Source organism: Cupriavidus sp. P-10, assembly GCF_003402535.2.
Taxonomy (GTDB): domain Bacteria; phylum Pseudomonadota; class Gammaproteobacteria; order Burkholderiales; family Burkholderiaceae; genus Cupriavidus.
Window position 1 is genome coordinate 56,803 of record NZ_AP025173.1, and the last position, 113,515, is coordinate 170,317.

112 protein-coding genes, 1 pseudogene and 1 other annotated feature (2 of these 114 running past the window's edge) are annotated in these 113,515 nt (G+C 61.0%); of the genes and pseudogenes, 71 read left to right on the forward strand and 42 right to left on the reverse strand.

Annotated features, from left to right (window positions below):
• Positions 1–243, reverse strand: partial view of a hypothetical protein gene (locus CTP10_RS37795; RefSeq protein ID WP_058698167.1) — the 5' portion only. It extends 207 nt beyond the left edge of the window; 243 of the gene's 450 nt are visible here — the first part of the coding sequence; its start codon is at positions 241–243; the stop codon falls past the left edge of the window.
• A 158-nt stretch (positions 244–401) separates the two neighbouring features.
• Here CTP10_RS37795 and CTP10_RS37800 point away from each other — a divergent pair, with 158 nt between their 5' ends.
• The 26 genes from CTP10_RS37800 to CTP10_RS37925 all read left to right on the forward strand — a co-directional run bounded on the left by CTP10_RS37800 (position 402) and on the right by CTP10_RS37925 (position 23,332).
• Entirely contained in the window at positions 402–917 is a 516-nt protein-coding gene (locus CTP10_RS37800; RefSeq protein WP_058698166.1) for a hypothetical protein, read from the forward strand.
• 165 nt (positions 918–1,082) lie between these two features.
• Positions 1,083–1,292 carry a hypothetical protein gene (locus CTP10_RS37805; RefSeq protein ID WP_058698165.1) on the forward strand — a complete coding sequence of 70 codons (210 nt, stop codon included), beginning with the start codon at positions 1,083–1,085 and terminating at the stop codon, positions 1,290–1,292.
• An 88-nt stretch (positions 1,293–1,380) separates the two neighbouring features.
• Positions 1,381–1,863 carry a hypothetical protein gene (locus tag CTP10_RS37810; RefSeq protein ID WP_058698164.1) on the forward strand — a complete coding sequence of 161 codons (483 nt, stop codon included), beginning with the start codon at positions 1,381–1,383 and terminating at the stop codon, positions 1,861–1,863.
• A 12-nt stretch (positions 1,864–1,875) separates the two neighbouring features.
• The gene (locus CTP10_RS37815) at positions 1,876–2,661 is read left to right on the forward strand and encodes a hypothetical protein (protein WP_058698163.1); all 786 of its coding nucleotides are present in this window, start codon (positions 1,876–1,878) and stop codon (positions 2,659–2,661) included.
• A gap of 317 nt (positions 2,662–2,978) precedes the next feature.
• Positions 2,979–3,215 (forward strand): hypothetical protein, encoded by a 237-nt coding sequence (locus CTP10_RS37820; RefSeq protein WP_058698162.1) that lies wholly within the window; start codon positions 2,979–2,981, stop codon positions 3,213–3,215.
• Between the two features lie 70 nt (positions 3,216–3,285).
• Complete coding sequence (locus tag CTP10_RS37825; protein ID WP_058698253.1) at positions 3,286–6,390, forward strand: DEAD/DEAH box helicase; 3,105 nt, start codon at positions 3,286–3,288, stop codon at positions 6,388–6,390.
• Complete coding sequence (locus CTP10_RS37830; protein WP_058698161.1) at positions 6,387–6,632, forward strand: hypothetical protein; 246 nt, start codon at positions 6,387–6,389, stop codon at positions 6,630–6,632. Before CTP10_RS37825 ends, CTP10_RS37830 begins: the two co-directional genes overlap by 4 nt.
• Before the next feature lie 644 nt (positions 6,633–7,276).
• Entirely contained in the window at positions 7,277–7,594 is a 318-nt protein-coding gene (locus CTP10_RS37835) for a DUF5983 family protein (RefSeq protein ID WP_143010731.1), read from the forward strand.
• 391 nt (positions 7,595–7,985) lie between these two features.
• Positions 7,986–9,653 carry a PRTRC system ParB family protein gene (locus CTP10_RS37840; protein WP_058698159.1) on the forward strand — a complete coding sequence of 556 codons (1,668 nt, stop codon included), beginning with the start codon at positions 7,986–7,988 and terminating at the stop codon, positions 9,651–9,653.
• 62 nt (positions 9,654–9,715) lie between these two features.
• Positions 9,716–10,156: a PRTRC system protein E gene (locus tag CTP10_RS37845; protein WP_058698158.1), complete on the forward strand. Its 441-nt coding sequence runs from the start codon at positions 9,716–9,718 to the stop codon at positions 10,154–10,156.
• Between the two features lie 11 nt (positions 10,157–10,167).
• A complete protein-coding gene (locus CTP10_RS37850) occupies positions 10,168–10,392 on the forward strand; it encodes a PRTRC system protein C (protein ID WP_058698157.1) in 225 nt (74 codons plus the stop codon).
• 93 nt (positions 10,393–10,485) lie between these two features.
• Positions 10,486–11,628 carry a PRTRC system protein F gene (locus tag CTP10_RS37855; RefSeq protein WP_081050303.1) on the forward strand — a complete coding sequence of 381 codons (1,143 nt, stop codon included), beginning with the start codon at positions 10,486–10,488 and terminating at the stop codon, positions 11,626–11,628.
• A 9-nt stretch (positions 11,629–11,637) separates the two neighbouring features.
• Positions 11,638–12,360: a PRTRC system protein B gene (locus CTP10_RS37860; protein ID WP_058698155.1), complete on the forward strand. Its 723-nt coding sequence runs from the start codon at positions 11,638–11,640 to the stop codon at positions 12,358–12,360.
• A 2-nt stretch (positions 12,361–12,362) separates the two neighbouring features.
• On the forward strand, positions 12,363–13,004 hold the full coding sequence (locus tag CTP10_RS37865) for a PRTRC system protein A (RefSeq protein WP_058698154.1): 642 nt from the start codon (positions 12,363–12,365) through the stop codon (positions 13,002–13,004).
• A complete protein-coding gene (locus tag CTP10_RS37870) occupies positions 13,001–13,801 on the forward strand; it encodes a PRTRC system ThiF family protein (RefSeq protein ID WP_058698153.1) in 801 nt (266 codons plus the stop codon). The genes CTP10_RS37865 and CTP10_RS37870 overlap by 4 nt, the downstream gene beginning before the upstream one ends.
• A gap of 173 nt (positions 13,802–13,974) precedes the next feature.
• On the forward strand, positions 13,975–14,700 hold the full coding sequence (locus CTP10_RS37875) for a hypothetical protein (RefSeq protein ID WP_116318648.1): 726 nt from the start codon (positions 13,975–13,977) through the stop codon (positions 14,698–14,700).
• Between the two features lie 159 nt (positions 14,701–14,859).
• Positions 14,860–15,333 carry a glycine zipper 2TM domain-containing protein gene (locus tag CTP10_RS37880; protein ID WP_070940837.1) on the forward strand — a complete coding sequence of 158 codons (474 nt, stop codon included), beginning with the start codon at positions 14,860–14,862 and terminating at the stop codon, positions 15,331–15,333.
• A gap of 85 nt (positions 15,334–15,418) precedes the next feature.
• Positions 15,419–15,823, forward strand: a complete 405-nt coding sequence (locus tag CTP10_RS37885) for a hypothetical protein (RefSeq protein ID WP_058698151.1) — start codon at positions 15,419–15,421, stop codon at positions 15,821–15,823.
• A gap of 180 nt (positions 15,824–16,003) precedes the next feature.
• Positions 16,004–16,384: a hypothetical protein gene (locus tag CTP10_RS37890; protein ID WP_058698150.1), complete on the forward strand. Its 381-nt coding sequence runs from the start codon at positions 16,004–16,006 to the stop codon at positions 16,382–16,384.
• A gap of 9 nt (positions 16,385–16,393) precedes the next feature.
• Positions 16,394–16,864, forward strand: a complete 471-nt coding sequence (locus tag CTP10_RS37895; RefSeq protein WP_081050302.1) for a hypothetical protein — start codon at positions 16,394–16,396, stop codon at positions 16,862–16,864.
• A 265-nt stretch (positions 16,865–17,129) separates the two neighbouring features.
• Positions 17,130–17,522 carry a hypothetical protein gene (locus CTP10_RS37900; protein WP_058698149.1) on the forward strand — a complete coding sequence of 131 codons (393 nt, stop codon included), beginning with the start codon at positions 17,130–17,132 and terminating at the stop codon, positions 17,520–17,522.
• A 68-nt stretch (positions 17,523–17,590) separates the two neighbouring features.
• Positions 17,591–19,150, forward strand: coding sequence for a hypothetical protein (locus CTP10_RS37905; protein WP_058698148.1), 1,560 nt, complete (start codon positions 17,591–17,593; stop codon positions 19,148–19,150).
• 266 nt (positions 19,151–19,416) lie between these two features.
• Positions 19,417–20,442, forward strand: a complete 1,026-nt coding sequence (locus CTP10_RS37910; RefSeq protein ID WP_058698147.1) for an ATP-binding protein — start codon at positions 19,417–19,419, stop codon at positions 20,440–20,442.
• Positions 20,443–20,549: 107 nt separating this feature from the next.
• Positions 20,550–21,467, forward strand: a complete 918-nt coding sequence (locus CTP10_RS37915) for a DUF3150 domain-containing protein (RefSeq protein ID WP_058698146.1) — start codon at positions 20,550–20,552, stop codon at positions 21,465–21,467.
• 7 nt (positions 21,468–21,474) lie between these two features.
• Positions 21,475–22,641 (forward strand): vWA domain-containing protein, encoded by a 1,167-nt coding sequence (locus CTP10_RS37920; protein WP_058698250.1) that lies wholly within the window; start codon positions 21,475–21,477, stop codon positions 22,639–22,641.
• 328 nt (positions 22,642–22,969) lie between these two features.
• On the forward strand, positions 22,970–23,332 hold the full coding sequence (locus tag CTP10_RS37925; protein WP_058698145.1) for a hypothetical protein: 363 nt from the start codon (positions 22,970–22,972) through the stop codon (positions 23,330–23,332).
• A gap of 109 nt (positions 23,333–23,441) precedes the next feature.
• Here CTP10_RS37925 and CTP10_RS37930 read toward each other — a convergent pair whose 3' ends face one another.
• The 3 genes from CTP10_RS37930 to CTP10_RS37940 are packed head-to-tail and all read right to left on the reverse strand — an operon-like array spanning position 23,442 to position 25,078.
• Complete coding sequence (locus CTP10_RS37930) at positions 23,442–23,849, reverse strand: bactofilin family protein (protein WP_058698144.1); 408 nt, start codon at positions 23,847–23,849, stop codon at positions 23,442–23,444.
• Between the two features lie 8 nt (positions 23,850–23,857).
• Positions 23,858–24,457, reverse strand: a complete 600-nt coding sequence (locus CTP10_RS37935; RefSeq protein WP_058698143.1) for a hypothetical protein — start codon at positions 24,455–24,457, stop codon at positions 23,858–23,860.
• A 15-nt stretch (positions 24,458–24,472) separates the two neighbouring features.
• On the reverse strand, positions 24,473–25,078 hold the full coding sequence (locus tag CTP10_RS37940; protein ID WP_143010730.1) for a hypothetical protein: 606 nt from the start codon (positions 25,076–25,078) through the stop codon (positions 24,473–24,475).
• Between the two features lie 714 nt (positions 25,079–25,792).
• Here CTP10_RS37940 and CTP10_RS41495 point away from each other — a divergent pair.
• From CTP10_RS41495 to CTP10_RS37985, 10 genes are all read left to right on the forward strand, one after another.
• Positions 25,793–26,032: a DUF7696 family protein gene (locus CTP10_RS41495; protein ID WP_442875270.1), complete on the forward strand. Its 240-nt coding sequence runs from the start codon at positions 25,793–25,795 to the stop codon at positions 26,030–26,032.
• The gene (locus CTP10_RS37945; RefSeq protein ID WP_058698141.1) at positions 25,981–27,273 is read left to right on the forward strand and encodes a recombination directionality factor; all 1,293 of its coding nucleotides are present in this window, start codon (positions 25,981–25,983) and stop codon (positions 27,271–27,273) included. The genes CTP10_RS41495 and CTP10_RS37945 overlap by 52 nt, the downstream gene beginning before the upstream one ends.
• 106 nt (positions 27,274–27,379) lie before the next feature.
• Complete coding sequence (locus CTP10_RS37950) at positions 27,380–28,792, forward strand: metallophosphoesterase family protein (protein WP_058698140.1); 1,413 nt, start codon at positions 27,380–27,382, stop codon at positions 28,790–28,792.
• 164 nt (positions 28,793–28,956) lie between these two features.
• A complete protein-coding gene (locus CTP10_RS37955) occupies positions 28,957–29,469 on the forward strand; it encodes a hypothetical protein (RefSeq protein ID WP_058698139.1) in 513 nt (170 codons plus the stop codon).
• A complete protein-coding gene (locus CTP10_RS37960; protein WP_058698138.1) occupies positions 29,457–31,784 on the forward strand; it encodes an AAA family ATPase in 2,328 nt (775 codons plus the stop codon). Before CTP10_RS37955 ends, CTP10_RS37960 begins: the two co-directional genes overlap by 13 nt.
• A 181-nt stretch (positions 31,785–31,965) precedes the next feature.
• On the forward strand, positions 31,966–32,199 hold the full coding sequence (locus CTP10_RS37965) for a hypothetical protein (protein ID WP_058698137.1): 234 nt from the start codon (positions 31,966–31,968) through the stop codon (positions 32,197–32,199).
• 49 nt (positions 32,200–32,248) lie between these two features.
• Entirely contained in the window at positions 32,249–32,686 is a 438-nt protein-coding gene (locus CTP10_RS37970) for a DUF29 domain-containing protein (RefSeq protein WP_058698136.1), read from the forward strand.
• 14 nt (positions 32,687–32,700) lie between these two features.
• A complete protein-coding gene (locus tag CTP10_RS37975) occupies positions 32,701–32,880 on the forward strand; it encodes a hypothetical protein (protein WP_058698135.1) in 180 nt (59 codons plus the stop codon).
• 13 nt (positions 32,881–32,893) lie between these two features.
• Positions 32,894–33,364, forward strand: coding sequence for a hypothetical protein (locus CTP10_RS37980; protein ID WP_081050300.1), 471 nt, complete (start codon positions 32,894–32,896; stop codon positions 33,362–33,364).
• Between the two features lie 15 nt (positions 33,365–33,379).
• Positions 33,380–33,658 carry a hypothetical protein gene (locus CTP10_RS37985; protein WP_058698133.1) on the forward strand — a complete coding sequence of 93 codons (279 nt, stop codon included), beginning with the start codon at positions 33,380–33,382 and terminating at the stop codon, positions 33,656–33,658.
• A gap of 640 nt (positions 33,659–34,298) precedes the next feature.
• Here CTP10_RS37985 and CTP10_RS37990 read toward each other — a convergent pair.
• The 5 genes from CTP10_RS37990 to CTP10_RS38010 form a co-directional block, all read right to left on the reverse strand.
• Positions 34,299–34,853 (reverse strand): DUF6283 family protein, encoded by a 555-nt coding sequence (locus tag CTP10_RS37990; RefSeq protein WP_143010729.1) that lies wholly within the window; start codon positions 34,851–34,853, stop codon positions 34,299–34,301.
• 16 nt (positions 34,854–34,869) lie between these two features.
• Positions 34,870–35,415 carry a hypothetical protein gene (locus CTP10_RS37995; protein ID WP_081050318.1) on the reverse strand — a complete coding sequence of 182 codons (546 nt, stop codon included), beginning with the start codon at positions 35,413–35,415 and terminating at the stop codon, positions 34,870–34,872.
• Between the two features lie 904 nt (positions 35,416–36,319).
• Positions 36,320–36,751 (reverse strand): HU family DNA-binding protein, encoded by a 432-nt coding sequence (locus tag CTP10_RS38000; RefSeq protein ID WP_058698129.1) that lies wholly within the window; start codon positions 36,749–36,751, stop codon positions 36,320–36,322.
• Positions 36,752–36,882: 131 nt separating this feature from the next.
• A complete protein-coding gene (locus CTP10_RS38005; RefSeq protein WP_058698128.1) occupies positions 36,883–37,134 on the reverse strand; it encodes a hypothetical protein in 252 nt (83 codons plus the stop codon).
• Positions 37,135–37,142: 8 nt separating this feature from the next.
• The gene (locus CTP10_RS38010) at positions 37,143–38,096 is read right to left on the reverse strand and encodes a tyrosine-type recombinase/integrase (RefSeq protein ID WP_058698249.1); all 954 of its coding nucleotides are present in this window, start codon (positions 38,094–38,096) and stop codon (positions 37,143–37,145) included.
• 585 nt (positions 38,097–38,681) lie between these two features.
• Here CTP10_RS38010 and CTP10_RS38015 point away from each other — a divergent pair.
• The 3 genes from CTP10_RS38015 to CTP10_RS38025 all read left to right on the forward strand — a co-directional run bounded on the left by CTP10_RS38015 (position 38,682) and on the right by CTP10_RS38025 (position 39,577).
• Entirely contained in the window at positions 38,682–38,912 is a 231-nt protein-coding gene (locus CTP10_RS38015) for an XRE family transcriptional regulator (protein WP_233528059.1), read from the forward strand.
• A gap of 86 nt (positions 38,913–38,998) precedes the next feature.
• Positions 38,999–39,289, forward strand: a complete 291-nt coding sequence (locus CTP10_RS38020) for a DUF2188 domain-containing protein (protein ID WP_081050317.1) — start codon at positions 38,999–39,001, stop codon at positions 39,287–39,289.
• 66 nt (positions 39,290–39,355) lie between these two features.
• Positions 39,356–39,577 (forward strand): DUF2188 domain-containing protein, encoded by a 222-nt coding sequence (locus CTP10_RS38025; RefSeq protein ID WP_081050298.1) that lies wholly within the window; start codon positions 39,356–39,358, stop codon positions 39,575–39,577.
• A gap of 84 nt (positions 39,578–39,661) precedes the next feature.
• Here CTP10_RS38025 and CTP10_RS38030 read toward each other — a convergent pair whose 3' ends face one another.
• Positions 39,662–39,994 (reverse strand): hypothetical protein, encoded by a 333-nt coding sequence (locus tag CTP10_RS38030; protein WP_233528058.1) that lies wholly within the window; start codon positions 39,992–39,994, stop codon positions 39,662–39,664.
• Positions 39,991–40,758 carry a DUF6884 domain-containing protein gene (locus tag CTP10_RS38035; protein ID WP_233528057.1) on the reverse strand — a complete coding sequence of 256 codons (768 nt, stop codon included), beginning with the start codon at positions 40,756–40,758 and terminating at the stop codon, positions 39,991–39,993. Before CTP10_RS38035 ends, CTP10_RS38030 begins: the two co-directional genes overlap by 4 nt.
• A gap of 287 nt (positions 40,759–41,045) precedes the next feature.
• On the opposite strand from CTP10_RS38035, the gene CTP10_RS38040 reads away from it, so the two are divergent.
• The 3 genes from CTP10_RS38040 (at position 41,046) to CTP10_RS38050 (ending at position 42,830) form a co-directional block, all read left to right on the forward strand.
• Positions 41,046–42,032 (forward strand): DNA-binding protein, encoded by a 987-nt coding sequence (locus CTP10_RS38040; RefSeq protein WP_233528056.1) that lies wholly within the window; start codon positions 41,046–41,048, stop codon positions 42,030–42,032.
• Positions 42,033–42,337: 305 nt separating this feature from the next.
• Positions 42,338–42,511, forward strand: coding sequence for a toxin HicA (locus tag CTP10_RS38045; RefSeq protein WP_233528055.1), 174 nt, complete (start codon positions 42,338–42,340; stop codon positions 42,509–42,511).
• A complete protein-coding gene (locus tag CTP10_RS38050; protein WP_058698124.1) occupies positions 42,501–42,830 on the forward strand; it encodes a type II toxin-antitoxin system HicB family antitoxin in 330 nt (109 codons plus the stop codon). Before CTP10_RS38045 ends, CTP10_RS38050 begins: the two co-directional genes overlap by 11 nt.
• 493 nt (positions 42,831–43,323) lie before the next feature.
• On the opposite strand, the gene CTP10_RS38055 is transcribed toward CTP10_RS38050, so the two are convergent.
• Both CTP10_RS38055 and CTP10_RS38060 read right to left on the reverse strand, forming a co-directional pair.
• On the reverse strand, positions 43,324–44,724 hold the full coding sequence (locus CTP10_RS38055) for an ISNCY family transposase (protein ID WP_058698950.1): 1,401 nt from the start codon (positions 44,722–44,724) through the stop codon (positions 43,324–43,326).
• A gap of 113 nt (positions 44,725–44,837) precedes the next feature.
• Positions 44,838–46,367 carry an IS3 family transposase gene (locus tag CTP10_RS38060; protein WP_058698951.1) on the reverse strand — a complete coding sequence of 510 codons (1,530 nt, stop codon included), beginning with the start codon at positions 46,365–46,367 and terminating at the stop codon, positions 44,838–44,840.
• A 728-nt stretch (positions 46,368–47,095) separates the two neighbouring features.
• On the opposite strand from CTP10_RS38060, the gene CTP10_RS38065 reads away from it, so the two are divergent.
• From CTP10_RS38065 to CTP10_RS38085, 5 genes are all read left to right on the forward strand, one after another.
• On the forward strand, positions 47,096–47,245 hold the full coding sequence (locus CTP10_RS38065) for a hypothetical protein (protein WP_158577658.1): 150 nt from the start codon (positions 47,096–47,098) through the stop codon (positions 47,243–47,245).
• A 103-nt stretch (positions 47,246–47,348) separates the two neighbouring features.
• On the forward strand, positions 47,349–48,128 hold the full coding sequence (locus CTP10_RS38070) for a DUF3800 domain-containing protein (protein ID WP_058697666.1): 780 nt from the start codon (positions 47,349–47,351) through the stop codon (positions 48,126–48,128).
• A gap of 242 nt (positions 48,129–48,370) precedes the next feature.
• A complete protein-coding gene (gene imuA / locus CTP10_RS38075; protein ID WP_058697665.1) occupies positions 48,371–49,075 on the forward strand; it encodes a translesion DNA synthesis-associated protein ImuA in 705 nt (234 codons plus the stop codon).
• Positions 49,002–50,465, forward strand: coding sequence for a Y-family DNA polymerase (locus tag CTP10_RS38080; RefSeq protein ID WP_058697664.1), 1,464 nt, complete (start codon positions 49,002–49,004; stop codon positions 50,463–50,465). The genes imuA and CTP10_RS38080 overlap by 74 nt, the downstream gene beginning before the upstream one ends.
• 5 nt (positions 50,466–50,470) lie before the next feature.
• Entirely contained in the window at positions 50,471–53,620 is a 3,150-nt protein-coding gene (locus CTP10_RS38085) for an error-prone DNA polymerase (protein WP_058697663.1), read from the forward strand.
• A gap of 20 nt (positions 53,621–53,640) precedes the next feature.
• Here the strand turns inward: CTP10_RS38085 and CTP10_RS38090 are convergent, their stop codons facing one another.
• Both CTP10_RS38090 and CTP10_RS38095 read right to left on the reverse strand, forming a co-directional pair.
• Complete coding sequence (locus tag CTP10_RS38090) at positions 53,641–54,093, reverse strand: zinc-finger-containing protein (protein WP_058697662.1); 453 nt, start codon at positions 54,091–54,093, stop codon at positions 53,641–53,643.
• A 63-nt stretch (positions 54,094–54,156) separates the two neighbouring features.
• Positions 54,157–54,588: pseudogene (locus tag CTP10_RS38095) on the reverse strand (SOS response-associated peptidase family protein); the annotation flags it as partial.
• Between the two features lie 385 nt (positions 54,589–54,973).
• On the opposite strand from CTP10_RS38095, the gene CTP10_RS38100 reads away from it, so the two are divergent.
• From CTP10_RS38100 to CTP10_RS38115, 4 genes are read left to right on the forward strand one after another with little or no spacing between them, the layout of a single operon-like run.
• Complete coding sequence (locus CTP10_RS38100) at positions 54,974–56,137, forward strand: tyrosine-type recombinase/integrase (RefSeq protein WP_058697660.1); 1,164 nt, start codon at positions 54,974–54,976, stop codon at positions 56,135–56,137.
• The gene (locus tag CTP10_RS38105) at positions 56,124–57,800 is read left to right on the forward strand and encodes a hypothetical protein (RefSeq protein ID WP_058697659.1); all 1,677 of its coding nucleotides are present in this window, start codon (positions 56,124–56,126) and stop codon (positions 57,798–57,800) included. The genes CTP10_RS38100 and CTP10_RS38105 overlap by 14 nt, the downstream gene beginning before the upstream one ends.
• Positions 57,797–59,674: an integrase gene (locus CTP10_RS38110; protein WP_143010704.1), complete on the forward strand. Its 1,878-nt coding sequence runs from the start codon at positions 57,797–57,799 to the stop codon at positions 59,672–59,674. Before CTP10_RS38105 ends, CTP10_RS38110 begins: the two co-directional genes overlap by 4 nt.
• Positions 59,671–60,084, forward strand: coding sequence for a hypothetical protein (locus tag CTP10_RS38115; protein ID WP_058697657.1), 414 nt, complete (start codon positions 59,671–59,673; stop codon positions 60,082–60,084). Before CTP10_RS38110 ends, CTP10_RS38115 begins: the two co-directional genes overlap by 4 nt.
• Positions 60,085–60,386: 302 nt before the next feature.
• On the opposite strand, the gene panP is transcribed toward CTP10_RS38115, so the two are convergent.
• Complete coding sequence (gene panP / locus CTP10_RS38120) at positions 60,387–62,042, reverse strand: pyridoxal-dependent aspartate 1-decarboxylase PanP (protein WP_442875269.1); 1,656 nt, start codon at positions 62,040–62,042, stop codon at positions 60,387–60,389.
• Between the two features lie 44 nt (positions 62,043–62,086).
• Positions 62,087–63,016, reverse strand: coding sequence for a LysR family transcriptional regulator (locus CTP10_RS38125; protein WP_058697655.1), 930 nt, complete (start codon positions 63,014–63,016; stop codon positions 62,087–62,089).
• Between the two features lie 190 nt (positions 63,017–63,206).
• On the opposite strand from CTP10_RS38125, the gene CTP10_RS38130 reads away from it, so the two are divergent.
• The 7 genes from CTP10_RS38130 to CTP10_RS38155 all read left to right on the forward strand — a co-directional run bounded on the left by CTP10_RS38130 (position 63,207) and on the right by CTP10_RS38155 (position 70,228).
• Entirely contained in the window at positions 63,207–64,130 is a 924-nt protein-coding gene (locus CTP10_RS38130) for a dihydrodipicolinate synthase family protein (protein ID WP_058697654.1), read from the forward strand.
• Positions 64,131–64,409: 279 nt separating this feature from the next.
• On the forward strand, positions 64,410–65,828 hold the full coding sequence (locus CTP10_RS38135; RefSeq protein ID WP_233528069.1) for an MFS transporter: 1,419 nt from the start codon (positions 64,410–64,412) through the stop codon (positions 65,826–65,828).
• Positions 65,829–66,008: 180 nt separating this feature from the next.
• Entirely contained in the window at positions 66,009–67,109 is a 1,101-nt protein-coding gene (locus CTP10_RS38140; protein ID WP_058697652.1) for a porin, read from the forward strand.
• Positions 67,110–67,239: 130 nt separating this feature from the next.
• Entirely contained in the window at positions 67,240–68,205 is a 966-nt protein-coding gene (locus CTP10_RS38145; protein ID WP_058697651.1) for a Bug family tripartite tricarboxylate transporter substrate binding protein, read from the forward strand.
• A 20-nt stretch (positions 68,206–68,225) separates the two neighbouring features.
• Positions 68,226–68,375 (forward strand): hypothetical protein, encoded by a 150-nt coding sequence (locus CTP10_RS41215; RefSeq protein WP_327077297.1) that lies wholly within the window; start codon positions 68,226–68,228, stop codon positions 68,373–68,375.
• Positions 68,376–68,399: 24 nt separating this feature from the next.
• Positions 68,400–68,597 carry a hypothetical protein gene (locus CTP10_RS41220; RefSeq protein WP_327077295.1) on the forward strand — a complete coding sequence of 66 codons (198 nt, stop codon included), beginning with the start codon at positions 68,400–68,402 and terminating at the stop codon, positions 68,595–68,597.
• Between the two features lie 185 nt (positions 68,598–68,782).
• The gene (locus tag CTP10_RS38155) at positions 68,783–70,228 is read left to right on the forward strand and encodes an IS1182 family transposase (RefSeq protein WP_058697650.1); all 1,446 of its coding nucleotides are present in this window, start codon (positions 68,783–68,785) and stop codon (positions 70,226–70,228) included.
• Between the two features lie 335 nt (positions 70,229–70,563).
• Here the strand turns inward: CTP10_RS38155 and CTP10_RS38160 are convergent, their stop codons facing one another.
• Complete coding sequence (locus CTP10_RS38160; protein ID WP_233528053.1) at positions 70,564–70,953, reverse strand: hypothetical protein; 390 nt, start codon at positions 70,951–70,953, stop codon at positions 70,564–70,566.
• A 585-nt stretch (positions 70,954–71,538) separates the two neighbouring features.
• On the opposite strand from CTP10_RS38160, the gene ligD reads away from it, so the two are divergent.
• Genes ligD through CTP10_RS38175 form a run of 3 tightly spaced genes read left to right on the forward strand, consistent with a single transcriptional unit; the run spans position 71,539 to position 75,795 of the window.
• On the forward strand, positions 71,539–74,061 hold the full coding sequence (ligD, locus tag CTP10_RS38165) for a DNA ligase D (RefSeq protein WP_058697649.1): 2,523 nt from the start codon (positions 71,539–71,541) through the stop codon (positions 74,059–74,061).
• A gap of 31 nt (positions 74,062–74,092) precedes the next feature.
• Positions 74,093–74,983, forward strand: a complete 891-nt coding sequence (gene ku, locus CTP10_RS38170; protein ID WP_058697648.1) for a non-homologous end joining protein Ku — start codon at positions 74,093–74,095, stop codon at positions 74,981–74,983.
• The gene (locus CTP10_RS38175; RefSeq protein WP_058697647.1) at positions 74,980–75,795 is read left to right on the forward strand and encodes a tetratricopeptide repeat protein; all 816 of its coding nucleotides are present in this window, start codon (positions 74,980–74,982) and stop codon (positions 75,793–75,795) included. The genes ku and CTP10_RS38175 overlap by 4 nt, the downstream gene beginning before the upstream one ends.
• Positions 75,796–76,321: 526 nt before the next feature.
• On the opposite strand, the gene CTP10_RS38180 is transcribed toward CTP10_RS38175, so the two are convergent.
• From CTP10_RS38180 to CTP10_RS38190, 3 genes are all read right to left on the reverse strand, one after another.
• Complete coding sequence (locus CTP10_RS38180) at positions 76,322–76,636, reverse strand: H-NS histone family protein (RefSeq protein WP_058697646.1); 315 nt, start codon at positions 76,634–76,636, stop codon at positions 76,322–76,324.
• A 529-nt stretch (positions 76,637–77,165) separates the two neighbouring features.
• A complete protein-coding gene (locus CTP10_RS38185) occupies positions 77,166–77,636 on the reverse strand; it encodes a hypothetical protein (protein WP_058697645.1) in 471 nt (156 codons plus the stop codon).
• 299 nt (positions 77,637–77,935) lie between these two features.
• On the reverse strand, positions 77,936–78,106 hold the full coding sequence (locus CTP10_RS38190) for a hypothetical protein (RefSeq protein ID WP_158577657.1): 171 nt from the start codon (positions 78,104–78,106) through the stop codon (positions 77,936–77,938).
• 201 nt (positions 78,107–78,307) lie between these two features.
• On the opposite strand from CTP10_RS38190, the gene CTP10_RS38195 reads away from it, so the two are divergent.
• The 3 genes from CTP10_RS38195 (at position 78,308) to rpoD (ending at position 81,920) form a co-directional block, all read left to right on the forward strand.
• A complete protein-coding gene (locus CTP10_RS38195; RefSeq protein ID WP_081050240.1) occupies positions 78,308–78,508 on the forward strand; it encodes a hypothetical protein in 201 nt (66 codons plus the stop codon).
• A 364-nt stretch (positions 78,509–78,872) separates the two neighbouring features.
• The gene (locus CTP10_RS38200; RefSeq protein WP_058697644.1) at positions 78,873–79,247 is read left to right on the forward strand and encodes a hypothetical protein; all 375 of its coding nucleotides are present in this window, start codon (positions 78,873–78,875) and stop codon (positions 79,245–79,247) included.
• A gap of 642 nt (positions 79,248–79,889) precedes the next feature.
• Positions 79,890–81,920 carry an RNA polymerase sigma factor RpoD gene (gene rpoD, locus CTP10_RS38205; protein WP_171514463.1) on the forward strand — a complete coding sequence of 677 codons (2,031 nt, stop codon included), beginning with the start codon at positions 79,890–79,892 and terminating at the stop codon, positions 81,918–81,920.
• Positions 81,921–82,029: 109 nt separating this feature from the next.
• On the opposite strand, the gene CTP10_RS38210 is transcribed toward rpoD, so the two are convergent.
• Together CTP10_RS38210 and CTP10_RS38215 are read right to left on the reverse strand one after the other, a co-directional pair.
• A complete protein-coding gene (locus CTP10_RS38210) occupies positions 82,030–82,233 on the reverse strand; it encodes a cold-shock protein (RefSeq protein ID WP_013954359.1) in 204 nt (67 codons plus the stop codon).
• A gap of 73 nt (positions 82,234–82,306) precedes the next feature.
• Complete coding sequence (locus CTP10_RS38215; RefSeq protein WP_143010703.1) at positions 82,307–82,591, reverse strand: hypothetical protein; 285 nt, start codon at positions 82,589–82,591, stop codon at positions 82,307–82,309.
• Between the two features lie 715 nt (positions 82,592–83,306).
• Here CTP10_RS38215 and yfcF point away from each other — a divergent pair.
• Positions 83,307–83,939: a glutathione transferase gene (gene yfcF, locus CTP10_RS38220; protein WP_081050239.1), complete on the forward strand. Its 633-nt coding sequence runs from the start codon at positions 83,307–83,309 to the stop codon at positions 83,937–83,939.
• A 233-nt stretch (positions 83,940–84,172) separates the two neighbouring features.
• Here the strand turns inward: yfcF and CTP10_RS38225 are convergent, their stop codons facing one another.
• The 3 genes from CTP10_RS38225 to CTP10_RS38235 all read right to left on the reverse strand — a co-directional run bounded on the left by CTP10_RS38225 (position 84,173) and on the right by CTP10_RS38235 (position 88,418).
• On the reverse strand, positions 84,173–85,201 hold the full coding sequence (locus CTP10_RS38225) for a ComEC/Rec2 family competence protein (RefSeq protein ID WP_058697642.1): 1,029 nt from the start codon (positions 85,199–85,201) through the stop codon (positions 84,173–84,175).
• Positions 85,202–85,218: 17 nt separating this feature from the next.
• Positions 85,219–87,804 (reverse strand): hypothetical protein, encoded by a 2,586-nt coding sequence (locus tag CTP10_RS38230; protein ID WP_058697641.1) that lies wholly within the window; start codon positions 87,802–87,804, stop codon positions 85,219–85,221.
• A 248-nt stretch (positions 87,805–88,052) separates the two neighbouring features.
• On the reverse strand, positions 88,053–88,418 hold the full coding sequence (locus CTP10_RS38235; RefSeq protein ID WP_058697640.1) for a hypothetical protein: 366 nt from the start codon (positions 88,416–88,418) through the stop codon (positions 88,053–88,055).
• 392 nt (positions 88,419–88,810) lie between these two features.
• On the opposite strand from CTP10_RS38235, the gene CTP10_RS38240 reads away from it, so the two are divergent.
• Positions 88,811–88,960 carry a hypothetical protein gene (locus CTP10_RS38240; RefSeq protein ID WP_158577656.1) on the forward strand — a complete coding sequence of 50 codons (150 nt, stop codon included), beginning with the start codon at positions 88,811–88,813 and terminating at the stop codon, positions 88,958–88,960.
• Between the two features lie 253 nt (positions 88,961–89,213).
• Positions 89,214–90,397, forward strand: a protein-coding gene (locus CTP10_RS38245) for an IS3 family transposase (protein ID WP_412459403.1) whose coding sequence is annotated in 2 segments (ribosomal slippage) — positions 89,214–89,454 and positions 89,454–90,397 — 1,185 coding nt in all. Because the reading frame shifts where the segments join, the coding sequence is not laid out codon by codon here.
• Positions 89,441–89,557: a sequence feature (AL1L pseudoknot), on the forward strand. (Overlaps the previous gene by 117 nt.)
• 319 nt (positions 90,398–90,716) lie before the next feature.
• Here CTP10_RS38245 and CTP10_RS38250 read toward each other — a convergent pair.
• Entirely contained in the window at positions 90,717–90,857 is a 141-nt protein-coding gene (locus CTP10_RS38250) for a hypothetical protein (protein ID WP_158577655.1), read from the reverse strand.
• A 142-nt stretch (positions 90,858–90,999) separates the two neighbouring features.
• On the opposite strand from CTP10_RS38250, the gene CTP10_RS38255 reads away from it, so the two are divergent.
• On the forward strand, positions 91,000–92,151 hold the full coding sequence (locus tag CTP10_RS38255) for a PIN domain-containing protein (RefSeq protein WP_058697637.1): 1,152 nt from the start codon (positions 91,000–91,002) through the stop codon (positions 92,149–92,151).
• Between the two features lie 603 nt (positions 92,152–92,754).
• Positions 92,755–93,150 carry a hypothetical protein gene (locus CTP10_RS38260; protein WP_058697685.1) on the forward strand — a complete coding sequence of 132 codons (396 nt, stop codon included), beginning with the start codon at positions 92,755–92,757 and terminating at the stop codon, positions 93,148–93,150.
• 4 nt (positions 93,151–93,154) lie between these two features.
• Here the strand turns inward: CTP10_RS38260 and CTP10_RS38265 are convergent, their stop codons facing one another.
• The 9 genes from CTP10_RS38265 to CTP10_RS41500 form a co-directional block, all read right to left on the reverse strand.
• Complete coding sequence (locus tag CTP10_RS38265) at positions 93,155–94,078, reverse strand: hypothetical protein (protein ID WP_058697636.1); 924 nt, start codon at positions 94,076–94,078, stop codon at positions 93,155–93,157.
• Positions 94,075–96,030: an ORC-CDC6 family AAA ATPase gene (locus CTP10_RS38270; protein ID WP_070940829.1), complete on the reverse strand. Its 1,956-nt coding sequence runs from the start codon at positions 96,028–96,030 to the stop codon at positions 94,075–94,077. The genes CTP10_RS38265 and CTP10_RS38270 overlap by 4 nt, the downstream gene beginning before the upstream one ends.
• An 8-nt stretch (positions 96,031–96,038) precedes the next feature.
• Positions 96,039–96,932, reverse strand: a complete 894-nt coding sequence (locus CTP10_RS38275; protein ID WP_058697634.1) for a phosphoribosyltransferase-like protein — start codon at positions 96,930–96,932, stop codon at positions 96,039–96,041.
• Between the two features lie 11 nt (positions 96,933–96,943).
• Positions 96,944–98,224: an HsdM family class I SAM-dependent methyltransferase gene (locus CTP10_RS38280; protein ID WP_081050238.1), complete on the reverse strand. Its 1,281-nt coding sequence runs from the start codon at positions 98,222–98,224 to the stop codon at positions 96,944–96,946.
• 318 nt (positions 98,225–98,542) lie between these two features.
• Positions 98,543–98,740 carry an H-NS family nucleoid-associated regulatory protein gene (locus tag CTP10_RS38285; protein WP_233528051.1) on the reverse strand — a complete coding sequence of 66 codons (198 nt, stop codon included), beginning with the start codon at positions 98,738–98,740 and terminating at the stop codon, positions 98,543–98,545.
• A 231-nt stretch (positions 98,741–98,971) separates the two neighbouring features.
• Complete coding sequence (locus CTP10_RS38290; protein ID WP_058697632.1) at positions 98,972–101,446, reverse strand: DEAD/DEAH box helicase; 2,475 nt, start codon at positions 101,444–101,446, stop codon at positions 98,972–98,974.
• A 155-nt stretch (positions 101,447–101,601) separates the two neighbouring features.
• Complete coding sequence (locus CTP10_RS38295; protein WP_116318646.1) at positions 101,602–102,315, reverse strand: RES domain-containing protein; 714 nt, start codon at positions 102,313–102,315, stop codon at positions 101,602–101,604.
• On the reverse strand, positions 102,315–102,950 hold the full coding sequence (locus tag CTP10_RS38300; RefSeq protein WP_233528050.1) for a hypothetical protein: 636 nt from the start codon (positions 102,948–102,950) through the stop codon (positions 102,315–102,317). Before CTP10_RS38300 ends, CTP10_RS38295 begins: the two co-directional genes overlap by 1 nt.
• The gene (locus CTP10_RS41500) at positions 102,947–103,591 is read right to left on the reverse strand and encodes a single-stranded DNA-binding protein (RefSeq protein WP_081050237.1); all 645 of its coding nucleotides are present in this window, start codon (positions 103,589–103,591) and stop codon (positions 102,947–102,949) included. The genes CTP10_RS38300 and CTP10_RS41500 overlap by 4 nt, the downstream gene beginning before the upstream one ends.
• Positions 103,592–104,247: 656 nt before the next feature.
• On the opposite strand from CTP10_RS41500, the gene CTP10_RS38310 reads away from it, so the two are divergent.
• Positions 104,248–104,439 carry a hypothetical protein gene (locus CTP10_RS38310; protein WP_081050236.1) on the forward strand — a complete coding sequence of 64 codons (192 nt, stop codon included), beginning with the start codon at positions 104,248–104,250 and terminating at the stop codon, positions 104,437–104,439.
• 319 nt (positions 104,440–104,758) lie between these two features.
• Here the strand turns inward: CTP10_RS38310 and CTP10_RS38315 are convergent, their stop codons facing one another.
• The 6 genes from CTP10_RS38315 to CTP10_RS38340 all read right to left on the reverse strand — a co-directional run bounded on the left by CTP10_RS38315 (position 104,759) and on the right by CTP10_RS38340 (position 112,310).
• Positions 104,759–105,865 (reverse strand): hypothetical protein, encoded by a 1,107-nt coding sequence (locus tag CTP10_RS38315; RefSeq protein WP_143010702.1) that lies wholly within the window; start codon positions 105,863–105,865, stop codon positions 104,759–104,761.
• 296 nt (positions 105,866–106,161) lie between these two features.
• Positions 106,162–106,416: an H-NS histone family protein gene (locus CTP10_RS38320; RefSeq protein WP_058697629.1), complete on the reverse strand. Its 255-nt coding sequence runs from the start codon at positions 106,414–106,416 to the stop codon at positions 106,162–106,164.
• Complete coding sequence (locus CTP10_RS38325; RefSeq protein WP_058697628.1) at positions 106,400–107,578, reverse strand: DNA-binding protein; 1,179 nt, start codon at positions 107,576–107,578, stop codon at positions 106,400–106,402. The genes CTP10_RS38320 and CTP10_RS38325 overlap by 17 nt, the downstream gene beginning before the upstream one ends.
• 258 nt (positions 107,579–107,836) lie before the next feature.
• Positions 107,837–109,279, reverse strand: coding sequence for a hypothetical protein (locus CTP10_RS38330; protein ID WP_058697627.1), 1,443 nt, complete (start codon positions 109,277–109,279; stop codon positions 107,837–107,839).
• 1 nt (position 109,280) lies between these two features.
• On the reverse strand, positions 109,281–110,261 hold the full coding sequence (locus CTP10_RS38335) for an ATP-binding protein (protein WP_058697626.1): 981 nt from the start codon (positions 110,259–110,261) through the stop codon (positions 109,281–109,283).
• 3 nt (positions 110,262–110,264) lie between these two features.
• On the reverse strand, positions 110,265–112,310 hold the full coding sequence (locus CTP10_RS38340; protein WP_058697625.1) for a hypothetical protein: 2,046 nt from the start codon (positions 112,308–112,310) through the stop codon (positions 110,265–110,267).
• Between the two features lie 240 nt (positions 112,311–112,550).
• Here CTP10_RS38340 and CTP10_RS38345 point away from each other — a divergent pair, with 240 nt between their 5' ends.
• Positions 112,551–113,515, forward strand: partial view of a tyrosine-type recombinase/integrase gene (locus CTP10_RS38345; RefSeq protein ID WP_058697624.1) — the 5' portion only. The gene runs 271 nt beyond the window's last position; the window shows 965 of its 1,236 coding nt (coding positions 1–965); it begins with the start codon at positions 112,551–112,553; the stop codon falls past the right edge of the window.

Consider the following 113,515-nt stretch of genomic DNA (forward strand, 5'->3'; position numbering starts at 1 on the left):
AAAGAATCGGGTACGGGCCTTGCGCCACACGCGGGCCTCGAACGCACGCTGGCTCGCTTCGAACCTGTCCGCTTGCCGTTGCCGGCGATCAATCTCTTCGTCGGCTTGGTGCTGCTCCGCGGCGACGTGCTCGGGGAAGAGCGGGTATCGGTCGCGCTCGCGCTGCTGCTTGCGCGCGAAAGCGGCCTGCCGGCGGGCGTTGAACTCGATGGGGGTGTAGCGCCCGAAGCGGGTGAAGCGCATGGTAACGAGGTATCGAATGGTCTATGACCAAGATACCGGCGCCATCGCGAAGTCAAGGCCGCCGGCCGGCGAGATTCGCCAAACACATTCTCAAGGCGCCCGTGGCGGGAGTTGCGCCCGAAAGCTATAGAATTTGGGGTATCTTTTCGGGAAATCCCATGTCATCACCCCAGACCCCCGCCGTTCGCGAGGTTTCCCTCGGCGCGCGGCCCAAGAGCGAACGCGAGTTCATCCCGCCCGGCGACCCGCAATACGCGGAAATCGCGATGCTTGATGCCTTCACGTTCAAGCGCTATCTCGACCGGACGTTCTGGTACCCGAGGCGGGAAGTGCTGCGCTTCGAGGTTCGGGCGATGCCGTCGCCGACCGGCAGCATCTACGACGTCGTGGCGCTGGTCGCGTCGGGGGAGGGCGAGGCGTGGTTTTCTGAGGCCGCAGTGCCCGCACGATGGGACTATGTCGCCATCAGCGAAACCAGTCACGGCCTGTCGAAGATGCAGACCGCCAAGCTGAAGGCAGAGGGCAAGCTGCCCGCTGACTATGAGCCGTTCGGGGACGATGGGCCGGTGCTGGATCACTCCAACCTGGAGAACCCGGAAGAGGTTGACCTGCGCCGGTGGGATGTGGTGAACCGCGTGCGCGAGGCAAGCCGGCAGCGACGCGCGACAGGTTGAGCCGCAGCTGGGGGGACTTGTCCCCGAGCGACGATTCGCAGTAATATCCGCCCGATTCTTCGCGCTTTCAGCGCATCGACCCTGCCGGTGTACCGGCCATCTTTTTTTTCCACCCATTGGGGCTTTGCCCAATGGGGAAGGCTCCATTCTTTTTTGGAGCCTTGCATGGTTGTCTCCTCCCGTATCAGCGCTCTGGCTGTCTTTGCGACGGTCATCAACCTGTTCGCGGTCCTGTATTTTCTTATCTTCACCGCCGACGATCGCCTTGCGATGATGCAAGTGCACTTCGTTGCCGAAATCGAGTTTCTGGTCCTGATCAGTTGGCTTCTTGCGAAGCTGTCGATTGCGGAGCAGAAGCCTTCCATTGCAGGCTGACCCATCGCGGGCGCCTGCCAATCCATCCACTACCCACCGGGGAAACGTCCCCGGTGGGGCGTTTCTCCAACTCGCTTGAGGAAACGCTATGTTCATCCACTCTCTTTCCATCGAAGTCGGGCCGGTGCCTGCCGATGAATCCTGCGCGCAGGTCGGGCACCCCGACTATGAGGCGAAATCTCGCCTGGAATGCGCGGTCTACATCCGTCAGCTGAAGCGGGTCTTTGGCAATCCGGATCCGCTCACGCTCACGTTTGAGCGCCGCGGATTTGCGCACGACCTCGGCCGTTACCATGAAGTGGTTGCCATCATGACGGCTGCGGGCGCGGATCTATTCGACGAAGCCAAGGTCCCGACGGGCTGGGATGCGATAGCGCGCGCGGAGCTCACATGGCTGCGCCTACAAGCACGGTGGCGCGAGCAGGTCGTTGCCGGAGCTGTCGACATGACGGAAGTGCCGGCCGTGTTCTGCAGCACCACGATTCCGGATTTCCCTGATCACCCGGTTTCGGCCTGGTGGGCGATGGGCTTCTCGCCCTTGCCCGCTGGTCCGGCGATCTCCCTGCACTAATTTGGAGGCCGCATGTACAACGAAATCATTGAGCGCTTCGTCAGGGCCCAGGAGGCGGCATGTGCAGCCTATCGTTCGGCTGCGAGCTTCGAGCGCGAGTGCCTGGCAGGCATCCCCGGGAACAGCCACACTGTGGAGATTCGCTCCGAGTATGGAACGGCCAGGGAGCTTGAAAGCTTCTGCTCTTCGCTTGCCGGCAATGTGGTCAACCGCGCTCGCCGCGAGTTTGCTCCTGCGGGAACACGTCTGGACATCGACGATACCAAAGAGCATGAGCACGCGGGCCTGGACATCGGCAAGGCGCTCAAGGCTGGGAAGATCCCCGACATTGACGGGCTGTGGGCGTCGCTTCATGACCGCTATGGCGGGAGTGGCGGCAAGGAACTGGCCTACCAGCAAGCTGCGCAGCGGATCATCAAAGGCTTCTGGCTCAACCGGCGCAATGAGGTTCAGCGCACCGCGTCAGCGGTGATTCTGCGCATGCGAGTGACTTCGGAAGGCTGCTACGGGCGATCGTGCAGGAAGGTGGGCTACTACAGCTGCCAGACTGCCGCGGATTGCCTGCAGGGCCTCACCGCTTTTGCTGCCAAAGCGGGTCACTCGTCGCTGGCCAGTGGCCTCTCGCGTATCAATGTCCACAACATTGAGTACAACTACCGCGAGAAGCAAAGCCATCCTGGGCTTGACATCGTCTTCTTCAAAGACGGGTGGGAGTTCAAGTTTTCCCACCAGGTGGCCGAGGCGTTGATGCTGTTCATCGGCGAATTTGGCGCTGCGTTCATGGAAGAGACGGCCTGACACGCGATGTAAGCTACCGATGGTGAGACGCGGATTCCCGTCACCGGCCATGCCAAATCTGAGAAGCCATTCGAGCCGGCGATGCACCCGATCTCGATGACTTCCGGGAAACGTCTGCGCCGCATCTATGGGGCCAACGGACACGCCATGGCCGTTCAGTAAACGGCCCAGACACTCCCACGGGCCCTTGGGCTAGCCAGCAGTATGGCAGCCCGGCGCACAGCCACGGCGATGCGGATGCGTTTGGTGGCGATATCGGAACAGGTCGACGGCGCCGAACATCCGATGCGGCAACTGCATTTCGGCTCGCTGGAGCGGTGATAGCCGCCTTCTTCGCGCTGGCAGTGTTTGCGCGCTGCATGAGCCACGCGCCGCTGGCAAGTTGCCTGGCAAGGTGCCACGCAAGCGATCCATTCCAGCCGCAGCAGCGTCAGACCCTCCCTGGCCTCAACAACATCCAGTTAAACGAGTACTGGGAGTTGCGCTTCGCACTTCCGATCGCGGGCACGTTGCTGGCCTTCGTCCAGCAGCAGGCTGGCACCTACCGAGTTTGAATGGCGGATTTCGCATTCGATCCACTACATGCCTCGTCTTTGATGGGGCGTTTTTCTTATGGGACCTATCATGACCAATTGGTACGAGCCCTTACGGGCTATTGTGAGCCTCGGCTCGCAAGCCGAAAAAGTCGCGCACATGGGCGAGTTGCACGCGGCGCGTAAGCGCCATCTTTCGCAGTTCTTCACCCCGGATGTGATCGCCCGCCTGATGTGGGGTGTGGTGGCCGACTGGTTGCCGGATCGGAAGGTGTCCATCCTGGACAATTCTGTCGGGTCCGGCCGTCTGCTGCAGTTTGCAGATCCGGTCAGGTACAGCCTCTTTGGTGTGGACGTGCACAAACCAACGATCGAGATAATTCAACAAGCAATCGAGGCAGCCGGCTTCGACGGCAGCTTTCGGCACGCTGGGATGGAGGATATTCATCCGCGCAGATTCGATATCGCGCTAATAAATCCCCCGTTCTCGATTCATCTGGAGTCGCCACACCTGCAGCCCTACGACTGCACGACATGGGGCCGGTTTGGCCCGCGTACCAGCGCGCTGAGCCATGAGTACGCACTTGCCCAGGCACTCGACGCCTCACAAGTCGTGGTCGCCTTGCTTCCGACCACGTTTGTCGACAAGTTTGCTGATGGGTCGATTCCGCATGGCGAGCCATATAGCGATGCCTCGCGTCGCGTGGTGGGTGCATTCGACCTACCCGCGAACGCGTTTCGTGAGGAAGGCGCCGAAGTGCGCACCTCCATCGCCGTGTTTGCTCGCTACCGCGTGCGGGGAGGCATTCTGCGCCAGCCGGTGCGGGATCTGTCGACACCGTTGCCGAAGCTCCAGCTGGAGTGGGACGAGCGGCGATATGGAGAGCCGAAGCTGGCACACCAGCTGCTGGACGATCACGGTCCCGCTATCACGCGGCCTGTAACCTCGCAGAAACGGGTACGCATCTCGCATGACGGCCGCCGGATCATCCTCGGCTTCGAGTGCGGATTCACCGAGGCGATGGTGCTCAACCATGTGTTGGAACGCCGAATCGTATCGCAGGAAGGTCAGCGGCTACCGAGCGGCTTTTGCTATGCGGGCACGGGTCGGCTGGATCTGGAAACCTACCTCGTGCAGGCAGATCCGATCGCTGCGCTTCGCGAGCTCGTGAGGCTGGTGAAGCGCGCAGGCGGCGAGCCGGAGTTCGCGCCGGGCTTTCTGGAGCATTTGCACCAGCGGCTGCGCCGCAGTGCGCGGCAGGCGCTGCCTCTGCGCCATGCCGTTTGGACAACGGGCGTCGGCGCCGTGAACATGCTCGTTGCGGTCGCGACCAAGACGCATGTGGTCGACACCACCGTCTGGGGAAGCCCGATTATCAAAGCTGGCCAGGCAGTGCAGTTTGCCCGGCAGGCAGATGGTCGATATGAGTACGAGGTGCGCGGGAAGCGCTACGTCGTCTCGTTGGACGAAATCACCACCCGATACAGTGTCGAGAAATCGGCGCAGGCCTGGGAAATCGTCCATGAAGGGCTGCAACGCCGTTATCCGCAACAGGCCAACCAGCTGCGCAAGCGGCTGCTGGCGTTGGGAATCGACAAGTGGTTGGACTGGCAATTCCAGCAGGAAGACCTGGTCGAGCTGCTGATGAAGCCCAACGGCGCAGTAGCGGCATGGGAGCAGGGCTGTGGCAAGTCGCGGCTCGCTGCGGCACTGATCCTGCTGTCCGGGGTTCGGCATGGCCTGATCGTGGTGGAAGCCAGACTGGTCCCGGAGATGCGCGCGGAACTGGGGCAAATTCTGCCGGCGTCGGATGTTCACGTGATCGAGTCGCCGGAAGACCTGAGTACGCTGGGACGAATCAACCTGATCGCCTACGAACGGCTTCGCATGCCGGTATGCCGGAAGGCGTCGCGGCGTGTCACCTATGCCCATCGGCTGCGCCGGCGTATCAGTCTGCTGGTGGCAGACGAGGGCGAGCGGTTGTCGAACCCGACCAGTGACCAGAGCCGCGCGCTATGGCAGCTGTCGGCCAGACGCCGCTATATCCTGACAGGCAGCCCGATCGCCAACTATCCGCGTGACATCTTCGGACTGATCGCGTTCACGGGTGGCGACGGCACTGCGGCCCAGCCGTACGGCTACCGGCGCGGCTACCTCGAGGCGAACTGGCTGGCCACGGCGCAGCATGCCGAACGAGGTATCGACCGCTTCCGCAGTGATTTTGTGGTGCTGGAGTGGGTGACCTGGGAATTTGCGGAGAGCCTGCAGGACGGGGCGAAGCGCGAAGTGCCGAAGATTGGCAATCTCCCGCGGTATCGCCAGATGCTGGCGCCGCACGTGAAGCGTCGCTTGGTCTGCGAGCCCGACGTGTCGCGGTACATCCAGATCGAGCCACCAGCTGTGGAGGTGGTCGAGACGGACTGGGATCCTGCTCACCTGTCGCTCTACCTGCGTACGGCGGACGAGTTTGCCGAATGGTACCGGGACGTCCGCAAGGATGGCCGGCCGAACAATCTGATTGCCATTCTTGCCAGGATCCGTGCGGTGCATTTCGCCGCCAACTACCCGCAGCACGGGGTAGACGGTGTCGGCGGGCTGGCGCAGCTCACCAGCAAGCAACGCGCCGTGGTTAAACGGCTGGTGGCAATTGCCGCCGAAGGGAAGCAGGCCATCCTGTTTGCCGAGAACCCGGGGGTTATCGACCTCATCGCCAGTCAGCTGAAGGCGAAGGGGGTGGAGACCGTGCCGTTCCATGGTGGCATTCCGATTGCGAAGCGCGTGGCCGACAAGGACAAGCGGTTCGTCGGCGGCAACGCCACAGGGCTTCTTTGTACCAAGGCGTCCGGCCGGGCTGGCTACAACCTGCCCAATGCTGACTACGTCCTCTTCTATGATCGTTCGTGGACGTGGCGCATCGAGTATCAGGCGATGCGGCGCGCGCTGCGGTGGAACCGGAAAGGGCAGTTAAAGGTGGTGTATTTCCATCTGCCGGGAAGCGTCGATTGCTATCAGGACCAGATGGTGGCGCACAAACGGGACGCCATGGAGGCTGGTCTGGACTGGGCGACGCCGGAACTCGAAGACGAGGCGTTCCTGCACATGGACACGCTGTTAGACCATTTTGTTGAAGATCTCGCCAAGCTGCACGGCCGCAAGGTCCGGGATCAACGCGAGCTGCTTAAGGAGGCGGCATGAAGACTGACGACTGCAGGATCGCCATTGGCGATGGCTTGGCGACGATCAAGTGCCGCGGCACCCGCGGTACCACCGTGGCAAGGATCCTGGGTACCGTCGAGGCAGACGGGATGGAGGTGATCTGCCTGGATCGGCTGGTGCATGGCATTTTTGAATCGGAGCTGGACGGCTGGCAAGTTGCCGGCGCGGTCACCACGCTGCTGTCGCGGCCCATCGGCCCGCGGCATGGCGTGCACCACTAATCGAATCGCCTGGTCGCGCGCGGCCGGGCTTTCGCTCGTACCTGACTCGACCGAGTCAATATCAGGCGAAAGACGAAAGAAATTGGCGAGCGTTTGGGCGACAGCGAAAGCTGTTCGCCCCATGCTGGTTTCGGCAGCCCCCGCTACGGAAACCCTCTCGCACTTGCTCCCAGCCCTCCCTTCCAGAGGGCATTTTTTTTTGAACAACCGCAGGAGCCAATCCGTTGCTACGATCATCAGGTCGGGTGGGCTAGCGTGGGCCTATTGATCCGGAGGGCTGACTTCGGATACTCTCTTACCACTTTCCGCGTCCCAGACGCATCGATCCGGCACCGCAAGGTGCCAGCTTCTGCAGTACGGTGGCCGCCGGGCCAGTCCATCCATTCCATCCCGCCGGGAACCACGTTCCCGGTGCGGCAACGGGTTCCCCATTCCTCTTCGGAGAACCCCAATGCTATACCCAACTGCTGTCGCCCTTCGCAAGATCCGTACGGCTCGCAGTCCGCGCACGTACTTTGTCCGGTTGAAATGGCTGAAATCACCGAGTCCATCCGGGCTTCCGGTGTCTACCAACCCATCCTACTTCGCCCTATCAACGGACGATGCGTTCGATTTCAAGCTCGTCGCTGGAGAGCAGCGCTACCGTGACGTCGCTCTCCGCTGAATTACGATTGGGAATCACAATGAAAAAATTGCCGGTTAACGACTACTTGACGCTTTCCGCCTTCCACCTATCGGAAGAGACTTTTTGCTGCTTTGGACAAGAGCCCGTTTTGGCTAACAACTTTGCGAGCTATTTTGTGGAGGTCATCAACGTCTACGCACCTTCTGCTAGACACTATGCAATACCAGAGGACCTGGAGAAGGTAATGCAATACGCGATGTCACTTGGCATCACGTTGCTGCATTTCGATGTCACGGCCGACGAGATAGAGGTTTTGCCGCGGTATGAGTGGTCGTAGCCGTTTCACGCCATGGTAAGAATTGAGGTGCCAATGCATGTTCGTGCTGTAAGGCGCAGAAGCCATGTAGGCGCGGCAAGCGGCCGCCAGCTGTCACCAAAACTTTTACGTTTTCCTCAAGGCCGCCTTCCATACGAACCTGGTCTGTGCCTGGTTGTTATTCGCCGCCACGTGGCAGCAACCATTTTGCGGGATCTTGCTACGCAAGCCAATATTGGCTATCCTCACATCACTTTCCGCGTCCCAGACGCATCGACCCCGCACCGCAAGGTGCCAGCTTCTGCAGTACGGTGGCCGCCCGCTTAGCCGGGCCAGTCCATCCATTCCATCCCACCGGGAACCCGTTCCCGGTGCGGCAACGGGTTCCCCATTGCTCTCCGGAGAATCCACAATGCAATTTCCATCTGCTGTTGCCCTTCGCAAGATCCGTACTGGCCGTAATCCGCGCATGTACTTCGATCCGGTCGAAATGGCTGAACTCACCGAGTCCATCCGGACTTCCGGTGTCTACCAGCCCATCCTGCTTCGCCCCATCGAAGACGACGAGTTCGAGTTCGAGCTCATCGCAGGCGAGCGTCGCTACCGCGGTGCCGTGGAGGCCCACGGCATCGACTGGGTGATTCCCGCCCTCGTCAAAGTAATGACCGACGACGAGGCCGACCGAGCGGCGCTCATCGAGAACGCCCAGCGCGCGAACATGTCGCCGTCTGAAGAGGCCGTTGCCGCCTCGAAGATCGTCGGCCATTGCAAAGGGGATCGCGAGGAAGCCGCCAGGCTCCTGGGCTGGTCCCGCGCGACGCTGGATAAGCGCCTTGCTCTCATGAATTGCAGCCCGGATGTTCAGGCGGCACTGAATGAGCGCAAGATTCAACTCGGTCACGCCGAGTTGCTCGCCACACTCGCCAAGGACAAGCAGGACAAGCTCCTGCCGGTCATCCTCAGCGAGAAGAAGGCGGTGTCGGAGTTGAAGAAAACGATCGAGGCGGCTGCGTGCAGCCTGGAAGTGGCGATCTTCGACAAGACCGACTGCGCCACGTGCCCGCACAACTCCTCGTTGCAAACGGAGATGTTTGGCGAGGCGATCGCTACCGGCAACTGCACCAACAAAGCCTGCTACGCCGAGAAGACCGACCGTAAGCTCGAGGGCATCGTCTACGGGCTCAAGGAAGAGTATCCGATCGTGCGCATCATCCGGTCCGGCGACAACCATACCCGCATTCAGCTGAAGGTGGATGGACCAACCGGGGTCGGTGAGGAACAGGCCAAAGCTTGCCATGCCTGCCAGAACTTCGGTGCCGCGGTCAGCGGTCTGCCGGATTCCATGGGCAAGGTCTATAGCGGCCAGTGCTTCGACACGGCATGCAATCAGAAGAAGGTAGCGGCCCGAATCAAGGCGGAGCGTGATGCGGCCAAGGCGCCTGCTGTCAAGCAGACCGCCGGCAAGACGGCTGCGGCAACGAAGGGCGACAAGTCGTCCGCGGCTGCCGAGAAGCCGGCCACGGTGATCAGCGAGTCGGAGAGGGTGAAGCAGTACCGCACCGAGCTCTGGCGCAAGGCGCTGCGCAAGGAAGTTGCGCAGAACGCTGAACAGGCCAATGCCTACCTGCTGGCCGTCGCCCTGAACGGTCTGTCGCGCAACATTGGCGGCGACGTGATGGGCAAGTTCTTCGAGAAGCTCACCGAGCAGAAGTCGTCCTCGACCCTGCAAGGTTGTCTCACGGCCGTCCATGCCATGGACGCGGGCCGTCGCCAGCAGCTGACGATCGGCATGACGGTGGCGGCAATCGACGGCATGGAGGTGAACAACCTCCGGGAACTGTGCCGGTACCACAAGCTCGACCTGCGCGATCACTGGAACCTGCAGAAATCGCAGGACTTCCTGGAGATGCTGACCAAGTCCGAGATGAAGGTCCTGGCTGACGAACTTGGCATCCGCAAGGTGCTGGGAGATGGCTTTGCCAAGCTGTTCGGCAAATCAAAGGCTGAAGTTGTTGCTGGACTTCTGTCCGTCGACGGCTTCGACTACACCGGCAAGGTCCCCAAGGTCCTCGGCTACTAAGCTTCTTTCCAATCGGAGGCGCCAGGGCGTCCTCCGCCTCATTCATTTCCCAAGGATTCACTATGTTCACTGAATTGGCTGCGCTCGTTCGCGCGAGCGAAAAGGTCGTCGTCACGCTCACTACGCAAGGCGACACTATGTCTGTCGTTGTCGTGCCCGTTGTCAAGGACGCTGCGGATGCTGCGCTGAGCACCCCCTTGGCGCTGTCGGCGACACCGGCGGAGCTTGATGAAGGTTTCGCCGCCGCGATTGCAGGAGTCAGCGCTGCGCGTCAGTCGCTGGCTGAGCAGGTCGAGGCCACCAGGTCCATCCTGGAGGCGGCCAAGACCTCGCAGTCGACCAAAGCCACGAAGGCCCTGACCACGGCGGCGGCGCCGACGGCATCCGAAACGTCCGAGGAGGACGATGACAACGACAAGCCGGAAGGCAGTGTTGGCGCGCAGGCAACGGCGAACGACGGCGCGGCCAAGACGGCCGGCACCGACCTCGCATCGCTGCTGTAAAGGAGACTGGCATGGCACTCGAGGTTAAGAAGCTCACGCGCGAGTTCTCCTATAACGGCATGACGCTGATGGACCCCGGTCCGCAGTTCACGCCCCAGCAGGTGCGCGACGTCTATTCCGCCCAGTACCCCGAGCTGACCACTGCCGCAGTGGATGGCCCGGAGCACAAGGGGGAAGTCGCGCGCTACACGTTCGTCCGCGCTGCCGGCGCAAAGGGCGCTCATGCGCAAATCTGACCTCATGAAGGCACTGTCTACGGGTCAGTTTGCCTCCATCAACAAGGAGCCGCCCGAAAGGGCGGTTTTTATACATTCTGAGGAGACCCAACAATGTTGTTCGATCCTCGCTCGTTTGTTCCTGACATCCATCCGGGACAGCAACCCGCATGGACGCCACACCGACAGCATTCCACTGCCGGACGTCGACCTGCCCATGATTTTCTGACACTGCCGAAGCTTCCAGGCTCTGTTCCAGCCACTGCGCGCCTCACCTATGGCGATGAGTTAGAGGTTACAGATCTGGTGCTGGCGCAATTTGCGGCCGGCATCCTTCGGGCCAGTGATGTGTTGAACCCGACCAGTGCGGGGGATGCTTTCGCGCAGGCCATGTTCGCATGGCTGGGAAAACGAATCCCAGCGTGTCAGCGATTGCAGTTCGGCGCGAAATTATTCGATCGCGGCGCCGCCATGGACCAGGTCATGCAGTTCGGCTGGGAAGACGGGCTGGAAGCGCCGCTCTACCTGGCCATCGAACTGCCCGGCGAGGAGGTGTATGCGATCGGGGAAGCGCGGGCGCACGCCATGCGTGCGGCACACCCGTCGTTGCTCTTCACGGCAATGAACCTGATCAATGCCGCGTGCGGCAAGTCGCTGTTCGTTCGTACGCCTGACATGCTGCTGGACCAGTTCGCCCGCTGGCACTGGGATTACGACGCGACCCTGGCCGACGACGAGAACGCCCGGGAGTTCCTCAAGGAGAACTTCGGTGGCGAGGATGCCGACATCGAGCGCTATCTGCCGTCGGTGGTGCGCGCCGAGCTTGCACCGGACGACACCCTGCCAAGGTATGCGCAAGTCGACGCAGCTTCCGCGCATCTGCGTGAGCTGGGTCCGCGCAACTTGCGCGCTCTGGCGCGCATGCATAGTGGGTGGCTGGGCGAGTTTTGTACGGCGCTCGCCGACCTTCGGCTGCTGCTGGCGAGGGCGGGGGAGCAGTCGGCCATCGCCGGCGCCCAATGGGCAGAGCCGGCCTATTCGGCCGCGACCATCGCCTATCGTCCCAGTGACTATGTGTCGGAGATCCTGGACGACCACTATGAATGCCTGAACAACGCTGGCGACGCCACGATGTTCCAGTGTTTCATTCCTCTTGCAGACGATGCCGCCGCGATTCGCCAGCAGTTCCGCGATCTGGCAGACATGCTGCAAATCATCGGCGCGCTTGACCGCGTGCTCACACTCATTTCTTCATAGGAGGGCCCCATGGCCGAGATCCTGACCGCTTCGCGGTCGCATGATGTGGCCCTGCAAGGGGCCATTTTGCTTTATGGCCGCGCTGTCGGAGACTTTTCGTATGCCACCGCGCATCGAATCGAGCCGGACGGAAACAGCGGCCGCCCCGTGATCGGGGCCGGCACGCCGCTCAATCGGCTGGCGCTGATTCAAGCGGTGCGCCAGGTCGCCGAGGCCTCGTTGCCAAAGGGCGAATTCCTGACGCCCAATGTGCTGTCGATCAGCCCCGCCGCGGTGACGTGGTGGTGTCCGGCAGACCGTCGGCGCGTCTTTTTCAACTGCATGGAGCTTGGCGAGTGCAGCGCCGTGGTGCCGCATCCGGCCCTCGTCTTCCAGGCGTCGCACACGGGGTTCCGTGTCTTCGCACTGCCCGGGCAGGAGCGGCCGGTGCCGGCAACGGTGCTTTACGAGCCGCCTTACTTCAACACGTGGGACAACGGGAAGATCTGCATTGGGAGCGCACATGTGCCAAGGCAGATCGACGTCACCTCCATTGCAGGCTGGGAATCCGGGTTCTTCAACTCGGCATTTACCCATCCCAACCACGGCGGCCAGCGCGTGAAGTACAAGCGCGGCGCCTACGCCTTCTGGAAGGACATGCTTGATGGGAAGTTCCCGGACTACCCGAGGCAGGTTTTCATCCCCATGAAACATACGCTGGCCGATCTGATCGCCGGCAAATTGGACAATTGATCATGCATCCTGCCGATGTGACCCTGCAACAATCCTTCCCGTCCATCATGGTTCCGCGCCTTTCCAGGCTCGAACCCATGACCCGGGCGGGGGAACGGCTGCTCATCGCAGCCAACGGCGTGTTCCTCGAGATCACGCGCCCTTGGCTAAGGGTCGTTCGCCGGCTTGGCGGTTTTCAGCATCGCACGGCTATCCCGTATGGCAACGCGAGCGAAGAGACGGATCTACTGTGCGGCCGCATTCCCGCACGATTGATCGGCGAGTTTGCCGAATTGGCGCGCGCCGCGTATCCCAAGGAAACGGGTGCGTGGGTGGTGTGGAATACCAAGGACCCTGCCTTCAGGCTGGTTCCGGTGCAGATCCTCGAGCACAGTGCGGGTCACCTGAAGTATGACCGGCCAGTGTTGGCAGACGGTGACGTGCTGGTGGTGGACTGCCATTCCCATGGCCGATCACCTGCATTCTTCTCGCCCACGGACGATGAAGACGACCGGCACGACGTGAAGTTTGCGTTTGTGTTGGGCAACTGCGCCGCGGCTGTGCCTTCTTTGGCCCTCCGGCTTTGTGCCAAGGGAATCTTCGAGGTCATCGAGACGGTGCCGGCAGAGTGGTATGCGGCGGCGTCCTTGGAGGTATTGGCATGATCGAGCATCGTATTCCGGAGATCATGACCCGGCGCGCCTGGAATGTCGTCGTCGTCGGTGCTGGCGGTACCGGCAGCGCCTTGCTACCCAATCTGGCGCGGCTGCATCACGCCATGCTCGAACTGGGCCACCCCGGTGGCATCGAGTGCACGGTCTACGATGATGATACGGTCAGCGAGACCAATGTCGGCCGTCAGGGCTTCTATCCCGTGGACGTCGGTCAGCCCAAGGCGACTTTGCTGGTCAACCGGCTCAACAATCTGATGGGAACGCGCTGGGAAGCGCGCGTCTGTCGCGTTGGTAGCCGGGATCGCTTTACCTGCGACATGGTGGTCGGCTGCGTCGACACACGGAAGGCTCGCAAGGCCATCCTGGGCGCGATGAGCCGGGGGATCGGTGGCTACTATCTTGACTGCGGCAACGAGTCGGACAGTGGCCAGGTCATCCTCGGCCAGGTTCGCGGCAAGGCCGCTGAGCGCCTGCCTCACGTGGGCGATCTCTTTCCGGAGCTGTTGGACCCGAAGGGGGACAAGAAGGACACGGCTCCGTCGTGCTCCATGGCCGAAGCACTTAGCAAGCAGTCGCTGGTCATCAATCAGGCGATGGCGGTGCAAGCGTACAACCTGCTGTGGACGCTGTTTCGCACGGGTACCTTGCAGTACTGCGGCGCGTTTGTGAATCTGGCGGTGGGTCGCACGAATCCGCTGCCAGTGGATCCCCAGGCTTGGGAACGATTCGGGTATCACCTCCCCGAGCCGAAGCGGCGTGCGAAACCCGCCCCGCGCCAAGCCGTTTGAGCCCGCCATCCCCGCTTTCCTTGGGAATGGCTTCTTTCATCGGCGAGTTCCGGTTGCATTAACCTGGGGCCCGTTTGAACGTAACACTCGCGCCGCTGGCGCGAACCACCTTCATCAACCCGTTGGGGCACTAGCCCTGCGGGCGTGCTCCATCTCTTACCTTGGAGCACTTCATGAGCAATTCTTCAAACACGCTGCGCGCTTATCGTCGCATCTTCGTGACCGGGAGCTGGCTGCCAGACAACACCGCGGTCGGCGCCTGCTGGAATGGCACGATGTGGAACGGCTTTCCGGTCCCTATGTTCACACGCGAAGACGGCGACGGACTGTGTGCGGTCATGCCGAACCTTGTCTACGTGGAGCGCCGGCAGGCGTTCCTCTTCGACGAAAATCAGCAAGTTGAATGGTTTCGTCCCTCGATCGCCGTGGTGGACGGCAAGGAACAGCACCTCTACGCAATCGGCGATAGCTGGTGTTGGCAGTTCGCGGACTACGCGGACGATCCGAACGTGCAGAACTGGCTTGCGGGTAGCTACCTGCAACTTCACCTGCGACCAAGTGTGCGGGCGTGGATCCAGGAACTCGCATGGGCGAATGGCCAGTCGGTGGAGCACCACGCCGAATTTCTTCTGGCGTGTTTCTGTGAAGAGCGCAGAGACGGGCGGTCCAAGTTCGATCTATCAGGTTTCGAGGCGACAGCGTCGCGCGCGCAGCATGCAACACCCGTTTCGGATGGCGATGCTGTGCGCGTGCGCAGTGGACCGTGGCTCAACGTCGTAGACGCTTTGTTGTCGCTTGTCGCAGCAGAAGACGGCGGCGAGCCATCGAGGCTTTCGCGCGAGATGTTTGCAGAAACCGTTCTGCATGGTCTCGCTCGCGAGCTCGGCGGTGTGGCGTAGCCGGACCTCTCCACATTCGGCGCCGACCCTGCTACCATTGCGGCACCTACCGCGTCTCAGACGCATCGACCCCTTCCGGTTGTATAGCCGGACATCTCTTCTCTCCCCTACGGGCCTTCCTGCCCGTGGGCATGTTGGCCGATTTTTCTTGAGGCCATCATGTTCAAGCGATTCTTCCTGCTTTTCCTTTGCTGCGCCATTTTCACCGGCTGCGCTGCACAGCCGACTTCGCCGAACACCTATCGGGGTTCCGAAGCGCTGCGCCGTGGTAGTGCCGAAACCGTCACCGTCCTCCGGGTCCGTCCCGTCACGATTGTCGACAGCGACGGATTGATGTCCGCAAACACCGGCGTGCCTGGCGTTCTTGGTGCCGTTGTCGGCGCGGTCCTTGGCGCTCGCGTCATTGGCAACGGCAACGGTCGTTATCTGGCTGGCGCCTTGTCGGGCAGCGTCTCCGCGGTGATCGTGCAGACGGCAGCCAACCATCTGAGCCGCCGCAATGGCGTTGAGGTCATTGTCCGCACGGACAACGGCCGGCAGATCGTTGTCACCCAGGATGCCGATCAGCAGTTCGTCACCGGCGAGCAGCTGTACCTTGTCTCGGGTGCCGGCGGTCTTCGCCTGACTCGCTAACGGGCTCCAGTCGTAGCCTTATCTGTTTCACCCTTGCCTCGCGGGCCTCCCGCACGGGGGGCTTTGTCGCGAACTGGAGTTCACCATGTTCGACGTTGCACAAGCCTCTCCTATCACCATCATCCCCACCGAAACGAAAGGGAAATACATCTTTGAAGTCGCGGATGCCATCCGTCGTCAACTGTGCAGTGCTGGGCTCGAGCCGGAATGGCTCAATGCTGCCAACTTCATGGATGACGACAACGAAGCCTTGTACGGTCCGAAGTCGTCCCGTCAGTGGCCCCAGTTCGGTGCGCGTGAACGGCTTGCCGTCTCCGTGCATCGCGGCTGGTCGGAAGGGTGGGCGGTCTTCGTTGACCGCGTCGGTTATACCGGCGATGCGTCCAACCTGGTCACCACTGCCCAGAAACTGTTGGTCGGCAAGACGCTGTCCGAGCGCCAAGCTTGGGCCACCGTCAGGGCGATCACCAAGATGTTCGATATTGCCTGATATCCGGGCCTATCCATTCGCAAGCCCGAGAGGGCTTGCCCAACCCCTCGGGGTTCGGCAAGTCGCTTTCACCCGCGTTATCGACGCATCGACCCACTGTCCGGCAACTCCGGACCAACCCATTGCGGGACACTCGTCCCGACAAGGGAGGGGATGTCCCCATCTGATTCGAGGATATCCATGAAGCTTCCCAAGTCTTTTCTTCGTCCCCACGCTCCCGGCAATCCGGCAGCATGCCAGGCGCTGCGTCGCGACGCATGCCGCATGCTGCGCCGCTTTGCCGGTGACATGTCCTTGCGCCCACGCGATTACACGATCCGCGAGCATCGGCAACGCCGGCGCGCGGTGGCCGTGTTCGCGCTTCAGACGGAATCGTTGCTGCTCGAGATCCAGCATCCGCCAGGCGCCGAAGGCATTCGTATGTCCTACCGGACGTGCCGCGGTCGCAATGACCTCAGCGGTGGCCGCAACAACGCCATCCACTTGCCTTCGCTCTCCACCGATGATGGCTATACCAATCTGCTGACCACGCTTCGCGTGGTTGCCGGTCGGCGCAGCTGAGGGATCATCATGACGACTCCTATTAAGGTCACATTCACATCGACGGCAGGCGAGGAGATAAACGGTCAGGCGCAGTTCGAGCCGATGTCTGAGCTCGTGACGCTACCCTCACAATTGCTTGAGCATGTACAGCGAGCCAGGGCTGCATGTGATGGGCATGCCCTCGTCGCACATGAGGACGGGTATCGCTATCCGCTGCAGCCGGTTGAAGATGGTGTCTACCAGCTTGACCGCTCGCGTCGGCATCGGCAAAGGCTACTGGAGCAAGCTTGGAAGGCTGTTACGGCGCCAACCAAGGATCAGCGGCAGCAGTCTGGCCGCTTTGCACACACGCTGTCAGCCGCTGCGCTCATCGGCGCCAGCGTTTACGTAGGGTATAGCAATGTATGGATGCTGGTCGCCCTAACCGACGTTCTTAGCCTCGTCGGCGTTGGCGCTGTACTATTTCTCGTAGGCGCAGTTCTTTCCAAAGGAGATTGAGTTATGACTCTCGGCCTTTTTGTATTGATTCTCGGCGGTGCCATCTCGGTCTTCCTGCTCTGGGCAGACCGAAACGGTCGTCGTGTACACAAGGACTAAGCGCCGTTTCGTCCACGCCCAGCCATCTGCGCGTCGCAAGGCCGAAAACGCCGATCCAATCGGCTCACCGCATGAACGCACTCCATACAAGGGGTGCGATTTCATTTCCAGACCCACACGGGCGTCGTCCCGATGGGGCGGCTCCCTCCCAAAGGAGTATCCCCCAATGGACGACATCGTCTATGGCGCTGGCTCGGCCAGCTATCCTGCCGGCGTGCTGTTGCGCGTCGGCCTTTATGACTCGAACCTGCGCCCGGCACTGCGACTGGTCTGCGCTGACGATGGCATGCCCTATGCCTCGCTCAGCGTGAACTTGCCGGAGGCGCCATTGCTCGCCGGCGAATTCTGCGTGGCGGCCGACTGGAACCTCCCCGCGGACTTGAAAGCGGCGTTGCTTGCCACCGGCAGGTTCGCGGACACAGGCCGCGGTATCGAAGGCTGTGGCCAGGGCGGCGCCATCTGGCGCATTACGTGTCCCGCGCTGCTGTCGCAGCTGGGGGCTGCCCGCATCGTCGGCAGCCGGTCCCGTCCGACCCCGAGCATGGCCGCCTTCGCTTAGCGCTACATCCCATTCCAACCCTTTCGGGGCACGTCCCCGAAGGGGCGTGCTCCGTCTTGGAGCACATCATGTACGTCATTACCCTCGGCCAGCGAGCCGAAACTCGCACGACGCTCGCCGGCGTGCTGCATCTGCTTAACGACGACCGAAGCGAGACGGCCCAGCCGCGCTTCGAAGAGATCGCAGTGCGCCACGTGGAGGGCAGTAACATCCCCGTTGTGCGCCTGTCGCATGGCAAGCTCGGCGTTCGTCCTGCCGGAAGCGCCCGTTCGATTATCGCGCGGGTCATCGATGAGGTGGATCGCTTCATCGTGCGTGTGTGCGGAAAGATCCTGCGTCCGCAGGAAATGAGCCGCGCGTCCTGGGGTGCCGTGCTGGCGGCGGGCCGCTTGGCCTACTTTCCGGAGGAAGCCATCGACCTGTCACCAGGCGCGGCCGGACCGCTGTTCCAGACAGCGGATCTCTTCGAGGAGTCGGGGCCCTTCGACATTGCGCAATACGTGCAGTCCGAATTTGTCCGGCGTTTTGGCTATGGCACCAACGGGCCGTTGTACGACCCAGCTCAGATCCCGAACGCCCGTCATGAAGTGCACGTCGCGTACGCGCTCTTGCGAGGCGAAAAGATTCGTGATTGTGTGCTGAACACGTACCGCGACAATCCGCGCTTCGGGCAGTCCGACCTGGACTGGCTGCAGCCGCTGATCGCTGTGCCTGCACTGCGTGGCGCGCTGCCGGCCCATCACCTGCGGGCGCTCTGCCGTCTCCTGCGACTCGAGAAGATCGCTATCTCGCCGCAAAACGCGCCGAAGCTCCTGGCGATCGCTCGACGCGTCCCTGCCGACGGCACCGATGTGCACGTGGACGACGCCTTGTACGAGGCTGGCGTACTAGCACCGCGGCCCACCCCTGTGGCGCGCCCGGAAGAGGGGCAGGCCGCAGCGCCCGTCTCTGCGCTCGCCTCGCGAATTCATCACCTCATCTCGCAGCGGCAGTTCCATGCGAAGATGGATAAGGCGAAAGCGCAGCGCGAAGTGTTGGAGATCAGCCAGCGGCATTTCGATGATATTGCTACGCGGGCAGTGCATGCTCGCGTGTCGACCAGCTTCGACTGGCCCAACAAGGTTGCACTGGCGGTCCTCCAGCGGGACGTGGCCACGCTTCTGCACATCTTCGACAATCCGAAGGACTGGAACGTCGACTCCAAGCGTGCCTTGCGCGAAGAGCTCGAAGTGGACCTACTGCAATGCACCGCGTCGGTTCGTCGCCAGCGCATCTTTGAGATGTGCGGCTTCTCACCGACGGAGCAACAACGCTGGGAGCAGCAGGCGGCAGCCGCGAAAGCCAACCGGCTCGCGGTGCAGGACTTCGAGGATGCGCGCAGGCGTGCTGAGGCGTCCAGCTGGCGGCTTGAGACCGGGAAGGTGCTCAATGGCCGCGAGTACGTGGACTTTTGCATCGCCGAGGGCTTCTCGGAGATCGTCGACGTGCCGCGCGGCAGGGCGCGCGAGTATCGCATCCGCGATCCGCGCCGCAGCATGTCGCGACGCCTGCGCGCCAAGGACGGCACGCTGGCATATGCCAAGGCAGTGATCGCGCAGACCAACGCGCCAGTCGCCCTTGCAGCTTGACTATTACCCCTGGCCTACGGGCCGGGGGATTTTCCTGGAAACACATAGCATAAGTGTGAGCTTTCGCCGGCGCCGAGCATCGCGTCGCAGGTTAGTCTTTCTCAACCGCAAGCTGTGTTCGCACTGAACCGAATCAGTCCAAACACAGTTTTACCCGCGTCTCTGACGCATCGACCCACCGCCGGCATGCCGGCCCATCTCTTGAACCTTCCCACAGGGACCGCTCCCTGTGCGGACGGGCCTGTGGGATCTCCGTAAGGAATCCCATGGAACTGAATCCCCCCCAACTGCAAAAGCTGCTCGCCGCCTGCATTCCGGCCACGTTGCCGGTCCTCGTCACGGGCGCTCCCGGCATCGGCAAGAGCGATATTGTCGCCGGGGCCGCTATGGATGCTGGACACGACCTGCTTATCTCCCACCCCGTAGTCGAAGATCCGACCGATTCGAAGGGCTTGCCCTTCCCGTCATCGGACGGCGCCCACGCACGCTTCCTGCCCTTCGGGGATCTGGAGCGCGCGCTGGGTGCCAGGCGTCCGCTGGTCTGGTTTATCGACGACCTGGGCCAGGCCACGCCTGCCGTTCAGGCCGCCAAGATGCAACTGCTGCTGGCCCGCCGGATCGGCGAGCATGCTTTGCCGCCGTATGTCACCTTCGTTGCAGCGACCAATCGCCGCGTCGACAATGCCGGCGTTTCAAACATCCTGGATCCGCTGAAGTCACGCTTCGCGACCATCGTGGAACTGACGACTTCGGTCGAGGACTGGACGCGCTGGGCGGTGGCAACGAACCAACCGCCGGAGCTGATCGCGTTCTTACGCTTCAAGCCCGATTTGCTGCTGTCTGAGAACAGGACTCGCGAAATCGAGAACCTTCCCAGCCCCCGAAGCTGGGGAATGGTCGGCAAGCTGTCGAAGGTGGTCCCTGCCGAGCTCGAGCACGTGGCCTTCGCCGGCGCGGTCGGGGAGGGTGCTGCAACGGAGTTTGTCTCGTTCAAGCGCCTCTTCCGCGAGATGCCGTCTCCGGATGGCGTGCTCGCGGCGCCCGCTACCGCACCGATCCCGACCGATATCGCGGTGCAGTACGGCATTGCCACGGCGCTCGCGCGCCTGGCCAACGCCAACAACTTCGATCGCGTGATGGTCTATGCGAATCGGCTCCACGAAGCGGGGCTCGGCGAGTTTGCCGTGCTCCTTGTGCGGGACGCCGTGGAGCGCGATGCGTCGATCGCCAGTACCCCTGCATTCATCGTGGCGCAGGGCGGCCCGATCGGGGCTCACATCCGCGGCCAGTAAAGCCGCATTTCTGCAACAGCACCACATCTGCCGGCCGGCTCGGGTCTTCCCGAGTCGGCCTTTTCTTTTCGCTGCCGCTTTGCGGCACATCCCAGTGAGGATTCATCATGAACATTACCAATCTGACGTCTCGCGTCATGCTCTCGACCCTCAACATCTCGCTCTGGCGCGCGCGTCGTTTCGACACCCGTGCCACGCAGGAGGTGGAGGCTAAGCACGAGGCCAAGGACATTGGTCGCTTCAACAAGCGGCTACTGACCGACGGTGCAACGTCCTACAAGGAGGTCTGCGCCATCGGCAATCGTGCACGCTCGCTGTTCGATAGCCACTCACTGGACTACGATCAGCTGGGCGTGCGTCTGCTGCCGACAACTGTCTATATGGAGGTCGCGGAGAAGCTGCGTGCCCTGCGGGACGAGTTTGACGGCGCCAAGGCACAGTTTCTGGCCGACTATCCTCGTCTGAAGGACGAAGCGCGCGTCGCGCTCAACGGTCTCTTCGACGAGGCGGATTATCCGACCGAGGCAGAGCTGCGCAAGAAGTTCGGTATCCGCTTCTCCGTGCTGCCTTTCCCCGATGCTAGCCAGTTCGGCATCGATCTGCCTCCCGACGTGCTGCAAGGCATCCGCGATGAGATGGATGCGCGGGTCATGGGAGCTGTGAAAACGGCCAACAATGACCTGGTCGGCCGTCTGTATGAGGCCGTGCAACACTTCGCCAACCGCCTGTACGGGGAGGGCAACGTGCGGCTTGACGTGGCCGACAAGGTGCGCGAGCTGAGCACGCTACTGCCGAAGCTGAACTTCTCCGAAGACCCCGTGCTCGCGGACCTCCTCGCCACGACCCAGGACCAGCTTGCCTGCTACACCGGAGCGCAGCTGAAGGATGACCCGCTGCTGCGGCTGAATGTGGCTGAGCGCGCGATGGAAATCGAAGCGCAGATGGCCGCATTCATGGGTGGCCCGCCGCCGGCGATGACGCGCGAGCAGAGCGACATGCCCATGCTGCAATTGCTTGCTGCGTGAGGTTGCCATGCATGCGCGAATCGTGAAGCAACGCGCGGCGCTGGTGCTATCGCAACCGTTCTTCGGTGCGCTGGCCCTGCGTCTGGCCCTCGTTGAGGATCCTGCCTGCCAGAGCCTGTGGGTCGATGGCGTGCGCCTGGGCTACAACCCAGCGTATGTCGCGTCCCTGGATGACCTCGAGCTGCGGGGCGTCCTCGCGCACGAAGTGCTCCACGTGGCCAATGGCCATTGTTGGCGCATGGGGGCGCGGGATCAGGAGCGGTGGAACCGCGCGTGTGACTACGCGGTGAACCCGCTGGTGCTCAACGCCCAGTTCAAGCTGCCTCAGGGCGTCTTGCTGGATGGGCGATACCTGGGCAAGTCGGCGGAGGAAATCTACGCGATGCTGCGACAGGAAGAATCGTCGCAGCAGCCGGATGCCGAGGCTGGCAGCGGCTCGGGAACTGAACCGTCACCGCAAGCCAGTGGCCAGCAGCCAGCACCACCGTCGACAGGATGTGGCGAGGTGCGGCAATACACGGGCGCCGACCGGCCGGCGGTAGAGGGCGAATGGCGCGTAGCTGTGAATCAGGCTGCGAAAGCGGCCAAGATGCGCGGCGCGTTGCCTGGCGACCTTGAGCACCTGGTGGAAGCCGCGCTACGTCCGTCCGTCGATTGGCGAGCGGTGCTGCACCGCTTCGCCGCCCAGGCGGCCAGGTCAGACTACAGCTGGAAGGTGCCCAACCGTCGCTATGCGCATCTGGGTCTCTACCTGCCGTCGTTGTACTCGGAAGCGGTCGGAGACGCGGTGTTCGTCAGAGACTCCAGCGGCTCGGTGTTTGACGAGACGCAGCGGCAGTTTGCGGCGGAGATTATTGCGGTGCACCAACACCTGCAGCCGGCCCGGCTCATCGTTATCGATTGCGATACGCGGGTCACGCAGGTCCAGATCTTCGAGCGTGACGAGGTGGTTGATCTCCGGCCGTTGAAGGGCGGCGGGGGGACCAGCTTTAAGCCGCCATTCGTATGGCTGGAGCAGGAGGGCATCGAGCCCGCTTTCCTTGTCTACCTCACCGACCTGTACGGTCCATTCCCTGCCGCGGCGCCTGCCTATCCAGCCCTCTGGGCTTCAGTCACGCCGTTGGATCGCATCGCCGCACCACCTTTCGGTGAATGCGTAGAGGTCATCGTTTGACCCAAGCCCTGGCTACGGCCGGGGCACTATCTGCGGAACGAAGTCACTACTGAGCTGTCAACTCATGTAACCCCTCAAGCGAGCCACAGACGTGCCGATGGTGGATACCGAAGTGGTCGTAGCAGGCTCCAGCCCCGGCGCTTTTCTTTTTTGGATTCCTATGTCAGCAAGCATTGCCCAATCCGAAGCATGTGGTCGGACTATTCGCGTAGCCGAAACAACGGCAGGTGCCAGTCGCAGTGAGCGGCTGGACCGTTGCCAAAGGCGGCGCGCGTGTTGCCGGCATGGGACGCCAGAAGAGCGAGCTTTGGAGCCCCAGCTTCTTGTGATGGACGTCGACCGCCTGCCGAAGCATGGCATGGCGCTGCGTGTCGACGAGTGGTTTTCAGTTGTCCGCAACGGAAATTTCTTGCCGTTTGACGACTGGCTCCCGATTGTTGCAATGCCGGTGCAATCTGCGGTGGCGGGCATGCGATTGCCGCAAGGCAATGTCGCGTTCGAATTGCGCCACGGCAAGCAATACGCGATCGAAGACTCGGCGCATGGCGCCAGGACGTTTCAATGCATCATTGACGGCCGCGTGCCGCTTGTGGCCTTCATTGACGAGCCAGGCTACCGGGGACCGTGGATCACGGTCCGAAATCTCTTTACTATCGAAGAGATGGTGAGCATGCGAGAACTGCGCGAATGAGAAAGGAAAGGGCCCAACGCGTCTGCGTGTCGGGCCCTTGTTCTTTACCGGTTTTGGCAGAAAGACGCCGTTTATGTGCGAGCTTTCCGGAAAATTGCTTTGAGCATGCTCATACTTTTACCGCCGGCTCGGCCTCCGCCGTCGGCGCGGCGGCTGTGATTGTCGCCTCCGGACCGTCGCCATAGGTGAGAGCGGGAATCCGCGAGATAGTCCCCTCCAGGGCTGCAGAGCTACCAAGCCGGATGGTACCGGCATAGGCAATCCGGCCTTTCACGCGGCCATTGATATGCAAGGAAATCCGGGCCGCCACATCTCCCTCGACGGTGCCATCGATCAGCACGTGATCGCCTTCAACGGTGCCGCGAATCAGCCCTTCCGCACCGATATGGACCAAGCCTCGGGATGAACGCAAATCGCCATCGACCAGGCCAAAGCAGCTAACGCCGTGATCGCAGGCCACGTGCCCGTGGATACTGAGTCCTGCCTGAATCAAACTGAAGGTTCTTTGCTGGGTCATGTCGGGAATCAGAACAGTTTGATCTCGTTTCCGCGGCTGGATGCCGGGGTTACCTGCGCGGTCTGTGGGGGGGAGGCCGGTTGCAGCCTGGTGGGCGCCGGCGCAGCCATGTTCTGCTTCGGGACTTGCGCCTTGGGCGCTTGGGGCTTCGCCCGGTTCTCGGCAGCGGCTGCTGAGCTCGCCGCAGGCGCGGGCGCGGACACGGCCGGCGCAGCTGACGGCGAGGGGACAGGCGTGGGCTCAGCAGCGGCTGGCTGCGCGACGCTTGGCTGCGACGCGGGCCATTCGTGGCCGCCATCTTCGGCTGGTCCAATGGCCGCTGGCAAAGCGGCAGCCGTCGACGACTCGGGGCGCTTGTGCGTGTCGCCCGACGCGAGCCATCGACCTCCGCCGAAGGCGAGAACGGCAATCAGCACAATGCCAAGGCCCCGCCAATGGATCGGCTTGATACGCGCCCAGGCAGGCACTGCCTCGTTCCCGGACGGCGTGTGAGTTGGGGGCAGCGCCGACGAGGCGCTAAGGCTGGCGGCACCGGACGGGGCCAGTTCGATCGTGACGGGCGGCTCCGCATAGTGCGCGTGCAGGCGTTCGATTTCGTTGATGTCCATACTGTCTTTCAGGTTTCAGGCTTGATCGATCAGCTTTCCGTCGGGGGAGAAGCAGTCGTTGTCGGGGATGCAAAGCCGGTGGATCGCACGGATTTGTCTGGCAGCGCCAAAAATCGCCTCGTCCTTCTCAGCGTCGGTAATAGACTGGGCCATGTATGCCCCGAGCGCACGGTGGAAGAGTCTGTCGTGCTGGTTAAGCAGTCGGATCAGCCGTCCGGCTAGCGAGTGTGTCACCACGAGCTGCCGTTGGTCGAATCTAAGGCTGAGATGGCGCCTTGGCTGCCGCTCAATCCATTGCAGCCTCGCGTCCATCCATTCCTGCGCCGCTCGGAAGGCCTCGTCCAGGGCGAGGATCTTGCCTTTGCTGGCCACCGAGAACTTCGACGTGATGAAGTTGTAGTCGCTGCGCAGGAAGTTCCGTACGAAGTCGGTGCAGTAGGACACTTCTGTGCCGCTGTCCGTTTGAGGAACGATCTTTGCGACGCGTCCCTCGCTGAGCATCCGCCGGATGGGCTTGGGTCCGGCGTCGGATGCGGTGGTGTCAGAAGGCGCGTCCCGCGACGATATCAGCGGTATAGGATGCGGCTCGCCATCGGGCAGATGATGGGAAGGTTCGGCCATGTTCCATGTGGTGGGATCTCTCTCAGCAGGCATTCTGAGACACAACGCTGCACAGATGCCTGGAGAAAGCGACACATAATTGGCGAGCTTTCTGACTTTTTTCCGGGTGCTGATGTGCCACAATTCACTCACACCTCGCGTCACTGACGCATCGACCCTGACTCCTGGCGAGTCCATCTTCTGCTCCAAGTCGTGCCATTTGCGCACGCGCCGACCGGCTGGCTACCGGTGTGGATATTCCTTGTGATAAGTGTTTTCGCCGAACACTTCCCTCATCAGCTCGTAATACGCGTCTTTCGCTGTGCCTCTTCATAAGTGCACGCTGGACACCGTTCGAGCCTGGGACCATGTGGCGTCTCTCTCCAGGCCCCTCCTAGGCAGAACGGCTGACGTCGAGCCGATCCGTGAACCTGCGGCCGAACCTGTGGGTTCGCGAAATGGGTTGTTGTGCAGCGTGACCATGCTGCACGAGGACGACTTTACGTCCTCAGCATGAGCGGCGGGCGATTAGCACGCTGCTCCCTGAGTGCCACGCCCCCGGAAGGGGCGTGGCATGCAGGTCTCTCGAACAAAGCTCGCTCTCCGGCGCATCCGGGACGCGGGCTTTCTTTGTTTGTGAGAAGCCTGTTTCGGGGAGATGTCATGCACCACGATTCCGAGATTTCCGCCGCCATCGCGGCAATGCTGGTTCGTCGGCGTCCGATGTACAAGGACATGCCGGCAGCCTGGCGCAACCTTTGTGAGGCGGCACACGTCGCAAGTCTTCCGGAAGCCGCTCGTGCGGCCTTCCTTTCCACCGTAACGACCCAGCGCGGGGCAGACACAGCCTTGCGCCTACGGGAGCATGGTGCGTCCATCCGGGCGAACGTCGTTCGATTTCTCTCAGAAAGGAGAATGAACGCATGCATGCACCCATTACCTACAGCGGCTTCGACGGACCGAGAAGCCTTCTAGAAGAGCGGCCCATGCGGCCGCCTATCATCGGCAAGATCCGGCCGGGAATCAAAGTCCTGACTCGCAAGGCCCGGGAGAATCCCGAAGCCGTGCGAATCCATGACGCGATGCTTGCCCAAGGGCATTCATTTGAGTCGATCGGCATCCAGATCGAGCGCAAGACCCAATTGCGCAACGCCCTCGTGCCGAAGAACGTGCCATGGTTTACCTGTCGAGGATCGGACTTCGCGAATCCTGCCGTAGCCGACGACATCCTACAGCGCTACGGCGAAGACCGCGGCGATGGCAATGGCCTGAAGCTATGGCGCTTCCCCGTGGTGTTCGCCTTCGATGACTGGCTGCGCAACATGCCAAATGAGCTGGTGACGTACACGGCCAGCGGCAGGCAGTTCTTTTCGGAGTACGGACCGGACGGCTTGCGCTACTGCAAGACCTACGCGCTGGTGCAACGCGATGCGCGAGCCAATCGTGCGAAGCGCGTGTGGGGTGGTCGACCTGTCATCCTCCGTCAGGACGATGCTATCCCGGACGGCCGGTGCGATCCACACAGCTGCCCGCAGTACCAACAAGGCTTCTGCAATCTGTCTGCCTCGTTCTTGTTCGCAGTTCCGAGCACTCGGGGCCTGGGCTTGATCGAATTGCCGACAACGTCAATTTATGTCCTGCAGAAGGCGCACGCGGCCATGCAGACTGTCGCGCTGGCACGTGGGCGTCTGGTCGGGGTCCAGTTCTTTCTGAGCAAGCAGGAGGTCGAGATCAGCCGGATCGAGCCTGAATCCGGCAAGCCGGTTCGGCAGATGCAGTGGCTCATCACCCTCGATGCGGATCTCGATCTGGCCGGGCTGCTTGACGGCTCCGATCGGCCGGAGCTCGCGCATGTCGAAGCCGCGCAACACGCGATCGCAGCGCTCGAGGGCACACCGGAAGTGTCGCAGCAGCGTGAGTCTTCAGGCGATTCTCCGCCAGAGGATGAGCGTGCGTTGCCCGACGCGCAGGCCCAGCACGCGGCCGATGAAGACCTGGCCGCGGAGTTCAACGAGCTCGCCGGGCGCCTCGGCTTCGGCAACGAGCAGGATCGCATGGATCTGCGTGTATTTCTGCAGAACAGCTTTGGCGCCGGATGGACGAAGCGGCCCGAAGCGGTTCGGCAGGTGGTGAACGACATGCGCATTGCGTTGGCGAATAACCCGGTCGCATACCGCGAGCAGGTGAAGGCTATCGCCGCCGAGATCTCTCCCTGAGCCTGGCCTGCGTGCCGGCTCGACTTATGGACGCCCGATGGTGTCCATGCTTCCTTTCGCTTCGCTGGCCAATCCGGCGGCACATTCCCTATCCATAGGAGGTTCCATGCTCAACGAAGGCGAAAGCCTGCGTCTGGGTCATTTCTCAGACCTGCACTACTCGCCCAGCCATCTGGCCGAGGCGGACCATTGCTTTGGCTTTGCGGTCGACGATGCGATTGCGTCGGGCTGCCACGTCGGGGTCGTGTCGGGAGATTCCACCGATCATCGTCTTGACGCGCACACGCCAGCGTTGTCCGCGCTCGCACGGCAGATTCACCGGCTGTCGGCCCACATGCCCGTCCTGCTCCTGCAGGGCACTTACAGTCATGAGCCACCGGGCACGCTGGACCTGTTCCGACTCATCGGTGCGCACCATCCCGTATACGTAGCCGATCGCATCCATCAGGTCGCGCTGTGCGCGGGGCAGTTTGTACCGTCGGACGGCCCGGTTTTCTCGCCCGCGGAAATCGACGTGCTGATGGCCCAGCACGGCATGCCCGAAGTGGTCTTCACCTGCGTGCCGACCGTCAACAAGGCGGTACTGGCTGCTGCCGCCGGCGTGGCCAACGCAGCGACGGCGGTGGGCGACCAGCTTGCCCACTACCTGGCCGCGGCTGGCGCTATCAATCGCCAATGGCGGTCATGGGGCGTGCGCACGGTCGGCGTGTCGCACGGCACGGTGAACGGCTGCCAGACCGAGCACGGCGTACCCATGGCCGGCTTCGACCATGAGTTCACCATTGGCGCGCTGTTCGAGGCCGAGTGTGACGCCTTCATGCTTGGCCATATCCACCGCGCTCAGCAATGGGAGCGGGAGGGCAGGGTAGTGGCATATCCCGGCTCCATCGGGCGATTCCACTACGGCGAGATCGGGGAGAAGGGATACCTGCAGTGGCAGGTGACCCCCGGACATGCCACGGCCTCGTTGGTGGCCACGCCTGCACGCGCGACGGTGTGTGTGGACTTCGATGGCCCGCCGGACATGGCAAGGCTCGCCGACATTGCCATGGAAGCCGCTGAGAAGTTCGTGCGCATTCGTTGGACGGTCAACGAGGAGCATCGTCAACTGGTCGACCGTGACGCGGTTCTAGCGCTGTTCGGAGAAAGCGCCGAGGTCAAGATCGAGACGCGCGTCTTGCCGGCCGTGCGTAGCCGCGCTGAAGGCATCAGCCGGGCGGCCAGTCTGCCGGAAAAGCTCTCCCGCTGGGGTGAGCTGACCGGCGTTGACACTGCCCCGTTGGTAGACCGTTTGACCATGCTGGAAACGCTCGATGCACAGTCGATCGCGGACGGCGTGCTCGCCCAACTGCGCGAGGCTGGTGCGCATGAGCATCCCCGAGCGGAAGTGACACCAAGCGGTGTTGAACGCTCCGACCCGAGCCCGGACCCCGTGGCGGTTCTCGCGTCGGCGCCGCTGGCCGACCAGTCAAGTATGGACTGGCTCACCGATGACCTGTTCGCGGGGCAACCCGCCTAACCCTCTGAACATGCGAGCCCTGTTCCGACAGCCGTGAGTGGCTGTCGAAACCCGGTTTCACCCGCGTCGTTGACGCATCGACCAGCAGTATCCATTTCTTTTCTATCTACCCAGACGTGGTGCTTCCCGTCCGGGGCGCGCTCCGTCCTACCCTGGAGTGCAACATGATTCTCTATCACGCCGGTCCGAAGTGGCTCCATGTTGAGGAAAGTGCCATGACCCGCACGGATCTGGCCAAGCGGTTGTGCGAGAACCACCAGTTCACGCAATGCATGATGTATGAGCCGTTCGGCCGCGGCCGCGGCGCAGTGATTGCCAAGCGCGATCACATACTGGTCATGGCGATTGCCACCGACGGTGGCAACACCTGGTACTCCGTGGCACCGTCCAAGGAGCTGCAAGACGTTATCTGGTCTTTTTCGAACGGCTTTGCCGGACAGTGGAGCGCATTGGAGCTCAGGGCCATGACAGGCCTGGACGACTGGAAGGCGCTTCTGCAAATGGCCGGAGTTCAGTTTGCGGCGGCGGTGCGTTCGGTCGAACGCGCAATCGCGGGCCAGCCGGAGCAGGATGTGCCGGCCGCGGCCGAGATGCCGGTGTTTGATGGCGGCGCCATGGAGCTCCCGTCTGACTATCTCCACTCCTTTGGCGCGGAGGTCCTCGAATGCGCCCATTGAAACTGACCCTCGCCGGCTTCCACGGTATCCGCGATGGCATGCACCGGGACAGCGTTACGGTGGATCTGACCGATCTGCCGGCTGGCCTGATTGCAATTGTCGGCCCCAACGGCGCCGGCAAGACCACGATCATGGACAACCTGCATCCGTATCCGCTCATGCCGAGCCACGCAACGAAGATGTCGGCCGACGCTTTCTCGTACTGGGACCACCTCTGTGCCCCGCGCGCGGAGAAGGACCTGGAATGGGAGCACGGCGGCAAGGTTTACCGGTCGGCATTCGCGTTTCGCAACCCGGGCAAGAGCCGCAAGGCGGAGTACTACCTGTTCGAGAAGAGCGCGACGGGCGACTGGAGCCCGGTGCAACTGTCTGACGGCACCGTTTCCGATGGCAAGGCCGACACGTACGGCCGCTGCCTTGACTCGGTTCTGGGATCGGCCGAAGCCTTCTTCACCAGTGTGTTTTCCGCGCAGAACCGGCGGCCGCTGGCAAGCTACCAGCCCGCCGAGATCAAGAAGCTGCTCGCCGAGCTGCTCGGGATCGATCACCTGCGCGAGCTGTCCGCGAAAGCGGGCGACGTGGCCAAGGCGCTGAGCCGTGCTCTGGATGGGCTGCAGCGGGATGTACTTGTGCTGTCTGGCAAGCGCGACACCGTGGCAGCGATGACCAGGGAGATTCAGGAGATCGACCAGGCCCTTGCTGCTGAGCGGACGCATCGTACGGAGCGGCTCAACCGTGGCAGCAAGCTGGAGCAGGAACGCGCCACGCTGGCTGCCAAGCAGGCGGCATCGGCCGGCACTGAAGCCCGGTTGCGCGAGTTGCATCAGCGCAAGCGGGAGTTGATGGCACGTGGCCAGCAGCTTGCCATGGACGATCGCACGGCGATTGCGAAGGCGACTGCGCGGCAGCGGGACCTTGAGCATACCCTGGCGACGAGCCAGGCAACCCTTGCGCAATCCGAGGCGATCACCGCCGCGGGCGCGCAACAAGATGGCGTGCAGATGGCCCTTGGCCGTCGGCAAGCGGAACTTGCCGAACGGCAGCGGGAGCTGGCCGAAGTCGAAGCGCTTGCGACGCGGCATGCGGGGCTGGTAAGTGAGCTGCGCGGGATGGAGCAGCGCGGCTCGGTGGCGGCACAGCTGGCGCGGACCCTCAAGGCCCAGACCGATGTCATGGATACCGTGCCTTGCAGCGGCCACCCAATGCACAGCCAGTGTCCGTTGCTTGCGCAAGCCCGCGAGGCCAAAGGCCAGTACGAAGCCCAGGCTATCGTGGTGACCAATCTGCGTACCAGCTACAGGGATAAGCAGGAAGCCCTGAGGCCAATGGACGCGGCATTGCAGCGCCTGCCGGCGGCTCGTGAAGCGGTGGCATCCCTGCAGCGAGACATCGCGCGAGACAATCAGCAGCTTCAACGCCTGACTGCCCTGGCGGCTCAGAGACCGTTGCTTGACACCGCCGCCGCTGCGCTTGGGAAGGCACGGGGCGACCTGGCAGCCCTGGCGCAGGAGGAGACTGAACGGAAGGACCGGCTCGTCCGGGATCTCCAGGATGTTGAATCCCAGCTGGCTGTGATGCAACGAGAGGTTGACACGCTGGCCGTAACCGATGTGACGGGCCTGATTGCGGACCTCGACCGCGACATTGCGGGCGTCCGGGAAGGGGTCAGCGCGGCCGACGGCAAGATCGAAACATTGATCCGCCGTCAAAGTGCGCTGGCCACTGAACGTGACCGGATCGAGCGGGAGCTTGGTGGTTTGCCGGGGCTTGAGTCGCAGGTGCAACGCCTGTCCGACGAAATCGCGCAGTGGAAGCTGCTCGGCAAGGGGCTCGGCAACGACGGCGTGATCGCGTTGTCGATCGATGATGCGGGGCCAGCCATTACCGGCATCGTCAATGACTTGCTGCTCGCCTGCTATGGGCCGCGATTCACAATCGCGATCCGGACGCAAACGACGCTGGCTAGCGGGGAAGCCCGGGAGGGGTTCTCGATTGCGGTACTGGATGCCGATAACGATAGCTCGAAGGAGTTTTCCGTGATCAGCGGCGGCCAGAAGGTGTGGATCAACGAATGCCTGACGCGCGGTATCGCCCTGTATCGGGCGCAACACGCGCGGCAGTCCTTTCAGACGCTGTTCACTGATGAAGCGGACGGTCCGCTGGATCCGGAGCGCAAGCGCGCCTTCATGAAGATGAAGCGTGAAGTGTTGCGGGTTGGCGGATATGAACGGGAATTCTTCATCTCCCAGACGCCGGAGCTGGTTGATGAGGCCGATGGCATGATCGACGTCACGGCGCTTGCTGCCGGGGCGTAATCGCCTTCTCTATTTCAATCCATGGCCGGTTCCGAAAGGGACCGGCTTTTCCATTTCTTCTGACAGAAAACTGGAGCAACCATGGGTGAGGGGCCCAGCTTTCATAGCTCGGACGGCTCCAAGGCGGCATGGGAGAGCCGTGTGCTATTCTTGGTGCACAAGTGCACCTAAGCGCGAAGTTATGAACGAAGTCAAAGAGGATAACGGCGCGGAGCTGCGTGCGCTGATCGTGCAAGCCGGCATCACCCAGGTGGAAGCGCTGGCGTTGGTCAACAAGGGGCAAGCCTTTCCGATTTCCCTGTCCACTTGGAAATCATATCTGGCAGCACCGGACAGTACGCGGCGGCGTAATTGCCCGGATGCGGTCATCAATCACGCCAGGAAGACGATCGGGAAGCCAAGCGAGCGCGCTTGACGTGGTGCACGTGTGCACCTGGCATTAAGCCACATTTGATGGAGCCGTCATGGGTACGGCCTATGAGAAGGATGTGGTGGCCTGGGCAGGCGAGCAGGCCGCACTGCTGCGTGGGGGCAAGCTGTCGGCCATCGACGTTCGGCACATTGCAGACGAGATCGAGGACGTGGGCAAGAGCGAACAACGCGAATTGGCAAGCCGCATGTCCGTGCTGCTGGCGCACCTGCTGAAGTGGCAGTTTCAGCCTTCCCGCCGCAGCAAGAGTTGGCAGTTCAACATTCGCACACAGCGCAAGGAAGTTGCCTACGTGCTGAATGAAGCCCCAAGCTTGCGGGGTAAGTTCAGCGATGCTGCGTGGCTCGACATCGTATGGTCAAAGGCCCGCAGCATCGCGAGCAATGAGACCGGCCTGGATCTCGATGTCTTCCCGGAAGCGTTGCCTTGGGCTGTTGATGACGTGCTCTCGCAAGATTTCCACCCTGAATAACGGAAAAGCAAAGCATGGCACAGACCCTCGATGCTTTCATCGCCGAGCTGCGCAGCGATGTGGAGCGATTCGAGCAGGCTTACCGCGCGCGCGTGGTTGAGAAGCCGGATCAGTATCCGCTGAGCCTGCCGGATGGCCAGGAAGGGTTGTGGTTCGAGTTCTTCTTGGACTTCGTGACCAACGATAACGTTTGAGACGGAAAAGAAATTGAACAACGTCATCCTGACACCGGCGATAGTGGCAGCTCTTGTGAGCGACTGTCTTGGAACAGTGAAGGTTCTTGGAATCGTTGGTCGGTGCCGAACGGGAAAGACCTTGTCGTTGAAGCAGTGGACGGAAGAAACACGTGCACAAGATGGCTTGCGAGTTGCGTATGCCGACAGCCAGACGCTACTGATGAGTGAGAAGGTTGAGGTCGATTTCGAAGGCAAGGTGCGGGGTGCTACGGTAGGTCACTACCCGATGTTCGATTTTAACGGTGCTGATATTGTGGTCGTGGATGAGCCGCTGCAGAACCGGGAACTTGTGGAGAGGCTGTTTGCACACGTCGATCCCAGCGGGGGCGCTTTCATGCACCGGCTGATGGTACTGCCACTCCAGACTGAGGATTCCATTGAGCGCTTTGGCATCCCACGTTCGGCGGTTCGGCTGTACTCGGTCGCCGGTCTGCCGCTCTAACATAGGAAAAGAGCGATGCTCCTGCACTACGAGACCGAAGCCGATGCGCACGCGGCGGCGATGCGATTGCGCGCCATGGGGCCACATGCGCGGCGGCTACTCGAAGAGTGCGTGGAAACGCAGGAACTGAAGCGCAAGAAGGTATCAGCTGCGGCGCAGATGCTGTCCGACTCCGGTTTCATTTTCATCCGGGACAGCGGCGATATGTGGCAAGCAGAAGTCACGCTCAGTCCATCGCTGGCAGGGGAGGAAGCACTAGAGGCTCTAGAGTGGAACGAAGAGCGCTTGCGATGACGATGCTGCGATCGAAGCCGATGTACCGCGAAACGGATAAGAGCAATGGGTGCGAGCGATGGATTGGATGTGGGGGATGAGTTAGAAGCGAAAGCGACATCTAGGACTGGAGTCGAAGACGGTAAGCCCGTATTGCTCCACAAGGGGGGCAAACACTACAAAGTCGTTTTCTGTGGGCCACCACGGTTGTAGTCGTCGATGAGACGGGGACCAAGCAATGAGATTGATCGCGTGGATGCCTTCCTTACGACCTTCCATTGGCATCTGTTGGAGGTTGGGTCGCGCATGCACAGCAGTTGAGGCTCATGATGTTCGAGGAGCCAGAGCTGCCGCCGCCTGAGCGTGTGCCGCGTCAAGACGCAATTGGAAGCGGCGCAGGCCGCATTTGATCGGGCGGTACGGGAACACGGTGCCGATTCCTGCGTCGAGCTTCAATTCATGGCGGAGGTCCTCGCGCCGGTGCCGGATCTGCTACTGCGCTCCCGGTATCGCGCGGCTGTCCTGAAGCAGCGCGGTTGACAGGAAAAGGGGCAAGCGCGACGAGCGGCTCACGGCAAACACCAGTTCAGGTTGACGGCGAGACTATCGTAAGCGCTCGTTTGAGCACACCAACACCAGTTAGCGCTGGGTATTGAGACGGCTACTGACTCTCCAAAGATTTTGTAGAAGCCACAACTTTCCGACTTTGGATCGTCATTCGTGTAGGCGTGCCGTCAATCGCGCGTGCTGCTTGCCCCGTTGAAGAGTGAGGCGATCCCACGGGGCGGCAATGCTGAATAACGCTGGCGTTGGATCCCCCGATCTTGACTGCCGACTCATCTCCTTTGGCCTCGTCTTCAAAATTCGACGTCGCACGCAGCTTGTCCAGCACTTCCCGATAGTTGTCATGCAGTTCCGGCCAGTCCTCGCCAGGCTCTAGTGCTGCTGGATCAAGCCGACCGGAGACCACTGCCAGGCGCACCGCGGGATGGCGGTGTCCGACTTTCGCCAGCCATCCAGCGCACGCGAACTCCTCTCCTTGCCGGGATTGATGACACGCAAAGATACTGGCTCCAAAGTCCGGCCCCATGCCCCGGTGGTCAGGGCATGTATCAGCCAGCTTTTCGGCCAGCTCGAGATCGAAGTTTGGAATGTCTCCCGCACCCGCAGCGCGACGCCAGGGACACGATGCACAAGGTTTGCCTGGTGTTTTCATAGTTCAACTCTTGCCCTTACTCTCCAGCTGGGACGTACTCCGGAAATCCAACTTCTTGCGTCCAGAAATGCAGGCGCGGCCAGGCAGCGACACCGTTACGCTCGCGAATCGCGCAAAAGCCGGCGTGAGCGAGTCCGTGTACTCCAATGTAGGCGCGCATCTGCAGCGCCAGCCGGATTGCCTCACCATCACCACCGTACTCGTCGTCTCGAACAATCTCTTCGCCGGGCAGCCCCAATTCGGTACCCGCTGCCCAAGCCCATGCAGTGGCTTCTGGATCCGAGCATTGAATGACTGCACGATAGAGGGGATCGTCCGGATACACACCTGCCTCATCGACGACCTTCAGCATTTCGCGATGACCTGCATAGAGGTTTCCGTTCATAAGTGATCGGAAGCGCCGTGGTGTAATGGCCAGATGCCCCGCTTCGTGCAGAATTGTCGAAATCCGGCACGCAGGATCTACATGTAGCGCACCCTGCGCGATGCAGCATCCTTCGGAGAAGCCGGTTGCGCCGTCTTCGTATCGGGCAGGAACCCCGATTCCATTGAGGAAATGCATCACCCTGTCACGCGTTTCCGGGGCGTCAATTTGATAGTCCGGTGACAAGCTTGTCCGCATAAGTGATTCTCTTCCCCCCGCCGAATTTGCTTACCTGGACCGTATTGTAGCCGGTAGAATCCCCTGTCAAGCGAACCGCTTTTAGCCGTTCGAGTGGCCGCATTTCCGACAGTTCAAACACCGTGTAGCGGGTCAATATAGGTCCGCTGCCAGGCAACGCACGACGTTGCGAGCGACTGTGGTCGACCGACGACGCTTACGCGAACGCGCCGGGATATGCGACCGATTGGCGTTGGCACACGTTAAATCAGGCGCTATCGTGCAATGGCCGTCACGAACGGTGTCGCGCCGGATGATCCTTCCCTTGCCGCGTGCCGGGACTGACTGCATAGAAAAGGCCATGGAACACATCGCGGGATCGCTACCGTGATGGGCGACCCGACGTTTGAGCTTTGGCTTCCCCGTGACGACCGCACAGGCATGAGCGAGATGCAAGCTAAGCTAACGGAGCGCGAAGTCATCGACCATCTCTTTCGGATGGCGACGACGAGACTTCGATGGCACCTCCGAAATTTTGCCCTACCCGTGTGGAAGGAATGGCGAAATCTGACTGAGTGCTTTGCGTTGTCTGATCACGTCTACACGCAGTATGGATGCCTGAAGGGGATGGGGCGCGATGAAATCGCCCGGCGCACTTCATACAAGGATCGCCTCGGGCTAACCCTTGAGTACGACATCGATGCGTTGCGCTTGCGGAGGTGCTTTTCGAGGACCTGCCGGCAACCGGGGCTGGCATGGCGGCAAGTTGCTACGCCGCAGCCCTCGCCCTTCTAAGTAGGGATCCAATGCAAAAAAGCCCCGAAATCGCGAGTCGGGGCTTTTTTGTTCGCGGGAATCGTCGCGATTACGCTGCGGCGTCCTTCAGCTTCTTCAGCGGACGCACCTTGACCTTGACGCTGGCCGGCTTGGCCGCAAACCATTGTTCCTGGCCGGTGAACGGGTTCTTGCCGAACCGCTTCTTTGTGGCCGGCACCTGGATGGCCGCCACTTTGAACAGACCCGGCAGGGTGAATTCGCCGGCGCCCTTCTTATGGATCGCGCTCACCATGGTGTTTTCGAGGTGGGACAGCACAGTCTGAACGGTCTTCTTGTCCAGCTCGGTCTGGGTGACCAGGTGGGCGAGTAGGCTCGACTTGTTGAACGTGTCCTTCAGAGGCTTGGCGACCGGGGCGGCTGCGGCAGCCTTCTTGGCCGGAGCGGCCTTCTTTGCCGGAGCAGCTTTCTTTGCTGCGGTCTTCGTTGCAGTCTTTGCTACGGGTTTCGCTTTCGTGGCCATAGTCGTGTCTGGTTAGAAAAAAATGCGCGCCTGTAAGCGATTTAGGGTGGCGCACCGGCGAAGAATAGCAAAAGCAGGCGCGTATGCAAGAGGGAGGGCCCGATATCGTGTGCGCGCCAAGGGTTGCTCGATCAGCCGATCCTGAGCGCGCGGGAAGCGCGCCGGATGCGTGCAGCTGCCGCTCTCGCGGAGTCGCCCACTGCATGCCAGTCGTGGTGCCACCATGCGATAACGCTGGCAGCGGCCACGGTGTCCTCGGCACGGACGACGGCAATGACTTCCTCCGCGACGGCGGCCCACCAGGCCGCACCCTCACCGTCGCTCGCCCTTGGGTCGATCGCACGGCGGTAAATGACCTTCACAGTGTCCAGTGGAATATCCATGATCTTCCTTATTTGGCCTTTGCTGGCGCGTCAGGCGAGCTATCTTGGTGCATTGGCTCGTCCGCTGCCGGCAGTGTCGCAGCAATTCGGTCACAAGTGCGATGGCTGGCCAGCCCCAACATGCGGCTGACCTCATCACGTGAGCTGCCTGCCAGGAGATGGCGCCGGCAGAAGGTATTGCGCAACGTGCGGGGGCTTGGCTCTGCACCGGAGAACCCCATTGCGGCAAGTGCTGTGGCCACGATCCGACCGAAGCTCATGTCGGTGATCGGTCGACCATCGGGGGTGAGCGTGAATAGTAGGTCGCCCTCGACGGGGAGGATCGAGCGGCGCGCGCACCAAGTCCGCAATACAGGTATCGCGAAGTCGGCGAGGTGAACCGTGTGCGCGTCCCGTGCGCCGTGCGCCGACACAAAAAGATAGGGCGGGCTCGCATCCGGAATCAGATCCCTCAAACGCGCTGCTCGCGCTTCCCCCGCTGTAATACCCGTTGCGAGGAATGTCGCGACGATCGCGCGGCTGCGCAAGCCGGCCAGATCCTCGGCAGGCGATAGCAGATAGGCCTGTAGCCGCGCATCCTCAGCCTCATCAAGGAACAGGGGTGTGGGTTCTTCGTCTGGCCAGCGCTCAGCAAAGAGAAGTGCGGCCGCTGGGTTGTCCTGCCGCACGCCGGCGAAGACCAGATGCCGGCACAGGCGGTCCAGCAGCTTCACATACCGCATGCGGGTAGCCTGGGAGTACGACCGGCCGTCGGTCGTCTGCCAGAACGCGTCGACATCGGCGGTGCCAAATGAGGCGATGGTCGAGCCCCTGGTCATCACGTGTCGGCGGAAATGCTCGAACATTGCCTGATGTTGGACGATCGAGCGTGCTGAGAAGGGGCGGCGATCTGCGCCGGCCGCCTCACGCGCCTGCCAGTCGCGATAAGCCTGGGTCGGGTTGCTGAGCCAGAGGGAGTCCATTTGCGCCATACCCGCTGTTATATACTGAAATTATCTCATCTCCCACTCGTGCCGCCGCTTCGCGGCGTGTATTGCTTCCAAGAGAGGGTTCGGAACCGCGGCCTGCCATAGCAGTTGCGGCGCGCGGCAAGTTTTGCGCGGGTGCAGGCATAGCGTGGATAGGTGGCATCCAGCATGTCCGCGATCCGCTCCAAGCGGAGCTCCTGCGTGAAGCAGCACGCGAGCAGGCATTCCCAGGCGCAGTAGCGCATGATTTCCTGTAACAGCGCATACCGCTATTCGGGCGGAAACTGGAGATTGCCGACCTTCGCCCACACCTTCAGACCTGCATGGGCTAACGCCACGAGTTTGTCGGGCGGGGCTGGCCAGTTTCCTTCGGCATAGAGGGCCGCCACAGCGTTGTGGAGTATAATTTCACGTTCATGAAACAATCGTGACGAGCAGCTTCCACGCTGACCTCTCTTCTTCACGGGACGGGCCTCCATGCCGCGACCACTACCTGATCCGACGCCGCCTTCGCGCGCGACAATTCGCGCCATTCACCAACTGGGCGAGCGCATTCGAGCCACGCGGGCAGGGGAGGGGATGCCGATTGACCAGGCGGCAAGGCATTGCGCTGTCTCGATCGGCATGCTGTCCAAGCTGGAGAACGGCAAGGGCGTCAATCTCGAGCACGCCCTGCGTGTGCTGGACGGCCTGGGTTTGACGATGCTGGTCGTACCCAAGGCGCATGCGCCTTGGCTCGAACAGGCAGCGGCTCATGCGGCCAAGATCGGCGATGCGGCCAGGGATCAGCATGCCTGGCTGGAAGGCTAGAGACGCCGATCAGGACGGGCGTCATGCCCGGGTGCGGTCTTCGACCGGTACGGAAATGCCATTCGCTTGGCATGCTGACGCGCCTTATGCCTTGCTGGGCCATCCGATTCAGTGCCGATCCTGTGGGCGGCTTTTCCCCGGCTGCGGCGTGGGCGGCCGCCCATGCGTGCGGGGAAAATCGGCGAAGAAGCGCTCGTTGGGGCGGTCGCATTCGAGGGCACGGACGGCGGTCACACTTCCCTAGCGAGGAAGAGGCCATTGCCGCCGGGACAGAAAAGGCCAACCAAGACAAGGTCGAACTGCTGATCCATGGTCGGGACGGTCAGCTCCGCGAGCGCAACTCTTTCGGCAACGATCCACGCTCGATCAAGGGGTGATACGCTTCCCCCACGGGGTGGCATCTGGCGTCGCGGCATGGCCTGCGGCGATCTTTGGAGCTTCTGATGCCTGCAAACAGTATTAGCGTCGTGCCGGCCGAACATCAGTGGGCGCTACAAATAGACGGCACACCGGAGCCGCGTCAGTTGTTCCCCACGCTAGAAGCCGCGATTTGTGCCGGCTGGGCCAGAGCTCGTCGAGAGAATATCGAGCTTCACATCCAGCCGCTAGCTGGCAGCGTACGACTGCGCGCGGAGAGCGTCAATCCGGCGGACGTGGTTGGATAGGGCAGTCCGACATGGCGGCTATCGCCCGCCTCGGACGAGGCGGATATCGCTGGCAGCTGTGGCAGGGCACGCACCGTTGGCACGTTAGACGCACGGTCTGCCATAGCGGTTGCGGCGCGCACGCAGACGCGCTCGCGTGCACGCATAACGTGGGTACCGCCCATCCAGCATCTCGGCAATCTCCCGCAGGCTATCCCATTGCGTCGGATTGCACTCGAGCAAACTCCCGTAGGCGCAGTAGCGCAGGATCTCGTGGAGCAGGGCGTAGCGCTTTGGCTCCGGGAAATGCAGATTGCCTTCCTTGGCCCACGCCTTGTAGCCGGCGTGCGTGAGGGCCAATAGCTGGCCAGCTGTGCCATCGAGATTCTCGCTGAGCGCCTTCGCCTCCTGGTGCAGCGCTTTTTCGAATTCGCTCACGCGGCCTCCTGCAGCGGGTGAAGATCCGCCACGCCGACCCAGCGAGGGCCAATGCTGGTGCGACCGCGGATGATTTCCTCGACCTCCGCGTCGGCGGTCGGTCCGGATGGGCCTTGGAACAAGGCAAGCACACGGGCCTTGACGGCGGGCAGGTAAGGGGCCGCCCGGTAGATCAGGCCAGTCACGGCACCGGCTTCGATCCAGCCGTAGCGCCGGTAGAGCGGCGTGCCATTGGGGTGATGGCCCATCGGCTCGTTGAACCTCGGCGCAAGACCGTCGAGAAACGCGCCGAGTTGTGAGCGTTGCATGCCGATGCCGCCGGTCGTTTCCTGAAAGGCCGGCAGCGTGGTGTTGTATTGGCGAGCGAGCGCGGCGCGCATGACACGGCGGTACTCCTTGCCGCCGGCCAGCAACACCTTGCCGACCTGGGCTGGCCAGTTCGCCGATCCCGCGAATGCCGGCAGATCGGCCAACATCGCGTCGGCACGCTGCGCGGTCATGCGCTGGTCGTAGGGATCGATCACCGCGTGCGGATCCAGGAAGCCGTGACGTGCGGAGAGGATCAGGACATTCGGTCTAGCCTCCCGTCGCAGGTGCGCCCGATAGGAGTCGTACATCACGCCTTGGTAGAGGTCAATGGCACGCGCCTGCCGGTCGAGCTTCGTGCCGGAACAGGCAAGTAGCAGTAGCGCCGACGCGCTGGCGGGATGGACGCGGCCCGACGAGGTCGGGAACAGGGGGAGCTGCGTTTGGTGGGAGAGCATTGGCATCGTTGTCGAAGGGATGCTTTCACTCTATCGGCACCAACGCGAAGTCAAGGAGCGACGCCCGAACGGTTGGCGCTAGATTTCGCGCTTTCGATTCCGCATCCATTCCGCCGGAAATCGAGTACCTCGGGTCGTTGCGGCCCCTTGCGACGGGGCGCCTACCAGTCTCGAGGTAGACCCTTGGCCGCTCGCGGCCTTTCCACCCAGCCTGTTCGGCGGCCGAGCGGCTCGGCGGCGTCTGCCGGGGCCATGCACCCGTTTCCCCCTTCACCGTCGTTTCGTACTTGTTTTTCGTATCGTATCGTATTATTTTCAATACGATATCAACGGAGCACGAGCAATACGAAATGGCACGTCCGGGCATCACCTACGAGCAAGTGGCCGCGGTTGCCGAGGCGCTGGTCGCCCAACAGCTAAAGCCAACGCTGACCGCGGTGCGCGAGCGGTTGGGCAGCGGCAGCATGAACACGATTCATCGGTACTGGTCGACCTGGCAGGAACAGCAGCAGAAGCGGCCACCACGCAAGCTCAGCGAACCGAATTCACGCCTCCTTGCCGCGCTGGGCGCCGAGTTGTCCAAAGTCGCCGAGGAAGCGGCCGCCGAAGCGGAGGCCGCCCTGGCGCAGGCGATGAATGAGCTCGCCGCGATGGCAGCGAACGGCGAAGCGCTTGAAAAGGAGCGAGACGACCTGGCGCAGCAGCTCTTGGAAGTGACGACCGATCGCGATACCGTCGCGGGCAGGGCGAACGAGCAGGCCGACGAAATTGAGCGTCTGCAGCAAGGGGCGGCACGCCAACAGGAGGAGTTGGCACGCGTACGGCGCGCGCTGGCACAAGCGGAACTGCGCCTGGAAGCAGTGTCTCGCCTGGAGGACGAAGTGGTCGCGGTACGGGGTCAATGGGGGAGCGAGCAGGCTTTGCGCGCCGCGGCCGAGAAGGCCGCGGCCGTTGCCGAAGCCCAGCGCGCGGCAGAAGAGGCGGCTCGCCAACGCGCTGAAGCGCGCTTGAGTAGCGCCGAGACGCGGGAAGGGCAAGCACGCCAGGAACTGACAGAGGTGCACGCCGCGCATCAGTCCACGCGGGACAAGCTAATCGAAGCGGTCAGCCTGGCCGCTGAGGCACAGGCCGAGCTGAGAGCGTTGCGTGCTCACTTGGAGGCCAAGGGCGCGGAGACGTCCGCCGTTGGGAGTCAGCAACCGGACGAAGCGAGCGCGAACGCAACGGGGGCCGACGAAAGCAAACCGCCGGCGCGACCCCGTCGGCGGCGCTAACGGCGATCGGCATCTCCAGCTCGGGTCCTTGGGTGGTCGTATAGCAGAGCCGGGCGCTGCGTGAGCCTCTGCACTTGAGGCAAGCGGTTCTCGCTTCGGTGTTAAACACCCGCCTTTCAACCGCCCCGCGCGGCCGGCGCGCACGGCTCGACTGGGTTTTGCCGGGTAAGGCGTTCTGAGCCGTTCGCGCACTTTGATTTTCAAATGGTTGCACTATTGATACCACGCTGTCATGACAGACACCCGTAAGATCTTGGCGCAGATGCGCCAGGAGCCTGCCAGCCAATGTGCGGTTTTCGAACCTCATGAAGGTGTGCGAAGAATATTTCGGTACCGCCAGGCAATCGGGCACTAGCCATGCAGTGTTTAAAACACCTTGGCCGGGCGACCCACGTGTGAACATTCAGAATGACAAGGGGAAAGCCAACCAAGTGCTGAAGGCGATTGAGAAGCTGCACGAGGGAAAAAATGCCAACTGACCACTATACGTACCGAGTAACCTGGTCGACCGAGGACCAGGAGCACGTCGGGCTATGCGCAGAGTTCCCGTCATTGTCTTGGCTCGCCTCCACGCCTGAAGACGCCTTGGCCGGTATCCGGCAGGTCGTGGCGGAAGCCGTTGCCGACATGAAGTCCGGCGGCGAAGAAGTCCCCGTTCCGCTGGCGGACAAGCAATATAGCGGCGTCCTATCGCTTCGCATCCCGCCGGAGTTGCATCGTTCCTTGGCGACGCAGGCGGCGGAGCAAGGCGTCAGCCTTAACCGGCTCGTCAGCGCTCGCCTGGCTGTTCTGGCATAGGTAATGCCAGTCAAATTATCCCGGCGAAAGCGGCCTGGGCGCCATGCTACATCCTGCCATAAGTGATTTATACGGCATATGACGCATTCTTGGTGGGTCGGGATGGTGTTGCGTGACCCTTGGCAAGAGCCGATGCAGCGGTTTTCAAGGTCAAAAGACGGCTTGCAGAGGAAAAAGCCAATGGCCCGCTGTTGCGCGATGGTAGTCGCCGCATCTGTTGCGCAGAATCGCCTGGAAAGCCTTGAACTACTGTGGCCGACCGCCGCCACAGCGCAACACTTCAAAACATACCAGTTGTCAAAGCTAAGTTGAAATGTCCGGGTCCCGGCAAAGTTAAAATGTTCGGTTGTCCGGTGTCTGTCCAGCTTGTTTGTTCTGTCTTTTTTGGGGTTCCCGTAGGGCGGTGGTGCTGGCCTGAAGCGGCAGAGTTGTGATCAGGGTGAGGCCGTCATGCCAGCAGGGCGGATTTGAATTTCCAGGTGTCAAGCTGAAATCAATTCTCCGTTCCGTTCAGCGGCCACGGCTGCTGCTGCAACCGTTGCAGCGCTTCCAACATATCGTTCTGGCCCAGCGAGCGCTGCGACTTCTTGCCGGGCGGTCGTCCACGCTTGCGGGGAGCCCCCTCCGTGCCAGGCACAGAGAGTGACCGCGTGTTGTCGCGCTTCTCCTGAACGTATTGCGCTAATTGCAATACGTGCCCCAGGCGCTTGTTATCAACGATCGCGCCTTGATCCACTTCCGAGAGCCGATCGTAAATCGTGTAGGGCAGGGCGGCGCCATTTGCGCGTGGCTCGATTCTGCCGTCCGGATAGTGATAGACATCGATATAGCGACCGGCCAGTTTCCGATGCTCTGGCGTATCCGCCAGCAGGTAGAGCATCTTGTCGTACTGAATCGTCAGGCTCTTGGACACACAGCGCGGCTCGCGCCACGCGAAGATGAGATCCAGGTTCTCGTCGGGTCGCAGCGGCCGATGGGCGTTGTGGTCATTGCGCGGCGCCTTGGCAAAGCGCGCGTTATAGTCGGCGATGAATTCCGCCATGAAGGCATTGGCTGCCTCCATCGTGTTGATCCCACGCAGGCGCAACTCCTTGACCAACCGGTCCTGCAAGGTCAGGTGAGTCCGCTCGACACGGCCTTTTGCCTGGCTGCTGTTGGCGCAGATACCTTCGATGTTCAGCTCGAACAAGGCCCGCGCAAACTGGGTGTGGCCGTCGCCACTGGTTGCCCCTTTCTTGTTGACCCGAAAAACGCTGGCCTTGTCGCTGTAGAACGCCACCGGCTTGCCGTGGCGCTCCAGATAGGCCCGCGTCGCCGCAAAGTATGTGAACGTGGATTCCGAATGAGTAAAGCGTAGTTCCATGATCTGGCTGGTGGCGTCGTCGACGTAAACCAGCAGGGTGCAGGCTGGGGCGCGCTCCTCAAACCAGCGGTGATCGCTGCCGTCGATCTGGATCAGTTCGCCATAGCAGGCGCGCCGGTTACGAGGCTGGTAGACCTTCGGCGGCCGCTGTTTGCGCGGCACCCACAGGCCGGCCACCGTCATCAGTCGGCGGATCGTTTCTTTGGACAACGTTAGCCCATGACGCTCTCGCAGCTTCTCGGCCGCCAGGGTCGGGCCGAAGTCGGCGTAGTGTTCCCGAATCAGGCCGAGGGCCACGGATTCGCGGTCCGCTGGCATGCGATTGTTGCTGGGTCGACCGCGCCGGCGAGAAACCAGCCCGGATGCGCCTTCTTGCCTATAGCGCTCCAGCAGCCGCCGGAATTGCCGGTCCGTGATCTCCAACCGTTCGGCAGCCACCCCGGGCCGCAACTGACCATCCACGACCGCCTGGACGATCTTGAGCCTGTCTAACTCACGCATGCTTACTGTAATGACCTCGGTTCCCGCCATCCCCGGACATCCTCCATTGCATTCAACCGGGCAGGCTGAATACCATGGACAGGCGCCTCAGGCGGACATTTCAACTTTGCTAGAAGGGGGTGCGGATGAATTCTTGGACTGAGTTAAGTTGCGATTCCAAGGTGGCGCCGGTATTCGACCGGACTCATGCCGCGCAGCGACAATTTGATGCGCCGCTCGTTGTACCACTGGATGTAAGAGTTTAGCTCGTGCATGAATCCTTCTACCGTCGTGCCAGCCCAGTTGCGACAGTAGTACATCTCATTTTTCAGGCGACCGAAGAAGCCTTCGCAGGCTGCGTTGTCAGGTGAGCAGCCCTTTCGCGACATGGAACGGATGAGACCAGCCGCCTTGATGCGCTGCAGCCATCCCGGCCAACGATAGTGCGAGCCCCTATCACTGTGTACTACGGGGCTGTCGCCATCGGTGAGCGTGGTGATGGCGCCGTCGAGCATGCTATTGACCAATTGTGCGTCAGGCCTCGTGCCGATAGACCAACTTACAACCTTGCCGTCAAAGCAATCGATCATGGGCGATAGATACACCTTGCCAGCTGGAAGCTGGAATTCGGTGATGTCTGTCAGCCATTTTTGATTTGGCGCCTGCGAATGGAAATCCCTAGCAATCAGGTTCTCGGGGGCAGCGCCAATCTCCCCGCTGTAGGAACTGTACCGACGACGAGGCCGACGGACAGTAAGCTGCTCCTCCGCCATCAATTTGCGCACGACCTTTTCGGAGATCCGAATATCTCGCTGACGCAGCATCGCGTGGATACGACGGTACCCATAGCAGCGATGGTTGCTGTCAAAGATCTCGACCATGGCCTTACGTACATCGCCGTACTTATCGCGCAGCCTCAAGCCTGTCTTGTGATAGAAGTAGCTACTGCGCGCAAGCCCGACGACGCGAAGAAGCTCAGGCAACGGATACGTAGCTTTCAAGGCATCAACCACCTGTGTCTTCTCCCTGTTTGTCAGGGTCAGGGAGTTGATGCCTTGGTCTTTTTTTATTAGATCGCCCGCCTGCGCCAGGATGTCGCGCTCAAGTTGCAGCTGGCGTACCTGCTGTTCGAGCTGCGCGATTCTTTCCAGCAACGCTGCATGCTCGTCTTCAGGCGAGGCCAATTTACGTTTGCGCATAGATCGATATGCCTCGTCTCCGAGCAGTTGATCTTTCCACTTGTACAGCATCGGTCGGCTTACTCCAACCTTTTTCGCTACTTCCTCCGCTGAGCCCCGGCGGGCGCAAAGGTCAGTGACTGCCTGACGTCTCTGCTCGGACGCAAACGGCGCACTGGTGTTTGTGCTCGTGACCATGCGACGCGAGCCAGGGCGCAGCTCCTCAATCCAGCGGGCCAGCATTTCGGTGCTGGGATACCCGAGGGCTCTGCGGGTACCAACTAGAGAGCAGCCATGACCGAAGTAGTGATCCACCGCCACGCTTTTTTGCTCCAGCGTGTATCGATGCCTTGGACGGCGGTGCTCGGGCAGGTCCCCCAGTGCCTGGTAAAGGTTGACCCACCGCTTCAGGTTCTTACCCGACGGATAGCCCAGCTCACGAACGACCGTTGCCGTCTTTCCTCCATACTTTAAATACAGCTTGACCGCCCTGATGCGATCCTCGTACGAATACATGAACTACCTCCAAGTAGTCCAAGAATTCATCCGCACCCCCGAACCGGACATTACAACTTTGCCGCTACACCAGTAGTTCGCATAAAAAGATTTATGTTAAATCATTCAGTGCGACCGGGCACAGCACGCACATAACAGCGCAGCGTGGACCTCTTCCTGGCTTCTTTCCATAAATGGAGGCCTGCGGTACGCGCTATCAAATGACCAGCAAATAGAAGCGCTTCTTCTAACTTACTGAAATTATTAGCATTTATATCAGAGAGAGGCTCGTAGCTTCGAGGTCGTGAAGTAAGCTATCAAATTAGTTAGCGATTGTGACAGCGCCGGCCGCAAGTTCATCGTGAGGCCGCGACAAAAGGCCTCTAGCCGCTGGCTGTCACTCTAAACGCACGAGCCTGGCGCGCCGACTTCGACGCCGGTCGCCGCGACCTCCGACCAGGCACTCGCCTGGAGGAGTGGCTGCATCGAGGGCAAGGCCGTGCGAGGTTGTGCCATGAGCTGCTGCAGCGAAGACCATACCACCGTGGTGGAAGGGCTGCGGCTGGAGGAACTGCTCAATCGTTCAACTACCGTTGCAAAGACTTTCTGGTCCGAAGGGGAACGTTTCTGCCATAAGAAGTGGCAGCCCAGGAACAGAAGATTGGTCGCCCCTCGAGAAGTCCCAGAAGGGCAAGCCAGTAAAACTCCTGCCACGCATTCTTCCAGATTTATGAGCCCACACAAGGCCGATGGCCGACCCCTTGTTCAGCGTGGACACCAAGGACTTCGACATCGACAAGTGTCGGTTCGCCCTGATCGCCAGCAGCGCGTTGCAGATCGTGATCGGCGTGACGGGGCGCCCACTACAGACGCCTGCCGCCATTTCCGACAACGGATAGGGCACGTCCGTCCGGCCAAGTAGCGTCCATAGCGAGATCATTTTGAAGCCCGGCCCTTTGGTGTGCCTCATAATGGCACCCTCATATAACCAACGCATCACGCATGACCTCCAGCTTTCGCGTCTATATCGACGAGTCGGGCGACGAAGGATTTGTGTTCCTTCCCAACGAGCAAGGTAGTTCGAGGTGGTTCGTCCAGTCCGCCACGGTAGTTCGCACTGTGAACGACCTAGCAATGGTGCAACTCGTCAAGAACGCTAGGGAGCTACTGAGGAAGCCTGCTAAATCGCCCCTGCATTTTCGCAACCTGCGGCATGAGCACCGGGTGCCTCTGGCGCGCATGATTGGGGAGGCGCCACTGCGGCACGTGCATGTGCTGGTCCACAAGCCCTCAATCGCCGACCCGGAGGTTTTTCAGCAGGAGGCGTTTTCCTTATACCGCTACACGATCCGCCTTTTGCTGGAACGCGTGAGCTGGCTGTGCAGGGATACCGCGCGCCCTGGTGAGGGTGATGGTAAGGCCGAACTGATTTTCTCGAACCGATCGGCGATGTCCTATGCCGACCTCCATCATTACCTTGTGCGACTGCAGGGCCGGGAAGACTGCCGCATCCATTGGGACAGCCTCGACCTTGATGGCGTGCGCGCAGTGAATCACGACCAGTTGGCAGGCCTGCAGGTCGCCGACGCCGTGGCGACGAGCGCGTTCTACGCAGTCCACAGAAATCAGTATGGGGAGACGGAAGACCGATACCTGCGCATGCTCGCACGCAACCTGTATCGGCGCAATGGACAGGTGGACGGCTACGGCTTGAAGTTTTGGTGCGGCGACGCAGAAGATGGGGAGCGTCGGCGTGTGATCGCCGCGGTGCGCGACGACTGAGAAAAGACGGTTGCAGGCCCCGGATTCGAGGATCCCACCCAAAACGGGCTGCCGTCTTTCGACGACCTCTACAAGCTCCGCGCTTGCCTGCAACACCCAAATTATACGAGCCCTGATGCGATTTTCGCAACAGGGCTGGTTGGCCGCTGGTGGCAGCGATCGCGCGATGGAACCGCTCATGTGACGGATAATGCAGGTGAATACTGTATAAATATACAGTACACTGGGGGCAGGAGCTCGCCATGCTAACCGTCGCCCCAGAATCCATTCATCCGTCACTTTGGCTTGCCTCGCAGCTTGCTCGGGGCAACGCACGCACCGTTCCAACCGGGTATCCGTCGCTCGACAAGGAGCTTCCGGGCGGCGGCTGGCCGATCGGTTGCCTGACGGAGTTGCTGCAGCGCCAGCCGGGTATCGGCGAGTTGCGCTTGCTACGCCCTGCTCTCGTCGCGCGCTCGAACCGCCCTGTCGCGCTTCTGGCACCGCCGCACGCGCCTCAAGCGTTGGCGCTCGCCAACTGGGGCGTCCCGTCCGCGCAGACTCTCTGGATCGAAACCCGGCACACCGCTGACGCCCTGTGGGCCGCGGAGCAGATCTTGCGCGCCGGGACCTGCGGAGCGCTCGTCTTTTGGCAGTCGCACCTGCGTAACGATGCGCTTCGGCGTCTGCATCTTGCCGCCCAAGCCTCCGATGTCCTTTTCTTCGTGGTTCGTCCGACGGCCTGTGCACGCGATGCCTCGCCGGCGCCGCTGCGCCTGACATTGGAGCCCGCATCGGACGGAATTCGTGTGCAGTTCGTTAAGCGTCGAGGCCCGCAGCAGGAATCGCCGCTCCACATAGCGCTGCAGCCCTCCCCCATTCTGTTGTATCGCCATGCTGCGCCTGTGGATCTGCCTGCGCCTGTCGTCCCTGCCCCTCGAAGTATTCCGACCGAACTGGTCCACTGAGCTAGCGGTTGCTGTCCTGGACAGGGAGCGCGTGCATATGGCGTCGCCGCTGGCCATTGCGGCCGGCGTGAAGCCGGCAATGCGCCGCGGTGGCGTACAGACGATCGCACCGCAGACCATTCTCTTTGACCGCGATGGTTGCGCAGAACTGGCGGCGCTCGAGCGTGTCATGATGGCGATGCTGCAGTTCTCGCCCAATGTCGCTGCGTCCGAGGAGGCGGCGGTGCTTGTCGACATCAGCACCACGCTGCGACTATTCGGCGGCGTCCGCAAGCTGCGGCAACGGATGCTGGCGGCCGTCAGGGCAATGGGGTTCAGTCCTGTCGCGGGATGCGCACCAACCGCCGAAGGCGCTTGGCTACTTGCGCGCTCTGGTGGCGGAACGGCATTAAGTATGCCCACATTGGTGCGAGCGCTGGTCGGCATCCCCGTTGCGATCCTGCCGGCGGCGCGGCCGTTTGATGAGTGGCTGGACGGACTCGGCTGTCGGACGCTAGGAGACCTGCGCCGGCTGCCGCGCGCAGGCCTGCAGCGCCGATGCGGCGCCGCCATCCTTGAGGCGTTGGATCGCGCCCATGGGGAAGCACCTGAAGTCTTCGAATGGGTCGAAGCTCCCCCATCGTTTGACGCCGCGGTGGATCTTCCGGATAGGATGGACAACGCTGAGTCCGCCCTTGCCTACACTCGCGGCTTGCTGGTACAGATGGTCGGCTGGCTAACCGCCCGGCACCTGGCCATCAAGCGGTTTGCGGTCGAACTGCGCCACGAGCGCGGCCCCGCTGCCATCGCACCAACGAAGATTGAGATTGCGCTGGCCGAGCCCAACTGGCATGAAGAGCATTTGGTTCGCCTGCTCAAAGAGCGTCTGACGCGGCTGACTGTCGAGGCGCCGATGATTGCCGTCGCGGTGTCTGCCATCGAGACCGAGCCGGTGGCACCCCCCAGCGATTCATTGTTTCCAGAACCGGGCGGCACGCCGGCGGACCATGCACGCCTGCTTGAGTTGCTGGTGGCACGCCTCGGCGCTGACAATGTCCGCCAACCGTGCTTGCGTGCAGACTACCGCCCGGAAGTCGCCAACAGCTGGCAGTCTGCCACTGACAAGCCGCCCAGCGCAACGTTGCCCGCAGGCCTGCCACGTCCTGTTTGGCTGCTCGGCAAGCCGGTGCCGCTGATTGAACGCGACCACCGTCCCTTCTACGGATCGCCACTGCGTATCGTCTCACCGCCTGAGCGCATCGAGTCGGGCTGGTGGGGCGGCCAGCTGGTGACACGCGACTATTTCGTTGCGGAGGCGAAGGACCACACCTGCTACTGGATCTTTCAGGAACGCATGGGCAGCCGAGAAGGCGATGAGGCTCGGTGGTATCTGCATGGCCTCTTCGGCTGAAAACCATGGACATCAACGCCAAGGCAGGTCTGCCCGCCTACGCGGAACTGCACTGCCGCTCCAACTTCTCCTTCCTCGCCGGCGCCTCACGGCCGGAAGAGCTCGCTGAGCGCGCCGCTCAGTTGGGCTACCACGCGCTCGCCATCACGGACGAGTGCTCGCTAGCGGGCATCGTTCGTGCCCACACAGAGGCCAGGAATGCCGGCCTTCGCCTTGTAATTGGCGCCTGGTTCCGGCTGCAGAACGCCGACGGCTCTCCCGCGCTCTCATTCCTTGCGCTTGCCCGTAACCGCGAAGGTTATGGCAACTTGTGCGAACTGATCACGCTCGCGCGCATGCGCGCCGCCAAGGGTTCCTATGTGCTGACCCCACGCGACTTGGCCGCGCCCGAAGCGCCGTCCGAGCATCTGAAGGGGCTGCCAGATTGCTTGATCGTGTTCACGCCGGACTATGGCGTGGCGGCCGAGAAGCTGGAGGCGCAATCGGCATGGGTGAGCGCGACTTTTGCTGGCAGGGCGTGGATGGGATTGAGCCTGCTCTACAAGCCGATGGACGATATCCACCGCGGCACGGTCGAAGCGGCCGCGGCGCGACATCACCTGCGCATCGTCGCCACTGGCAACGTCACCATGCACGTACGCTCGCGCAAGCCGATGCATGACGTGCTGACTGCCATCCGTGTGCATCGCCCGGTTCCCGAATGTGGGTATGACCTCCTGCCTAACGCCGAGCAGCACCTGCGCTCCCGCTTGCGACTCGCCAACATTTACCCGCACCGCTACCTGACGGAGTCGGTCCACATTGCAAACCTGTGTCAATTTTCGCTGGACGAGCTCCGTTACGAGTATCCCGAAGAAGTGGTGCCGGATGGCGTCACGCCGTCCGACTATCTGCGGGGCGAAGCCTATGTCGGCGCGCACCGTCGCTATCCGGACGGCATCCCCCTTGCCGTCCAGCAGCAACTCGAACATGAATTCGCACTGATCCGCGACATGTCGTATGAACCCTATTTCCTGACGGTCTACGACATCGTGCGGTTCGCCCGCTCCAACGGCATTCTCTGCCAGGGTCGCGGGTCCGCAGCCAATTCCGCCGTCTGCTACTGTCTCGGCATTACCGAAGTTGACCCGGCACGCGGCAACCTGCTGTTCGAGCGGTTCATTTCAAAAGAGCGCGCCGAGCCGCCCGATATCGACGTCGACTTCGAGCATCAGCGCCGCGAGGAGGTGATCCAGTACCTGTATCGCAAGTACGGGAGGGACCGCGCGGCACTGGCTGCCGCGGTGACCACCTACCGGCCTCGCAGCGCGCTGCGCGACACAGGCAAGGCATTAGGTGTGGATCCCGCGATCGTCGACCTGGTCGCGAAATCTCACCATTGGTTCGACAGCAAAGCGGATCTCCTTAAGCGTTTTGGCGAAAGCGGCGTGGATACGGAAGCGGCATTGTCCCAACGCTGGGCACACATGGCCGTGTCGCTGCTTGGCTTCCCGCGGCATCTCTCCCAGCACACAGGAGGTTTTGTGCTCGCGCGTGGCAAGCTTTCCAGGCTGGTGCCAATCGAGAACGCGGCCATGGCCGATCGCAGCGTGATCCAGTGGGACAAGGACGACCTTGACGCCTTGGGGTTGCTCAAGGTTGATGTCCTCGCGCTCGGCATGCTGTCTGCGATCCGGCGAGCCCTGGATCTGGTGACGCAACAACGCGGAGAAGCCTTTGAGCTGCAGGACATTCCAGCGGAAGATCCGAAGACCTACGAGATGATTTCGCGGGCGGATACGGTGGGCGTGTTCCAGATTGAGTCGCGCGCCCAGATGTCGATGCTGCCCCGCTTGAAGCCGCGCACCTTCTATGACCTCGTCATCGAAGTGGCGATCGTTCGGCCGGGCCCGGTTCAGGGTGGCATGGTGCATCCCTACCTGCGTCGCCGGCAGGGCTTGGAGCCGGTCAGCTATCCGAGCCCGGAGATGGAGCAAGCCCTGTCCCGCACGCTGGGTGTACCGATCTTTCAGGAACAGGTGATGCAGGTAGCCATGCTGGCGGCAGGCTTCTCAGCTGGGGAAGCGGATCAACTGCGTCGCGCCATGGCCGCCTGGAAGCGAAAAGGTGGGTTGGAGCGATACCACGAACGCATCGTGACGGGCATGCTCGAGCGCGGCTACGATCTGGAGTTCGCGGAGAGCATCTTCCGGCAGATCCAGGGCTTCGGCGAGTACGGCTTTCCGGAAAGCCATGCAGCAAGCTTCGCACTTCTCGTCTACGCGAGTGCGTGGCTCAAGTGCCACGAGCCTGACGCCTTCCTCTGCGCCATGCTGAATAGCCAGCCGATGGGCTTCTACACGCCATCCCAGCTGGTGCAGGACGCCAAGCGCCATGGCGTCACGGTTCTTCCTGTTGATGTGACAGTGAGTGGCTGGGACGCCAGCCTGGAAAGTCATGAAGGCTCGGTGCTGGCTGTACGCCTGGGCCTCTCGCAGCTGAGGGGCATGCGCCGCGAAGCGGCCGAACGCATCGAAACGGCACGCGCACTCCGGCCCTTCGCCTCCGTCAAGGTTCTTGCTCGCAGAGCGTCGCTAGACCGGCACGATGTCAATGTACTGGCCGCTGGCAATGCGTTGATTGGCCTTACGGGTAGTCGACGCCAGGCGATGTGGCAGGCGGCTGCAGCGGTACCTGACAAGGATCTGCTGCGGCCCGCGGATCTGGACGAGCCAATGCCCGAACTCTCACAGCCAACGGAAGGCGAGGAGATCGTCAGCGACTATCGCTCGCTCGGCCTCACGCTGAACCGCCACCCGCTTGCCCTGCTCCGCCACAAGCTTGCTGCATTGCGCTTTGTGCCCGCCGACGTGCTTGCCACCTACGCGACGCGGCAGATTGCCCGTGGCTGCGGAATCGTGACCGTACGGCAGCGGCCGAGCACGGCGAATGGCGTGGTCTTCTTGTCATTGGAGGACGAGACCGGTACCGTCAGCGTCATCGTCTGGCCGTCCGTGATGGAGAAGTACCGACGCGAGGTATTGACGGCCTCCCTACTCGGTGTCTATGGCCAGTGGCAATGCGAAGGCGAGGTGCGGCACCTGATCGCGCAACGCTTTGTCGACTTGTCGCCCATGCTTGGATCCCTGGACACCGCGAGCAGGAATTTCTGCTAACAGTATCCTCGTTGCCCTCATCAGGAACCCGAAGGCTCTCGCCCACGTGAGGCCTGGAACTCGGCGATGCATTGGATGGCCTGTTCGCACTGCTCAAGCGAAAGGGCATGGATGCTGGGACTGTCGACTGGAATGCGGAGCGATGCAATCAGCCACTTCATTGCCTTGCCCCTCGCCTCAAAGGCATTGACACCGTCGCGCCGCATCTTCGCAGTGACCAACGGATCGAGGGCATCGTGCAGTCGGCTCTTCTTTTCGCGCAATGCCGCGTCGGCCAATCTTCCAAGCGGGGTGTGTTGCTTGCTTCGCGCACGCACGCCGATCCACGCCTGGCACGGGGAGCAGATCCACACAGGCCCGTGGTCCTCCAAATACGGGTATGCCTCTTCTCCCACGCGGGCAAGAACCGCCTTCCCGCCGCAGTAATCGCAGAGGGGCTGAGGAGGAGCAGGTATCGGTCGGCCAACACGCATCAATGACCCTGAGTTGCCAGGAGGTGAGCGATTCTACGACATGGAATCGGGATTCTTCGTTCCCTACGCTGCCAACCGGTGCTCGTAGTAGGGCTGGTTCCGGTCGTCCAGGATTGCATCGAGCGCGGCCAAGTTCTTCGCGTCGGGATTCAACCAGGCTTCCACATGCTCGGGCTTGACTGGCACGATACAACGATCATGCCCTGCGGCCGACACCTCAGCGGGCGGCTCGTCGGTAATGGCAGCGAAGGAATAGAGATCGGCCTCGCCCTCTCCTCCTTTGCTGATCGACCATAGACACGCCACCAACATGTCCTGCTGCGGCTCGGGCCTGAACTCCAAAACCACGCTCTCTTGCTGCTCGCCAGGTGCCAGCTCTCGCTGCTCCATCCGATGCCGTGCGACATTTTCGTAGAAAGCATTGACGATCATGATGCCGTGTCGATAGCCGTATAGCTGTCGCCATGCCTTCTTCAAATTGTCGCGTCTGGCGTTGTTCTGGAACCTTGTATCTGTTAGGAATTTTACTAGTCTTTCCAAGACGAGTAGCCGGTGGGGGCGCGGGGGAGGGAAAAATGGGTCGGAGGGTTGTGGATAACTTCACTCTCGCGCGCTGGCGAAGACTGGAGGCGGTCGTGGTCCTTCGTGCAGTTGCTGAATACGCCAAGCAGGATGGGCAATTTAGACCACGGCAGAGCCATGGCACAACTCGCTGGCACGCGAACGTGGACGGCGTGGACTACGAAATCCTGTGCACGGGACCCCGGTTCCTAGATACACGTGCGAACCGAGGCGGTGGAGGTGCGGTCGATCTGGTAATGCACCTGATGCGGCTCGACTTCAAGCGCGCCGTAGCAGTGTTGAAGGCCAAGCAGCTCTGATGCGTCTTGTCGCATCGACTGAGGATCTTGTTATGGGCGGGCGGCCCTACCCCGGCTTCCCAATCCTCCTATGGGACAGCATGGAGAGCTGCGCGGAAGCCAACGAATTCCTGCGCCACTACCTGCTCCGCGGTGCTATCGGCTCGCGTAATTCTTGGGAACCGACAGGGCGTTCTCTTTACGACTACTTCAGCTTCCTTCAGGCGCACGACCTGCGTTGGGACGACGTAGATCGCGGAGAGAAAAAAACGCTGCTCGCCGCCTATCGAGACTACTGCTTCAAAACTGCGGGTCTCCAACGCAATACTGTACGGAACCGTCTCTTATACGTGTGCGAGTTCTATTCCTTCGCACAGCAGAGGGGCTGGATCAAGCAGCTTCCTTTTGGCTATGAGACGCGACGAACGATGCGTACGGGGGGCTTTCTCGCGCATGCCGATGGAAGTGGCGGAACGAAAGCCGTGCGCGATGTGATGCCGAGGGCTCGCAAGGACCTGCCTCAATATCTCACCCTCACACAAGTCCATGCCCTATTGACTGCAGCCGCTAACCCTCATCATCGCATGATTATTAGGCTTGCCGTGGGCTCTGGCCTGCGCCGGGAGGAACTGGCCTCCTTCCCGCGCGCCTATGTCTTCGATCCAGACCTTGCCGGACGGCCAGAGCGCAACATCCGTGTCCACCTTGATCCTGAGGATGGCCAAGGGATGCAGACCAAAGGCAACAAGCCGCGCTCAATCTACATCGGCCGGCGGCTGATGAAGGACCTGAACCACTACGCAATCCATGAGCGCGGCCTGCGCTCCTCGCTAAGCGGGGCGCCGCAAAAGGCGCTGTTCCTCAATCAGTTCGGCGAGCGGTTTACGGACGATGGAAAAAGTCTGAATCGTATTATCAAGGAGATCGGCAGGAAGGCCGGCGTTCGCGTGTGGGCTCACCTTCTGCGCCATACGTACGCGACTCACACCCTCGTCTCGCTCCAGCGGGTCCGCGACCGAAGCCGAATCGAACCCCTGGTGTTTCTGAAGCAGCAGTTGGGCCACGCCTCAGTGCAGACCACGATGGTGTACCTGCATCTGGTCAATGAATTGGCTGACGAGGCTGTGCTGGCGTACGACGACGAACTCAATGACCTGGCGGATGCGCTGAATGGGCAAGCGTAAGACCTTCTTCAAGACGGATCTGACAATTCCTCAGATAGAGCATGAGCGCGATGCTGAGGGGAGGATCGTCATCACCGCGGCAGCAATGCCTCCGAGCTGCACTGAAGTGAGATTCGGACGGAACACCACCAGGCTCCGGACATTCGAGTTCGCCCCTTGGTACGGCGTCGGCATTGACCCGATCACCTATGCCTGTCAGCGGCAGGTTGAGCGCTTCCTCGGCAAGCAGGACTCAGACGTCCAGGTGACGACTGTCGTGGGCTACTGCAAACTAGGCCTCGCGAGATTTTTGACGCACCTAACCATGCTCGGCACCGCAAACGGCCGACCGATGCGCCTGACCGACATCACCCGCGACACCATAGATAGCTACCTGCTCTTTCTCCGAGACCAAGGCATCGCCACGGACTCGCAGCGAACGGCGTACAGCTATACCAAGTCCGTCTTGCAGGCCTTGGGACGGCGAGGACTGGTCCACGTGATCGAACGCGGCAGTGAAGCCACGTTCCCCAGCAACCCCTTCCCCGGCTCGACACGCGGAGGCAAAGGGGAGCGCCCGCTATCTGCCACCGAGAAGAAGGCCTTCACGCTTGCCGTGAGGACGGCGGTGCAGCCACTGTTTGGAGAGGACGCAGAACCCACGGCAACACTAGCAGCCTATGCCCTGCTGGTCGTAGCCTTGCACACGGGTCGGAACACCACGCCATTGCTAGAGATGCCGATGAACTGCCTGCGCGCGCATCCAAAGGAAGGAATAGAGTTTCTGGTCGTGTTCAAGCGCCGAGGTTACTCCTCCACCAAGGTGGCGCTGCGCGCATCCAATTCCGTGATGCGTGTTGTGGAATCTACGCCGACACTGCGCTCCACGGTAGCTGGGTTGATTCGCCGCGTTCTTGCGCTGACGGCTGGCCTGCGCCGTGAGGCGCCGGAAGACATTCGTGATCGAGTATGGCTGTATCGACGAAGTAGGGACAGTGAAAGTCGCGTCAGCGCACTGACGCACGGCACCCTCGAAGAGGCAATCAAAAAGCTGGTCAGGACGTACGACCTCCGGGGCGATGACGGCGAGCCGATGCGGATCAACGTCAGCCGGCTGCGCAAGACCTTCGTCAACCGCGTGTACGAGATTCTGGACGGCGATGTCGTCGCCACCGCGACCGCGGCTGGGAACTCACTCGTCGTCACCATGCGCAACTACCTGCGACCTAGCGAAGATGCCCGCAAAAACTGGCGCTTCATGGGCCTGGTGCTGGTCGAGGAGCTTTTGACAAACACCCTCGGTGCCACTGAACGAACGCCGGTTGGCCGGTGCTCGGACACCACCGCCGGCGAGTATGCCCCAAAACGAAACGGCGACCTTTGCCAAAGCTTTCTGAACTGTCTTCGCTGCCGCAACTACGTCGTCACCGGCGATGACCTATGGCGGTTGTTCTCGTTTTACTTTCGGATCTTGCGCGAGCGCCCGCGCGTGGATAAGCGCCGCTGGGACCACCACCTTGCCCACATCCCTCGTCTGATCGACCGCGACGTCATCCAAGCCGGCCTTCGCCGCAAGTTGTTCAAGCCTGAGCAGGTGAATGCCGCCCGAGAACGGGCACGACACGATCCTCACCCCCTCTGGGCCAGCCCCACAATCATCAACGAATTGAATTCACTGGCGTGATGTCCCTAGCCAGAAGAGCGCTGGACCAGGAGCCTGTCGGCCAGCCAATCCTTGATCAGGACAACCTCGCCGCCACCATCATCTCGACTTGCACGATCAACGGCAAGGTGGTCATCCTCAGCCGGTACGGCGACCCAAAGTGGCGGCTCGTCGGGCAGCCTACGAACAAGGGAGCGTCGGAACAGTACGTAGACTTCAACGCCATACCCGCGGGCTGGCGGGCCACGATGAAGGCGATCTTGTGGCACTACATGCGCCGCGGACGCGAGGGAAAGAAAAGGCCGTCGCCTCGCGCCGTGACGAAGCTCCTTGTGGACGCCAAGTCATTCCTGCAGCACTTGGTGCGATTGAACATCACTAGGCTGGCCGATGTCACGCCCTTCGCGTGCTCGCTGTTCGTTGACTTCTGCAGACAGCATCGCCAGCGGCAAGGTTCCGCCAGAGCGGGAGAACTGCTGAAAGCCTCCTCGCTTGGACAGCTATACGGCGCTGTCGAGGCGCTCCATGAGTTGAGTCAGTACACGAGGGATGTAATGCCTGACCATCCTTGGGCCGGCACGTCGGCCACCCACTTGGCCGGTCTGACCGGTCAAGGAACGGGGTTTCGGGGAGGCAAGACCCCGCTTATGCCGGACGATGTGTTCACCACTCTCTTTCAGCGCGCCTGGTCATTGGTTGAAGCAGCCGATGATCTTCTTGATGTCCGCGATGAGATCTTGATCCTGCGGCAGGCGGCCGGCGGGAAGACACCGGCCGAGGGTATTTTCGTCCGAAGTCGGGGCTGGGCGGACATGTGGGAGTTCAACAAGGCGGTGATCGAACTGCGCACCGCCTGCTACATCGTCGTGGCGAGCCTTTCCGGGTGCCGCAACCATGAACTCGGCTTTGTCCAAAGGGGAGCCTGCTACGCCACGGAGGCGGCCGCAGACGACAAGGGTGAGCCCCGGACTTACAACTGGATGCGTTCGCAATCCACCAAGACAGGCGAAGGCCGCGCAGAGTGGATGGTTCCTGAGGCGGTTGTGACTGCGCTGAAGGTGATGGAGCGGTGGTCTGCTCCCTATCGGGCCGTGATCGAGGCCGAGATCGAAGCTCTTCGTTCGCAGAACCCCCTGGACCCTGAGCTTGCCGAGGCGCAACTGCATATGAACGCCGTCTTCGTGGCCATGACGCCGAACAGAGGCAACCAGGTGCGCACGATGTCACTAGGGGCGTGGAACAAGGCGTTGAAATCGTTTGCGCAGAATTGCGGCTTGGATTGGGACTTGGCCAGCCATCACTTTCGCCGGAAGTTCGCAAGCTATGCCGCCCGGAGTCAGTTCGGAGACCTGCGGTACTTACGATCACACTTCAAGCATTGGTCGATGGACATGACGCTAGGCTACGCTCTCAACGAGTCACAGGAGATTGCCCTCTACGCCGAGATCCAGACTGAACTCGACGACATCAAGAATGAAGTCGTGGAAGGCTGGCTGCGACCCGGCACCGCCCTAGCCGGTGGATACGGTCGAAATATCGTGTCCTGGCGGGGCGGCCAGGCCGTGACCATTTTCAAAGACCACCGCCAGATGGTTCGGTCGTTGGCGGAAAGTACGTCCATCCGCAGCAACGGGCATGCGTGGTGCACAGCCGACGATAACCGGTGTGTCGGCAATGATCTAGAGCGCACGCGTTGCAGCGGCTGCAATAACGCGGTCATCGGGCCAGAGTACGCTCCGCTCTATCGGGGCCTCCATGATCATCTGCAGGAGGTGCTAGCCTGTGATGACATCGGCGAAGGCGGACGAAATCTGGTCCGCCGAGACATGCAGCGTTGTCGCGATGTGTTGGTGACCCTGAGTCAGGGGGACAATTCGGAGTCTGCCGCGCCATGAGCAAACAACGCAAGCCAGCAGATCAGCGCGAGAAGGATCTACGCCTGGCGATGTTTCGAATCCAGCAAGGTCGTGCTCGCCACACCAAGGCGAAGAAGCTTACCATCAGCGCAGTTGCCGAAGAGGCTGGGGTGACCGGTCCGCTCATCCACAACCACTACCCCAAGATCGCTGAAGCCATTCGACTAGCCCAAGGTCGCGACAGTCGCGCTCAGCGCAACGCAAAGCAACTGGAGCTAAAGGCGGCACGTGACAAAACTCGTGAGCTTCGGCAGGAGATTGCAAACCTCCGCTCGGATGTGAGTCGGCTGGCATCGATCAACGAGGTATTGCTCGCTGAGAATGCCATGCTACGGTCGCGGCTGGGCGATTCCGACGTGGTGCCGATGGTCAAGCGACGTCAAAACTGACGCCCACGGCTTCGCAGGCTGATCATGCCGCTACGAAACCATACCAAGCGCGGAACAGACTCCGATAATTGTTGGTCCGGATACCAATTCACAGACATCGCCGTTTGTGCCGTTGGCGGAAGTCGCTTTCCGGCCATGAAGAGCCGTTCGATTTTTCATACCGAGCGTCCGCTGCCGATCGCGATGCGGCCGCAGAGAGAGCCGTCTATCAGCACAAGCTGAATTGTAGGCTCCGCTGTACCCTCGGCCGTAGGTGTCAGTGAGAGACGGTCGACGACTGGCGCTCGCCAACTGCAAATGCCTCACGCGTCCGGCGCCACCGCCAGTGCCATCAGCGGCGCCATGCATGGGCTGGCCGCCGCCAGCGCGCGCTGTTCGTCGAGGATGTCCTGCAGGATGGCATGCGTCGTATCCGGGTTGGCCAGCACCACGCGGAAAACGGCAATCGGGCGGCCACTCCACTGTGTCGACGTCAACTGCGTGCGCGATACGAATGAGCGGCCGGCATCGCGCTGCATTTCCTGAATGCTGATGGTCAGCGCATCCAGCGCGTCCAGCATCTTCTCGCGCCTGCCGGCCGAAGCGGTTGCCAGCGCGGCACGCACGGTCTCGGGCACATGGCGATAGGTCAGGATGCAAAGCTGCGGGTGGCTGTCGAGCTCGAAATCCGGCTGCTGCACTATCAGGGATGCAAAGTAGCGGGCGTTATCGATGCTACGTTCGATCAACTGCGCCAACCCCTTGCGACCGAGCAGATGAAAGTTCGCATAGAGCATGATCGCCGCCGCGCCGCGCGATCCTTCGAGCGTATGGCGCCCCAGGTCCACCGAGCCCTTGCGCACGATGTAGTTCGCATGCTGGATGATGTCCTGCGTCCACGCCGCGTGCCGGAACAGCACCATGCCGGCGCCCATCGGCACGTAGAACTGCTTGTGCGCATCGATGACGACGGAATCGGCACGCTCGATGCCCGCGAAGCGCCAGCGCTCGCGCTCCGACAGCAGTGTTGCGCCGCCCCATGCGGCATCCACGTGGAAATGGCAGCCGGCCTCCTGAGCAACATCCGCGATCGCGTCGAGCGGATCGACCGCGCCCGTCTCGGTCGTCCCCGCTATGCCGACGATCGCCATCGGCCGGATGTTGCGCTGCTGCAGGTCACGCATGGTATCGCGCAGCAGGTCGATGCGCATGCGACCGTCTGCATCGACCCCGACCGGCACGAGATTGTCGCGCCCGATGCCAAGGACATCGGCTGCCTTTCGCAACGAGTAGTGCCCGCGCTCTGAGACGACGACCGCAAGCCCGTCATGGCCGTAATGGCGCAGCGCAGCCACCAGTCCGGCGCGATGGATGCCGGCGAAGCCATCACGCGCGCCCAGCAAGTTGTTGCGGCTCGCCCATAGCGCGGTGAGGTTGGCAACCGTGCCGCCGGAGCAGATCGCGCCGAGCGCGTGGTCGGCATCGTGCAACCATCTCGCATAGAACGCGGTGTCCTGGGCAAACACCAGCTTGTGCAGCATGCCGATGACCTTGCGCTCAAGCCCAGTCAGCGCGCCGGACGTCTCGAGCTTCACGACGTTCTGGTTCAGCGCTGCCACCACCTTGGCCAGCGAGGGCATGAACGACGGCAGCGACGACGTCATGTGTCCGACGAACGTGGGCGATGCCACGGGCATCACGTGCCGAAACACGTCGTTGAGCAGATGATCGGCATGCGCTTGCGGCGATGTCGGCGTCTCGGGCAGCTCAACCGACGCGAATACAGCCTCGCGTGTAGCGCACGCGCCAACCGGATCAAAATGCTCACCCGCAAAGAAATCCGCCGGATGCTCGGCGATCCATCGCTCGAGCGATTCGAATGCACCCCGATCCGCGTCGAACCAGCGCAAGGGGCAGTCGTCGCCCCCGTCCGTGCTTTGTGAGGTCCCTTCGCGAGAGATGTCCGGCTTCATTTGCATTACCCAATGTTGATCGGTACCAGATCCAGGTGTCGCAGGACCTCTCAAGTTGAGACCTCGAGGCCACGTCCGGTCGACTCCGGTCCCCCGAATTGCGCAATCTCACGGACAAGCTGCATGACGGTGCGGCACGCTAGCGTGAGTTCACCATGGCGCGACATGGCCAACGCAATATGGCGGGTGATCTGCGGATTGATGATCTTCGATGCCTGCAAGCGGCAATCCCGGCCGGCGTTGGAAATCGCATACGGCCCCAGCAGCGCGTACATGCCCCCGTCGGCGACGATATGGGTCTGCAGGCTTAGCGAATCGGCCTCCACTGCGACATTCAGCGCAACACCATGCTCCAGTGCCAATTGATCCAATCGGTCGCGCCAGCTATTGGGTCGGCAGAACATTACCAGGGGAAGGTTGTGCAGCGCGGAAAACTGTACGGTGGGGTTGGCGGTCACGCGGTCTCCCTCGGCGCCCACAAGGTAGGTCACAGTTTCGACTAAGTACACGTCGCCGTGCTTTGGCATCGGACTATGGCGGAACAGAATAGCCAGATCGACGTGTCCAGCTTCCAGCCAGTTCTCCAGTTGCGCGCCTTGCCCCTCGCGAACACTGAGTTGCACCAGGGGGTAGCGCTCCTTCAAGCGGTAATAAAGCGTGCTGACCAGTGGATGCGCCATGGAAGGCAGGATTCCGATGCGAACTGTGCCGATAGGCTTGCCTGAGGTCGAGTGGATGTCGTTGACCAGTTGGTCCGTGCCTGCCACCCACGCCCGGACCTTGGGCGCCACGCGCTCTCCGAATTCGGTAAGCACCACCCCGCGACCCGTGCGCTGGAATAGACGCCCCCCGCACTCCTGCTCAAGTTCATTGAGTTGGCGGCTGATGTGGGGCTGACTCGTGCCATAGGACTGAGCCACCTTGCTCAGACTGCCCAGGTCGGCAGCCGCCAGGAACAGTTTCCATGCGGAGTAGTTCATCGCTTGCCTTGGCTTCCATGCTATACGGAATCAGTATATCTGAAATATCCAGCATGGCACTTCCGGTATGCCATGGCGACTCCTAGACTGCCTCACATGCCCGCCGCCGTTATGGAGACACTAGCAGCGGCAGGCTCTCCGGGCAAAGCATCCGGCACCCGGTGAACCCCATACTCATACAGGAAGTGACATGAAAGATATCGACCTCCGCGGCCTCAATCCTGCCCCGGTTACGCCCTTCACCCGCGACGGCGCGGTGGACTACGCCGCCTGCAAGAAGCTGGGCGCCTGGCTCGGCAGCATCGATGGCGTGAAGAGCCTGACCGTGCTCGGCCACGCTGGCGAAGGCACCTTTCTGACGCAGGCGGAGCAGATGAAGGTCATCGAAACCTTCGTCGAGGCAGTCAATGGCGCCATTCCCATCATCGCCGGCATCACGTTGGAAGGCACCGAGGTGGCCGCCGAGGAAGCCAAGCGCGCGGTCCAGGCGGGCGCGTCCGCCGGCCTGCTCTACCCCTCGCACGGCTGGCTGCGCTTCGGCTACCAGAAGGGCGCACCTCAGGACAAGTACCGCCAGGTGTTTGAGACCAGTGGGCTGCCGCTGATCCTGTTCCAGTACCCCGATGCAACCAAGTGCACCTACGACCTGGAGACCCAGCTTGACATCGCGGCGCAGCCCGGCGTATTCGCGATGAAGAACGGCGTGCGCAACATGCGCCGCTGGGACACCGAGATCCCCGTGATTCGTCGCGAGCGCCCTGATCTGCAGATTCTGAGCTGTCACGACGAGTATCTGCTGCACACCATGTTTGACGTGGACGGTCTGCTGGTGGGCTACGGCAACATCGCGCCGGAACTTCTGGTCGAGCTAATCAAGGCCGGCAAGGCACGGGACTACAAGGCCGCCCGCGCCATCCACGATCGCCTGCTGCCTGTCACGAAGAACGTCTACCACCGCGGCTCGCACATGGAAGGCACTGTGGCGCTGAAGCATGCGCTGGTTGCCCGCGGCATCCTGGAACACGCCACCGTGCGTTCTCCGCTGCTGCCGCTCGCCCCGGGTGCTGACATTGAAATCGCAAACGCGATGCGCGCCGCCGGCATCGTAGGCTGAACGGTGGCCAGGCGCAGCCATCCGGCTGCGCCTGCTAGCCGCGTCAGTGTTTTTCCCATTTTGCTGTAGCCAGCAGGCATGCACAACGGGAGGAATACGAGGCTTCACGCTGACCTGAGCTTCTGGGCTGCCCCCTGTCGCGGACTTCCAGTGGCTCTTGGGGTGCGAAAGACCGTGGCGACGGCAGAAGCGGATGACGCAAAAATAATGATGGCCGGTGCTCGCACACCATGAGCCAGTCAACTTGGAGACAGCATGGACACCACTACGGTCGCACCCATGTACAGCGGCAGGAACGATGCGGCAAGCAGTGCGCCATTTGATCCGCAGCAGCGGGCAGCGCAACTTCTCTTTCGCATCGAGAATGTTCCCTTTAGCAGGTGGCACACCAAAGCCCGCATTGTTATGGGCAGTGCTACCCTGTTCGATGCATTCGACGCACTGTCCTTGGCGTTTGTCATGCCGGTCCTGGTTGGGCTTTGGCACTTATCGCCGGGCGAGATCGGCGTCCTGATCGCTGCCGGGTACCTTGGGCAGGTCATCGGCGCACTATGCTTCGGGTGGCTTGCCGAGCGCCTGGGCCGGGTGCCGAGTGCCACCGTAACCGTGGCCCTGATGTCGGTCATGAGTGTGGCGTGCGCCTTTGCCGGCAACTTTCACATGCTGTTCCTGTGCCGCTTCATCCAGGGCATTGGTGTCGGCGGCGAGGTACCGGTTGCGGCAACCTATATCAATGAACTGTCGCAAGCCCATGGCCGCGGCCGCTTTTTCCTGCTCTATGAACTGATCTTCCCTGTTGGCCTAATGCTGGCGGCCCAGGTAGGTGCCTTCTTGGTTCCTCGCTTTGGCTGGGAGTACATGTTCCTGGTTGGCGGGATACCCGGCTTGGTCGTGGCACTGCTGATCATGCGGCTGCCGGAATCACCACGATGGCTGATCGCCAAAGGCCGGTTCGACGACGCAGAGCGCGTGATCGGCGAAATCGAGGCCAGCACCCCCAAGCGAAACCTCGATCCGCAGCACAACGCCGCAGAGATGGACCGGCGCATCTCGGAACTGTACGGGGGCCTCCATTCGCAGAAAAAGGGCAACTGGAAGGAGCTGTTCTCGCCGTTCTATCGTGGCCGTACGGTGGTGGTATGGCTGCTATGGGCGAGTTCCTATTTCGTTGCAAATGGCATCAACAACTGGTTGCCGAGTCTGTACAAGACGGTCTATCACCTGCCATTGCAGGAGTCGCTGCACATGGCCTCGCTCTCCAACGTGCTCAGCACCTGTGCCGTTCTTGTCTGCGCACTCTCGGTGGACCGCGTGGGTCGTCGTCGCTGGGCCATGGGGTGTTTCGTGGTCAGCGGCATACTGCTCGCCGTCCTCGGAGCGTTCGGCGCCGCCAGCCCCTGGTCGGTCATGCTGCTTGCATCCTCAGCTTATGCCGTGATGGGTTCGGCGACGGTGCTGCTGTACCTGTACACGCCGGAAATCTATCCCACGCGTATCCGTGCGATCGGAACCGGCCTGGCGACGTCATGGCTACGAGCTGCCTCCGCCACCGCACCGACCGTTGTCGGCATGGTACTGACGGGACAGGGTATTGCCACCGTCTTCCTGATGTTTGCGGGCGCCTGCGTGGTCGGCCTTGTCGCGGCCAGCCGAATGACCGAAACCACCAACCGCCCGCTGGAAGAGATTTCACCCTGACTGGCTGACCTGCCAAACGCAGCAGCGCAGACCGCTGCCGTCAGACGCTTCACGGCGATCATCGGACCCAGTATCCCTTGCAGCCGTGCACTCGAAACGTATCGAGCGCACGGTGCTGGGGGGAGACCGCTCGCCTGCCTTCACAAGTTTGTAACGACTCGCCATAACAAGGAGACACCCATGAGGAGTTGCGGGAAATGGTACGCGGGCCTTCTTTGCGCCGCACCGATGTTCGCTTCGGCACAATCAGTGACGCTTTACGGCCTCGGCGACACCGGGGTCGAGTATGTGAACAATATTGGTGCCAGCAAAGACAGTGTCGTGCGGATGCCGAACCTGACTGCCACCGTGCCTTCGCGCTGGGGGATGCGCGGGACTGAAGACCTTGGGGGAGGCCTGAAATCCGTCTTCGTCCTGGAATCCGGCTTTGCCCCGGACTCCGGATCGTCAAATCAGGGGGGACGCTTGTTCGGTCGCCAGGCCTTTGTGGGGCTGAGCAATCAGTGGGGACAACTCTCCTTCGGCCGTCAGTGGACGATGACCTTCTGGTCAACGCTGGACTCTGACGTACTGGGGCCCAACATCTACGGCGCCAACTCGTTGGATAGTTATCGACCCAATGCCCGCGCCGATAATGCCATCGCCTACAAGGGTACATTCGGCGGATTGACTGTCGGCGCGACATACAGCCTCGGGCGCGACACAGTCAATGCTGGCCAGAACCCCGCGGGAACCAACTGCGCCGGAGAGAATCCCGCCGACAGCAAGGCCTGCCGTGAATGGTCAGTGATGCTGCGGTATGACGCAAGCTGGTGGGGCCTGGCAACTGCATACGATTCCTTGCGCGGAGGCGCCGGTGCTGCAGCAGGGCTGGTGAACAGCGGCCTCAAGGACGATCGCCTGCACTTTGGTGGCTACATGGTCCTGTCCAGGACGAAGCTTGGCATCGGTGGCACCTTCCGGAACAATGAGGGCAGCACCACGTCCCATAGCCAGTTGTACTATGCGGGCCTGGCCTACGACATCACGCCCGCCTTCAATCTCGCGGGGCAGATCTACTATCTGGGATTCAACCATAGTGCCAACAAGGCATGGCTCGCGGCCCTGCGCGGTGCCTACGCCTTCTCCAAGCGGACCTCCGCCTATCTTACGACTGGCTTCATTGATAACCGGGGCCAACTGGCCATGTCGGTCAGCAGTGGCAGCGCCGTCGGAACCAGCGCGCCGGCACCGGGCGGCAACCAGTTTGGTGCGATGATTGGCATAAAGCATGTCTTCTGAGTCGGCGCCATACCTGTTTATGGCAAGAGCAAGAGCTCAGGCGAAAGCATCGGATGCAAGAATCCCTTCTCTGGACGCTCGCCAGTCGAGGCAGAGCGGCAAGCATGCAAGTCAATATCAGGAGACGACAATGAGAAGTATTTTGAGAGCGCTAGTGGCCACAAGCTTTGGTCTTGCCGCCACGCTGGCTCTCGGCCAGAGCTACCCCAACAAGCCCGTCAGAATCGTTGTGCCGTACCCCGCTGGTGGAACAGTGGACGCTGTTACGCGGGTTGTTGCGCAACGCCTAAGCGAAAACCTCGGCCAGCAATTTATTGTCGATAACCGGCCCGGAGCCAGCGGAACGCTGGGCAGCAAGTTGGTAGCGACCTCGGCGCCAGACGGTTACACCCTACTTGTGCAGGCATCGACCTTCGTGGCCACGCCGATGCTGATGAGCGCAACGACCTATGACATCGAAAAGGACTTCACGGCGATCACACAACTGGGTAGCGTCCCAATGCTCGTGACGGCGCATCCCAGTGTTCCAGCAAAGGACCTCAAGGAGTTCATGGCCGCCATCCGCAAGGAGCCCGGGAAGTACACCTTTGGAACTTCAGCAGTCGGCTCGGCTAGCCACCTGGCCGAAGAAGCGATCAAGCACGACGGGAAGCTCCAGTTCGAGATCATCCCCTACAAGGGTACGGCTCCGGCGTTGACGGAAGTCATGGGCGGCCACATCAATGCCATGGTGGATGCCTTGCCATCGACGCTGCCCCATGTGAAGAGTGGAAAGCTGAAGCCGCTTGCAGTCACTAGTGCGAAGCGCATTGCCGCGTTGCCGAACGTTCCGACGGTTGCAGAGTCGGGATTGACCGGCTTCGAGATGGTTTCCTGGTACGGCTTGTGGGGACCTGCGAGAATGCCCGCCGAACTGACTCAACGCATTCGGAATGAAGTCGCGAAGGCATTGGCTTCGGAAAAAGCGGTCAAGGTATTGGGCGAGTATGGATTCAGCGCCACGACGTCCCAGCCGGCGGACTTCACCGCATACATTAGGCAGGAGAAGGCCAGATTCAGCACCCTGATCAGGGAGGCAAATATCAAGCTCGACTGAGCGGCATTTGGAGAGCCACGATGAGCACATATACCGCACGCGACCGGGCCAGCACGGTGGAACACATCCATGGTCGCGGTGCCGGCACGCTTGAGTTGGACTACGAGACCGCATGGCAGGACGCGATCGAACTGGAGCAACTCGGCCGTCAATACGGTGTCGACGTGTAGTATCGCGCCGTCGAGCATGTCTCCGTGGCATCCCCCGAAGCATTGGTGCACGGCCTGCGCATGGAGAAGCCCACATTCAGGCAGCGCTACCTCTACTGCAGGTTCGACATGGCCGCGCTGTCTGAGGATACGCTGCGCAATCTGGAGGAGCTTGCCATTGAACACGGCGACTACCTCATGGCCGGTCACCTCTTTACGGAGGAAACGCTGACCTGGGTGTGAGCGGCCGGATTCACATGCCGGTCCTCGGCCGCCGCAGGAATTCCCCTTTGAGCAGGATCGGTGACTGCAATACCACGGTCATTGGACATTGAGCTCGCGTTCGCGGATGACCGAGAGGGGTCGAGGCTGTGTGAAAACGTCTCGATCACCTAGACTGAGTCAACGCATTCAGACTGGGGGATCGGATGAAGCGATTCATAGAGGGAGAAGACCGCAAGCAAGCTACCCTGCTTCCAGAATGCCTCGATGATTTCATCGCCGAGGACAACCCCACCAGGATCATCGACGCGTTTGTTGAAGAACTGGATCTCGAGTCGCTCGGGTTCGAAGGTACCAATCCCTCGACTACAGGTCGCCCTTCATATCATCCTGCTGTCCTGTTAAAGATATACATCTATGGTTACCTCAACCGGGTCCACTCCAGCCGCCGTCTGGAACGCGAATGCCAACGCAATATAGAACTGATGTGGCTTACCGGTCGACTGGCGCCGGACTTCAAGACGATTGCAGACTTTCGGCGGGATAACGGCACGGGCATTCGCAATGTCTGCCGTCGCTTCGTTGTACTGTGCCGAGATCTTAAGTTGTTCTCACAGGCCCTGGTCGCCATCGACGGCAGCAAGTTCAAGGCAGTCAATACTCGGGACCGCAATTTCACCGCTGGCAAGGTCGACAAGCGCCAGCAGCAAATTGAGGAAAGCATCCAGCGGTATCTGAGCGCGCTGGAGACTGCGGATCGCACGCAGCCTGCGGAGGTAGAACTCAAGACAACTCGACTGCGCGAGAAGATTGTGCAACTGCGTCAACAGATGCATAGCCTTGACCAGATAAAGGAAGAGCTCAAGACGCTGCCAGATGGTCAGATCTCGATGACCGATCCTGATGCGCGCTCGATGGCGACAAGTGGCAAGGGCTCTGGAATGGTCGGCTACAACGTACAGATGGCCGTAGATGCCAAGCATCATCTGATCGTTGCTCATGAGGTCACCAATATCGGCAATGATCGGGCGCAACTCAGCTCGATGGCTCGAGCTGCTCGCGATGCGATGGGTAAGACCAGGCTTAAAGCCATAGCTGATCGTGGCTACTTCAGTGCGCAGGAGATCAAAGCATGCGCGGATACGGGCATTGCTGCCATCTTGCCCAAGCCAGCAAGGTCCAGCGCGAAGGTAGGTGGTCGATTCGTTCGGGCGGACTTCATCTACATTGCCCGAGACGATGAATATCAATGTCCCGCCGGAGAACGTGCGATATACCGCTTCACCAGAGAAGAACACGGACTGCAGCTACGCCGCTATTGGAGTAGTGCATGTCCTCAGTGCACGATGCGGTCGCAATGCACGCCGAGTCCGTACCGGCGCATCTCCAGATGGGAGCATGAGGAAGTGCTGGAGGCCGTCCAGCGCCGGCTCGACAAGATGCCGGATGCAATGACGGTTCGCAGGCGAACCGTCGAGCATGTCTTCGGAACCTTCAAACATTGGATGGGCTACACGCACTTCTTGACGCGCACGCTGCCGAATGTAGGAACTGAAATGAGCCTGCATGTTCTGGCGTACAACCTGAAGCGCGTCCTTCGAATTCTCGGGTTCTCGAAAACAATGAAGGCCATGCGCCTGGTGGGTGCGTAAGCACCCATTTGCGCGCAAAAGATGGGGCTGAAGATCGCTCTCAGGGGCCCCATTAGCGCTGTTCCCACCCGTTTCGACGCCGCCGACGACCGGATTGGCCGAAAATTCGATAAGGCAGGCTACGCCCCGGAGGGGGCGCGCATTGGTGCGATTCGAGAGACGTTTCCACACGGCCTCGGTCGATCAGAGACGATCGCCTTCCCAACTCTGCCTGAGAGTAGGAGCAGCCGCTGAGTTGAACTGGCGTCAATCCTTCGAGTACCGCAGCGAAGTTGGCGCGCCGGCCGCACCGCTGGCCATAGGCCCACAAAGGATTCAACCTCAGAACGAAAGGGTTAGGGAAAAGAGTTAGCCGCCCTAAGTGGTTGATTGGAACAAAAATTTTTCCACCTAACTGTTAGCAACGTTCCCAAAGCGTTGTATGTACCGGGTTTCTGTCGCTCCATCGCGGGCGTCCACCCCGGCATCCTGCATTGATAGCGCATCGGGATCACAACTCGCTGGCCATCCTGCACCACCATCACGGGCGCGTAGTGGCCCGGGAAAATACGCGAGTCTCGATCCAGCAAATCAGTTCGCTGCAGGTCTGCTAGATTGCGCTGCGCCCTCGCGATCTTGTCAGTCGCGACGCGTTGATCGTTTTCCGCCTTCTTTGTCGGCTTGCCTGCCAATGCGCGCTCGGCGGCAGTCAGCCGTGTCTTCTGCTGGAACAGCTCCGTCTCCAAGGCTATCGCCTGATCTTTGTCACCCGCCGCAACAAGGTCGGCGACAGCGCGCTCCTTGTCGTTCGTGGCAGACGGCACGCATTGCTTTAGGCAGTTTGGACCAGCCGCCGTCTCTGCGCTTCTCCCAGAAGAGTTCGACAAAATGCTCAAAACTGTCAGAGGCCCCGAATTCCCGAACGTACTTTCGATAGCTGGCGTGAATCTGCGCGGAATAGCACATCGCTGTCACCGTGGCGTTGTGGCTAAAGAAGCCATTCTAGTGGCGGCGGCCTGACCCTGCAGGGGCACGCCCTTAACGGGTGAGCATGCCGGTTGCAAGGCAGGCCTTCCGGGTGGACGTGTAAGACGCTGCCTTCTACAGGGCATTGAGATAGCGGCCTAGACTGCAGAAATATGGCAACCCGAGGAGCCGACATGTCAAACGTTTATGTAGTGCCACGCGGCGACCGACGGAAGGTTGAGGTAGGTGCCGCATAGTTAACTTATGTTGGGACGCAGCGATTGGCTCCGGGACGATGCTGGCATAAAGACAGAGGGGCCAAGCGGATCGTCCACGGAAGGGAGCGATCCGGATGCGAAACGCCTATGGCAACGACACCAGGGATGTCAAAGGTTAGAGCGCGCACCGCGGAGCGGTTGCCCGACCTCGACCGCTATCAGAAGAAGCGCAACTTCAGCGTCACCCCAGAGCCGGCGGGAACACGAAAACGGCGCAAGAATGCCGAACAGTTGCGTTTCGTGATCCAGAAGCATTGGGCGCGGCGGCTGCACTACGATTTCAGGCTCGAACTCGATGGCGTGCTGCTCAGCTGGGCGGTGCCCAAGGGGCCTTGCTACGATCCCAGCGAAAAGCGTATCGCGGTCCATGTGGAGGACCACCCGCTCGACTATATCAACTTCGAGGGTGAAATCCCGGCTAAACAGTATGGCGCCGGCTCGGTGATCGTCTGGGATCGTGGCACGTGGGAGCCAATCGGCGATCCGCGTGAAGGTATGGCCGCAGGCAAGTTGCTCTTTGAACTTTACGGAGAAAAGTTGGCCGGCCGTTGGGAACTGGTACGCATCGCCAAGCCCGGCGACAGCTCAGAGCAGTGGTTCCTCTTCAAGAAGCGAGATGCCTGGGCGCGACCGCTGGCAGAGTTTGACGTGTTGGCAGCTTTCCCGGATAGCGTCATCAAAAAACCGCTGGGTGCGCTGACCCAAGCGTCGACGGGCTCTACTGAAATGGCGTCCGATACCGCCATCGTGAACGCCCCGCTCGTCCCCTTGCCGGCAAAGCTCGGGCCGCAGCTCGCCACCCCGGCACCCGCACTTCCGACTGGTACCGGGTGGGTCATCGAAACAAAGTTCGATGGCTACAGAATCTTGGCCAGAATCGAGGATGCCCGAGTAGCGCTCTTTACTCGTAATGGCCATGACTGGACGCGCAAGCTGGGATCCCTGGCGGCAGAGATCGAGACGCTAGACATCTCGGAAGGCTGGCTGGATGGCGAGATCGTCGTGCTTCGCGATGGCATGCCGGATTTCAATGCCTTGCAGAACGCAATCGATGGGCATCGCAACGACGCAATCGTCTTCTTCGGCTTCGACCTACCCTTCTGGGAAGGCCGGGATTTGCGCAATGTGCCCCTGACCCAGCGGCGCGCGAAGCTGGCGGAGCTTGTCGGAGATCGCTCCGAACGGGTGCGCTTTAGCGAGGCCTTCGATGCTTCCCCAGTGCAGATCTTCCAGGCGGCGTGCCAGCTCGGTCTCGAAGGCTTGATGTTCAAGCGGGCCGACGCCTCCTATGTTTCCGCACGCACCCAGACCTGGCTGAAGGCCAAATGCAAACTGCGCCAGGAGTTTGTGATTGGCGGGTTTTCGGACCGCAGTGGTGCAACAGCCGAGGTAGGCAAGCTATTGCTTGGCGTATATGCGGATGGAGAACTCCGTTACGTCGGCGGCGTTGGAACCGGCTGGGACAGCGCGACGGCAACAGAACTCAGAAGACGCTTGACCACCTTGGAAACTGAGCGAAGTCCCTTTTCGACGGAGGCGCGTTCCAGCCGGCGATGGGGCGGAGGCCGGGAAGGCGTTGTACGTTGGGTGAAACCGACCCTCGTTGCAGAAGTCGAGTTTTCCGAGTGGACCCCTGAAGGCCAGGTACGCCAAGCCTCGTTCAAGGGCCTGCGCGCCGATCATCCGGCTAAGTCGACCCGGCGAGAGGCGATCCAGACTGCCGTGACGCCGCACGGCGTCAGCGCTATCAAGGTCTCCAATCCGGACCGTGTCATCGACAAATCCACAGGCATCACGAAGGTCGAGCTGGTTCGCTACTACGCGAGCGTGGCGGAGCGGATGCTGCCCCACCTCAAGGATCGGCCGCTATCCTTGGTGCGCGCGCCGGAGGGCATCGATGCCCCGACCTTCTTTCAGAAGCACGCGGAAACGGCGATGCCTGGCCTCACCGAGCAGCTCCCGTCCCTTTGGCCCGGCCATGCCGCATTACTCACTGCTGATTCGGCAGACGCAATCGTCGCCGCTGCCCAGATGAATGTGCTTGAGTTTCATACGTGGAATTCGACGGCCCACCACATAGATCGTCCGGATCGAGTCATTTTCGACCTCGATCCTGGCGAAGGGATTGCATGGGAGACGATGATCGAGGCCGCCATGCTGGTGCACACGCTGCTGGATGAGCTGGGGCTGCAGTCCTGGTTGAAAACGAGCGGCGGCAAGGGGCTGCACGTCGTCGTGCCATTGGCGCCGCAGCGTTCCTACGACGAAGTGAAGGCGTTTTCGCGTGCCGCCGTCAAACACTTGGCGGCCACTCTGCCCCAGCGCTTCACCGCCCGCTCTGGGGCGGCTAACCGCAAGGGGCGGATTTTTGTGGATTATCTGCGCAATGGCTTCTCCCAGACCACCGCAGCCGCGTTCTCGGCGCGAGCGCGGCCAGGACTCGGTGTCTCCATGCCGGTGTTCTGGGAGCAGCTTACCAAGCTGAAAAGTGGCGCACAGTGGACTATCCGCGATGCCCGCGAATACCTCAGTTTCCAAGTGGCGGATCCCTGGCAGTCTTACTGGGAGGCACCCCAAAATTTGACCGCAGCCATCGAACGATTAAGCTAAATGCTGGCGCATCTGCGCTGTGGAGTATCCAATGCCTGCACGATCCCTCGCCTCTTTGTCGCTGTCTTTCGGCCTGGTGTCCATCCCCGTCAAACTCTACACCGCCACCGAGACAAGCTCTGCTGTGCGCTTCAACTTACTGAGCAAAGAAGGCGCACGGCTGAAACAACAGTACGTTTCCGAGCAGACCCAAAAGGTTGTCGACCGTGCAGACATGGTGAAGGGCTACGAGTTTGAGAAAGACCGCTTCGTGACGTTCTCCCCCGATGAACTCAAAGCCTTGGAAGAGAGTGCCAGCCACATGGTCGATATCGTTGCGTTCATTCCCGAGCGCAGCGTGGATCCGCTGTATTTCGACAAGGCGTACTTCATCGCTCCAGATAAGCGCGGCGGTAAGCCTTACAGCCTTTTACGCGAAGCCATGTCGAAGACCGGTCGCTGTGCCATTGCGAAGTGGGCCTCGAAAGGCAAATCGCATATCGTGCAGATCCGACCGGTCGAGGGCGGCCTGGTGTTCCAGCAACTGTTGTTCGCGGATGAAGTGCGCAACATCGCCGAACTGCATATCGAGGAAGTGGCAGTCTCAGATGCGGAGCTAAAGCTGGCGATCCAGCTGATCGAGCAAGCCTCGGAAGACCAATACGATCCGGCCCAGTACAAGGACGAGGAGAAAGTCAGGATTCTCGCCGCCATCGACGCAAAGATCGCCGGCAAGCAGATCGTATCGCCCGAACCAGTTGAAGTCACCGCCGGCGGGCAGGTCATCGATCTGATGGATGCACTTCGCGCGAGTCTGTCCAAGAAAGGGCTGCCCGCGACAAAAGCCAAAGCCGCCGAGCCATCAACTCGCAGAGCCGGTAAGCGGGGCACAGCGCCTTCCGAGCCGACACCGATCCGACGCACCACTAAGAAGTCGGCATGAGCCACGGCGAAGGGTTGACCAGGCGCGAGCTGGAGACGCGCCTGGGCGCTTCGCGCCGGCTGATCTCCAGCCTGGTAGCCGCCGGGCTGGTCACGCCTGCACGAGGCCCACGCGGCCAGTACGTCTTCTCCTTTCGGGACGTGGTTCTGATTCGTACCGCCGAATCCCTGCACAGGTCGAGCGTTGCGCCTGCACGGATTCTGCGGGCGCTGCGTCGTCTCGAACGGCTCACACCGAACCGACACCTATCGGCCCTGCGAATCTCCGCAAGCAGCGGCAACGTATCGGCATGGGACCGGCACGGCGCGTGGCTGGTTGAGAGCGGCCAACGGCTGATCGAGTTCGGGCCGGATGAAGCCGATGTGCGAGTCGTTGATTTAACGCGAATGCGTGCCAACGAACCGACCGCCGAGGAATCCTTTGCGCAAGCCTATGCACTTGAACCTGTCGACGCCAATGCGGCTGAAGCGGCCTACCGACGCGCCTTAGAGATCTCGCCAGGAATGCTGAACGCCTACCTGAACCTTGGGTGCATGCTGGCAGACCAACAACGATTCGACGAAGCCATCATGCTCTATGAGGGGGCGTTGTCCGTCCTTCCGAACGCGCCGCAATTGCATTTCAACCTGGGGGTTGCACGCGAGGATGTCGGCGCCCCGCAGTCAGCTCTGGCAGCGTACGAGCGATGCATCGAACTTGCACCGGACGACGCCGATGCCCACTACAACGCAGCGCGTTTGCATCAGGAACTGGGCCACTTCCAGAAGGCGCTGCGACACTTCAACGCATTCCGGAGGCTCGACCGTCCATAAAGCCAAGCCGCGGCATTATTCGGCGACCAACCTGATGCGTCGCCCCAAGAGGGCCGCATAAGGCACGTATCGAAAGAGGCTCAATTGATCACTTCCACGTGCAAAAGTGATGACCGCTCCATTCTAGTAAGACGCGGGAGCCTTCTGCTGAAAAAAGCGCGTTAAATTCGGACTAATTCAGACTTAAGCGTTTCTTGCGACGTCATATCATGCCTGGGTAGTCCTGCTACCGCCCGCTTCGCCGCCCTGGTGACGCGGGCTCTTTTTTGGGTAAAGCGAGCCCGTGCGCAACAGTGGGCAGGCCGATTGCCTGGTGCGGGGCGACTGGGCGATACTGGGCGCGGGAAACTCCACAAGTTTCCCGATTTCTTCATGGACGTTCTGCGGCTCTCTGCTACCGGTCGAGAGCCGTCTTTTTTCGGTCATCGCCCGATTTGACCGCGTGTGTTGCGCGGTCCGCCGCGGGGTGGCCATTCCCATGACGAGTTGCCTGCCCCGACCCGCTCACATTGGCGTTGCAAACAGCTCATTCCTGCTGGATAAGGAAACGCTCGGGCCGCTTGCCCAGCCAAGCCGGCGTCCGGCCACGTCCCGACCAGGTCTTGCCGGTTTTGGGATCCATATACTTCGGCGGCAGCGGCGCTTTCTCGGTGGCAGCGGACGCTGTACCGGCAGGCCGGCCCCGACGACGCCGCGGCGCCACGTCTTCCGGCGACAGCTCATACCGAGTCATCAGCTCGCGAATCTGCTCGATGACGCCAGCGACCTCAGTTGAACGCGCCTCTTCGAGCTGGGCTTCCAACGCTTGCTTCCGCGCCATCAATTCTTGATACGTTGCCATCTTCGCCTCCAATTGTTCAGTCGCTTTTGACTTATACGCATTCTAAAGTCGGCCTGCAAGGTATTCGTTCTCTACCTTCATACGGAACTTAACATTCCATTCACTTTAATGAATATTCGTATGGGCCTGTGACAGCGGTCGGCGGCGAATAAAGTGACACGAAGATATCGCCCTCCCCAGGAATGGCGGCCATTCGCCCCAAAGCCGTAGCTCGCAGAAATAGGTACGCTCGGCGGCGTGAAATCCCATTGGGCGATGTAATGGAGCTCGGCGCAAGCGATCCGCATACAACGAAGGCTTCACGATGAAGTCGCCGCTGCGCATCTGCGGTTGAATGGTGGGCCTCCCGTGAGTCGAACACGGCACCAACGGATGAGTCCGCTGCTCGAACCAGGCATGAGCTAGAGGCCTAATTGGAAGGGGGAAAGCTGTCAGCACAAAGTTTGTCGGGCCTCAGCTTTCCTCAGCAGTGCTCCTACCTTGCGCCAATCGGCTGGTTGCGGATAGGCGTTACCAGCCGATGCAAGGATCACACCGACGCTTCAGGCGAAGCTACAGCTGGAACCACCTTCTTCGCCGAAGCCCGTTTCTTCGTCACGGATTTCACTGCTGCCGCCTTCGGCGCTGCTTTCGCGGCGACCTTGCCCTTGATACCGGGTGCGGCCTTTTTCGCGGCCTCTTTCGTTGCGGCAGCTTTGTTGCTCGTCGCCTTCTTGGCGCCTGCAGCCTTGGCCTTCTTCGCCGCGAGCTTGTCCTTTGCGGCTTGCTTTTCAAAGCGGGCCGCGGCCTTTGCGGCTTCCACGGCCTGGGCAATTTCGCGCTTTGCCGCTTCAATTGCCTTCTTCGTGTCGGCGCGCAACTTCAGCAAGCGCTTCTTCGCTGCCTGAGCCTCACGGGCGAGCACGCTAGCCTTTTTCGTCGGCACTGTCATCTTCTTCGCGGCAGACCTTTTCTTCGTGACTGCCTCTGCAAGAACAGTTCTTTTAGTTGCTGCGACCATGTTGATTACCCGTTAGTTGTGGAGAGCGGAGTATAACCGCAGGGCTGGCGTACCTAATAGCGGTCTGGCTTGTCCTTGTGGGCGCGACGCCTTTGGCAGCCTGGCGCAATTAGCGGCGGCCAAAAAGCGGCATCACGATTGAGCCAATACGGCGCTCTGGCGCAATTGGCGGAAACGACTCATCATTCGCGCCGGCTTCTCACGTCGTTGCCCACCCCTTCCTCTGCTGCTAGCCTGCGCAGCGGACACCGCTACTCTCGATCATTTCGGCGCCGCCTTCCGGCGTTCAGCCGGGGGCATCACGAGGTAGCCAATCGCGCGACGCTCGAGTTGAGCGAGGGGTCACCATGATCAGGCCGTAGTGGCGTGCCTGACCGCTCTTCCACATAGGCTCCGAACAGAGGGTCGGAGATGATCGGCACGCCGCCGATGGTAGGTGCGCGCAACATCGCCTGGTTGCGTTGCTTCATGCTGCTGCGTTGCCGCATTCTTTTGGCTTGATGCCGGCGACAAAGAAGTTTATTGTGGCCGCTCGGTGTACGCTTCCCCGCCCTCCTCGCACCAATCCACCATTGCCCCGGCCACTGTCCACATTGTCGACTGGGGAATCTATCTCGCGGCAGCAGTAGTAGTAGTTCGTTTTTCCAAACCACGACAACGGAGGCCGACATATGCTAAGCCCGCATGAGATCGCCGCGCTACTGCTGCTCGGCGACGAGGAGGAGATCGACGACCTCGAACCTGAGCAATTGGACACCTTGTTGGCTCACAAGCTGGTCACGATGGAACATGGTCATGCCAGCGGCAATGCCTATCCTCGCCTGACAAGTCAGGGGCATTCCATTCTCGAAGCGGTGCGCCGAATTCGGTAGTCAGTCAGCTTTAGCCCAAAAGCAGACGACCGTCGCGGCCGAAGCCGCGAACTGGTTGATAAGCTGTGGCTTCCTGGCGTGTGGCGCCTGTGGCTGGATCCTGGTGCATTGTTCGGTGTCACATTGCCGTGGCAGCGGCTGGCGCGGGCGGCTGCGTGTTGCGCCTATGATCTTTCCCCCGCTTCCCCCGTTCCGCGGCTCCCGTGCCCAGACGCGGACCTCCAGCATATTGCTCGGTTCAACCTGCTCCCATGACGGGACCTGACAAAGACGGCCGCTCCCCGCTTACAATGCTGCTATGCAATATGGATCAGGGCTGAAGAAGCGCGAATAGCCACACGCCCTGTATGTAGTGGAGGAGAAAATGGCGACAGCTCTGGCTGGGACGAAAAGCGAGGCGCTGAAGCTCCTGGAAACAGAGGGAGTAACGGTCGTGGATTTGAACTACGAGTCTGGTTGGCAAGATGCGATTGAGCTTGGCAGGCGGGGTGAAAAGCTCGGTGTACACGTCCAGTATCGCGGCCATGAGAGCATTGCCGTTAGCTCCCCGGCGGCGCTCGTTGGCGGGCTGATTCGCCCGAAGTTGACCTTCCGTCAGCGCAATCTTTACTGCCAATTTGAGCTCAGCAAGCTGCCAACGGGTGAGCTAGAGCGCCTGGAGGCAAAGGCGGCCAGGCTTGGCGATTACATCCTCGCGGGACACCTAACAAGGGATGTCGATGCGGTGTGGTCGGAGTAACGCATCGCCAGGCAGCCTTGGTGAAGCCGAGATCAGATTCAGCTCCCCGAGTCACGCCTTGATGCTCTGCCCCGCCCCAACAGACCCGCATGGGGACGAGCACGGCCAGTGTAGTCGTACCTAGCCACGGGCCTTTCTACCGGAGCAGCTCAAAGATCTCTTTTGCGTGCTCAAGGTGGCGCCTTCTGCTCTGACAGCGTCGATGCCTTCGATTTGATCGCAGCCGGAGGAGGCCTGAGCCTCGGCAGCCTGCGACTAGCGCTGAAATCGCGGGAGGATGCTGAGCTCGCCGAGTGCTTGTGTCCGAAGGTGCACGGTGCCGGTCCGGACGATTTCCGGACGTGCCCTTCGCGAAACAGGTGATGGTATCGCCCGTGAGCACCGATACGGGATATGCGCCTCGTCGAGCGCGGTGGCAACGAGCTCGAGCATGCTGGTGAACTGCGAGAACAGGAGAATCTTTCGACCTTCCTCGACGAGGCAACACTACCCACCGCATATTGCGGCGCACAACGTCGTCCGGTATTATTCAAAATTCCCCCATTCTGCGCACACCGGATTCCGCGAGAGGCATTCTGACCTCGACTGTCCGTGCGTCATTCCACGATTTCGTTCGCACCCCGACAGGCTTGAACAGCCGTCATGTCCGCGACGATCGTCGGCCAACCTGTCGAGGAGAGTGTATTGGCAAATCCAGTTCGCGACGATTCAGCATCCCGCACGATCGCGGTCACGTCAAAGACCGGCCGCCGCTCTCCAAAAGGAAAGATCCAGGCGGTCGCAACACCGCTGGACATCGCGTCCATGGCGCGCCAGGACGAGGAGCGTCAACGCCAGATGCGCGCGCTGATCGCGCTTGGCCGTGAGCGCGGCTATCTCACCCACGCGGACATCAACGATCACCTGCCCGACAACTTTACGCAAACTGCTGCGATGGAGACGATCGTCAGCACATTCAGCGACATGGGGGTGGCCGTGTACGAGCAGGCGCCGGACGCGGAGACGCTCCTGTTAAGCGATGCCGCGCCTGCCGCGGCATCCGACGATCAGGCGGATGAGGAAGCGGAAGCTGCACTGTCGACCGTCGATTCCGAATTCGGCCGCACTACTGATCCGGTCCGGATGTACATGCGAGAAATGGGCGCCAGTGAACTGCTGACTCGCGCCGGCGAAATCGAGATCGCAAAACGCGTCGAAGGCGGCCTGCAGGACATGATTCAGGCGATCGCCGCGTGTCCGTCAGTCGTGTCCACGATTCTTGCCGATGCGGACCGCATCGTTGCCGGCGAACTGCGTATCGACGAACTGGTCGATGGCATCAGCGACGACGTGAACGAAAGCGAAATGGCGCTAGAGTCCGATGACGTTCAAGTGGAAGCAGACGCCTCCGACGATGACCCGGATGGTGATGACGCTGAAACGGACGCCGCGGATCCGGAGAAAGCGAACGCAGCCCGCCTCGAACAACTCACGATCGACAGTCTTGCGATTTTCGCGCGCGTGCGTGTACTGTTCGAGCAGTTGCCGGATGCACCCGTTACTGGGAAAGCCCGTTCCGCAGCCGTTGCGCAATTGCGCTTGGAGATCCAGCGTGAACTGGCTCCGATCCGCTTTACGGCCAAGACTATCGACCGCCTGTGTGCCAGTGTGCACGAACAGGTTACCGAGGTTCGTGCAATCGAGCGCAGCATCCTGGAGATCGCCGTCGACCGTTGCGGCATGCCACGCGAGGCGTTTGTCGAGTCGTTCCCGGGCCACGAGACCGACCTTGAATGGACCAGCCATCTGGCGGCGACTTCGCGGCAGTTTGGCGCAGCGCTCGAGCGACATCTGCCGGCCATTCAGGCCGGCCAGCAGAAACTCATAGACATCGAGGCCGGGGTCTCGCTGCCGCTCCAGCAGCTCAAGCGGATCAACCGCCAGATGAGCGCCGCGGAGTTGAAAATGCGGCAGGCCAAGCGAGAACTGATCGAAGCGAATCTTCGTCTTGTCATTTCAATCGCCAAGAAATACGTGAACCGCGGCATGCAGTTCCTGGATCTAATCCAGGAAGGCAATATCGGCCTGATGAAGGCGGTGGACAAGTTCGAATACCGGCGCGGCTGGAAGTTTTCGACGTACGCCACTTGGTGGGTCCGGCAGGCTGTCACGCGTGCGCTTGCCGATCAGGCGCGAACCATTCGTGTGCCGGTCCACATGATCGAGATGATCAACAAGCTGAATCGGATTTCGCGCGAATTCCTGCAACAGACGGGACAGGAAGCGCATCCCTCCGTCCTCGCCGAGCGCATGGAGATGTCCGAGGAAAAAGTGCGCAGTATCCTCAGGATCGCGAGGCAACCTGTCTCGCTCGAGACCCCTGTGGGCGACGACGCCGACGCGACGCTCGGCGACATGATTGAGGATGTCTCTGCGAGTTCACCGGCTGAGGCCGTGATTCACGCGAACATGCGCGCCGCGATCGATGAGGCACTCGACGGGTTATCGCCGCGCGAGGCCAAGGTCCTGCGGATGCGATTCGGGCTCGATACGATCTCGGACCACACGCTTGAAGAGGTCGGCAAGCAGTTCGACCTGACCCGCGAGCGGATCCGTCAGATTGAGAGCAAGGCGATGCGCAAGCTGATGCATCCCAGTCGTGCTGACAAGTTGAGGCCCTTTCTCGAGCGCTGAGCAAAGGCGAGGAGTACGCGCCCCCTTTCGACGCCCTACTCCAGACCCACAGCGATCACGCATCGGCCCGATCGCTGCCCTGGCAGGACGCGTTTGCTGCGCGGAGAACTTACAGCGGTTTGATGTTCGCTGCCTGTTTCCCCTTGGGGCCTTGCTTGACTTCAAAACTGACCTTCTGGCCCTCCTGAAGTGATTTGAAGCCATTTCCCTGAACCTCGGAGAAGTGCGCGAACAGGTCATCGCCGCCGTCGTCCGGCGTGATGAAACCAAAACCCTTCGCATCGTTAAACCACTTGACGGTACCTGTTGCCATGTTCTGAATGTTCCAAGGAAGACTAGTTGTAGATGACGCCACCGGCCTGCGCCAGACGTGCGGCTATCTTGTATCACAGGTGAGCCGTCGCAGACAATCCAGGTTTTTTCGAACGGGCTCCGACGAGCTGTACCATGACGTTGTGCGCGAAGGTTTGCGTCAACTCGCCGGTCAGCGTGGTTTCGACTTCCCCGGCCACCTGAACGCGACCGGTTGCCGCAGCGTGCGATCGCGCTGCAGCAGAATGCGATGTTCGTACAGCCACCGTTTGAGATCCCGCAGCAAGCCATTGCGATCCTGTTTGCCCGAGATCGCCCTTGAACCAGCGCACCACATAGCGGCGCTGATGCTCCGTCATCGCGCCGAAGCCGAGTGCCCGATACGCGCAGGTCTGTGCTCGACCAGCGTGTCGATGTGACATCATAAGGCGCGTACAGCGTGCCGAGATCGGGCGGCTCAATGCCCAGTTGCTCGCCCGGGTGTTGCCTGAGATTGCGCGGTACGTACCGGCAGGCCTCGGTGCGCCCCGACTGCAGTGAAGCGAATGTTATCGCCGAGGGCATCGAGCGCCGTCCCAGCGCGGATGGTGACTGGGCAGACTACGCGAACACCGGTCTAAGCACCGACGCCCGCGGAGTTACCGATCGCTGTGGGAGCAGATCCACGGCCCCGGCTCATGGATCGCCAACCCGTGAGTGAGCCTGGTGGAGTTCAGGTTTCAGACATGAGCATCAACCCACGCCCTCGCCCAGACGAGGCCTTCCGCGACTGCCCGCTGGAAGCTCGGGTAGAAGCCAATCGGATCGGAGGTCTCCAGCACTTGGGTGCCCTTCTCTACGGCCCCCGAAGCTTCGAACGAGCCGTCCCCCATGGGCTTCGCAAAGCCTCGAATGGTGTATCCCCCGTAGGTCTCTGTTGCCATAGTCCCCCCCGTCCGTTTCGGAGGATCGTAGCATGACGAAACAAACGCCCCATCCCGGCCATAAGCGGTCCCTCCACATTGTCAGCGCGAAGCGGTCACTCGCCGTATATCATCAAGGCTCCGCACGAGCGGACCCGCCAAGGAGATCACGTTGAAGGAAAATAGTCTTCGCCTATATGCCGATGCTCAGTTTGCTAGCCCCTACGCCATGTCGGCTTTTGTGGCTCTTCACGAAAAGCGATTGCCATTTGAACTTTCGACTGTGGATCTCGGCAGTCGTGCAAACTATGACGAGAGCTATACAGCCAAGTCGTTGACCCAGCGCGTACCCACGCTGATGCATGGGGACTTCGCTTTGTCGGAATCGTCAGCAATCACGGAGTTCCTTGACGATGCTTTTCCGGAAACGCCCGTATATCCCCAAGACAGATATCTTCGCGCGAGGGCACGCCAGGTGCAAGCCTGGCTCCGCAGCGATCTGATGCCCATCCGACAGGAACGCTCAACTGAGGTGGTGTTCTACGGGGTGTCCGGACCGGCGCTTACCCCTGCGGCCCATGCAGCGGTGCAGAAGTTGTTTCGTGCGGCCGAGGCTTTGCTCTCTGGAGATGCGCCAAATCTCTTTGGGGCTTGGTGCATCGCCGACACAGATTTGGCGTTAATGCTGAATCGCCTCATCCTGAATGGCGATCCGGTACCAACAAGGTTAATGGACTACGCTGCGCGTCAGTGGGAGAGGCCCTCCGTGCAGCGATGGGTTGGACTGAAACGTCCTCCGCTTTGAATGTGCGAAGCCAGACAAGAGTTGACTTTGCGGCTCCAGTCCAATGCTGCTGGCAACCTGACTCTTGTTTCGGCTCGATGTCCGCTCGTCAGAAAAGCGAACGGCGGAGATGGGTTGCGCCGACCGCCGCCTTCCATTCAGCTGACGCCAGTCGACCCGAAGAGTCAGTCAGTTCCTAGCCGAAGCGGCCGTTCCCCGATTACGATCGAAGGGGGAGACTGGTCCCGTGGGCTTCAGAGTGAAACTTCGACAAACTGCTCGCCGGCCATCGGATAGAGGGGCTTGAAGCTCGGCCACCCTTCCGGTTTGAGGCGCCATCTCGAGGTGTGCGGCACGTCGTAGTTGAAGAAGATCTCTGGGTGCTTGCCTTTGGCAATCAGCCGCGCGATCAGCTCGTTGTCGGGATGCCGGTACTTCTTTCCGCTCGTGCTAATCAAGAATCGCGAGCACCGGAGGGACGTCAGGAGATCCAGGTCAGTATTGGCCTTGCTGCCATGGTGAGACACCTTGAGCAGATCGATCGGCTCTTGCTTCGAGTGATGGACCGCGAGCCCAGCCTTCACCACTTCGGCGAACGCGTCTGCGGCCAACAACATGCGCTTGTCGCCGAACTGCAGTAGTAGAGCAATACTGCTGCCGTTGGGAGTGGAGCTATCGGACCGGGACTTTGACTTGGACAACTGTGAGAAGTCTCCTGGGGGCCAAGGGTCCTTGCGTCCCAGTCGGTCACCGGGGCCTGCGGGCGGCTCCGTCGGCGGCAACTCGGGATTCGCCCATTCCTCCGACAGCTTCTTCAGCGCCAAGGCATCTGGTGACAGCACCCGCACCTGTAGCTTGCCTTCAAGGATGACCTCCTTACACGATTGTTGGATCGTGCCCCTATCCGGAAACGCGTGATTCCAGGGAAGATTCCGGCGCCGGATCAACTTCGACAGAGCGTCGCCTTCACTCGGACCAAGCCTGTCTGCCTGTCGCAGGTGTTGATAGCCGTTGAACCATACGTCCGCGATGTCGAGCCACTCGGGCGGGTCGCTCAGCAGTTCGATCATCCCCTCGATGTGATCGAGGTCATAATGCGTCACCACCAGAGCCTCCAGTCGAAGCCGGCCGTTGACGCATAGCGGCTTCAGTACGGCCAGCAGCGCTTCCCGGGTGCCAGCGGGTCCGCCGTCGACTAGCACATGGCGAGGCCGGTCCGGGTTGCCGTAGCTGACGAGCAGCGCGTCGCCGTGTTCGGCTTGGATGGCTCTGATTCGAAACATGCGCTTCTCCACTCCGCTCATTTGTTGCCGAGCACCGTGTCGGCATCGCCGAATGCCACCAGGGCCAGGCCAAGCGCGATCTCGTCCGCCAGGAATTTGCGCCGCAGCGTGCCCATGATCTCCCCGACCAGAACAGGTGTCGGTGACTTCGCCGCACTGAGAAACCCAATCGCTAGATCCCGTGCCGCCCGATTGGCATGGCGACCTAGCACGTCCGTCATCGCCGCTACGACCATGCGCGCGCCATGCCTCAACAACACCGTCGGCAAGGTGCCCCCCGGCAGGTCTCCGTAGCCGGTGCTGCATCCAATGGTGATTGCCACGGGCGCCCCCATCCCGACATGCATCCGGGATATCCCCGCCAGGTTGAGGCCGACCTCTTCTTCCAAAAAGAGTTGGGTATTCTCCATGTGGACCACGAGCAGCAGCAGCGACGGGGACTGTTCGGCGACGCGGGCCTTCCAATGGGCCCAGGTTGGAAGCCTTTGAACCCCCAAGGACTTTTCGATGTCGGCGAGTCGAACCACCGCGTGTGGAGCGACGTCTTCGTCTTTGAAGTCATCGGCGCGGTCGCTTGCCGCGAAGGCGACGGTAGACAAGTCCTTGATCTCCAGTCGCGTCCGTGCTCCTGGTGCGGCCGGTCTCCACAGAGGCGCGGGAAGTCCAGGCTTCCATGTGTGTCGTTCGACGATCGCGGACACGCCGACAAAGCCCATGGGGCACAGCTGCACGGCGGCCTCCCGAATGGGACATCCCGGAATGGCATGTCCGCTCTTCAGGCATCCGTGGCGTTGTGAGCACAGTTCCGCATCGCTCGACTCCGGCACTGTGCCTTCATAAAGATACTCGATCGGGAAAAAGGCATTGCTCTGCGTCACCAGCTGGACGCGTGTCAGTTGGCCCGGCCAGGTGGGCACGAGCTCGCGGAGGCTGGACAACAGCAGGGAACCCTGATTGGCCAGGTCAAGCAGCATCGGCGCAAGCGGCGTTTCGGGGTCCACCACGGCCTGTTGAAGGATAGCCAACAGCTTTTTGCGGGCCTTCTCGGTGTCCGTATCGGTCAGCGGGGAGAAGATCGCTTCGCCCTCGGCGGTAATCAATGCGACGCTGGGCTGGTTCCCGAGGCTGTCGTTGACCAGCAGGGCCAAGTCGAAGTTCTGCTTCTTGCGATGAACGGGCGTCACGACATTCTCGATGAAGAAGTGGATCGCCTCTCCAGGGGCTGATTGAAGGCGAGCGGTCTGGAGAATGCGCGCGCCGTCGCTCACCACGAGGCGCAGATCGACGGGACCGTTCCTGATCTCGCGAGAAAACGTGACAGCCTCGGAATCCCCCGTCCTTCTCACGGTCAGCGGCCGAGTGACCGGAGCACTTCCGATCTCAAGCAGGTGGACCATCAAAACTTTACTGTCGCCGTCCCACTCGACCTGCTGTTCCGGGAAAGCCGGGCGAAGGCTGTGCAACGGCGTCCTGAGTCGGATATCGACGACGATGTCCACCACGCCATGAAGAGGCCAAGTCTCGAGCTCCCGATGGCCCTGCCGGACACGGGAATCCAGCACCCTCTCCATGGGTGGAACGTGACGCTTGGCGTCGGTGCCCGGCCGTTCGCCATCGATCGTCGGCAAAAATGGCGTGAGCTCGGGGGCATCCAGCAAGACCTCTGGCGACGGGGCTGCTCGCTGCGCATGGGTCAATCCGAGGTAATCGCCGCGCCTCTCCTTGATCAAACTCTGGCGCAGGAATCGGGCGCTACCCACGATAAACGTTTGAGTTGATGCCAAGATTCGGCCGCTGGCATTCGATTGAGCATTGGCTTCCTCAATGGCGTCTCCGAGGGGCAGTCCAAACTCACCCCATGACGTCAGCTGAAGTCGGAGCCATTCGGTGATCTGTCCGTCATCGACGTCGACATGAATCACGCACTGCGCGCTGAACCGGTCCCGCAGACTCTCGATCTGGGCCAGCAGATTTCCCCCCTGCCTGCCATACAAGATCACGACCCGAGCCGCGACCATATCGCCCAGTGCCGCCAACGATTCGGCAACGACGATGTCGGCGACCTTGGCATCAGGACGCCAGACGACGTGGCGAGGCAATACCTCGTCGCTGCGAAGGCGATCGAGCGCGAACCGAGTGCCTGCGATGACGCGCAGCGGCGATTGCTCGGTCGCAGTCAATGGGAAACGGGGTCGAGTGTTCCGTGGCCAGTCCGCGAAGACGCGCTCAGGCCCCACGACCGTCGAGAGCTCAAGGGCGACCGAATTGACGGTTTCGGCATGTCCTGGCCAACTCCATACCGACCTGACCACCTTGATGCACAGCGGCCCGCGACGATTCAGCGACGCGAACGCCCGGGCAATAGAGATGGCGACCAGCGGATCCACCCACTTGTCGGCCTCCATCACGCTCGCGTCGCCGCCCCACTTGGCGAGACCACTCTTTGGCACCGCACGTTCCAGCGCGTCACGCGCGTCGCCAGGGTCGTTCCACCAGGTCCAATCATTGCTTTCGAACAGAATACCGAGCCCCGCCCGCGCGGCGGGGCCAAGGTAGGCGTCCTCTTCGCCCAGCCATTGGATGTCCTTGTCTTTCTTGTCCATTCGGAAGTGCCAGAGATCCCTCCGCCTAAATCATGCGGGGAAGGTGAAGGCCAATTGAGCCAGAGAGCCCCGGCTGTAAGGCAGTCGACCTCGCGCCGTCTGGAAAATTTTCCAGGCCGCCATGAAGGCCATGCAACGTACGCCGTTAAGCCATAGGCTGGGCACCGCGTGAGCTTCTAGTTCGCTTGGGGCAGGACGGATGCGCCTAACGTAGCCCGTTCAAAAGCTCTTGAACGGGCTACGGGGCATCATTGCGATGCTCGCTTGTCGGCGGTGAAGTAGAGATAGAGTAGCCCAACGGGAGCTACGAAAACCGCAAAAACCCAGCAGAACGCCATAGTGATGTACTTGGCAAGGAGCATCAAGAACGCGTTCATGAAGAAGGCGTTGTTACCAAGGATATAGCTGACAACACCTTCGTAGACAAAGCGTGAGTAGGGGTAGAGAAGCGAGCTCACACTTAGGAAGAGCACCATCGCGAGTGACATCCACTCACTCTTGCTATGGCTCCAGGCAAATATGAAGATCGCTGGGAAGATGAGGCCGAACAGGAAGTGGCGAATATAGCTTTGGAGCGAAAGGCCGCCAAACGACTTAACAAGTGCGGGATGCATGTGCTTACAATGATAGTTTGCTTGTACGGCGACAATTGCGCCTAAGCATGTAGTACGGCAAATCTTGCAAGGCTTTCATACCTCTTCGGTAGGGGGTAGTGAGTTCCTGCTCAAGTAATGAGCACCTCGGCACTGCTCACACCGATATTTTGATAATTGAGCGTCGGTGGACCGTACTGCACCGGACGCTCTTTGCACTTCGGCCCGATCCTGCCGCCAGCTTATCCCCAAGCGATGCTGGAGGACATCAAGCTTTTTCGCCAATGAGCAAGCGTGCCCAGGCTTCGCCGGCTCGCGCAGCGCCTAACATCGACAGTCATCGTTTTCGCACAACCGAATTCTGTACGTTCTCGTCGCGCGCTGTCGCCAAGATCCAGGCTGGCGACTGAACGATGCGTTCGGGCAAGCTACAAAATGGCTTCAAACATCGGCCGGAAGAACAATTTCCTGCAGCGATTCTTGAAGCAACTTTGTTACCGTCATCGCTCAATCGGCGTGCCGGCGGAGCAGCAGCAGGAAAAAAATCGTGCAAACTGACATGAATCGTTGGTTTGCATAATTTTGTTCCTGGATTTTGCAGCATTTTGTTCCCGACCCCAATGGGCAGTTTGCCTGGCACGCTGGAGAACGCACGCGGGCGGTAAGCGCGGCAGGCTCCGCTAGCTCGCGCAGCGCCAGCGGTCAGCGATGGGCACCGTTTTCGCACAATGAACCGCCCCGGGTTTTGAGGAGGCTCCAACTCTTGAGAGCAAGCAGAACAAGTATTCCCCCGAAGTCCGCGAGCGAGCCGTTCGCCTGGTGCTGGCACAACGTGGAGAGCATCCGTCGCTGTGGGCGGCGGTCAACGCCATCGCCCCGAAGATTGGCTGCTCGGGCCATACCTTGCTGAAATGGGTTGAGCGTGAGGAGATTGACCGTGGGCAGCGGGATGGCGTCACGACTGTCGAGCGTGAGCGCCTCAGGGAGCTAGAGCGGGAGAACAAAGAGCTGCGCCGTGCCAATGAGATCCTGAAGCTGGCCAGCGCGTTTTTCGCCCAGGCGGAGCTCGACCGCCGGCTCAAGTCCTGAAGACCTTCGTCGATGAACATCGCGATGTCTTCGGGGTCGAGCCGATCTGCAAAGTCTTGCAGATTGCCCCGTCGTGCTACCGGCGCCATGCCGCTCGGCTTCGCGATCCGTCGCGACGCAGCGCCCGGGCGATTCGTGATGAGCGGCTGAGGCCCGAGATCAAGCGGGTCTGGGAGGACAACATGCAGGTCTATGGTGCGGACAAAGTCTGGAAACAGATGAACCGGGAAGGCATGGCAGTGGCGCGCTGCACGGTCGAACGACTGATGAAGCAGCTTGGCCTGGAGGGGGTGTGCCGGGGCAAGAAGAAGCGCACCACGGTGGCCGACGACTCGGTGCCGTGCCCGCTGGATCGCGTCAAGCGCCAGTTCCACGCCACACGGCCCAACCAACTGTGGGTGAGTGATTTCACCTATGTTTCAACCTGGCAGGGCTGGCTATACGTGGCCTTCGTGATCGACGTGTTCGCCCGGTGTATTGTTGGCTGGCGCGTCAGCACTTCGATGACCACGGACTTCGTACTGGATGCCTTGGAACAGGCACTTTACGCGCGTCAGCCCGACAATGATGGGACACTTATCCACCACTCGGACAGGGGGTCGCAATACGTCAGCATTCGCTATACCGAGCGGCTCTCGGAGGCCGGTATTGAACCATCGGTCGGCAGCCGTGGCGACTCCTACGATAATGCGCTGGCTGAAACCATCAATGGCCTGTACAAGGCCGAACTGATCCACAAGCGTGGCCCCTGGAAAACCCGTGAGGCCGTGGAGCTTGCAACCCTGGAATGGGTGGCCTGGTTCAACAACCACCGCCTGATGGAACACCTCGGCTATATCCCGCCGGCCGAAGCTGAGGCAAACTACTACCGGCAACTTAGCGACACCGCTGCCGCGCCGGCATCAACTTAAACCAAACAGCCTCCTCGATACCCGGGGCGGTTCACAATCCAATTCTGTTCGTGGTCGTCTCTCAAGCGGTGGTGGCTTTGACTTTGGTGCAATTTGCGACGGTTCCCGAACTCAATTGCGTTGCGGGTAGGGCCAGATACCATTTCACACCGTAATGAAAGGCATCAGTTGCAGCGGACTAAGCAGAATTCCGGAAGCAAAGCCAAACACAAAATTTAAGAAAAACAGCTACTCACCCTCCAGAGTCCAGTCGTAAATTGCATTGGGATGAAGACTACCCCGCCAGCAGCGTCCGGGAAGCAGTCCTGCAGCACGCCGGTCATCCCTCGACGCGGCCCGCGGTCGGGCTGTAGTTGGCGCACAGGATGTCGATGGTCAGCGCGTAGACGGCTCGCCCGAACCGGGTACAGCTACTTCCTGTCGGGGCCTCACGCTGGTGCACCCAGAAGATGCGGGCCATGTCCGAATCGCATCGCCTCGGTGGATCACAAAGGCAATAGCATGGAACCTACCCCCGACATTACTATCTAGGTGCAGTCGGGCATGAGCGCGGCGCTGCTCCTGTACCATACCAAGACTATATCACTTGAAACTCTGAGAAAGTGCATAAAGAGGAACTCAAAGACTGGCTGGCCCGCGGCCGTGTCGGGGCGATTGCCATCGACACGAACGTGTTCGATGAGGAAGGGCAAAACATCCATGATGGCAACCTCCCGTTGCTTCGGCAAGTCGAGCAGGCCGGCAAGCGGCTGTTGGTTCCGGACGTTATTGCTCGGGAAATGGAAAGTCATCTGCGGGAAAAGTTTGGCCAGGAGAAAGCCTTCGACTCGAAGGTCCTGAAGCATCTAAAGAAATTTGCCGCCGACGAGGTGGTCAGCGCTGTCGCGCGCGCCATCCACGAGCATGATCGGGATGCGAAGAAGGCGCTCGACGCCTTCTTCGCGAATGTGACGGCGACAGTGATTCAAGCTTCCGACTACACGTCGCTTGAGTCGGTGATGGATCGATACTTCGCTTCGGAGCCGCCATTTGAGCCAGGCGGAAAAAAGAAAGCTGAGTTTCCGGACGCAATCGCTCTGCTCAGCCTCGAAGGATGGGCGAATAAGAACGATACGAAAGTGCTTTGCGTTACGAAGGACGGCGACTGGGAGCGCTACAGCAATCAGTCTGATCGCCTACTCATCACACCTGAACTCGAAGATGTTCTCGCAGCTTTGGTCCTTGTACGGGGCGAAAAGTTGCCCGATCGTGTCCGCGCTGCCGCCGCCATCTGGCTTGAGTCGGAAGCCGCCAAAGAGAAAATTGAAGCCAGCATCCAGTTCCACCTTGATGACCACTCTCCCTTCGTCGATGCCGACTCATATTGCGGTTTTAACGACGAGGTCGTCGAACTCTATCCAAAGCGCGGCTCGCTTGCGATTGATGCGGCAAATGTGGCAGTGCTCTCCGCCGACCATAGCGACGCAGTCATTTCGGTATCTGTCGACTTCGTCGCAAAGGGGAGATTTTCCTTCGACTTCTTTGTTCCCGACTCAATCGACAAGGATGACGTACCGGTTGGCCACGCCTATGCGACGAGTGAAACCGAGGTGAGAGCCGATCTTTCGATCGGGCTCTATCTCGAGGATTTCGCGGCAGACGAAACCCAGGTGCTGTCGGCGGACGACGTTACGGAGATCACTGTCAAGATGTCGGGCCTTCACTTCGACGTTGGGACGATCGGTCCGGACTATTCGAACGATGCACCGGACTAGAGTGCCTTGGGTCGGACGCTCAGTAAGACGCATCCGAACCGCAGAGAACGGTCGGCCCGGGGCGCTCGCAGTTCCGCAGCTCCATCCTGCCAAGATTGGTCAGAAAGAGGTGCTCGGCGCCTTCCCCTCCGATATGTCGGTTCGCGGCAGAGGGGCGGTCATTACTGAACCAGCCCGTGGACGGCTGCATCGAGTCGCGAACCGCCACCCAAGCTCCGTAGATCGCCAGGATCGAGGCAGACAGCGGACCAATTTATGTTTTAGTATCTCTGGCGAGGTCGAGTATGAAACGAAGGCGCAAGGACGCACTCCATCGGGTACTGGCGCACGATCGCTTAAGGCTGAAAGTGGCGCGGCGCGATCGGAAAATTTGACAAGGAACAATGCGGAGATTTCCGCTATTCGCCCGCCAGCTGTCAACAGGTGAACGTGTACGACTTGGAGCAGATCCGCGGGCTGCACCCCCGCAGTGCGCAGAGACGTTGATTAGTATTCTAGAAAGGTTCTACGCCTCGATTCTGTTACCGTAGACCCTTCAGACTTTATTGGAGAATAAGATTGAGCAACCCGTCCTTTGCAAAGCGCATCGCCGAGATGAACGCGATGTACAAGCTGCCGGCGCAGCCGACGCCGGCTCTGCCGGCGGACCCAGCCGATCGGCTGCGCAAGTTCAAGACAACCCTCCTGGATGAGGTAAACGAGATCGACGAGATCATCGCGGCCTGTGAAAGTAAGGCTGAGCCCATCGATGTGCTGGTCGCGGTCGCTGACCTGCTGGGTGACGTGATTGTCTACTGCCGATCAGAAGCGCTGAAGTACGGAATCCCACTCGAGGATGTCTTGAGCGTGATCATGGATAGCAATGAGAGCAAGCTGGGGGCTGACGGCAAGCCCATCTACGACAGCAATGGGAAGTTCCTGAAGGGGCCGAACTATTGGAAGCCGGAGTCGAAAATCAAGGAACTGCTTCAAGCGGCGATTGGCAGCGCCAAGACCTGACGCGTCAACCGGCCGTAGCGGTTGGGGCCGCGTCGTCGCCGCGGTCCACCGTCACTGTGAAGCGGTGCCAGAGATCCACTCCCGTCGACCGCTTTTGCTTGCGGCGCGGATGATCGAAGAGCAAACCAACTTGCTCAGGATAGACACTCGCAAAAATCGCTGACGCAATGCCGCAGGGCTTAGGGCCGATCGGCGCGACAAACATCCGTCTGTCGGTGCCGAGAGCGTCGCGTGTTCGCTCAAGGCACTCGAACGCCGCTTCCGGGTCGTTGGCCGAGCAGTAGTCGAGTTGCAGCTTGTGCTGCTCCAACGCCGGCAGGTGCGGGATGATAGCGTCGAGCTCCCACCCGGGATGGTAGGCGGGTATACCGAAAACCAGCTTGACGTCCTTCGAGGTGATCATCTGGTACTCTTCGAGTGCTCGGTCAAGTCTTTCAGGCTCGAAGCCCAGGAAGAAGACACCAGCTTCGACTTCCTCGCTGGACAGATCGACAATCGCGTTGGGGATGGCAACATAGCCGCGCGTCGGTTCGGACAGGGCGAACTGGTCGGCGCCTTTGCTAACCCGCGTGTATTCCCCCGGTTCGACGTAGATGATATTCACTGTCGTCGCGCCACTGGCCAGCAACGCGTTGGCGGCGCAGAACAGCTCCGCGAAGCCGAGCGTAGTGGCTTCCAGAAACACTTTGCGCCAGTCGTATCCACTGAGCAACTCAACTGCCAGGTCACTCGGTTTCGTTTCGCCGCCGACTGTAAGGGACATGTCTTCGACACCAAAACTGAGCATCACGCGGGCGTCCTTCGGCGCGCACCCGCATGCCGACTCACCGCGCTCATCAAGCTCCTCGCCGTGCAACAGGACGATGTCGTCTGGAAGACTGAGGTCGGCGGCGCTGCTTCCAGAGACTGAAAAGAACCGGACCCTCATGACAACAGCAGGCCGAGCTGAAGCGCATCGGTATCCGACAGCTGGCGCGCAAGCCCGCGCGCGAGATCGCGGTACTCATTCTCGTTGCCCATGATAAGCATGTGAAACTGCTCCACTGATATTTCTAGCTTGCGCTTTCGTCTGTAGCTGATCTGAAAGTATGGCGCGTAGATTGGATTCAGCTGATAGTCCACGATATCCTGGCCAACCCCCGATTTGGATTTGGTTTCCAATTGCTCGACCAAAACCCCGTGCCGTAGCGCCTCCGCGATGAATGCTAGCTCGTCACCCTGCAAAGGACGGCCGCCAGAGTTGATTGTGAACTGATTTTGCTCAGGCTCGCTCATCGCAGGGCTGGCTTGCAGTGCTCTGAAAATGCTTCCTAACCTGAGCACAAACACTCGTAACTGCTCGCCGAAACGCCCGAAGGTACGGATTTCCTTGATCAGCTGTTCGGAGGCGTCATAGGCCGCCCGGCATTGAATATCAACTGCATAGGGTGGTTCAATCTGATCGCGCAGCTCTGCGACCTCGAGAGTTTTGTAGCAAAGGATTAGAAAATTCCGAAGGTTGTTGTTCGACATCGTGCAAAGCGTGTCGAAGCCACTGTACAGCGGACATTCGCGGGCGAATGGCCGATACAGCTCCAAAATCGCCCCGAAGAGATTGTTGTGTATCCATGTGGACTCGAAGGAGCCTTTGCGGTTCTTGGAGAATTTCTTGAGCTCCGCCAGAACATTGTCTGGAAGCAGCGTTTCCCGGTTTAACAACGCGGGGAGCGTCACCAACGCTTCCGCAGGCGCACCTTCAAACAGGAAGTCCTCAACAGCCAAATTGCTCCTGCGATCCTTGAGTGCCTTGCTTATCCGGCGATAAAGGCTTTCCTTCAGCGTCTGAACTTGAAGCGCGTTCGCTGCAATTTGCTTGTCAGTGACGTCGGGAAATCGCGTGCGCATGTCCGCGACGACCTCCCTTTGGTACTGGGGCTTCTGGCGCTCGGCTAGACGTGCATGGGAACAAACAACGTCGAGCAACTCACTATCAAATCGCCCAGCCGCAATGTCCAGGTTGCCGAGGAAAACCTCGGCAAAGAATGGCATGGCAGCTCCGCTAAGCTCCAGATAGTAGTCGAGGTCAACCAACCGGTAGTCGTGGGTGGCGTTAATCGACTCGGGGCCGGACGTATCGTTGTTGGAGGGATGTTCCTTTGACGTGAAGTTGATGATCAGCGGTCGCTGGCTGTGTTTTAGGAACGAGTTCAGGACATGCCGCTGATATGGCACGAGGTTTTCGATTTCATCTACGTAAACAAAGACAGAAAGCGTTGCCAACGAAGCTTTTGCGCGGAGGTCACCCACCAACGACAAAATGAAGTCTCGCCCGGGTGGCAGGACGGGACAGTCCATCGCTTTCACATTGGAAACCCACGTCGTGAACTTGCGTCTTATCGACTCTAGGTATTGGACCAACTGCCGAACGCCTGTTGGCGCATCGTCCAAGTAGTCGGCGGCGCTAGGAAGCGTGAGAGCCGCGAGGTCGTCCGAATTAAAATTCGGAAAAGAACTGTTGGCAATGGCTTCGACCGCACGGAGCAACTCGGTGGCGATGACGAGCCCGAAGTAGCTTTCAAAGACGACGCTCCACTCGGTGTCCTCTATGCCTCGATGCTTGAGCGAGCTGCAGAACTGGGTGTCGACACGCCAGTAGATCCCGATATGGTCGATAGCGTCTGCAGGAATGTCCTTCCTGCGTTTCGAGAACGCCGTGTGGTAATCGAAATATTTCAGCAGCATGGTCTTGCCACAACCACGCTTGCCAGTGATGTAGGCCGACTTGGTGGCCGTCGTCAGTGCCAATCGGTCGAAATAGGGTGGAATAAAGAATTCACCCCATACATCGGCGTCATGTTCCTCGGCGCGCGTGCGCGCTAGCATGGAGGCGTTAATTTGCATGGTCAAGCTCACCGTTCAACCAGCGGCTTCCAACTCGGGGAGACGTCCCAAAGTAGCTGAATCGAATCATCCGGCACTCCGTGCTCAAACGCGACCAGTGCCCCGATATTGCCATAGCCGTTGCCGCCATTTCCGTTCGCAAAAGGTTGATTGCGCTTGTGCACGTCATCATAGACTTCCAGCGGGGATTTCTCATAGCTCCATTGCCCGGTCTCAATCCACTTTTGAGACAGAGATTGAAAGCACATGTCTGCGGTCAGGAGCTCGCCATAAATTAGCGGCACGTTCGGGAACTCCTTCTTTAGATGCTCGCAAGCCGTCTTGTGAGCCATCGCAACAGCGATCGCGACGCGCCCATGAGAAAAATCGATATCCCATCCCCGCAGGAAGTTCGCAAGCTGGACGCCTGTATATGTTCCGTCGTCTACGACGATGAATCGTTCATCTGGCGGCAAGACTTTGACGTCAGAGGGATACTGCTTGTCTATACCATACCGCTGGTTAATCAACCTGGCGATCAGGTCACCGCTCTTTCCGGGCTGGGTTGGCAAGCCGAAAGTCGGAAGCGACGGCGGACCGCAGTAGAAGGTCAGACCAGCGTGGCGTTTAAGCGCATCATTCCACGCAACGTTCTCCCGCAGGCCTAGCTGATCGACAAAGTGGATGGTCGCCTGTTTCAGGGCCTGCCGCATGGAAGACTGCAACTGCTCGTTAGTACGAAAAATCAGGTTTCGTAGGATCAGCCAGGCTAGTGTCTTTTCTTCCGGCGCTTGAAATTGTTTGACCCACTGCTTGATGCGCTCAACGCTAAGGGGGGACCGCACGCCTGTGCGACTAAGCCAGTGAACCGCCCGCTCGACGGAAAGCTGGTCGAAGCTACCGATTTGAGGAATCTGCGACATCGTGAGTCAGGTTAGAACTGAATCTCGAACAAGTTGGTCTTCGACATAAACCTTGCAGCCACACCATGCGCGGAAGAAGCCAGGGCATGCCTACCCAGATCGCTGTCGAAGAACCGATACAGGCGCTCGCGATGTTCATCCATCGCACGCAACGCAAAGATGCAATCGCTAATAACGCATGGTCCGTGAACTACCAAGGCTAGTCGGTCTTCAAGGGATCGGCCCACGCGAGCAAGCAAAATGTCGCCCGGCAGCGCCAGCCGGGCCTCTTCCAACATTTGCTGAGCTTTGCGTTCGCTAAGCGCAAAGCGCTTAGGCACGACCCTCACGGCGTGCTCGCCTAGCGGTTCTGAAAAGTCGCCGAGGTGGAACACCGGAGCCGGGAACGCTGAAATTGACGATGAACAGACTGTCCCTCGCACGACGTCCGTCAATGCTTGGCGTACGGACATCCGCATCGGCCCTTCGCCACTTCGCTGAGGTGACACGACTCGCGCATGAAAGGTGAAATCGAGCCGTTTGACAGCCGCTTCCTGCAGGATCTCGATCGGCACGCTGAGTTGCCCGTCGGAATCCATCTGCCTAAGCGTCACTTGATTCGTCTCGCCGGCGCTCTTAGACAGCACGGCGAGGTAGGTTTGAGCCTCAGTGCCCTTGAACACTCCACGCGGTAGCTGAACCACCTGCTCAATCAAATGTTGTCGAAGCAGGGTCTTTCGCACTCCGGAGAATCGTTCGGCGGTGATAAGGCCGTCAGGAAGGATCAGCCCAAGCTTTCCGTTTTTGCGCAATAGGCGCAAGTTCTGAGCAAGGAAGAGAAGGTCTGCGCCGGCGTCGTGCAGCGAGGCAAGCGTGCCTGACAATCCGGCATCCTCTAGAATTTTGCCAAAATCAGATCGCCACTTGGGCCGAATGTACGGCGGGTTGCAGACTGCCACGTCCACCGTGCCGGGAGCCAAGCCAATCTTGTCGGATAGCGCAGCGTCGAGCACGTCGTGGACATAATGACTGTGTCGGCGGCCGGTCCCGACCATGTCGGCATCCAGGGCCTTCGGAGCGCGGCTGTCGACGTCGACTGTCACCAACTGGGCTTTGTGCCAGCGAGTCGCGGCAGCGGTGCACAAGGAGCCAGAGCCAGAGCCCAACTCAAGAACTAGCTTCGGCTTGGCTACCTCGATCCTATCAACCAATGATTGGCTGACAATGGGCGTGGTGTAGTACCGCCCCCAAGGGTCGGATGTATGACCTGCTCGAGCCAGAACTTGACCCATACCACTTGTTGACGTAGCCATCTCCCTCGTCTGTCACAGCACTGTTATTCTGTGGAGTCGCTACAATTCCAGTGCGGCATGTCCGTAGCAAGACGTGCTAGTGTATCCTAGTTAATGCTCACGATCGGCGACCTCGCGCGCGTTGAACGTTGGAACTGCATTCACGCGTCCAGATTGTGACAACTTCTGCAGAACATTAATCGTGCATTGAAGCGAGCTTCGCTAAACCGCCCGGGCCATGGCACCCCATTGAGGGGCGCCCGGGATTCGAAAGGAGTCCGCCAATCCTCGGCAACCTGAAATCTTCAGCACCCCGGTACCCCGCTCTGTGCGAACGCCTTATCCGACCCGGAAAAACTCCACGCTCTGCCCCGCATTGACCGCCCGCTTGAGCCACGACGGCATCTCGCCCTGCCCGTCCCAGGGCAGCCCTTCCGCGTTGCGATAGCAGACCACCGGCGGTGAGGGTGGCAGCGGGGGCGGATCAAAGCACCCCGCCGCCTCCAGTTCCTCCAGTGTCAACCCATAGTCGGCCATCTGCGCCTGGATTCAGCGGATCGAGTCCGCCCGCTCAGCTTTTGCTGCCATCGTTGCCGTCATCCGAGTGGCCGGGCAGCGTCCCTGCGAAGGTATCGAATCGACATCGGCCGCGCGCCAGCGTCAGGTGATGTCCGCCGACGGAATTCCCTGCGGCCAGGCGCGCAGGGCTGATGCCCGTGTAATCAGCTCCAGGGCGCCGGGCGGGGAGGCCGAAGTCACCGCCATGAACTACGGCTTCATCGCTGGCAGACTTCCGACAATCTGGGCACCAGCAACGCCGCACTCATTCAACCGCCGGCCAACCGTTGCTGGATCGGTGAAGAGCGGCCCATCGAAGGTAAGGCTTAGCACAACCTGCCGCAGACGATCGATGATGCTCATCAGCACCGCTTCGCTCAGCAGGCGAGGACCGAAGCCAATGTCCTCTGCCCGGTCGGCTGCCGTGACATTGGTCGCAAACACCGGTACTGGCTTGGGTGTACCTGGGGCCAGCGAATCATCACACCACTGCATGCTGAGGACGAGTTGCGCTGCCTCTGTCTTGAAGATGGGCGCAGTCTTCTCGCTTTTCGCTTCAATGCAGAGCCCGCAGTCATCGAACAGCCAGAGAACATCCGGTCCCCGACCGGTCTCCTTCTCCGGGCGATTGGAGGTCGCGCCGAGCAGTTCGCCTAGTTCATGCAGACCACGCTCGACGACCTCTGCCGAATTGCCGTACGAAAGCTTCGCACGGACCTCGTCCAATCGCGCCACAGCTGCATTGGCAGAGGCAAAGCTGCTGAACGCCTGGCACACGGCAATTGCCTGATTGGTCAGCCGCGCGAACTTGCGATCTGCGACCTGCTCCGGTCGCGGAAACTTGGTGTTCGCTGCGAAGACGGCCTTGTACGTCTCCGCCGCTTGGGCGGGACTGAACTGATTGAGATACGTCGCAACCCAATAGAGGATCTCGGCCTTCTGGATAGGATGCAATTGGGACGCGTTCGCCGCCTCCCGCAAGCGGGTGACCGCCCCCTGGAAGTTCTTGGCTTTGGCCAGCATCCACGCTTCCCGCATCGCCACCGCAGCCGCTTCGAATGGAGTCAGTGCAGCTGGTCTGGGCTGCCTTGCCTGAACTTTGACGCGCACACGGTGCGCTTCCTTCCAGCCCTCATTGCGGCCCAGCAGGGCCTGCCCCATCTCCGCGATCACGGCGGAAATAGGCCTGCCCTTTCCCGCGTTCTGTGCAAGTTCTCGACCGAGATCCAGTTGCAGACGCGTCCGCGCTTCAAGAAGCGCGACGACGTTCTTGCGGCCGATGAATGCCGCGATGTCGGGGCCAACCAACAGGACCGCCGCATAGTCCGCGCTCGACCGGACTGCGCGCCCCAGTGCCTGCTCGAACTTGTTGACAGTTCTGACTTCGTACTCGGGACTGTCCTTCTGACGGAAAGCATCGGCTTGGTCGGTGATGCGCTCACCGCTCGGGATACCGTCGATCACCAGAATGCGGCAAGCGTCGTCGGGCAAGTCGACGCCATCAAAGCGCTGCGCAAAAACGACATAGTTGCCGATCGTGGTGCGAAGCCGCTCCAGTGCGCCGGCGAACTCGGTGTCCTGAGACAACGTGGCACCAGCATCGGTCCAGGTCTTCGCTTGTGCCGCCGAGGTTGTCAGCACGACGACGTTGGTCTGCTTGGAAAGTTGGGCGCAGACGGCGGCGATCTCCTCCTTCTTGCATTCTGCACTGATGAGGGATGTCGGCAGGATCATGCGCTCACCGGCCCCCTCATCTTCAGCCGGCTCGACAATGCGCCCGTACGCCGCTGGGTCGCAACCCAGCACGGCAATCAGCCCCGAGATATCCTTGATACTGGCCGACATGAACAGCCGGTGCTTGGCTCCGGCATAGGCGGACACCTCCTCAACCGGCGGGACCTGCAGCACAATTTCGGCGGACACGCCCGAAATGCAGCAGCGCGCCAGTTCGAGATAGCGCGCGATGTTTGGCCAGGTGAACCGCAGCGACTTTTCCGTCTTGTGAGGATCCAGTATCTGTGCCACCTGACCGCACACCTGTGCCCAGATCCAGTACGGCACTTCATACAGGGAAGCGACATCATTCTTCATGATGCCGGCCCACGTCGCAGCATCGGTTGGTTCGCACAAGGGCCTAAGCAAAGTCCGGAGCTGATCGAGACACTCTGCCGGCACTTGGACGGTATAGTACTTTCGCACACGTTCGGTGCCAGCATGCACGTCATCGAGCACGATGGCCGAGGGCCGGATCGCCTGGCTCTCGAAGACTGAGCCGCTTGTGAACAGCTTGTCGTACGTGCAAGCAAGAATGGCATCACCGCTCATGGCCGCGTAGGGAAGGCCGGTGCCAAAGGTGGAGACACTCACGCCAATTGCCTGCCCAGTGGCGACAACTTGTTCGACAAGCTGCCTTGTCGGGCACAGATAGACGACGGGCTCCCCCTTGTACTTGCGGCGCATCATCTCCGCATAGATCAGGCCGAGGATGGTCTTACCCGAGCCCGTGCTGAGCTTCATGATCACGTCGCGCTGTACGAGCTGCAGATCCAACGCAGCGAGCGCTGCAAGCTGCGCCGGGCGCAAGCCCGTATGGGTAGCCCTTCTATCCAGTTGCTTGAACAATTCGGCAAGCGTCGCCGGCACTTCAGCCGCCGTCGTCTTCGCCAACGATCCGAAATCAAACATCCACTGACTCCTTTATCCGATTCCTATTCCAGCCAAGCCGCCATTCGTGTGGGCCGTTCTGCATAGCATGAGCCGAGCAATGGACCCGTCCCGGCATCACCATAGCTGTCGTAGCCATGCCGCACCCCGCAACCGCTGCACATGGGAGAGCCGACTCATCGGTCCACCGTAAATCCCCCCTCGAAGGGCTCCGCGTAGCTGCTGTCCCTCCGGAGCGCGTTGAACTCGGGCATTTCAGAGAAGCGCACGACCTGCACATCGACCTGGCGGCGCCATTGCCCCAGTGAGCCGGATTGCACAGCCAGCGCAAGATGGCCCTTATGCTTACGCGACGGATAGCGAAAACCGATCGGTGCGCCGCCGTCGGCAAAGCTCGCCAGGACGTCGAACATCCGCAGGCCGAACCACTGACACCAGTCGTATTCGCCCTCGTGGATGCGATCATAAATGCCCAGCTTGCTGAGAACGGTGCCGTCAAGATCGAGGATGGGGATATCCGCTTGCACGGTGAAGGTCGCGATCAGGCCCGTCTCCGCAATGGCTCGGGGGATATAGAACGTGCCCGGCTGCGTGATGTCGTTCGTGCAGAAGCCGGATTCCCACAGTGCAGTCGTGAGATCCTGGGCGGCATACATCCAGTAGATCGGGTAACGCCCTCCCTCACCGGCCAATGCGGCGGGCGGTCCGAATCGGTAGGTGCGCTCCACGTGTGGCGGGATGACCGCGGCCGGATGCCGGACGGCGCGGACAATCCGGGTGCCGGCCGGCACGAAGACCACCGCGCCGTCCAGCGCCCGACGCAAATGGTCAAGGGTAGGAAGAGTAGCGGCAATCGAAGCCGGTACGACAAATTCTCTTGGTATCAACATCAACTGATCAGATCCGAACTGCGCGAGGACAGCGCGGCCAGCTGCGTGATCACCCTGCCCTGCCGCTCGCTTGCGGCTTGAGCAAGGTGGCCACGCTGCGCAGCAGTTAGCGCCGCTCGCGATTCGAACGCCCTGCCCGCCAGCAACTCGGCCGGCGTCAGGTCGTCGAAGGCGTCAACCGGCGTCACCCAGAACGCATGGATTTCGCTGCTCGGCAGGTTTTTCATCTGGCGCAGGACCGGAGTCAGCAACTCGGGCACCGGCGGCGCGAATTGCCAGGCCGGGAATGCGCGGCCAATCGCCTTGCCGCGGGGGGTGACACAATAAAAGCGTGCATCCTCCACCGCGCGATACAGCGTCGCCTGCGACATGGCCACCAGACCTTGCGCAATGACCTCCGAGGGCTTCAGATATGACACGGCGAGGCGGTCTTCGACTGCCGCCGCCGAGGCGGGGCTGGAGAGCGTTGCCGTCAGGCACTGGCGCACAATGGCCATTACGCGGGCACGCTCGCCAGCGTCGATGGTCTGCTCCAGTTGCTCGTCAATGTCGTGGACCAATTTCTCGACCAGTTGGGGGCCGGGTGCGACGGCAGCCGGCGCGTGAAAACGCGGTGTCATATCAAACTCCTTCAAATGACCGCAACCGGCGGGGCAAAGGCCGGGTGAATCGTCGCCTCCCGGTCGGCGTGGTGGCACGACACTACATGACCAGCGAGGAAGGACCGGACCTGAGCGGCCAAAGCAGAAAGGCGGTGCGTCCGCCGGGATTCCGCAATCGAGGCGCGAAGAGCGCTGCGCACAAGACGGCGAACGACTGCCGTCAATCTGGCCGGAACGTGTCCTCCCAGCAGGTCTAGATACAGGAGTGCGCGCGTCTCCCTGGTGTCATACCCGAATTCGACGACATCCCTCAGAAGTCGCCAGTAACGGTGGGCCACTGCGAGGCGGATGTTCGCGACCGGCGCGTCGGACGGCAGGCACCGTACTTCGGGACCCTCGCCCAGCTGGCCCACCAGGATGACGCGATTGACCTTAGGCTTCGCCGGCGTCTCCAGACCCGGATCCGCTTCCCCGCGCACCTCGGCGGCGATCTCGATCGTCCGCGGGCCGAGCAGCTTCCGATAAAGCGCACTGAGCGCGGCGACATCGGCCTCGTAGACGGGCTCGCGGTCGTCTGCTTTGTTCACCCCCGCTTCCCGAAGCCTCTCGAGAAGCGTGTCCGGCTCGATACGCATGCGGGCGGCCAGATCGGCCACACTAGAATAGGAACTCATGTCAGAGGCAGACGAACTGTGGATGATTCCCAGAGGCTACTCAATTTTCTCAACATTCGCAAGATTCTCACTGAGAAAATTTAGCAAACGTCATTTAGCGAAAGAGCTGCGCCGAACAATGAGTTCTATCATTCACAATCCGTCGCCGGCTCAAGGTTGACGCCGCTGACCATGGCCCGCAGCCGACTTTCCAGCATCAAGCGCAGACACGTTCGTGCCCCCTTGTCTTCCTCGACGCCCATCTCGAGCAACGTTCCCGCTCTGCGGCTAAGCAGTGGAGGTCGGGCCCGGCAAGTTCTACCCCGCGGGGTCTCCTGCGCCGTTGATCGAGGGGGCGATCCAAGGCGATGAGTTGCCGACCTATGGCAGAACCTGGCGCACCCGGCTACATGCCATGAGGTTTCCGGAATACAAGGGCGGCCTGAATTCACTACCGCCGAATCGGTGGCCAAGCCCACCCGAGAGTCGCCCCCGCCCTTATGCGCTGAAGAGCATAAGGGCGCATCTTGGCCGCAGGCCTTGAACGTTCGGCGTACCCTACCGGCAGGTTCCTCGCACCGATGCATTCACTGCCGTTCTCATCGTCCTCCGTGGCACTCGATCCACGGACCAGCGGTCGGAGTTTCCGTCTTCCGACGCCGACAAAGGAGGCCGACGTGCTGAGTCCGCACGAAATCGCCGCGCTACTGCTGATTGGCGATGCGCAGGGGATTGATGACCTCGAGCCAGATCAATTAGATGGCCAAAAACTGGTCACGATCGAGCGCGGACATGCCCGCGGCCATGCTTACCCTCGTCTGACGCGTCAAGGACAGTCCATGCTCGAGGCCGTGCGAAGCAGTCGGTAAGACTATCCCTGGGCCGAGGGCGGCGCAATTTCGTCGCGCCTTGCCCGGCTGGTTCCGGACTGCGGGCAACCGGTTCGGCACAACAACCGCTAGCCACCTTGGCATGGTCAGCGGACGATATCGTGCCTTATCTCTGTGCCCGGGCAACGCCAGCCTCACGTTCTTCCTGGCCCAGCACTGCAACTAACCGTCGCCAACCAGGAATGGCTGAAGCGGCAACGGCTGTAGCCGGTTCCGGTCGCTCGAGCAGCGACCCGGTCGGGCATCCGAAGGTCCGCTCGCTCAGTTGCGGAGCGTTCCGACCATCATTTTGGTGTCCTTAGTATTCGGACAGATAACCGGTACCGTACTTTCGCTCAAACTCGCTCATGTATTTTTTCCATAGACCAAGACGCTTCATTTCTTGGATACACTCCTCTCGATTTGACATCGTCGCTCGATAGCGGTCCGTTAGGGCGAAATTCAATACTGCCTCAGGAGTTTTGTAAGCATCAGATCGCACGATAGTCTCACTGAACATTGTGTGATGTGCTACCGACCGCAGGAACCCATCAAACCCAAGCGTACCTAGAAGTTTTTTGTTTGCATCCAGCGCGATCTTTCGAAGCAAATGAGAGCAGAGAATCGCTTGGGTAGGTTCGATAAAAACATCCTCGTTGATCACGTACTTTCGAAGACCGTTGGATGCCTTGTCCAAGAGGTTACTCACCAGCTTATGTACGTCTGCATCAGAAGAATGTTTGACAAGTGCGCGCGACGCACGCCCGTTTCGATGAGCGATGCAGTTTCGACAAAGTCGAAAGTACCTTACCACCTTTAAGATCGGATCGATCGACCTTCCGTCCCATCCGTTTTTGGCATAGAAAGCGCGCAGTCGTTCTTCCGAGTCGTCATCATCATCATTTTCTTCGCCGTCGTTAATATTTGTTTCCTCTATAATTGTCGGTGTCGCTTTATTCATTCCGATATGCCTGGATGACTCTGTGGCCGAATAAAATCGATGCAACTCCGCTTTCGTCCCGATGAGGAAGTCATCAAATGCTGAGAAGACAGAGATTAGGGCAAAGGCTGAGATGGAAGCGTGAGTTCTTCGCTGAATGTCTATTGACATATCTCTGACAGGCGGGGTATTCCAAGACGGATGCGCAAGCTTTATAAGATCGTGCAACTTGTCTGAATCCTGCGGCTCAGCCGAATGACGAACTAACAACAATGCGGAGGAGAGGGCTACCTTCAGGTAAATATTCAGATCTTCATGAAAATAATGGAAACCGCGATATGGGTCGAGTTGAGCATTCGATATATCAATCATTAGAGTTTTTCTGGTTGTTCGGCCGCCTGCAATATAGCCCTTGGCGGTGGCCCGATGGTAGGGGTCATCGTACTTTCCGTGCATTTCCTGACGACGACCTGCAGAAAGTGTCAATCTATCAATGACTTACAAATGCCACGTGGTGATCCAAGGCGCAGAGAGACCGTGCAAGAGGTGGCTCAGCGGTCCGCTACCGCCATTTTTTACAAAAAGTACGATGACCCAGCTAACGCGCTTTTGGACATCATCAGTGCGATTCGCTCCACGCGCGGCCCAGGACATCGCCGCTTGGTCTGCTGGCCCTCCTCAAGGTCTTCCAGAGGGACACCCGGGATTCCCAAATCCGCCATATCCTCTGTAAACCTATGATTGGAAAGGAAAATATATCCCTCGCAGCAGCCGAGCTTCGTTTATCCGGCCCGAAAAAACTCCACGCTCTGCCCTGCATTGACCGCGCGCTTCAGCCAGGACGGCATCTCGCCCTGCCCATCCCAGGTCAGTCCCTCGGCATTGCGGTAGCAGACCACGGGCGGCGGAGGCGGTGGGGGCGGGGGCGGCGGATCGAAGCACCCCGCCGCTTTTAGCTCTTCCATCGTCAGCCCATAGTCGGCCATCTGATCCTGGATCCAGCGGATCGCCGCCGCCCGCTCAGTCTTTGCTGTCATCGCTGCTGTCGCTTCTGTGACTGCTCTCGCTGCCATCTTCCGGGGTGAGGGAGGCCGTCGGCGCCCCCTGATTTTCGTCCAGTTGTTCGCCCGGCTTTTCGTTTAGCCGGCTCCCGGCCTTGCGCCGCCGCGCACCACCGTCTCGCTCAGGCGGCGCCAGCCGCAACTCTGCCAGCAGCTGCCGCACCAGCGCCGCTTCGGCCTCGGCGCGCTCGGCCCGGCGCTGCGCCGCCGCGAGCTCCGCCTGCACGGTGTCCAGGTCGCTGACGGATTTGCGCTGCGCCTGCTCGGCCACCGCGAGCCGATCGGCTAGCGCCGCGGCCTGCGCTTCCAGCTTAGCCCGGCCCTCCGCCTGCGCCACGGCCGCATCACGCGCCTCGCCGCGTGCCGCCGCCAGTTCACCGCGCAACGCTTCGGCCGTGCGTTCGCTCTGCTGGCGCGCCGTGCGCTCGGCGTCGAGTTCGCGCAAGCTGCGCCGCTCGCTGGCTTCGGCGCGTTCCTGCGCGAGCGTTACCGCCTCGCGCGCCCGCTCCAGCTCGGTCGAGAATTGGGTGCGCAGCGCGTCCAGCTGGCGCCGGCCCGCCTCCAGTTCCGTCCGCCCCGCCTCGAGCCGGGCCTGCGTGGCGGCGTGGGCCTGTCGCTCGGCGGCCAGCTCCGCCTGCACGGTGTCGTGCGCCTGCCGGGCTTCGGCCAGCTGGGCCGCGATCGCCGCAGCATCCTCGCGTGCGGCCGCCGTCTCCGCGCGCGCCGCATCCCGCTCGGCTTCCGCTTCGCTCGCGGCGTGACGCGCCTCCGCGCGCAGCGTCGCCAGCTCGGCGGACGCGGCCTCGTTGGCCGCCTGCCAGATCGTCTGCACCGCATTGGCGGCGATCGACTTGAGCGCCTCCGGCAGGTCCGGATGGTCGATGGTGACGCGCGTGCGCCCGCGCAACTCCTGCCAGAACGCCTGCAGCACCTCCGCCGGCGTGCCCATGCTGCCCTTGCGCACCAGGCTGTAGAGCTTGTTGGCGGTGGGCGTGACGCCGTAGCGGAAGAACAGCAGGCCGCAGACCTCGCGGTACAACGCGCGGGTCTCGGGGAAGCGACTGCGTAGCTCGGCAATGTCGTTGGCCATGGCGGTCTGCAGCGCGGCGTCGGTCAGATCCAGGTCGGCAGCGGGCATAGGGAGAAAAAAACAGAAATGTTGATAAATATTACTACGTAATACGTTATATATACAATTTTCTTGGCGATACTTTAGACATAACTGCGCTTATGTCTATAATTGCGAAGCTAGCTGTGACTTTTTAGACCCCCGCGTTGGTTTGCACAATTTTGTTAGCGTTTTCTGCACAATTTTGTTCCGAGCCCCCTGGGCCGAAACTCTGGCCGCAATGCGTCGCAAGCCAACGGGCTTCACGTTGCTCACGGTACGTTGCGTTCAGATCCGGGGTCGCCCCCGACGCACATTCGCTTCTGCCCTCGTCCACTTGATCAGCAAGAGGCCATCGTCGGTTTCGCACAGGCGGACGCAAAACTTGGAATCGTCCCGCTCAAGCGGATCGACACCCCGATCGATGTCATCTAGCCAAGTGGTCAACGCATCGAACGTCAGCTCGATTTCCCACGTGACCGCCATATCGAGCACTGCGGTTAGCGTCGACTCCCAGACCCACTCGCAGCAGGTCCAGACGTCCTGATCGGCATATAGGTAACCCGCCGGCGCTACCGCTGCCTCCCGTGTATAGCGGATGAGGCCCAAGTCGCGCATCGCGTGAGAAACGCTGCAGAAGCGCCGCCGTTCCTGCTCCGCCGGCCGATTGGAGAGCGCCAGGTCCGAACGGCCCCAGCCGAGTTGAAGTTCGTTGAGCGCGATATCGTATGGGCAGATCAGGCCCCAGCGGGGCCCCTCCTCTGGACGCACGCTGACCCAGCGCGAAAGCCGTCCCTCCTTAGTCAGCCTCCACCGACAGCGACAGGTGCCATGGCGAGCCTGTCGGTCTTGCATGGCATTCAGGCGCGTGACAAACGAAGACGGATTCGCCGAAGCGGCGTTGATGCGTATATAGAAGTGAAGAACGTCGGCAAAGCTGAGGTGGCTCGACCTGAGGCGGCCGAGCTGGATTTTCGCTTGCCGCGCAAACGCGTGGCTTTCCAGACTCCACCGATCACCGGCTTCGGTAAGGAGCGGTTCGATGTCCTCGGGCGGGGGCTCAAGCGCGCGCAGCTGACCGAACGCTTGGTCGAGGGAGACGGCCCCCGGCATGCCATCGTTGCCCGACGACCAGATCTCGCCGAGCGACATGCGCGCGGCAGCGACGCTCGCCCGTGCGACCCAGCCGGCGAGCGACGCAACACGCCCCGGCTCTCGGGCGGGAAAGCCGGCATCAATGCCGTGCGGCCACGTCCTGCAGCGTTGCCGCATCACGAACTCCAACGCGCCCACACGCTGCGACACGAGCCTGGCGGTGTGCTTCTGCGCCCAGGTCGTTTTCAGCTCGCTCAGGTGAAATGGGCACCGCGAAAGCCACCCAAGCTGATGCAGGTAGCTGTGGTAGCCGTGCTGCACACAGGTCTCGCAATAGCGGATGGCACGTCGCTCGCGACTATCGGGAGGCGGGCCATAACGGCCGACATCGATGAACCGTATGGAAGGCGAGAAAACGTCTTCGACAAGCGGCGCGGTCTCACCCAGCACGGACGCCAGGCGCCTGATTTCGTCGATCGGAAGCGGCGTGCTGCTATCGGGCTCCACACTCAAAAACTCCGCGCATTTTCGGACGTTGATGCCATTCAGTGCGCAGAAGCGGGCGACGAACGACAGCCTCGACTCGTACGGACGGAGGTTTCCCGGCCACCAGTTCACCGATGGGTAGGCCGCCATGTCAACTACCCGTCGAGATGATCCTCATGTGGTCCGGGAAGTTCGCTTTAGCGAGTTCTCGCAACCAGCTCTCATAGGAGGTCACGTCGGCCCAGTCTTCGCCCCGCGCCAGTTGGAAGAGTATCGCCTCGGTGGCTTTCGCGACATGCTGCATTGGAAATTCGAAATGCCCGCGCGCAGATTCGGGCGAAAGCTCCATCAGCGCTTTCCACAGCAGCGCCGCGCATTCGGCGAGCCGGCGCCCGGCCGCATAATCCGCCGGCGCGAAGTGCGCCAGGTACGGAACGCCGCTGCTTGGCGGCCACTCGGAGTCGATATCGTAGCCGTTGAGCACGTACCCGATCTCCTCGGGCGAGCGCAGGCCGTGGAAGCGCGCATGCGCTGCCATAAAGCGCGCGGCGACGTGAGCGTTGCCCGTGATGGCCATATATTCGTGGCGATAGTTCAACTGGTGTGAGCCGACTGAAAATACGCTGAGTAAATAGCCCTCGTAATCGAGCTCATTTTGCAGGCCGACCAGCCACTTCCACTCCCGCAACGTCAGATCCTGCGCTTCGTCGATAAGCAGCACCATGTAGTTCCGTTGCGCGTTGTTCGCAATGGCGATGAAGCGTTGCTTGCACAGGTATATGCCTTCGGCTTTCTTCGGCGGCTTTGCCGGGTTGGCGAATTCGAAACGCGAGGCGAGTAAGAGCTGGTGCCAGAATCCCGCTTCACTACTGTGACTGTCGGGGCGGCGATTCCACACCACCAGGGGCATGACGGCCTTGAAGCGCTCCTGCAATTCGTTTGCAACGTACCACTGCACACAGCGGGACTTGCCTAGGCGTGACGCACCATAGATATAGCCGCCGGGGCGCTGCTGGTCGATCCATTCGCCGATTTGCTCGATCATTTCGTGCATGGGCGGTGTATACACCGCGTATTGCTTCGTCACGATGCAGTGCCGCGGATCGATGCGCTCGGGCAGTGAGAAGGACATGGCTTACCTCGACTGCGCCATTCGACGCGGAGGCAGCGTAGGACCCGCAGAAGGCTTCAGCGGGTCCGCGGCGCCAGACTGCGCGCGTCTTGCCGTCGGCTCCGAAGCGGCCCCCTTGCTACCCTTTGAAGAACTGCTGCCTGCCTTGGCCCGAGCCATTGCTACATCCAGCATGGAAGGCCCGATTGATGAATCGGCTGCGGCTGCCAGTATGCGCCGTGCCTCGAGGTAGGCCGGATGGACCGGCAAGCGGTTGTGCGCCTGACTCTCCACGTAGCGCATGAAGACATCGATGGCGTCGACGCCTGCCGGAATCGCAAACTTTCCGTGAGAGCACGCCTGGCAAATTGCAGCACGTAGCGACAGGCTGTGCGGCGACATGTTCCAAGGCGGTGCTGCCCGCAACACGCCGAGTGACATACCGTCCAGCGTGGAGGCAAGCGCCACCCGGCAGTCATCCTCCTTGTGGCAGACCACCCAGATCTCGGAGCCGACAAGGTCGTGCCGGTTGTGCAGCACGTCGTTGGTATAACGGCCGTAATGGAACTCAACGAACGGGGCACGCCCGCTCTTAGCGCCCCCGCGCACGATGCAGCGCTTGCGGATGCTGAATAGCGTGTCCACGACAGCGGGGTCGGCTCGCCGGAAGCTCTGCTGGGAATGGTGGTACAAGAACTTCGCATACGCGAGCGGCGTGCGGTTACCAATCCCGCTGTGCGGTGTCGCGTTGTAGTTGGCAATGAGCACGTTCAGCAGCTCTTCCGCATATTCGTACTGGAATCGACTCGCCAGGGCGACCTCTTCCGGCTGTCTTCCCTTGCGGTCCTGGAAATTTGCGCCGGTGGTGTTGGAAAGACGCTGGAATCCCTGTCCGGCCAGATTGCGGAAAAACGTCTCGATGAACGGGCGGTCATCCTTGCTTCGACGTTTCGAGAACGAGGTCTTCGGGTCCAGTAGCGTGGAGCCGACGCTGTCGCGCAGCGCATCCCGCACGTGCTGACAAGTCTCGGCAAGCGCACCATCTACGCTGGTCTCGTCCCAGCATAGCCCGACGAAATCGCTACCCAGAGCGGAAAGAAGCCCGGCTTCAGGCAGATACGGCGTATCGCAAAAACTGACCGGGCGCAGGCACCATCTGCCCAATGCCCGCTTCAGCGCGCGCATGACGTCATCTTTCGATATTTCCCGTCTCACGCTGAAGTAGTACCCTAGCACCGCGCGCGAAACGACCTCCAGGATCACAACGACCCAGAGACGATGAACGATCTTCTCCTTGAAACCGCCCCCCATCAGGGGAAGCGACACGCAGAAACGTCCGTCTAGCTTGTGCGCGTCCATTTCGACGCGTTGCATGAACCTCTGCACCGGCCGCCCGGTTCCGTCACCGGACCTCAGCTTCACAGCCAAATTCGGCCCGCCACTCGCCGCGGCCAGCGCCCTTGGGTTGGCCGACAGCACCTTGTCGATATACCGACAGATCGAAGAGTAGCCAAGGCTCAATGTGTTGAACGGCCATTCGTTTCGCGCTTCGTACCCGAAGCCACGCAATTGGTCCAGAAACCACGCGCAATGACGCCTTCTCGACTGTTTAGTTTCGACTAGTCGCTTGGCTGAGGCGCTCGCGAGGATACGCGCCTCAAATGCCTGACGAAGCGCCGGCTGACTGTCCAGCAGCGCCTGCATCGCGCCCGCAGCACCGCGGCCGAACTGGTCGACATGGACCTTCGTGCTACGACGGTATGGCTTGACTCGGAGCCATGGCACAAGCCCGCGCCAGCCATAAGGACGCCCGTCGGGATGCGTCTCAAGGCAGCGCTCCCGGATGAGACGATAGGCCTGACTTGTGCCAAGCGACGTCAGCCGCCTGATGCTTTCGCCCGAGGCACCGGAAAGATACAGCGAAACCGCCTGCTTTCTCGCAAGGTACAGGACGCGTCGGTCACCAGTAAGCGCTCCCTCATCGGGGCTGGCCCAGTGGGAAGTGTCGACGGTTCGCCCGTCTATCCTCCGGCGGGAGCAACAGGAATTGTCGTCAATACCCTCTTCCATGCGACGCTCCAAAATCGGCCGATCGCCCCAGAGGCGATGGTTATAAACCTTAGGGCACATTTGGGAAAAATCGCACGACGAGAATGGAACAAACGTTGGCAAAGATACAAAATTGCTTCGAATGTTCGCCGGGAGAACAAAATGGTGCAGAATTTCGTGAAGTAAATTTGTTCTCGCACGCCCGGGCGGCGTCGATTTCACGGCCACGTCTCGGATACAAAATTGTGCAAACTAACGACCGTGGAATCGCCCGCCCTTCCGCCCGCCCCACCTACGTCCGCCCCCCTCGCCGCCCTACCCACTCCGCTGGAGCAGTTACGGCTGCCGTCGGCGCTGTCCGGGCACGACGGCAGCAACCGAGCGCCCGCCACGGCCACCCGCATCGCGGCGACCGACGACCTGTCCGCCGTGACCGCCTGGCTCGCGCGCTACGCCGACAGCGCGGCGACGGTGACCGTTTATCGCCGCGAGGTGGAGCGGCTGATCCTGTGGGCCGTGCTACAGCTCGGCAAGCCGCTGTCTTCCCTGACGCACGAGGACCTGCTCGTCTATGAGCGCTTTCTGGCCGATCCGCAGCCGGCCGCCCGCTGGGTCCTGGCCGGCAGCAAGAAGCTCGCGCGCAGCCATCCGGACTGGCGCCCGTTCGCCGGGCCGCTGTCGCCCGGCAGCGTGCGCCAGGCGCTGGTGATCCTGAACGCGCTGTTCGCCTGGCTCACCGAGGCGGGCTACGTGGCCGGTAACCCGCTCGCCCTCGCCCGCCGTCGGCGCGCGCCAACCAAGGCGCGCATCACCCGCTATCTGAGCCACGACATGTGGGCGATCGTCAAAGACACGGTCGAAGCGATGCCAACCGAAAACGCGCGAGAACGCCTGCATGCGGCGCGCTGCCGCTGGGTGCTGACCGTGCTCTATCTGGGCGGCTTGCGTGCGTCGGAGGTGACGGCCACCCCCATGGGGGCGTTCTTCTGCCGCCGCGATGCCCAGGGCATCGAGCGCTGGTGGCTGGAGGTGACCGGCAAAGGCAGCAAGACGCGGCTGGTGCCGGCGACCGACGAGCTGATTGCCGAACTGGCGCGCTACCGCCGCGCCCACGCATTGCCGCCGACTCCGCAGTTCGGGGAGACGCGGCCACTGGTGCTGCCGGTGATTGGAAAAGCGGACAGCGAGAAACCGCTGTCACGCGGAGCGCTGCACCTGATCCTGAA

Coding starts and splice junctions, on each gene's coding strand:
- CTP10_RS37800 (WP_058698166.1), top strand. CDS start 402: ATGTCATCACCCCAGACCCCCGCCGTTCGCGAGGTTTCCCTCGGCGCG.
- CTP10_RS37805 (WP_058698165.1), top strand. CDS start 1,083: ATGGTTGTCTCCTCCCGTATCAGCGCTCTGGCTGTCTTTGCGACGGTC.
- CTP10_RS37810 (WP_058698164.1), top strand. CDS start 1,381: ATGTTCATCCACTCTCTTTCCATCGAAGTCGGGCCGGTGCCTGCCGAT.
- CTP10_RS37815 (WP_058698163.1), top strand. CDS start 1,876: ATGTACAACGAAATCATTGAGCGCTTCGTCAGGGCCCAGGAGGCGGCA.
- CTP10_RS37825 (WP_058698253.1), top strand. CDS start 3,286: ATGACCAATTGGTACGAGCCCTTACGGGCTATTGTGAGCCTCGGCTCG.
- CTP10_RS37830 (WP_058698161.1), top strand. CDS start 6,387: ATGAAGACTGACGACTGCAGGATCGCCATTGGCGATGGCTTGGCGACG.
- CTP10_RS37840 (WP_058698159.1), top strand. CDS start 7,986: ATGCAATTTCCATCTGCTGTTGCCCTTCGCAAGATCCGTACTGGCCGT.
- CTP10_RS37845 (WP_058698158.1), top strand. CDS start 9,716: ATGTTCACTGAATTGGCTGCGCTCGTTCGCGCGAGCGAAAAGGTCGTC.
- CTP10_RS37850 (WP_058698157.1), top strand. CDS start 10,168: ATGGCACTCGAGGTTAAGAAGCTCACGCGCGAGTTCTCCTATAACGGC.
- CTP10_RS37855 (WP_081050303.1), top strand. CDS start 10,486: ATGTTGTTCGATCCTCGCTCGTTTGTTCCTGACATCCATCCGGGACAG.
- CTP10_RS37860 (WP_058698155.1), top strand. CDS start 11,638: ATGGCCGAGATCCTGACCGCTTCGCGGTCGCATGATGTGGCCCTGCAA.
- CTP10_RS37865 (WP_058698154.1), top strand. CDS start 12,363: ATGCATCCTGCCGATGTGACCCTGCAACAATCCTTCCCGTCCATCATG.
- CTP10_RS37870 (WP_058698153.1), top strand. CDS start 13,001: ATGATCGAGCATCGTATTCCGGAGATCATGACCCGGCGCGCCTGGAAT.
- CTP10_RS37875 (WP_116318648.1), top strand. CDS start 13,975: ATGAGCAATTCTTCAAACACGCTGCGCGCTTATCGTCGCATCTTCGTG.
- CTP10_RS37880 (WP_070940837.1), top strand. CDS start 14,860: ATGTTCAAGCGATTCTTCCTGCTTTTCCTTTGCTGCGCCATTTTCACC.
- CTP10_RS37885 (WP_058698151.1), top strand. CDS start 15,419: ATGTTCGACGTTGCACAAGCCTCTCCTATCACCATCATCCCCACCGAA.
- CTP10_RS37890 (WP_058698150.1), top strand. CDS start 16,004: ATGAAGCTTCCCAAGTCTTTTCTTCGTCCCCACGCTCCCGGCAATCCG.
- CTP10_RS37895 (WP_081050302.1), top strand. CDS start 16,394: ATGACGACTCCTATTAAGGTCACATTCACATCGACGGCAGGCGAGGAG.
- CTP10_RS37900 (WP_058698149.1), top strand. CDS start 17,130: ATGGACGACATCGTCTATGGCGCTGGCTCGGCCAGCTATCCTGCCGGC.
- CTP10_RS37905 (WP_058698148.1), top strand. CDS start 17,591: ATGTACGTCATTACCCTCGGCCAGCGAGCCGAAACTCGCACGACGCTC.
- CTP10_RS37910 (WP_058698147.1), top strand. CDS start 19,417: ATGGAACTGAATCCCCCCCAACTGCAAAAGCTGCTCGCCGCCTGCATT.
- CTP10_RS37915 (WP_058698146.1), top strand. CDS start 20,550: ATGAACATTACCAATCTGACGTCTCGCGTCATGCTCTCGACCCTCAAC.
- CTP10_RS37920 (WP_058698250.1), top strand. CDS start 21,475: ATGCATGCGCGAATCGTGAAGCAACGCGCGGCGCTGGTGCTATCGCAA.
- CTP10_RS37925 (WP_058698145.1), top strand. CDS start 22,970: ATGGACGTCGACCGCCTGCCGAAGCATGGCATGGCGCTGCGTGTCGAC.
- CTP10_RS37930 (WP_058698144.1), bottom strand. CDS start 23,849: ATGACCCAGCAAAGAACCTTCAGTTTGATTCAGGCAGGACTCAGTATC.
- CTP10_RS37935 (WP_058698143.1), bottom strand. CDS start 24,457: ATGGACATCAACGAAATCGAACGCCTGCACGCGCACTATGCGGAGCCG.
- CTP10_RS37940 (WP_143010730.1), bottom strand. CDS start 25,078: ATGGCCGAACCTTCCCATCATCTGCCCGATGGCGAGCCGCATCCTATA.
- CTP10_RS41495 (WP_442875270.1), top strand. CDS start 25,793: ATGCCGGCAGCCTGGCGCAACCTTTGTGAGGCGGCACACGTCGCAAGT.
- CTP10_RS37945 (WP_058698141.1), top strand. CDS start 25,981: ATGCATGCACCCATTACCTACAGCGGCTTCGACGGACCGAGAAGCCTT.
- CTP10_RS37950 (WP_058698140.1), top strand. CDS start 27,380: ATGCTCAACGAAGGCGAAAGCCTGCGTCTGGGTCATTTCTCAGACCTG.
- CTP10_RS37955 (WP_058698139.1), top strand. CDS start 28,957: ATGATTCTCTATCACGCCGGTCCGAAGTGGCTCCATGTTGAGGAAAGT.
- CTP10_RS37960 (WP_058698138.1), top strand. CDS start 29,457: ATGCGCCCATTGAAACTGACCCTCGCCGGCTTCCACGGTATCCGCGAT.
- CTP10_RS37965 (WP_058698137.1), top strand. CDS start 31,966: ATGAACGAAGTCAAAGAGGATAACGGCGCGGAGCTGCGTGCGCTGATC.
- CTP10_RS37970 (WP_058698136.1), top strand. CDS start 32,249: ATGGGTACGGCCTATGAGAAGGATGTGGTGGCCTGGGCAGGCGAGCAG.
- CTP10_RS37975 (WP_058698135.1), top strand. CDS start 32,701: ATGGCACAGACCCTCGATGCTTTCATCGCCGAGCTGCGCAGCGATGTG.
- CTP10_RS37985 (WP_058698133.1), top strand. CDS start 33,380: ATGCTCCTGCACTACGAGACCGAAGCCGATGCGCACGCGGCGGCGATG.
- CTP10_RS37990 (WP_143010729.1), bottom strand. CDS start 34,853: ATGAAAACACCAGGCAAACCTTGTGCATCGTGTCCCTGGCGTCGCGCT.
- CTP10_RS37995 (WP_081050318.1), bottom strand. CDS start 35,415: ATGCATTTCCTCAATGGAATCGGGGTTCCTGCCCGATACGAAGACGGC.
- CTP10_RS38000 (WP_058698129.1), bottom strand. CDS start 36,751: ATGGCCACGAAAGCGAAACCCGTAGCAAAGACTGCAACGAAGACCGCA.
- CTP10_RS38005 (WP_058698128.1), bottom strand. CDS start 37,134: ATGGATATTCCACTGGACACTGTGAAGGTCATTTACCGCCGTGCGATC.
- CTP10_RS38010 (WP_058698249.1), bottom strand. CDS start 38,096: ATGGACTCCCTCTGGCTCAGCAACCCGACCCAGGCTTATCGCGACTGG.
- CTP10_RS38015 (WP_233528059.1), top strand. CDS start 38,682: ATGCCGATTGACCAGGCGGCAAGGCATTGCGCTGTCTCGATCGGCATG.
- CTP10_RS38020 (WP_081050317.1), top strand. CDS start 38,999: ATGCCTTGCTGGGCCATCCGATTCAGTGCCGATCCTGTGGGCGGCTTT.
- CTP10_RS38025 (WP_081050298.1), top strand. CDS start 39,356: ATGCCTGCAAACAGTATTAGCGTCGTGCCGGCCGAACATCAGTGGGCG.
- CTP10_RS38035 (WP_233528057.1), bottom strand. CDS start 40,758: ATGCTCTCCCACCAAACGCAGCTCCCCCTGTTCCCGACCTCGTCGGGC.
- CTP10_RS38045 (WP_233528055.1), top strand. CDS start 42,338: ATGAAGGTGTGCGAAGAATATTTCGGTACCGCCAGGCAATCGGGCACT.
- CTP10_RS38050 (WP_058698124.1), top strand. CDS start 42,501: ATGCCAACTGACCACTATACGTACCGAGTAACCTGGTCGACCGAGGAC.
- CTP10_RS38055 (WP_058698950.1), bottom strand. CDS start 44,724: ATGGCGGGAACCGAGGTCATTACAGTAAGCATGCGTGAGTTAGACAGG.
- CTP10_RS38060 (WP_058698951.1), bottom strand. CDS start 46,367: ATGTATTCGTACGAGGATCGCATCAGGGCGGTCAAGCTGTATTTAAAG.
- CTP10_RS38065 (WP_158577658.1), top strand. CDS start 47,096: ATGGCCGACCCCTTGTTCAGCGTGGACACCAAGGACTTCGACATCGAC.
- CTP10_RS38070 (WP_058697666.1), top strand. CDS start 47,349: ATGACCTCCAGCTTTCGCGTCTATATCGACGAGTCGGGCGACGAAGGA.
- imuA (WP_058697665.1), top strand. CDS start 48,371: ATGCTAACCGTCGCCCCAGAATCCATTCATCCGTCACTTTGGCTTGCC.
- CTP10_RS38080 (WP_058697664.1), top strand. CDS start 49,002: ATGCTGCGCCTGTGGATCTGCCTGCGCCTGTCGTCCCTGCCCCTCGAA.
- CTP10_RS38085 (WP_058697663.1), top strand. CDS start 50,471: ATGGACATCAACGCCAAGGCAGGTCTGCCCGCCTACGCGGAACTGCAC.
- CTP10_RS38090 (WP_058697662.1), bottom strand. CDS start 54,093: ATGCGTGTTGGCCGACCGATACCTGCTCCTCCTCAGCCCCTCTGCGAT.
- CTP10_RS38100 (WP_058697660.1), top strand. CDS start 54,974: ATGCGTCTTGTCGCATCGACTGAGGATCTTGTTATGGGCGGGCGGCCC.
- CTP10_RS38105 (WP_058697659.1), top strand. CDS start 56,124: ATGGGCAAGCGTAAGACCTTCTTCAAGACGGATCTGACAATTCCTCAG.
- CTP10_RS38115 (WP_058697657.1), top strand. CDS start 59,671: ATGAGCAAACAACGCAAGCCAGCAGATCAGCGCGAGAAGGATCTACGC.
- panP (WP_442875269.1), bottom strand. CDS start 62,042: ATGCAAATGAAGCCGGACATCTCTCGCGAAGGGACCTCACAAAGCACG.
- CTP10_RS38125 (WP_058697655.1), bottom strand. CDS start 63,016: ATGAACTACTCCGCATGGAAACTGTTCCTGGCGGCTGCCGACCTGGGC.
- CTP10_RS38130 (WP_058697654.1), top strand. CDS start 63,207: ATGAAAGATATCGACCTCCGCGGCCTCAATCCTGCCCCGGTTACGCCC.
- CTP10_RS38135 (WP_233528069.1), top strand. CDS start 64,410: ATGTACAGCGGCAGGAACGATGCGGCAAGCAGTGCGCCATTTGATCCG.
- CTP10_RS38140 (WP_058697652.1), top strand. CDS start 66,009: ATGAGGAGTTGCGGGAAATGGTACGCGGGCCTTCTTTGCGCCGCACCG.
- CTP10_RS38145 (WP_058697651.1), top strand. CDS start 67,240: ATGAGAAGTATTTTGAGAGCGCTAGTGGCCACAAGCTTTGGTCTTGCC.
- CTP10_RS41215 (WP_327077297.1), top strand. CDS start 68,226: ATGAGCACATATACCGCACGCGACCGGGCCAGCACGGTGGAACACATC.
- CTP10_RS38155 (WP_058697650.1), top strand. CDS start 68,783: ATGAAGCGATTCATAGAGGGAGAAGACCGCAAGCAAGCTACCCTGCTT.
- ligD (WP_058697649.1), top strand. CDS start 71,539: ATGGCAACGACACCAGGGATGTCAAAGGTTAGAGCGCGCACCGCGGAG.
- ku (WP_058697648.1), top strand. CDS start 74,093: ATGCCTGCACGATCCCTCGCCTCTTTGTCGCTGTCTTTCGGCCTGGTG.
- CTP10_RS38175 (WP_058697647.1), top strand. CDS start 74,980: ATGAGCCACGGCGAAGGGTTGACCAGGCGCGAGCTGGAGACGCGCCTG.
- CTP10_RS38180 (WP_058697646.1), bottom strand. CDS start 76,636: ATGGCAACGTATCAAGAATTGATGGCGCGGAAGCAAGCGTTGGAAGCC.
- CTP10_RS38185 (WP_058697645.1), bottom strand. CDS start 77,636: ATGGTCGCAGCAACTAAAAGAACTGTTCTTGCAGAGGCAGTCACGAAG.
- CTP10_RS38190 (WP_158577657.1), bottom strand. CDS start 78,106: ATGAAGCAACGCAACCAGGCGATGTTGCGCGCACCTACCATCGGCGGC.
- CTP10_RS38195 (WP_081050240.1), top strand. CDS start 78,308: ATGCTAAGCCCGCATGAGATCGCCGCGCTACTGCTGCTCGGCGACGAG.
- CTP10_RS38200 (WP_058697644.1), top strand. CDS start 78,873: ATGGCGACAGCTCTGGCTGGGACGAAAAGCGAGGCGCTGAAGCTCCTG.
- rpoD (WP_171514463.1), top strand. CDS start 79,890: ATGTCCGCGACGATCGTCGGCCAACCTGTCGAGGAGAGTGTATTGGCA.
- CTP10_RS38210 (WP_013954359.1), bottom strand. CDS start 82,233: ATGGCAACAGGTACCGTCAAGTGGTTTAACGATGCGAAGGGTTTTGGT.
- CTP10_RS38215 (WP_143010703.1), bottom strand. CDS start 82,591: ATGACGGAGCATCAGCGCCGCTATGTGGTGCGCTGGTTCAAGGGCGAT.
- CTP10_RS38225 (WP_058697642.1), bottom strand. CDS start 85,201: ATGTTTCGAATCAGAGCCATCCAAGCCGAACACGGCGACGCGCTGCTC.
- CTP10_RS38230 (WP_058697641.1), bottom strand. CDS start 87,804: ATGGACAAGAAAGACAAGGACATCCAATGGCTGGGCGAAGAGGACGCC.
- CTP10_RS38235 (WP_058697640.1), bottom strand. CDS start 88,418: ATGCATCCCGCACTTGTTAAGTCGTTTGGCGGCCTTTCGCTCCAAAGC.
- CTP10_RS38240 (WP_158577656.1), top strand. CDS start 88,811: ATGCGTTCGGGCAAGCTACAAAATGGCTTCAAACATCGGCCGGAAGAA.
- CTP10_RS38250 (WP_158577655.1), bottom strand. CDS start 90,857: ATGGCCCGCATCTTCTGGGTGCACCAGCGTGAGGCCCCGACAGGAAGT.
- CTP10_RS38260 (WP_058697685.1), top strand. CDS start 92,755: ATGTACAAGCTGCCGGCGCAGCCGACGCCGGCTCTGCCGGCGGACCCA.
- CTP10_RS38265 (WP_058697636.1), bottom strand. CDS start 94,078: ATGAGGGTCCGGTTCTTTTCAGTCTCTGGAAGCAGCGCCGCCGACCTC.
- CTP10_RS38270 (WP_070940829.1), bottom strand. CDS start 96,030: ATGCAAATTAACGCCTCCATGCTAGCGCGCACGCGCGCCGAGGAACAT.
- CTP10_RS38275 (WP_058697634.1), bottom strand. CDS start 96,932: ATGTCGCAGATTCCTCAAATCGGTAGCTTCGACCAGCTTTCCGTCGAG.
- CTP10_RS38280 (WP_081050238.1), bottom strand. CDS start 98,224: ATGGCTACGTCAACAAGTGGTATGGGTCAAGTTCTGGCTCGAGCAGGT.
- CTP10_RS38285 (WP_233528051.1), bottom strand. CDS start 98,740: ATGGCCGACTATGGGTTGACACTGGAGGAACTGGAGGCGGCGGGGTGC.
- CTP10_RS38290 (WP_058697632.1), bottom strand. CDS start 101,446: ATGTTTGATTTCGGATCGTTGGCGAAGACGACGGCGGCTGAAGTGCCG.
- CTP10_RS38295 (WP_116318646.1), bottom strand. CDS start 102,315: ATGTTGATACCAAGAGAATTTGTCGTACCGGCTTCGATTGCCGCTACT.
- CTP10_RS41500 (WP_081050237.1), bottom strand. CDS start 103,591: ATGAGTTCCTATTCTAGTGTGGCCGATCTGGCCGCCCGCATGCGTATC.
- CTP10_RS38320 (WP_058697629.1), bottom strand. CDS start 106,416: ATGACAGCAAAGACTGAGCGGGCGGCGGCGATCCGCTGGATCCAGGAT.
- CTP10_RS38325 (WP_058697628.1), bottom strand. CDS start 107,578: ATGCCCGCTGCCGACCTGGATCTGACCGACGCCGCGCTGCAGACCGCC.
- CTP10_RS38330 (WP_058697627.1), bottom strand. CDS start 109,279: ATGGCGGCCTACCCATCGGTGAACTGGTGGCCGGGAAACCTCCGTCCG.
- CTP10_RS38335 (WP_058697626.1), bottom strand. CDS start 110,261: ATGTCCTTCTCACTGCCCGAGCGCATCGATCCGCGGCACTGCATCGTG.
- CTP10_RS38340 (WP_058697625.1), bottom strand. CDS start 112,310: ATGGAAGAGGGTATTGACGACAATTCCTGTTGCTCCCGCCGGAGGATA.